We start from the raw sequence: 86,672 nt of genomic DNA, 5'->3' as shown, positions 1-86,672 counted from the left end.
AACGCCCGGTTACATTCCGAACCCGGAAGCTAAGCCTTTCAGCGCCGATGGTACTGCAGGGGGGACCCTGTGGGAGAGTAGGACGCCGCCGAACATTTTTTAGCCTCGGTCCCGAGTATCGGAAGATACTCGGGACCGAGGCTTTTTTATTTCTCGTGGTCGGAGATGCCGGCGGCGCTGGCGAGCTCCAGGTCGAGGGCCTCGCGGCGGATGCGCTGGTCCACGTAAATGAGCGCGGTGATACCCGCGGCGATGGGCAGGGTGATGGTCGAGCCGATGACCCCGCCGATGCCGATGACCACCAGGAACGTCCAGCTGACGGTGGCGGATTCGCCCGACAGCCAGTCCATCGCGTTGTCTCCGCCGACCGCCATGCCGACGAGGCTGGTCGGGACCTCGATGACGGCGGAGATGACCACGGTGATGAGCAGCGCGAGGAGTTGGATGCCGAGCACTCGCCACCACGCGCCGCGTACGAGTTTGGCGGAGCGGCGCATGGCCGCGCCGATTCCCCGCTTCTCCAGCATCAGGGCGGGTGCGGCGAGGCTGTAGCGGATCCAGAGCCACAGGGCGGCGACGGCCGCGGCGAGCCCGCCCAGCATGGCCAGTGCGGCGCCTTCGTCCTCCGCTCCGGTCGCGATGAGCAGAAGACCCGGCGCCAGGCCGGCGGTGAGGGTCATGGCCACGAGCGCGGGCATCAGGAGCAGCAGTCCGCAGAGCTGGAGGAGGCGCGGCCGGGTGTCGCGCCACGCTTCCCCGAGGGACAACGGCCGTCCCAGCACGGCCCGGCCGATCACGACGGTCAGCAGGGCCGTGGTGACGAGCGTGCCGAGGATTCCTGCCGCCAGGGGGACCGCACTGCTCTTCATCGCCTGGCCGAGGTCGCCCAGTGTCTCTCGCAGGGTCTGGTCCGGGTTGTTGCCGAGCGCGTCGAGCCCGTTAGCGTCCCGGAACCACAGGCCGGTGGCCGCCGTGGTCACGCCCTGGGCGACGAGGGCGACGACAAGGGAGACGCAGAGCACCGGCCGCCAGTGGGCGCGCACGGTGGAGACCGCCCCGTCGAGGATCTCGCCGACGCTCAGGGGGCGCAGCGGGATGACTCCGGGCCGGGCCGCGGGCGGCGGCTGTGCCCAGCCGTGCCCCCAATTCCCGTACGAGGCGGGGCCGGCGGGACCGGTCGGCGGGGTGGGTGGCGGTGCGGGGGCGTTTCCGGGATGTGCCGTCCAGTGTCCTGCGGGCGGTTGTCGCTCCGCCCACTTCGCCCCCCACTCGGGCCCGTCCGTCACGCTGTCGTCCACTGCGGGACGGTCCGGACCGGGCTGGTCGGGCAGGGCTGGGGCCGGTCCGGCGGGGCTCGGTGGGGCCTGGTCGTCGGAAGGGGACGGTCCGGGCGGTGCCCAGCCCGGAGAGTCGTTCATCGTCGCTCCGTAAGGTCGTTCGGCGGGCTGTCGCGGGTGCGGCGGTGGCCGGTGGGCTGTCATCGTGCCACGGTGCGTCCGGCGGGGCGGTGGGCGCGGAGCGTGGCGGACCACTTCAATACTTGGGGTCGTAGAGGGCAGACTGGACGGATGGCTGATCAGCACTCAGCGGCCCGGGACACCGCCGCACCGCCCGTCGCCCTCGCCCTCCGGTGGGAGGAACCGCCGGAAGGCCCCGTGCTGGTGATCCTCGACCAGACGCGACTTCCGGCGGAGGAGGTCGAGTTGGTGTGCACGGATGTGCCGGCGCTGGTGGAGGCGATCCGTTCGCTCGCCGTCCGCGGCGCCCCGCTGCTCGGCATCGCCGGGGCCTACGGGGTCGCCCTCGCCGCGTCGCGCGGCTTCGATGTGGACGACGCGGCGGAGTCGCTCGCGCATGCCCGGCCCACGGCCGTGAACCTGGGTTACGGGGTGCGCCGTGCCGCGGCCGCGTACCACGCGGCGGCCCAGGGCGGGGCGGACGCCGGGCAGGCCGCGGCCGCGGCCCTCGCCGAGGCCCGCGCGCTGCACCGGGAGGACGCCGAGGCGAGCGAGCGGATGGCCGGGCACGGCCTGGCCCTCCTTGGTGAGCTGCTGCCCGCCGGCGGCTATCGCATCCTGACGCACTGCAACACCGGCGCGCTGGTCTCCGGGGGCGGGGGCACCGCCCTGGCGGTGGCCGCGGCGGTGCACCGGGCCGGGCAGCTGCGGCGGCTGTGGGTGGACGAGACCCGCCCGCTGCTTCAGGGCGCGCGGCTGACCGCGTACGAGGCGGCCCGCGCGGGCATGGCGTACACGCTGCTGACCGACAACGCGGCGGGCTCGCTGTTCGCGGCGGGGGAGGTGGACGCGGTGCTGATCGGCGCGGACCGGATAGCCGCGGACGGCTCGGTGGCCAACAAGATCGGCAGTTATCCGCTCGCGGTGCTGGCCCGCTATCACCATGTGCCGTTCGTCGTCGTTGCCCCGATCACCACGTTTGACCTGGCCACCGCGGACGGTGCGTCGATCGAGGTGGAGCAGCGCCCCGGGCATGAAGTGACGGACATCACACTGCCTTATGCTCCGGCCGCTGGGGCGCAGGCGGGCACCGGAATACCGGTCGCTCCGCTGGGCACGCAGGCCTACAACCCGGCTTTCGACGTCACACCACCGGAGTTGGTGACGGCGATCGTCACCGAGTGCGGGGTCGTTTCGCCCGTCACCGCGGCCGGTATCGCGGAACTGTGCGCCAGGTCACGATCGGGTAATGGGATGATGTCGATATGAAGGGACGCGTCCTTGTCGTCGACGACGACACCGCACTGGCAGAGATGCTCGGCATCGTGCTGCGCGGCGAAGGCTTTGAACCGTCGTTCGTGTCGGACGGCGACAAGGCTCTTGCCGCTTTCCGCGAGACCAAGCCGGATCTGGTACTGCTCGATCTCATGCTCCCCGGGCGGGACGGAATCGAAGTGTGCCGGCTGATCCGGGCCGAGTCCGGAGTGCCGATCGTCATGCTGACCGCCAAGAGCGACACGGTCGATGTGGTGGTCGGGCTCGAGTCCGGGGCGGATGACTACATCGTCAAGCCGTTCAAGCCGAAGGAGCTGGTGGCGCGGATCCGCGCGCGGCTGCGGCGCTCGGAGGAACCGGCGCCGGAGCAGCTGGCCATCGGCGATCTGGTGATCGACGTGGCCGGGCACTCGGTGAAGCGGGACGGCCAGTCGATAGCGCTGACGCCGCTGGAGTTCGATCTGCTGGTCGCGCTGGCGCGCAAGCCATGGCAGGTCTTCACCCGTGAGGTGCTGCTCGAGCAGGTGTGGGGCTACCGGCATGCCGCCGACACCCGGCTGGTCAATGTGCATGTGCAGCGGCTGCGCTCGAAGGTCGAGAAGGACCCGGAGCGCCCCGAGATCGTGGTGACCGTGCGCGGCGTCGGTTACAAGGCCGGGCCCAGCTGAGATGCCGGAGGTCGGCTCGGGCCCGCCTCCTGCCGACAGGCCGGAGGGCGGGGCCCCGGAGGGAGCGCGTCCGGGGCCGCCTGTCGACCCGGCGGGTGAGATACCGCTGCTGCGGCGGTTGTGGAGCGGTGGGCAGCTGCTGCCCGACGGGGCGTCCGGCGGCCCCGCGCATCCGTTGATCCGGTTGTTCGGGCGGTGGGTGCGCCGTCCGCTGCTGCCCGCTGCCCGGCTGTGGCGGCGCAATATCCAGCTGCGGGTCGTCGCGACCACGCTGCTGATGTCGCTCGGTGTGGTGCTGCTGCTCGGCCTGGTCGTGATCGGGCAGGTGCGCAACGGGCTGCTGGACGCCAAGCGGCACGCCGCGCAGGGCCAGGCCACCGGCGGGTTCCAGGTCGCCGAGCAGACGGCGGACCGCGACAGCGACAGCCATGACGGGGACGGGACCGCCGACCCCGGCGGCCGGGGCGGCCAGGACGCCCGCAGCTGGCTGAACCAGTTGGTGGAGCAGTTGGCAAGCGGCGGCAAGGGCGCGTACTCGGTGGTGGCGCTCAGCTCCGCCTCGGGCGAGACGCCCCGTATCGTCAGCCGCGGGGCGCGCGTTTCCGGCGATGTCAGGCAGGACAGCGTCCCGGCCGAGCTGCGCAAGAAGGTGGACGAGGGACGGGCCACGACGTACGAGCAGTACGGCCGGATCCTGCACGACAGGTCGGGTCGGTCCGAGGCCGCGCTGATCATCGGCAAGCGGCTCGACGACAACCACGGCGACCCGTACCAGCTCTACTACCTCTTCCCGTTCACCCAGGAGGAGAAGTCGCTGAGCCTGGTGAAGGGGACGCTGGCGACGGCCGGGGTGTTCGTGGTGGTGCTGCTGGGCGCCATCGCCTGGGTGGTGGTCCGGCAGGTGGTCACTCCGGTGCGGATGGCCGCCGGGATCTCCGAGCGGCTGGCCGCCGGTCTGCTTCAGGAGCGGATGAAGGTCACCGGGGAGGACGACATCGCGCGCCTCGGCGAGTCGTTCAACAAGATGGCGCAGAACCTCCAGGTCAAGATCCAGCAGCTGGAGGAGCTGTCCCGGATGCAGCGCCGCTTCGTATCGGACGTCTCCCATGAGCTGCGGACGCCGCTGACGACCGTACGGATGGCGGCGGACATCATCCATGACTCGCGCGAGGACTTCGACCCGGTCACGGCGCGCTCCGCGGAGCTGTTGTGGGGCCAGGTCGACCGGTTCGAGTCGCTGCTGGCGGATCTGCTGGAGATCAGCCGGTTCGACGCGGGCGCGGCGGCCCTGGACGCCGAGCCGATCGATCTGCGCGATGTGGTGACCCGGGTGGTGGACGCGGCCGAGCCGCTGGCCGATGCCAAGGGCACCCGGATCGTGGTGCGGGGCGCCGAGCAGCCGGCGATGGCGGAGGCGGACGCGCGCCGGGTGGAGCGGGTGCTGCGCAATCTCGTGGTCAACGCCGTGGAGCACGGCGAGGGCCGGGATGTGATCGTGCGGCTCGCCGCGGCGGGCGGGGCGGTCGCGGTCGCGGTGCGCGACTACGGCGTGGGGCTCAAGCCTGGAGAGGCGACGCGGGTGTTCAACCGCTTCTGGCGGGCCGATCCGGCGCGGGCCCGTACGACGGGCGGCACGGGACTCGGTCTGTCGATCGCGGTGGAGGACGCGCGGCTGCACGGCGGCTGGCTCCAGGCGTGGGGCGAGCCCGGGGGCGGTTCGCAGTTCCGGCTGACCCTGCCGCGTACCGCGGGCGACACGCTGCGTGGCTCGCCGATCCCGCTGGAGCCCGAGGACTCCCGGCGCGGCCGCGCCGCGGGCCGGGGCGCCGCGGTCAGGAACACGGAGGCTAGGGGCGCGGCGGAGGTGGTTTCGGCGGGCGCGGAGAAGCGGACGGCGTCCGTACCGGCGCAGCCGAAGTCCGGGCTGCCCGGCCCCGACCGGCCGCTGCCCCCCAGCGGCGCCGGTGTGCCCGCGCCGACGGCCGACCCCACGGCGCTGCCGGGCAACGGCGCCCGGGTGGTGCCCCGGGGCGCCGCGCAGGGCGGCCCGCCGCGTCCGCACGGCGCGCACCAGGGCGCGGCCGATCCGGCACCGACGACACCGACCGAACGGGAGGGCCGCCCCCGTGGGCGCTGACCGCCACCGTCTCCGCCGTACGCCCCGGCTGCTGGGCGCGCCCGCGCTGCTCGCCTGCGGCGCGCTGCTGCTCACCGGCTGCGCCTCGATGCCCGACAGCGGGGATGTGCGCCGGGTCGACTCGTCGCCGGGTACGGACGTCGATACGCAGGTGCGGGTGTACGGGGTGAGCCCGGGCAAGGGTGAGCAGCCCACCGAGCTCGTCAACGGCTTCCTGGAGGCGACGACCAGCAGTGAGGAGGACCTGGCCACCGCCAAGGAGTATCTGACCGGGGGCGCCGCCCGGCGGTGGGCACCGTTTGCCGAGACGACCGTGCTCGCGCAGCCGCCGGAGGTGCGGGTGGAGGCCGACCCGGGGGACCGGGACGGCGACGGGCGGACGGTGGTGCTCTCCGGCAGGCGGATCGCCAAGGTGGACGCCACGCACGCGTACCGGCCCTCCGAGGGCGATTACGTGGAGCGCATCCATCTGTCGAAGGTCGGGTCGGAGTGGCGGATCGACCGGTTGCCGGGCGGTCTGGTGCTGGGCGAGCCCGACTTCCAGCGCATCTACGCGTCGGTCAACAAGTACTACTTCGCCGAGCTGGGGCCGGACGCCGGGAACTCGCGGGTGGGGCAGGACGTGCTGGTCGCCGACCCGGTCTATCTGCGGCGGGACGTCGACCCGGCCTCGGCGGCCGTGAAGGCCCTGCTGGACGGGCCGACGAGCTGGCTGGACCCGGTGGTCAGCACCTCCTTCCCGGCCGGTACGAACCTGGTCCGCCGGGACGGGAAGCTGACGCCGGACAGCTCGAACACGCTGAAGGTGCGGCTGGGCGACCGGGCGTCGCACGTCGGCGGGGCGCGCTGCGCCCGGATGGCCGCGCAGCTGCTGTTCACGGTCCAGGGCCTGGGGCAGGGGTCGGCGGGGGTCGGCAGCGTGCGGCTGGAGCGGCAGGACGGCGCCGAGCTGTGCTCGCTGTCCCGCGACGGCGCGCGCTCCTACGCTCCGGAGCAGGTCTACGGCCGGGGGGACCACCAGTACTTCGTGGACGCCGACCACCGGGTGGTCCGGCTGTCCGACGAGGCGCGGCAGCCGCAGGCCGTGCCGGGGCCGTTCGGGGAGGAGGGCATCGGCCTCGGGTCGGTGGCGGTGTCCCGGGACGAGCGGCTGGCCGCTGGGGTCACCGAGGACGGCCGCACGCTGTATGTGACCGAGCTGAGGTCCGGCGCCGAGCGCGGCGCGGCGCTGCTGCGCCTCCAGGGCGGCGGCGCGCAGGGCGGGCTGTCGGCGCCGAGCTGGGACGGGCTGGGCGGCCTGTGGGTGGCCGACCGGAGTGCGCAGCGGCCCCGGCTGCTGCGGCTGCGCGAGGGCGTGGAGAAGGCGGACGAGGTCCGGCTGCCGGATCTGAAGGGCGGCGTGATCGAGTCGCTGCGGATGTCCGCGGACGGCACCCGGATCGCGATGCTGATCAAGCGGGGCGGGCATACGACGCTTCAGCTCGGCCGCGTCGAGCGGGCGGGCGGCGAGGCCGCTCCCGAGCTGTCGGTGCGGGGTCTTCACTCGGTCTCCCCGCGGCTGGAGGACGTGGACGCGGTGTCGTGGGCCGGGGGCAGCCGGCTGGTGGTCGCGGGCCGTGAGTCGGGCGGGGTGCAGCAGCTCCAGTACGTCGAGACGGACGGCTCGCCGGCCGATGTCCCGGCGGTGCCGGGGCCGAACGGGGTGGCGGCGGTCGCGGCGTTCGAGGACAAGAACCGGCCGCTGATCGCCGAGACGACGAACGACGGGATCGTGCGGCTGATGCCGAACACGGACTGGAAGACCGTGGCCAAGGAGGGGTCGGTTCCGGTCTATCCGGGGTAGCGCTCGCTCGTGTCCGGCCGGAGCGTCATCCCGTCTGTTCGGGATGGCGCTCCTGGCGTTTTCCGTCACGTGGACGGGCGCCTTTTCACCCGGATGGACCTCGGCCGACCCCGGTTATCCACAGGGTTTTCCACAAGGGGTGGCGGGTCCGGGTGGGTGACGGGACAGTGGGCGCATGTGGATGTGGTGGCAGGAGATCGCCGGGCTGGTGCTGCCGGCCGGCTGCGCGGGGTGCGGCCGGGCGGGCGGCGCGCTGTGCGGGCGGTGTGGGGCGGCGCTGTGCGGGGCGCGGGCGCGGCGCGTGCGGCCCGGCCCGCCCCCGCCGGGGCTGCCGCCGGTCCATGCGGCGGTGGCCTACGAGGACGAGGCCAGGGCCGTGCTGCTCGCGCACAAGGAGCGGGGCGAGCTGAGGCTGGCGGCGGCGCTGGGCGAGGCGCTGGCGGGGGCGGTGGAGGCGGCCTGTCCCCGGCGTCGTGAGTTTGAGGGTTGGCGGGCCCGGTCCGGTGACGGCCGGCCGCTGCTGCTGGTGCCGGTGCCCTCGGCGCGGCGGGCGGTGGCGGCGCGCGGCCATGACCCGGCCCGGCGCATCGCGCTGGCGGCGGCGGGGGTGCTGCGGCGCGGCGGGCGGCGCGCGCGGGTGCTGCCGGTGCTGCGGCAGCGGCGGGCGGTGGCCGATCAGGCGGGGCTGGACGCGCGGCGGCGGCTGGCGAACCTCACCGGGGCGCTGGGCGCGGCGCCGGGCTGCGGGCGGCTGCTGGCCGAGGGACGCGTGGTGCTGGTGGACGATCTGATGACCACGGGGGCGTCGCTGGCGGAGGCAGCGCGGGCGGTGCGGGCGGCGGGCGCCCCGGTCGCCGGGGCCGCCGTCGTGGCGGTGGCGGGGCGCTCAATTCCCGCGGGCGCGGGCGTTCGTTTACCGCCGCCGCGGCGGCGACACCAAGCGGAACTGAATACGAACGCGCATCGTTGCTGATGATAAGCGGACGTAAACACCTGATCGGAGGTACGTGCCGGTAGGGGGTGCCGACTTCCGGCCGGGCGAGCTATGTTCGGTTGTGAGGAACAGTGAGTGCAATGGCTCGCATTATCCGCTTGGCGTGCTTCGTGTGCCTTTTCGCTTTTGTTGACAAGAAGGGGTGGCGATCTTGGCCATCGGGGAGGAGGAGGTGAAAGCCGCCAGGCAGCAAGCTCCGGAGAAATTCCGGAGCCCAGTGCACAACGGATGAGCTCCGGCTGAGACGGAGCAACCCGGGAACGGAGTTCTGCGTGGACATCGTCGTCAAGGGCCGTAAAACAGAGGTGCCCGAGCGGTTCCGGAGGCACGTGGCCGAGAAGCTGAAGCTGGAGAAGATCCAGAAGCTCGACGGCAAGGTGATCAGCCTGGACGTCGAGGTGTCCAAGGAACACAACCCCCGGCAGGCCGACCGCTGCGACCGAGTGGAGATCACCCTCCGTTCCCGTGGTCCGGTGATCCGGGCGGAGGCCGCCGCCGCCGATCCGTACGCAGCGCTTGACCTGGCCGCCGGCAAGCTGGAAGCGCGCATGCGCAAGCAGCACGACAAGCGTCACACGCGCCGTGGCAACGGCCGTATCCCCGCCAGCGACGTGGCCGTGACCGTGCCGAACGCGGCCCGGATCAACGGCCATGGGGAAATCGCCGCCCAGCGCACGTCGGATACCGTCCCCACCACCAGGATGGGGCCGCTGGAGGTCCAGGGCGAAGGTCCCCTGGTGGTCCGGGAGAAGACCCACGCCGCCGCCCCCATGACGCTCGACCAGGCGCTCTATGAGATGGAGCTGGTCGGGCACGACTTCTATCTGTTCGTCGACTCCGACACCGGCCAGCCCAGCGTCGTCTACCGGCGCCATGGCTATGACTACGGGGTCATCCACCTCAAGCCCGAGGCGTTCGTCGGGGAGGAGCCCGGCGGCGCCGGCGGCGCACTGGGAGGCTGACCAGGACGGGCGGGACCGTGCGGCGGGCGTGCCGCACGGTCCCGCTGTGGTGCGGGGGACGCCGCTCCCACGGTGGCGCGGGGGGTCGCATCCGGCGTGGTGCCCCTGAGCACCCATGCGCCCCCGGGGCACCATCGTGCGACCACGGCGGCACCACACCGTCCGCCAGGCATGAAATCATGGCTCAGCGGCCAACCCTCGTATCGAGAAGACCGGTTGATGCCGCCGTATATAGCAGCATGCACAGCAAAGTGCGGAGAGCAGGGCCATGGCCTTCAGGGGGAGGAACGATGGCGGACAGCTTCGGGCCCGCGACCGACGGCGATGACCACGGCGTCGGAGCGGAGAGGGGCGAGCCGCGCAAGGAGCCGATTCGGGTCCTCGTGGTGGACGATCATGCGCTCTTCCGGCGCGGACTGGAGATCGTCCTGGCCCAGGAGGAGGACATCCAGGTCGTCGGTGAGGCGGGGGACGGCGCCGAGGCCGTGGACAAGGCGGCCGATCTGCTGCCGGACATCGTGCTGATGGATGTGCGGATGCCCAAGCGCGGGGGGATCGAGGCGTGCACCTCCATCAAGGAGGTGGCGCCGAGCGCGAAGATCATCATGCTGACGATCAGCGACGAGGAGGCGGACCTCTACGACGCGATCAAGGCGGGCGCCACCGGCTATCTCCTCAAGGAGATCTCGACCGACGAGGTGTCCACCGCGATCCGGGCGGTGGCCGACGGCCAGTCCCAGATCAGCCCGTCGATGGCGTCCAAGCTGCTGACCGAGTTCAAGTCGATGATCCAGCGCACCGACGAGCGACGGCTGGTGCCCGCGCCCCGGCTGACCGATCGGGAGCTGGAGGTGCTCAAGCTCGTGGCCACGGGCATGAACAACCGCGACATCGCCAAGGAGTTGTTCATCAGCGAGAACACCGTGAAGAACCACGTCCGCAACATCCTGGAGAAGCTCCAGCTGCACTCCAGGATGGAGGCCGTGGTCTACGCGATGCGGGAGAAGATCCTCGAGATCAGGTGAACGCGATCGGTTGAGCGATCAGCTGGGCGAGCGGGCGAGCGGGCGAGCGGTGAGCGGTCAGGAGATGGTCAGGCGACCGCCGCCGTGAGCGCGGCGCCGAGTTCCGGGCTGTCGACGCGCTCGATCCGCACGGACTCGCAGCCCACCCACCCGGCCGCCTCCAGCAGCGCCTCGGCCATGGGCGCCACGGCCTTGGGCCCCTCCAGGGACACCTGCCGGGCCACCAGGGTCTTCCCCTCGCGGGCCGGGTCGACGCGGCCGAGCAGCCGCCCGCCCGCCAGCAGCGGCATGGCGAAATAGCCGTGGACCCGCTTGGGCTTGGGCACATACGCCTCGAGCCGGTGGGTGAAGCCGAAGATCCGCTCCGTGCGGGCGCGATCCCATATCAGGGAGTCGAAGGGCGACAGCAGCGTCGTGCGATGCCGGCCGCGCACCGGGGTGGCCAGCGCCTCCGGGTCCGCCCAGGCCGCCTTGTCCCAGCCGGCCACCGTCACCGGCACCAGACCCGAATCCGCGATCACCGCGTCCACCTGCTCGGCCTTCAGCCGGTGGTAGTCCGCGATGTCCGCGCGGGTGCCGACCCCCAGGGCCTGCCCGGCGAGCCCCACCAGCCGCCGCAGGCACTCCGCGTCGTCCAGCCCGTCATGGAGCAGATCGCCCGGCACGGCGCGCTCGGCCAGGTCGTACACCCGCTTCCAGCCGCGCCGTTCGACGCACACCACCTCGCCGTACATCAGCGCCCGCTCCACGGCGACCTTGGCGGCCGACCAGTCCCACCACGGGCCGCCGTTCTTGGCGCCGCCCAGCTCCGTCGCGGTCAGCGGGCCGTCCTCGCGCAGCCGCTTGACGACCGTCTCGTACGCCCCGTCCGGCAGCTCGTGGTACCAGTGCGGGCGGCCGCGGTAGGCACGGCGACGGAAGGCGAAGTACGGCCACTCCTCGATCGGCAGCACACAGGCGGCGTGCGACCAGTACTCGAAGGCATGGGTCTCGGTCCAGTACGCCGATTCGACCGCCGCCCGGCCGACCGCGCCGAGCCGCGCGTAGGGAATCAGCTCATGGGAGCGGGCCAGCACCGAGATGGTGTCCAGCTGCACCGCCCCCAGATGACGCAGCACCCCTCGCACCCCGGCCCGCCGGTCCGGCGCGCCGAGCAGCCCCTGGGCGCGCAGCGCGATCCGCCGCGCCTCGTCTGCGGAGAGGGCCACCTCGGGCCTGGGGCGGGACGCGGACCCGGACGCTGCAATCGTCATGCCGGACACCGTACGGGGTGCCACTGACAGCGCGGGCCCGCTGTGGCCGGCACCCCTGGCGCGGTCCCGGGGGTCAGGCGGGGTCCCCCGCTCAGGCCGGGTCCGCGACCGCCGGCCGCTCGGGCGCGGGCAGATACGGCGTCGCCTGTGGCAGCCCCCAGTCCGAGGGCAGCACCGCGCCCCGCCAGGCGTCCCGCCGGGTCCCGTTGTGCACGATCCGCGCCCGGTCGATCCCCTCCATCCGGAACCCCGCCGCCAGCGCCACCGCCCGCGAGCCCTCGTTGCCGACCTGGGCGCACCACTCCAGCCGCTCCACCCCCAGCCCCGTGAACGCCCACTCGACCACCGCCCGCGCCGCCTCGCCGGTGTACCCGCGCCGCCGCTGCTCCGGCACCGTCCAGTAGCCCAGCTCCGCCTGGCGCTCCTCGGTGCGCAGCTGGGCCAGGCGCACCAGGGCCATGGAGCCGACGAGGGCGCCGCCGTCCCGGGTGATCACGGCGAAGCGGTAGGTGATGTCGTCCCGCCACTCCTCCGGGCAGATCTCCCGGACGAATTCCTCGGCGTCCGCGCGCCGGTACGGGGTGGGCACGGGGGTCCAGCGCCGGATCTCCGGGTCCTGACAGGCGGCGTGCACCGCCTCGGCGTCCGAGGGTCCGAAGGGGCGCAGCAGCAGCCGCTCGGTGGTGAGGGTGACAGGATCCATGTGCCCGAGTCTGGGCCGTGGCCGAGGCGCCCGCGAGCGTTTCTCGCGTTCAGGGGCACCTCAGAGGCCCCTCGTACGTTGACACGGAGAGGTGACACCGGTTCCTCGTAGTGACGGACCTCCCGGCGTGGTGGGGTCCTGTCTTACGATGGCCGTTGCGGCGGGGCCTGCGCCCCTCGATAATGCCGCGCCAGCGCACCCGACCGTGCCAGGCCCGACCGGCAAGGAGTCAGCCTACGTGTCCGTCCTCAACAAGCTCATGCGTGCAGGCGAAGGAAAGATCCTGCGCAAGCTGCACCGCATCGCGGACCAGGTCAATTCCATCGAAGAGGACTTCGTCAACCTCTCCGACGCCGAGCTCCGCGCCCTGACTGACGAGTACAAGGAGCGCTACGCCGACGGCGAGACCCTTGACGACCTGATGCCCGAGGCCTTCGCTACGGTGCGCGAGGCGGCCAAGCGGGTGCTCGGGCAGCGCCACTACGACGTCCAGCTGATGGGCGGCGCGGCGCTGCACCTGGGGTATGTGGCCGAGATGAAGACCGGTGAGGGCAAGACCCTCGTCGGCACGCTCCCCGCGTATCTGAACGCGCTGTCCGGCAAGGGCGTCCACCTGATCACGGTGAACGACTACCTGGCCGAGCGAGACTCGGAGTGGATGGGCCGGGTGCACAAGTTCCTCGGCCTCGAGGTCGGCTGCATCCTCGCCAACATGACGCCCGCGCAGCGCCGCGAGCAGTACGCGTGCGACATCACGTACGGCACCAACAACGAGTTCGGCTTCGACTACCTGCGCGACAACATGGCGTGGTCGAAGGACGAGCTGGTGCAGCGCGGCCACAACTTCGCCGTCGTCGACGAGGTGGACTCGATCCTCGTCGACGAGGCCCGTACGCCGCTGATCATCTCCGGCCCGGCCGACCAGGCCACCAAGTGGTACGGCGACTTCGCGAAGCTGGTCACCCGCCTGGCCAAGGGCGAGGCGGCCAACCCGCAGAAGGGCCAGGAGGAGACCGGGGACTACGAGGTCGACGAGAAGAAGCGCACCGTCGGCATCCACGAGACGGGCGTCACCAAGGTCGAGGACTGGCTGGGGATCGACAATCTGTACGAGTCGGTCAACACCCCGCTGGTCGGCTACCTCAACAACGCGATCAAGGCCAAGGAGCTCTTCAAGAAGGACAAGGACTACGTCGTCATGGACGGCGAAGTCATGATCGTTGACGAGCACACTGGCCGTATCCTCGCCGGCCGCCGCTACAACGAGGGCATGCACCAGGCGATCGAGGCGAAGGAAGGGGTGGACATCAAGGACGAGAACCAGACCCTCGCCACGATCACCCTCCAGAACTTCTTCCGCCTCTACGGCAAGCTCTCCGGCATGACCGGTACGGCGATGACCGAGGCCGCCGAGTTCCACCAGATCTACAAGCTCGGCGTCGTCCCGATCCCGACCCACCGCGCGCTCGCCCGCCTCGACCAGTCCGACCTGATCTACCGCACCGAGGTCGCCAAGTTCGACGCGGTCGTCGAGGACATCGTCGAGAAGCACGAGAAGGGCCAGCCGGTCCTGGTCGGCACCACCTCCGTGGAGAAGTCCGAGTACCTCTCCCAGCAGCTCGCCAAGCGCGGTGTGCCGCACGAGGTGCTCAACGCCAAGCAGCACGACCGTGAGGCTTCGATCGTCGCCCAGGCCGGGCGCAGGGGCGCGGTCACCGTCGCGACCAACATGGCCGGCCGCGGCACCGACATCAAGCTCGGCGGCAACCCCGACGACCTCGCCGAGGCGGAGCTGCGCCAGCGCGGCCTCGACCCGGTCGAGCACGCCGAGGAGTGGGCGGCCGGGCTGCCTGCCGCGCTGGAGAAGGCCGAGGCCGCGGTCAAGGCCGAGTTCGAGGAGGTCAAGGAGCTCGGCGGGCTGTATGTGCTGGGCACCGAGCGCCACGAGTCGCGCCGCATCGACAACCAGCTGCGCGGCCGTTCCGGCCGCCAGGGCGACCCCGGCGAGTCCCGCTTCTACCTCTCGCTCGGCGACGACCTGATGCGGCTGTTCAAGGCGCAGATGGTCGAGCGCGTCATGGCCATGGCCAACGTTCCCGACGAGGTCCCGATCGAGAACAAGATGGTCACCCGCGCGATCGCCTCCGCGCAGTCGCAGGTCGAGCAGCAGAACTTCGAGACCCGTAAGAACGTCCTGAAGTACGACGAGGTGCTCAACCGGCAGCGCGAGGTCATCTACGGCGAGCGCCGCCGCGTCCTGGAGGGCGAGGACCTGCACGAGCACGTGCGCCACTTCATGGACGACACCATCGACGCCTACATCACCGCCGAGACCTCCGAGGGCTTCGCGGAGGAGTGGGACCTGGACCGGCTGTGGGGCGCCTTCAAGCAGCTCTACCCGGTGAAGGCCACCATCGAGGAGCTGGAGGAGGCGGTCGGCGACCGCGCCGGGCTGACCGACGACTTCATCGCCGAGTCCATCAAGGACGACATCTACGAGCAGTACGAAGCCCGTGAGGAGCAGCTGAGCTCCGACATCATGCGTGAGCTGGAGCGGCGCGTGGTGCTGTCCGTCCTGGACCGCAAGTGGCGCGAGCACCTCTACGAGATGGACTACCTCCAGGAGGGCATCGGCCTGCGCGCGATGGCCCAGAAGGACCCGCTGGTCGAGTACCAGCGCGAGGGCTTCGACATGTTCCAGGCGATGATGGACGGCATCAAGGAGGAGTCCGTCGGCTATCTGTTCAACCTGGAGGTCCAGGTCGAGCAGCAGGTCGAGGAGGTCCCGGTCGAGGAGGGCGAGAAGGCGGCCGAGGCGGCCGGCGACGGCCCGCAGGACGCGGTCCCCGCGGCTGTGACGTCCGGGTCGACCAACGGCCGTCCCGAGATCCACGCCAAGGGCCTGGAGGCCCCGCAGCGCCCGGATCGGCTGCACTTCTCCGCCCCGACGGTGGACGGCGAGGGCGGCATCGTCGAAGGCGACTTCACCAACGGCGACACGCCCCCCGCGCCCCGCTCCGAGTCCGACGGCATGACGCGCGCGGAGCGGCGCAAGGCGAACAAGGGCGGCCGCCGCCGCAAGAAGTAACCGCCACACCGCCACACCGCCACACCGGCAGACGACGGACGGGCCGGGCCCCACGCGCGAGCAGCGCGGGGCCCGGCCCGTCGGCGTTGCGGGCCCCACACGGCCGCGCCTCGGCGAGCCCCGTGACCGCGCCGCCCCGTCAGGGGCGGTACGGCCCGCGGGCCGGGCTCGCGCGGCCGTGCGGCGTTGCGGGGCGCGTCCGGTGAGTCGGCCCCGGAGCCGCCCGCCCGGCGCCTTTGGCGCCGTCATGGGCCATCCGCCGGGGCTTACGGCGCGCCCTGGTGTCAGGGGCCCTGGGTGCCTGGGGCGGGGGCCGTACGCGGGGCCCCACGGCCGCGGCTGGCTGCGCCGGAAGCCGGGCCCGCGCCGCGGATTCCCCGGGCCGGGGTCTGTGCCCGTGTGGTGGCCGGGGTTCGGCTTGCTTGGGCGGGGCTTGGGCGGGCGCAGCCGGGCGGCTCTGGGGCCCGTCCGGTTGGTCGGTCCCGGAGCTGCCCGGCCCGCGGTTCGGCGCCGTTGTGGGCCGTGCGCGGGGCCCCACCGCCGCGGCGGGGTTATGCGGTGGTCGGGCCGATGTCGAAGGTGGCGCAGCGCCAGCGGGTGTCGGGGGCGAGTTCGAGGCGGAAGGCGAGCGCGCGGAGCCGGTCGCCGTAGGCGATCCGGGCGAACGCCTCGATGACCCCCTGCCGCGGCTGGTACTCGTCGCAGCGCCGTACGACGGGGGCGCTGTCGCGGCTTTCGGCCGGTCGCAGGGGCGCCTGGGGCGCGAGCTCGATCAGCCGGTCGTAGGCGTCCGGGAGGGTGTGGCCGAGCAGTGTGTGGACCGGGCGCCGCCCGCTCAGGGTGAGCAGCAGCTGATGGGCGAACCAGTAGCGCGGCAGCCGCTCGAGCTCTCTGCGCCGCGCGGCGGCGGCCGCCGTACGCGATACGGACCCGGGACCCGCCGGGCGCCGCGAGTCGTGGCGTCGCGGCGGCCCGCTCCGCGCGGGTCCCGTCCGCGCGGGGCCCGCGCCTCGGCCTCCGCTCGTACCGGCTGTGTCGCGCGTCGTGTAGGTCGTCCTGTCCATGCGCCTCGCCGCTCTCCCGGGCCCGGCGAAGATACCGGGCAGTAGCTTGGTCGGCAGACTTCTATCGGCGCCCTTCCGGCAACGGCAAGGAGTGCGCCCCGCTCGCGGCCCGGCCCCCGGGATTCACCTATCCGGGTGGCCCGGGCAACGGCACCCGGGCGCCGACGCCGCGGCGGCCACCGCCCGCCTGAGCCCTGTCACCCCCCTGGCCAGGCCGGACGCGCTTCCGGGCGGTGCGGAGCCGGGCGCCCCGCCCGCTCACCCGGGCTCGACCGGCGGCCCGCGCGAGAGCCCGGGCCCGGGGCCGGGATTACCCCCGATGGGGGACAGGGAGCCGGCCGGCGCGGGGCACCGGATGCTTCCGTCCGCGGTCCCGGTTGGGCCCGGGGGACGGGGTGTCGAACGTATGCTGGCTGGCAACTACAGGAAATTCAGGAACTCCAAGGAACTCCAGAAAGCAGCAGCCATGCGCGTCTACGTCCCCCTGACCCTCCCCGGTCTCGCCGAGGCGCACAAGGCGGGCGAACTGGGCCCGGCCCCGCTGACCGCCTACGCGGTCACTCCCGCGCTGCGCGAGTGGTACGTCTCCGACGACATCGAGGAGCTGGAGTACGCGGCGCTGTCCCGTGCCGCGCAGGCGTCGCTGCGGCATCTGGCGGTGGACCGGCAGGCGCCCCGGCGGCGGGTCGTGGTGGCGGTGGACGTGCCCGATACCGTCGCGGTCGCGGACCCGGACCGGGGGCTCGACCAGTCCGCGCTGGGGGAGGTGCGGCTCGCCCTCCCCGTGTCGCTGGCCGAGGCCGCCGCGGTGCACGTGGACTCCGACGAAGCCGAGCGGGATGTCGCCGCCGCGGCCGAGGCGCTGGGCGCGGCGGATGTCGGGGACGACGACGCGCAGTTCACGGTGGACGGCGCGGAAGATCACGAACTGCTGTGGTACGACGCCAAGGAGATCCCCGACCTCGTCGGGTGAGTCCGGGGAGACCAGGTCGGACCGTCCTGTCGGACCCGTTGGGTACGGTCGTGAGATGGGCAAGAACGTGACGCACATCGTCTGGGACTGGAACGGCACCCTCTTTCACGACAACGACGCCGTGATCTCGGCGACGAACGCCTCGTTCGCCGAGATCGGTCTGCCTCCGATCACCCTGGAGCGCTACCGCGAGCTGTACTGCGTCCCGGTCCCGCGCTTCTACGAGCGGCTGATGGGGCGGCGGCCCACCGACGTCGAGTGGCAGGCGATGGACGAGGCGTTCCACCGTCACTACTGGGTGCTGGCCGAGAGCGCCGGGCTGGCGCTCGGGGCCAGACAGCTGCTCGCCGAGTGGCAGGCGGCCGGGCTCACCCAGTCGCTGTGCTCGCTGGCCGAGCACGAGCGGCTGATCCCCCTGGTGCGCACGCACGGCATCGAGCCGCACTTCGTGCGCGTGGACGGGCGCACGGGCCAGAGCGACACGGGCAAGGCGGAGCAGATGGTGCGCCATGTCGCCGCGCTTGAGGGCGTCACGCCGGACCGCGTCGTGGTGATCGGGGACGCGGTCGACGACGCCGTCGCGGCGCGGCACGCGGGCGCCCGCGCCGTGCTGTACACGGGGGGCTCGCACAGCCGGGCCAGCCTGCTGGCCGCGGGCGTGCCGGTCGTGGACAGCCTGGAGGAGGCCGTCGCGGAGGCCGGGCAGCTGGTCGACTGATCAGCCCGCGCCCGCGGCCGTACGCGGGAGCACGGCGGCACGGCACCCGCACCTCAGATCACCGGCGCCTTCGCCCGCAGCACCGCCAGGAACTCGCGCATCCACCCCGGATGGTCCGGCCAGGCCCGCGAGGACACCAGCGTGCCGTCGACCACCACCTCCGCGTCCTGGAACTCCGCCCCCGCCGCCTGCATGTCCATCTCCAGCGCCGGATACGCGGTGACCCGCCGCCCGCCGAGCCCGCCGATCGCCGCCGTCAGCAGCGGCCCGTGGCAGATCTGCGCGACCGGCTTGTCCGCGTCGAAGAAGGCCTTGAGGATCTTGCGCAGCTCGGGGTCGTTGCGCAGGTACTCGGGGGCCCGTCCGCCGGGGATCACCAGCGCCGCGTACTGGCCCGGATCGACCTCGGAGAAGGCGAGGTCGGCGGGCCAGGTGTAGCCGGGCTTCTCGGTGTATGTGTCGAAGCCGTCTTCGAAGTCGTGCACCACGAACCGCAGCGTCTTGCGGGCCGGGGCCGCCACATGCACCTCGTAGCCCTCCTCGCGCAGCCGCTGGAGCGGGTAGAGCACCTCCAGGGACTCGGCCGCGTCTCCGGTCACGAGCAGGATCTTCGCAGGCATGCCGCCCACCTCCACAGGTCGTGTCGGCCGGGGCCGTCACACCGAGCACCGGACAGGACACACCGAGCGCCGGGCGGGACACGCCGACGGCCGAACAAGCCTCACCAATCACCGTAAAGGTCACACTGCCCGCGCCGGGCCGCTTTGCCAAGAGACCGCGCGGGACCTGCGTCGCTGTCCACGTCGCTGTCCATAACGTCAAACTTCGGGGCTCGGTTTTGTACACGGACGGCTCATGACGTTCCCCGGGGGAGGGGCGATAGCCTTACTGCGTGATCAGCGCGATAGGCCGTGGGGGCGATGAGGCCCCCGCACCGGTCCCGGATTCCTACCGGGCTCGGGCCGCCGCTGACCGGTGCCGCCTGGGGCCTTGGTCACTTTCGGCCGAGTCCGCCCCGGCCATCCCCCGCACGGGCATATCGTCGTCCCAGACCGGATATCCCGCGTCGCGACGTCATGCCACCGCTATCGATGTCACGCAACGGCGCGCGACAGGAGCCAGAGGACATGCAGACCAAGCTGGACGAAGCCAAGGCCGAGCTGCTCACACGGGCCGCCCGGGTAGCTGAGAGCAGTCCTGCCGGGGGACAGCAACCGGTACAGGGCCCAGGCCCCGAGACTCTGACCGCCTACCTTCAGCACTACTACCAGCACACGCCGCCGGAGGACCTCGCGGGCCGCGACCCGGTCGACGTCTTCGGCGCGGCCCTCTCCCACTACCGCCTGGCCGAGTCGCGCCCGCAGGGCACCGCGAACGTCCGGGTGCACACCCCGACCGTCGAGGAGCACGGCTGGACGTGCAGCCACTCCGTGGTCGAGGTGGTCACCGACGACATGCCCTTCCTGGTCGACTCCGTCACCAATGAGCTGACGCGCCAGGGCCGCGGCATCCACGTCGTCATCCACCCGCAGATCCTGGTGCGCCGCGACCTCACCGGGAAGCTGATCGAGGTGCTGGACGTCTCCCCGGACGGCCGGCCCGAGAAGCTGCCGCACGACGCGGTCATCGAGTCCTGGATCCATGTCGAGATCGACCGCGAGACCGACCGCGGTGACCTCAAGCAGATCAACGCCGATCTGCTGCGCGTGCTCTCCGACGTCCGCGAGGCCGTCGAGGACTGGGAGAAGATGCGCGAGGCGGCGCTGCGCATCGCCGAGGGCCTGCCCGAGGAGCCCACGGCCGGCGAGGTGCGCCCCCAGGAGATCGAGGAGGCCCGCGAGCTGCTGCGCTGGCTGGCCGACGACCACTTCACCTTCATCGGCTTCCGCGAGTACGAGCTGACGCAGGCGCCCACCGAGTCCGGCGGCGAGGAGGACGTGCTGAGCGCGGTGCCCGGCACCGGCCTCGGCATCCTGCGCTCCGACCCGCACCACCGGGACACCGACGAGAGCGCCCACGCCGGGCTGCCGGCGGCCGCCGAGGGCGCCGGGCGCCCCGTCTCGCCGTCGTTCAACCGGCTGCCGGCCGACGCCCGCGCCAAGGCGCGCGAGCACAAGCTGCTGGTCCTCACCAAGGCCAACAGCCGCGCCACCGTCCACCGCCCCTCGTACCTGGACTACATCGGCGTCAAGAAGTTCGACGCCAAGGGCAATGTGGTCGGCGAGCGGCGCTTCCTCGGCCTGTTCTCCTCCGCCGCGTACACCGAGTCCGTGCGCCGGGTCCCGGTGATCCGCCGCAAGGTCGAAGAGGTCCTGGAGGGCGCCGGGTTCCAGCCCAACAGCCACGACGGCCGGGATCTGCTCCAGATCCTGGAGACCTACCCGCGCGACGAGCTGTTCCAGACCCCGGTCGACCAGCTGCGGTCCATCGTGACCAGCGTGCTGTACCTCCAGGAGCGCCGCCGGCTGCGGCTGTTCCTGCGTCAGGACGAGTACGGGCGCTACTACTCGGCCCTGGTCTACCTGCCGCGGGACCGCTTCACCACCGAGGTCCGGCTGCGGCTCACCGACATCCTGCTGGAGGAGCTGAACGGCCGGGTGCCGGTCGACTTCACCGCTCTGCACACCGAATCGGTGCTCTCCCGGCTGCACTTCGTGGTCCGCGTCCAGGCCGGCACCGAGCTGCCGGACCTCACCGACGCCGATGTGGAGCGCATCGAGGCCCGGCTGGTGGAGGCGGCCCGCTCCTGGGCCGACGGCTTCGCCGAGGCGCTGACCTCCGAGGTCGGCGAGGAGCGCGCCGCCGAGCTGCTCCGCCGCTACCAGCACGCCTTCCCCGAGGGCTACAAGGCCGACCACTCGCCGCGCGGCGCGGTCGCCGACCTCCAGAAGCTGGAGCGGCTGAAGGACAGCGACCGCGACTTCGCGGTCAGCCTGTACGAGCCGGTGGGGGCGGCCCCCGCCGAGCGCCGCTTCAAGATCTACCGGGTCGGCGAGCAGGTCTCGCTCTCCGCGGTGCTGCCGGTGCTCACCCGGCTGGGCGTCGAGGTCGTCGACGAGCGCCCGTACGAGCTGCGCTGCTCGGACCGGACCAGCGCCTGGATCTACGACTTCGGGCTGCGGCTGCCGCGCCATGACGACGGCCTCGCCGACGACGCCCGCGAGCGCTTCCAGAACGCGTTCGCCGCGGTGTGGACCGGGCAGGCGGAGAACGACAACTTCAACGAGCTGGTGCTGGGCGCCGGGCTGACCTGGCGCCAGGCGATGGTGCTGCGCGCGTACGCGAAGTATCTGCGCCAGGCCGGGTCCACCTTCAGCCAGTCGTACATGGAGGACACCCTCCGCACGAATGTGCACACCACCCGGCTGCTGGTGAGCCTCTTCGAGGCCCGGATGTCCCCCGAGCGGCAGCGCGCCGGCACCGAGCTGACCGACGCCCTGCTGGAGGAGCTGGACGCGGCGCTGGACCAGGTGGCCTCGCTGGACGAGGACCGCATCCTGCGCTCCTTCCTCACCCTCATCAAGGCCACCCTGCGCACCAACCACTTCCAGAAGAGCGAGGACGGGCAGCCGCACGCGTACCTGTCCATGAAGCTGGACCCGCAGGCCATCCCCGATCTGCCCGCGCCGCGCCCGGCGTACGAGATCTGGGTCTACTCCCCGCGGGTGGAGGGTGTGCATCTGCGCTTCGGCAAGGTCGCGCGCGGCGGTCTGCGCTGGTCCGACCGGCGTGAGGACTTCCGCACCGAGATCCTGGGCCTGGTCAAGGCGCAGATGGTGAAGAACACCGTCATCGTGCCGGTGGGCGCCAAGGGCGGCTTCGTCGGCAAGCGGCTGCCCGACCCGGCGGTCGACCGGGACGCCTGGCTGGCCGAGGGCATCGCCTCGTACAAGACCTTCATCTCCGGTCTGCTGGACATCACCGACAACATGGTCGGCGGCCAGGTGCAGCCGCCCAAGGACGTCGTCCGCCACGACGGCGACGACACCTACCTGGTGGTCGCCGCCGACAAGGGCACCGCGACCTTCTCCGACATCGCCAACGAGGTCGCCCAGGCGTACGGGTTCTGGCTGGGCGACGCCTTCGCCTCCGGCGGCTCCGCCGGGTACGACCACAAGGGCATGGGCATCACGGCCCGCGGCGCCTGGGAGTCCGTCAAGCGGCACTTCCGGGAGCTGGGCCACGACACCCAGACCGAGGACTTCACGGTGGTCGGCGTCGGCGACATGTCCGGCGACGTGTTCGGCAACGGCATGCTGCTGAGCGAGCACATCCGGCTGGTCGCGGCCTTCGACCACCGCCATATCTTCCTCGACCCCAAGCCGGACAGCGCGGTCTCCTACGCCGAGCGCCGCCGCCTGTTCGAGCTGCCGCGCTCCTCGTGGGCCGACTACGACACCTCCCTGCTCTCGCAGGGCGGCGGCGTCCACCCGCGTACCGCCAAGGCCATCCCGATCACCCCGCAGGTGCGGAAGGCCCTGGGCATCGAGTCCCGGGTCGCCAAGATGACCCCGGCCGACCTGATGAAGGCGATCTTCAAGGCCCCGGTCGACCTGCTGTGGAACGGCGGCATCGGCACCTACGTCAAGGCCGCCACCGAGTCGCACGCCGATGTGGGCGACAAGGCGAACGACGCCATCCGGGTGGACGGTCAGGATCTGCGGGTCAAGGTCGTCGGCGAGGGCGGCAACCTGGGCCTGACCCAGCTGGGCCGGATCGAGTTCGCGCTGAACGGCGGGCGGATCAACACCGACGCGATCGACAACAGCGCCGGGGTGGACACCTCCGACCACGAGGTGAACATCAAGATCCTGCTCAATGAGCTGGTCCGCGAGGGCGATATGACGGTCAAGCAGCGCAACAAGCTGCTGGCCGAGATGACCGACGAGGTCGGCGCGCTGGTGCTGCGCAACAACTACGCCCAGAACGTGGCGCTCGCCAACTCCGCGGCCCAGGCCCCCAGCCTGCTCCACGCCCACCAGCGGGTGATGCGCCGACTGGGGCGCGAGGGGCGCCTGGACCGTTCGCTGGAGTTCCTGCCCACCGACCGCCAGATCCGGGAGCGGCTGGCCGCCGGGCGCGGGCTGTCCCAGCCCGAACTGGCCGTGCTGCTCGCCTACATCAAGATCACGGTGGCCGAGGAGCTGATCGCCACCGGGCTGCCGGACGACCCGTACCTCCAGCGGCTGCTGCACGCGTACTTCCCGCAGGCGCTGCGCCAGCAGTTCCCCGAGCGCGTCGACGGCCATGCGCTGCGCCGGGAGATCGTCACCACGGTGCTGGTCAACGACACCGTCAACACCGCCGGTACGACCTTCCTGCACCGGATGCGCGAGGAGACCGGCGCCTCCACCGAAGAGGTGGTGCGCGCCCAGACCTCGGCCCGGGTGATCTTCGAGCTGGGCGAGGTGTGGGACGAGGTCGAGTCCCTCGACAACGTCGTCCCGGCCGATATCCAGACCCGGATGCGGCTGCACTCCCGGCGCCTGGTCGAGCGCGGCACCCGCTGGCTGCTCGGCAACCGCCCGCAGCCGCTGGAGCTGGCCGAGACCATCGAGTTCTTCGGCGAGCGGGTCGCGGCGGTCCGCGCCCAGCTGCCCAAGCTGCTGCGCGGCGCGGACGTGGAGTGGTACCAGAAGATCCACGACGAGCTGACCGCCGCCGGGGTGCCGGATGACCTGGCCACGCGGGTGGCGGGCTTCTCCTCCGCCTTCCCGACGCTGGACATCGTGGCCATCGCCGACCGGGTGGGCAAGGAGCCGCTGTCCGTCGCCGAGGTGTACTACGACCTCGCCGACCGGCTGCGGATCAGCCAGCTGATGGACCGCATCATCGAGCTGCCGCGCGCCGACCGGTGGCAGTCCATGGCCCGCGCCTCCATCCGCGAGGAGCTGTACGCGGCGCACGCCGCCCTGACCTCCGATGTGCTGTCGGTGGGCGACGGCGGTGCCACGCCCGAGCAGCGCTTCAAGGCCTGGGAGGAGAAGAACGCGTCGATCCTCCAGCGGGCGCGCACCACGCTGGACGAGATCCAGGGGTCGGAGACCTTCGACCTGGCGAATCTGTCCGTCGCCATGCGCACCATGCGCACGCTGCTGCGCAGCCAGCGCTGACCGGTGGTGCCGTCGGCGCCGTAGCGCGCTGACCGGCACTGCGAAGCGCTGAGCCATTTGCCGCGCCGCCCGGGGCCCGCCCCGGGCGGCGCGGCGCGTTTCACGGGGGCTCCTGTCGGCGGCTTCGCGATCTTTTCACCCCAATGTCGCCCTATCGGGCCTATCGGGACACATCACCCTATAGTGGGCAGACGGTGAGCGCTGTTCTCTCCTGTCCGGAGGTGTTCCATGCCCCGATTCAGCATCGTCATCGCCGCCTATCGAGTGCAGGGCTATCTGAGCAGCTGCCTGGACTCGGTGCTGACCCAGTCGTTCGGGGACATCGAGGTAGTGGCGGTCGACGACTGCTCTCCGGACCACTGCGGCACGATCGTCGAGGAGTACGCGGCCCGGGACAGCCGGGTCGTCCCCGTCCACCAGCCGGTCAACTCCGGCCCCGGCCACGCCCGTAACGCCGGGGTCGCCCGGGCCACCGGCGACTATCTGCTCTTCCTCGACGGCGACGACACGCTCGCCCCCGGCACCCTCCAGGGCCTCGCCGACCGGCTGGATCTGGTCCAGGACCCGGACATCCTCTACTTCAACCATGTGCGCACCTATTGGTGGGACCGCACGGAACCCAGCCTCTTCGGCGGGCTGCTGGCCTCGGCGGGGACCGAGGTCTTCTCGGTCCTGGAGCGCCCGGAGTTCCTGCGCATCTTCGCGATGTCGTCCAACCGCGTCTACCACCGGGCCTTCTACACCCGCCACGGCTTCGCGTTCAGCGAGGGCATCTACGAGGACGCCCTGCTCTCGTACAAGACGATGCTCACGGCCGAGCGAATAGCCTGCGTGGACCTGGTCGGGCTCGAGTACCGCCAGCGGCGCGTGGGCGCCAGCACCGCCAGCCCCGGCGAGAAGCACTTCGCCATCTTCAAGCAGTACGCCCGCCTCTTCGACTTCCTGGAGGGCAAGCCGCACCTGGAGCCGCTGCGCCCGCGGCTGTTCGAGCGGGCCGTCTCGCACTTCCTGTTCTGCCTGGGCCGCCGCTCCCGGGTGGCGGCCGAGGACCGGCCGCGGTTCTTCGACCGGGCCGCCAAGTGGTACCGGGCCCATCTGCCCGACGGCTTCACCCCGCCCGCCGACGCCCAGTGGCGCTTCGAGGCGCTGGCCCGCGGCTCCTTCGTCCGCTACCGGGAGCACGAGCTGTCGGAGCGGGCGGCGGCCGGGGCCCGCAAGCTCAAGCGGATGACCCGGCGGCCGCTGGCCGCGCGGGCCAAGCGGAGCCTGTACCGGGTCCACCGGCGGCGGCCCGTCGACGCGGACCTGGCCGTGTACTCCGCGTACTGGGGCCGTGGAGTGCTGTGCAACCCCGCGGCGATCTACTACAAGGCCAGGGAGCTGGCCCCGCATGTGCACGGCGTGTGGGTGGTGCGCAAGGCCGCGGTCGAGTCGCTCCCGGAAGGCGTCGACTACGTCATCTCGGGGACCCGGGACTTCTACTGGGCCATGGCCCGCGCCAAGTACCTCGTCAACAACGTCAACTTCCCCAATGACGTGGTGAAGCGGCCGGGGACCGTGCACCTTCAGACCTTCCACGGAACGCCGCTCAAGTGCATGGGCCTGGACCAGCAGCGCTATCCCGCCGCCGCGTCGGGGATGAGCTTCGGCAACCTCCTCAAGCGCGTCGACCGCTGGGACTACGCCCTCTCCGCCAACCGGCACTCGAGCGAGGTCTGGGAGCGCGTCTACCCCGCCGCGTACCGGCTGCTGGAGTACGGATATCCGCGCAACGACGTCCTCTTCTCGGCCTCCGCCGAGGAGATCCGGCGCATCCGCAAGGAGCTGGAGATCCCGGACGGGGCCCTCACGGTCCTCTACGCCCCCACGATCCGCGACTACCAGAAGGGGTTCACGCCCCGGCTGGACCTCGAACGCGTCAGCCGCGCCCTGGGCCCGGACGCGGTGCTGCTGGTGCGCGCCCACTACTCGTACCAGCCGCACGCCGGGCTGCGGCAGCTCCAGGAGGCGGGGCTGGCGATCGACGTCTCGCGCCATCCGTCGGTGGAGGAGCTCTGCCTGGCCGCCGATGTGCTGGTCACGGACTACTCGTCGATCATGTTCGACTACGCCAACCTGGACCGCCCCATCGTCGTCTACGCGGACGACTGGGACATCTACCAGGCCACCCGCGGCGTCTACTTCGACCTCCTGTCGGGACGGCCGGGCGACACCCCGGGGCCCGTCGCCCGTACGGAGGACGAGCTGATCGCCGTCTTCCGCGAGGGCCGCTGGCGCGACGAGGACGCGAGCGCGCTGCGCGCCGCGTTCCGGGCCCGCTTCTGCCAGTACGACGACGGACACGCGGCGGAGCGGGTGGTACGGACCCTCATGCTGGGCCAGGACGCCGCCGCCGTCGACGCCGCCACGGCCGACGCCGCCACTTTGGACGCGGTGACCGCCGCCGCGCCCCCGCTGCCCGCGCCGCCCATGCCCGCGCCGCCCATGCCCGAGCCGCACCCGGACCAGTGCCGGGCCGACCGCCACGGCCTGCCCGTCAAGCGCGGCCTGATCACCGGCGTGCCGCCGCACCCGGCCCGGCCCACGCCGCTGGCCCCCGACCACGAGTGATCGCGCCCGCACCCAGGCCCCCGCCCGCACGCGCACGCACCCACGCCCGATCGGCTGGATCGTCGACCTGGAGACCGGAGCACCCATGTCCTCTGCGCCCCCTCCCCGCGTCAGCGTGATCGTCCCCGCCTACAACGCCATGCCGGAACTCACCCGCGCCATCACCTCCGCGCTTGACCAGACGCTCGGCCACGACCGCATCGAGATCATCGCGGTGAACGACGGCTCGACCGACGGCACCGGCGCGGAGCTGGAGCGCCTGGCCCTCGGGTGCCCCGCGCTCCGCGTCGTCCACCAGGAGAACTCCGGTTGCGCGGGCCGCCCGCGCAACACCGGTCTCGACCTGGCCCGCGGCGACTTCGTCTTCTTCCTCGACTCCGACGACTACCTGGGGCCGGACGCGCTGCGCCGGATGGTCGCCATGGCCGACGAGAACGGCACCGACATCGTCCTCGGCAAGATCGCCTCGGTCGGCGGGCGCGCGGTCCCCCGGGCCGTCTTCAGCCACAACCAGCCCCGCACCGACATCTTCTCCTCCGCCGCCTATCTGACCCTGGGCCCCTGGAAGCTGTTCCGCCGCTCCCTCGTCGAGCGGCTGGGGCTGCGCTTCCCGCCCTTCCGCAACTGCGAGGACAAGCCGTTCACCGTCGCCGCCTACCTCAACGCCTCCGGCATCTCGGTGGTGGCCGACTACGACTGCTACTACGTCCGCTACCGCGAGGACCGCAGCAACCTCACCCTCACCGCCGGGGACCTCGTCCACCGCATGGACGGGATCGGCCTGTGCTTCGAGACCGTGGCCCGCTATCTGGAGCCCGGCCCGCGCCGGGACCGCGCCATGCGCCGCCATGTCGAGTGGGAGCTGTGCGGGCCGCTGCGCGGGCTGCTGCCCCGCGAGAGCGAGCGGGACGCGCGCGAGCGCTTCTACCCCCGCTTCCGGCAGTGGGCGCTGACCTGGGCGAGCGAGGAGATCTGCCGGCAGATCGACGCGCCCGACCGGCTTCTGGTCCACCTGCTGCTCGCCGATCGCTTCGAGGACGTGCTGACGGTCGCGCGCAACGCCAAGGAGGACGCGCGGCGCGGCCATGTCGTCGACAAGGGACGCGTCTACTGGGCGCACCCCTTCTTCCGCGACCCGGCCGCCGCCGTCCCCGACGACTGTTTCGACGTCACCGAGCGGCTGCCGGTCCACCACCGCCTCGACGCGGCGCGCTGGCACGACGGCGACGGCGGTGGCGTCCTCCGGCTGGATGGCCACGCCTACATCGAGCATGTCGCCACCCTGCACCCGCGCACCGAGGTGGTTCTGCGCAGATACCAGTCCGACCGCCCCGAGGTCCGGCTGCCCGTCACCCCCCGCGCCGCCGCCGGGCTGCCCGACGACGGTGCGTACGACAACGCGGGCTTCACCGTCGAGATCGACCCGGCCACGGCAGACGGCGGGGCGCCGCTGGAGCGCGGCCTGTGGAACATCTACCTGGACGTGCGGGCGCAGGGCGTCAGCCGCACCGTACGGTTCGGCAACACCCGCGAGGGCGGCGCGGCCGCCCACCCCGAGCCCCGGAGCGTCACGGCGGGGCCCGGCGGGCGGACCACGATCGTCACGCCGTACTTCACCCCGTACGGCAACCTCTCCCTCGACGTCGGCCAGGTCGCCCACCACCTCGACGCCCCGTGCCAGGTCACCGAGGCGGCCTGGCACGGGAGCAGAGGCGGCGTGCTGGCCGTCAGCGGGCGGCTGACCGGCGCGGACGCGGGGGAGGTGCTGCTGCGCGCGGAGAACGGGCGGGGCGAAGTGCGCGAAGTGCCGGTGCGGTGGCATGACGAGCCGTCGGGCGACTTCACGGTCCGGCTGCCCGTCAGAAGGCTCGCCCGGGGCCTGTGGACGCTGACCCTGGTGATGGACGAGGACGGCCCCGAGCCGTGCCGCGCCACGGTCGTCCCCCGCTTCGGCGGCCTGGCCGGGACGCGTTGGTTCCGCTTCGGCCGCCCGTACTACGCCAAGCCGCTGACCTGGGGCCCGGCCATGGCGCTCGCGTTCGAGGTGGCGCCGGTCAAGGTCGCCACGGGCGTGCGGCGGCGACTGCGGCGGCTCCGTCGTCCCCGCTCCGGGACCCGACGCGGGAACCGGCGCGGGCCGGACGGGCCACCCGGGCCAGCCGGGCCAGGTGGATCGCCCGGACGAGGTACGGGGCGAGCGCCAGCAGGGTGAGCAGACAGGCCCCGGTGGCGGCCGTGAGGCCGGCCACCACCCAGCGGGCGTCGCCGGTGGCCAGCGTCCCGGTGAGGCCGAGCAGGGCGGTCAGCTCGTATCCGAGCATCCGCTGCCTGGGCCATTCGGTCAGCGACCGCAGAGGGCGGTCGCTGATGCCCGGAAGGCGGGGCGCGACATCGCGGGCCGCGACCGGGGCGCGGAGCCGCCGGCCGATCATGGTGCGCATCGCGGAGTGCAGCGCCTGGCCGCCCAGCAGACACATGACGAGCGTGATCGCGGCGGTCAGGCCGGTGTGGCCCGCCAGGTCCAGCCGCGCGAGCAGCAACAGCAGCACCACGCTGCGCACCTCGAAGCGGAGGGTCCCGCCGAGGTGCAGCCGCCCCAGACGGTCCATCAGCGCGGGCTCGGTGCGGTGCAGGAACAGGTCGCACCCCACGCCGAGCAGCGCGGCCGCGGCGAAGGGCCAGCCGGCGCCGCACAGGGCGGCGAAGGGGGCCGCCGCCAGACAGCCGGCCATGACGACGAAGGCCGCGAGGCCGAGGGTGCTCCGTATGCCAAGGCGCTCCATGATGCTGTGCCCTTCGCTGTGGATCAGAGCTGTGGATCATGCTTACTTACGCAAACATTAGGTGGATGATCCGTTTCCTGCCTTTTGGGTAGACCTAGGTGGCGGATTCTCCAGGGCGTCAGGGGGAACCTCCCAGCGGTAGCTGGGGGAGCATCGGGCATGGGATCGTCGGGCGAATGCGGTTCGCGCTGCATGCGACCACCTGAACCGAGGCAAATCCAGTACCTCGCAGGTACCATCCGCCAACGACATCGCCGCCCCAGCTGAGCCGGTCTTCCGCTGCCGCGAACCGTTGGGCCCGCTGCGCGGAGTCCTTGTCGTGGTCGGCCATGAAGGACGGGGTCAACTCGGTGACCTGGTCTCGGTGCCAGGCCGAGGCTTTCTCCGGCGCCTCAAAGGTTGCTTTGATCATTCTGGCTGGGCGGAGCAGCCAGTGTGGTACCTCCAGCGGCGGTACCTCGCTCGCCATGAAGGCCGGCGAGGCGGCCGTGATCTGCTTCCACTCCTGGGGTGAGATGTCCTGGACGACGAGATGGGGCGGTCGGCGCGCGGACTCGTCGTCGTACGTACGTCGCTCTCCGGACCAGCGGTAGCAGTGCCAGTGAGCCGGCATGGGCGGGGGCGGTGCTGTCATGCGGGGTACCTCCTACGTGGCGGGAGCGGCCCCGCTCTGCAGCGGGGCCGCCGTTTACCTACGGCGCGTGACGCTGGCTACCTCGCGTACTGGCGCCCGTCGTCCGAGTCGCCGGGCGTCTGGCCGCCCGGTGTCGGGGCGTCCGTGTCCGGGATGGTGTCGCAGTCCTCCGGGTCCTGGCGGACGACATGCTGTAATCGCATGGGGCCTCCTGTGAGTTCACCGCGCAGGGGGTGTCCTCGCGCGGTTGCGCGGTGCTCGTCCCGGTCACTGGCCTGCAAGCGGGAGGCCGGGACGAGCCTTGTGGACGGGACTTCGGCACGGGGGTCCAGGCCGTGCCGAAGTCCCTTCGCCCCTCCCTTGTCGACGGCTGCGCCGCGGCTACGCCGACCGGCAGGGGGTCTAGGAGTGGGCCGCTGGCGCTGTCGTCCGGTACGGGGGCCCGGAACACCAGCAGCCCACCCGGTCTAGGGGCTCGGGGTGCCTGCGATGCAGAGGTAGGCCGCGAGCACCAGCAGCGCGGGGATCGAGCCGAGCAACAGGCCCATCCGGCCAGCACGGAAGGCGAGCAGCGCGGCCCGCGCGGCAGGAGGCTGGCGACGATGCCTCATTCGCCGCCTCCCGACCGGGCCTGCCGCGCAGCCGCCTCGTAGGCGCGCAACAGCCGCCCGCCGTCCGAGCAGGCGGCGCCGAGCGTCCGACAGGCCAGGCAGCCCGCAGCGTGCTCCAGGGCCGCCGCCCACCCCACACGGGGCTGGGAGCCCGCCTCGCACGGGGTGGTGGTGTTCTCGTCGTCGTGGACGATGACCTTCTGCGTGTGGCCGTGGCTGTTGCCCTCGTCGCGCCACTGCCACCCGATACGGGATGACACGGTCAGCTCCCGTCGAGGTTTTCGTAGTGGTCACACAAGGCGTTGACCGAGCGAGCGAGCCGCTGGGCGCGCGCGATCCGGGCGGCCGGCGTGGCGCCGGGTTTCAGACGCATCCGCATACGGGCCTCACCGATACAGGCCCGTGCGCAGGCGCGCCGAGTGTCGTCATGGGGGAGCCTGCCGGCCATCTCCTCGACTTCCGGGACGGCAAGCACGATGTGCTCGCGCAGCCGGAGTGCGACGGTTCCCAGTTCCTCGACGGAGGGCTTGGGGTCCTCGGCAAGCAGGCGATGCGCACCGGCGCGCATCGCCTGGATGTCGAGGGGGCGTTGGTCCCGCTCTTCGCCAGTCGGCGGACGGGTGGTAGAAGTGGCCATGCTGGCGCTCCTTGTAGCGTTGGCCGCGCCCCGGGAGGCTCCGCCGCCTCGCCCGGGGTCCTGTTACGGAGCGTACGGACAAGGCGACTTACGGCTCCAGCTTGGTGCACATTGGTGCACGCGTTTCACTCCAGGACTGCGATGGCCTCGTGGATGAGAGTTCGGGCCTTCTCCCCGTACACCGCGAGATTGCCCAGTTCGCGGAACACCCGGGCATACATCTCGATCTCCTGCGGCTGGCTGATCGTCAGGTAGCCGGAAACAAGCTCGACAGCTACCTGCGCATTGTCGAAGATCCAGAAGCCTTCCACGGGGCGCATTGCCTCGCGCGAGGGCTGCATCGGCACGATGCCGAGGCTCACGTTGGGCAGGAACCCGACAGTCAGCAGGTGCCGCAGCTGCTCGCGCATCACCTCCCGGCCTCCGATCCCTGCCCGCAGGACGGCCTCCTCGATGAGGAAAGCGAAGGTGTGGCGACCCTCGTACAACACGTGCTGGCGGTCCATACGCTCAGCTACGGCGGCATCGACGTCATCGACCAGTCCACGGCGCTTCCGGGTGGCGTGCAGGATCGCCGCGGTGTAGCCCATGGTCTGCAACAAGCCCGGCACCAACCACGAGTCATATGCGCGGAAGGCACGCGTGCGCTCGTACAGCGGCCGCACGGACTCCTGGGCCTTGCGTAGCCCCCTGCGCTCCATACGACGCCACTCGATCCACATGCCTTCCACCGTGCGCAGCGCGGTGACGAGGTCCTCGGCCTGGCCGTCCGCCCCGCATACGCGCGCCCATGCACGGATGTCGTCGGGGGATGGAGCCGTTCGGACGTTCTCGATCCGGGACACCTTGGAGTGGCTCCAGCCAGCGCGGTCGGCGAGTTCGCGCAGCGTCAACTCAGCGTCCAGGCGGAGGTCTCGCAAGCGGGCAGCGAGGGCCTTCCGCGCGGCCTCGGCGCTGGATGACGGTGACGCGGGCATGTCGGTTCTGCTTGGTCAGATCTTGTAGTCCTCGTGCGGGGTGGCTCGCTCCCACACGGTGTCGAACGCTGAAACGCACAGGCGCGCGACCGCGGGATCCTCTGTCCACTCCTCGCTGAGGATTTCCCCGTCACCGGAGAAGTGCCCAAAGCGCACCAGCGTGTCGTCGAGGACCCAGAAGTCATTGCCGGGCAGCGCAATGTCCGAGGCGTGGCGGCGCGGTAGCCAGCGCACCTCCTCGCCGGCAGCGATGTTCATGGAGGTCACCGCATGCTCAAACCGGATGTAGTCGGTGAGCCGCTCTGACACGATGCGGGCCCGGCGCACGACGACGCCGCGCGCTACGGCCTCGCGCACCATGTCGACCCACGGCCGGTAGACCTCCATCGCATCGAGCTGGTCACCGCGCTTCCAGCTCAGATAGGTCGGGTCGTCTGGGGTGTAGCTGTCGCGCATCTCCAGGTGGAACGCGGTCCGTTGGGTGGCGCACAGGCGTTCAGGAAAGCTGGCCACGGCCGTCCTCGTCGTCGCGGGGCAGGAACTTCCGCATCACCTTAGGGAGCCTGATGATCGTCTCGTGATCCGGGACGTCCGTGGAGTGCCTGGGGATCGAACCGACCTCCTGGCATGCCTTCACTTCTTCCTCTGTGGCCTTGTAGGACTGGATGAGCAGGTCTCCGGTCTCCTCATCGAGCCAGACGGTCGGTGAGTCCGTGTTCGGGGTGTTCGGGATGATGCCCAGGAACCTTAGACGCTTGGCGATCTCCTCCGCGAAGGCGTTGCACGTTGGTGCACGGGCTACCTTCGCCGTGATGCGAACGGTGGGTCAAGGGGGTATGACCCTGAGTGGTCAGAAGCTGAAGGCTTCCAACGCCGACAGGGAAAGAGGACTACGCCGCCGCCGTCCTGCGCACGGCCCGCCGCTTCCACGACCTTTCCACCGACGACAGCGTCGAAGCTGCCCGGGCCCGGGTGAGGCGCTCGCACGTCACCCTCGAGCCAGGCCGCCAGTTCGAGCTGATCATCGAAGAATGGGTGCTGCGCAATCGTATCGCGGACACCAGCGCGCTTTCCGGACAGCTGCAGCACCTGCTCACCGCCATGGAACTGCCCACGGTCTCCTTGGGGATCATTCCGCAGGCGACGAACGAGCGGACCCAATGGCCCCGGGAGACGCTCCATATCTTCGACGACCGCCTTGTGACCGTGGAGTTGGTCTCCGCCGAAGTAGAGATCACTCAGCCCTCTGAGGTCGCCCTGTACGTGAAGGCGTTCGAGCAGTTGCGCGGCATGGCCGTATACGGGGCCGAGGCGCGGGCGCTGATCCTGAAAGCTATCGAGGCCCTGCACTGACTCCGGGCGCAAAGCCCCTCGATTCGGCCCTGCCGCAGGTCACGCCGGGCAGGATCGACTGAATGCGCCCTGCTCACAGCTGTTGCTGTGGGCCGGGCGCATTGTCGTGGTCAGAGGGTAGGAAACTCCTCACGCTGGACGGCGGAGACGAACGATGACCACTCGGCCGCTGAGAAGACCAGTGTCGGACCATTCGGGTCCTTGCTGTCGCGGACGGGAACCACGCCGCGCGAGGCGACGAGGTTGGCGGCGATCTCTATGCAGGCGCCGCCGTTGTCGCTGTACGAGGACTTGAACCAACGGGGGGATTCGGTCGTCACGGGGTACCCTTTCGCAACTGGCTGATCATGGCCACAGACTGCGCCTGGGAAGGCGCTTCGGCCTGTAGCTGATGGTAGGCCGTCAGTATGGGCACCACGGAGGTGCTTTCCCGTTCGAAATGGCCCCGCTGGGCGGACTCCGCGTACGACACGAGCGAACGGTCCGACATCGTCAGGATGTAGAGCGGCAGGTTGAACGGGCGGCGCGTCCCCATGTCGAACGGGGCGAGCTGGAGCACGGTGTTCGGCAGCTCGGCGAACTCGAGCAGTCGCGCGAACTGGGCCTCCATGACGGCGGGTTCGCCGATGGGCCGACGGACACAGCTTTCGTCCAGCACCACGAAGACCAGCGGCGGAGGCGTCCGGACGAGCGCGGCTTGCCGCTCCGCGACGAACGCCACCCGCTCCTGCGCCTGCTCGGGGGTGATCGCCCCCCGCTTGACGGCGCTCTCCGCGAGGATCGTCGCGTACTCCGGTGTCTGGAGCAGGCCCGGGATGACTCCCACTTCGTACAGCCGGATCTCCGCTGCCCGGCCCTCGTGCCCAACGTACTCGGGGAAGCCCTCCAGCAGGCTGCCGTGGCGGATCGCGCGCCACTCGCGCTCGAACGAGTCTTCCGTCCCCTCGATCCCGAAGGCGCGGTCCGTACTGCGCACGAATCGAAGAGTAGGAGGCTTGCGGGCAGTTTCGACGGCCGAAACATGCACGCTGGAATATCCCGTCAGCTCCGCCAGCTCTTCCTGTGTCCAGCCACGGCTCTCACGTAAGCTGCGCAGACGCGCCCCGAAGGCAGCCAGCGGACTGCTGTCCGGATGCAACTCCTTGCGGTTCAAGAGGCGTTCACCGTCCTTCGTTCTTGTTTGAGCAGTTGCTTGCTTCCCCGTTGAAGGCCACGCTGAACCCCCTTGGTAGTCACAGCACTACAGAGAGGAGTCGTCGGTGTCCAACGAGACCACGACCCCGCCGGGCGGGCTCGAACCCCAGCCGGTTGGGCAGCAGCAGGGGCAGCAGGGCGGCGATGACTGCCCCACCCTTGAGGAACTGCGACAGCAATCGGTGGCCCTGAGCGAACAGATCACCCAGCATCTGGGGCGGGGGTCGCAGTGAACGGCAGGGACTGGACCAAGGTTCTGCCCAGTCTCGCGGTCGGCATGGTGGTCTACGACCGGCGTTACGAGATGCCCGGGACGATCGCCGACTTCGACGGGCCGATGGTGTGCCTCATCCGTCCCACCGGCCTTGAATGGCGGTCGCACTGTGTCTCGGTGCGCCCTGCCACCGCGTACGAGCGGCGGCAGCTGCGGGCCATCGCCCGGCTTCACACCCAGCGACAACGAGGCATGGCCTCCGCGTAGGCCTCAGAGCAAATTCGTCGGATCGGATTCTCGCTCATGGCTGACGGACCCTGGCACGCCGAATGGACGTTCATCAGCACATCCGGCGTCACGACAGGATCAGTCGACAAGATGCGGTACTGCGATATCCGTACCGCCATCTTCAAAGCGGCCGACAAGTCGCTGCGTGATGTGGCGCAGGACGAAGCGGCCGAACGAGACAAGCCCTGGAAACTCCTCGTCGGAGCCCTGTACTCCCAAGCAATGCTTACGGCCGACGAAACCGGCACCTGGCAGTACCTGAGTCTGGACGGCTGGGCGAACGTAAAGGTCCGCTTTTCGCCGTAAGGGTCGGTGGCGTGGGCCTTGTCGGGCCGACAGGGGAAGCTTCAATGAGGCCTTTGACCGAAGCGATATCTAGTGCGGCCGACGAGCGATATCGTTTCGCTGGCAGGAGCATCTGCGAAGGGATCGTTCACATGACCAGAACTGTCATCGACCTCGATGACGACATGGTCACCGAGGCCATGCGCATCTTCGGGACGAAAACGAAGGCCAAAGCCGTCCGCCTCGCCATGGAAGACGCCGTCAAGAGGCACCTGCGGCAGGAGGGCTTCGACGCCATGGATGCCGGCGAGCTCGACTTCAGTGAGATCGTCGAGAACACCGGGCCCCGCAACGCAGACGGTTCCCTCAAGCACGACGGCGACCGCGGCAGAGGCTGGGCCTCCTGATGCAGGACCGCTACGTGATCGACAAGTCCGCCCTCGCCCGCTGGACGAAGCCGAGCGTCAAGGAAGTGCTCAGGCCTCTGCACGAGCGCTATCTCCTCGCCGTGTGCCAGCCCACCGCGCTCTGTCCCTCCCCGACCTGCTGATCGCCGCCACAGCGGAACTGAACCGGCGAACGGTCCTCCACTACGACGGAGACTTCGACATGATCGCCTCCCTCACCGGCCAACCCGCCGAATGGGTCGTTCCGCCCGGCAGCGCCGACCGATGAGCATGTCGGCCTTCCCACCGCTGACGGAACGGATCCTGCTGCTGTCCGGCGACCACGACATGTGAACCCACCCGCCCCTACGGCCCCGCCCCGCGGCGGGGCAGGGCCGCCAGGGCGGCCAGGCCCTCCCGGAGCCTCCGGGAGGCGTACCTCCGGTAGGCCGGTCGGGTCGGTCGGCGGCGGCCGGGGGGCGGGTAGGGGGCGTTCCAGCCGCAGGGGAAGGGCGACCCGGCGGGCGTGAGGAGGTTTGTCGTCTCGTCGCACGCCAGGATCGCGATCAGCCACCGCCGCACCGCCCGGTGGAAGCCCGGGGTCAGCGGCTCGGGGGCGAGCAGCCAGTCGCGGCACTGGCCGCTGACCGCCCGCCGGTAGCCGCTCTCGTCGTAGCGGCTCCACGGCGCCTCGGGGGTGATGGGATGCAGCCCGTAGCCGAGCGCGACCAGCGGGGCCAGCGCCCGGCGCAGCGCGTCGTGGTCGGCGCCGGGCAGCAGCTCGCAGACGATCCAGGGGCGATGGCGGTCGATGGTGTGCAGCGCGCCCTCCAGCACGGCCGCCTCCAGCGTCTCCACGTCGATCTTGACGAGGTACGGGGCGGCGCTCCGCTCCGCCGTGAAGGCGTCGACCGTGGTGACCGGGACGCGCACCGACCGGCTGTGTCTGCGGTGCGCGCGGTTCAGCGAGTTCGAGGACTCCGTCTTCTCGGACAGATACAGCTCGGCGGTCCCGGACGCCGAGGAGACCGCGGACTCCACCACCTCATAGGACAGCCGGTTGTACGCGCGGATGCGGCGGCACAGCACGGCGGTGTCCGGGGTCGGCTCGAACGCGTACGTTCGCAGCCTGCCGCGCCCGTAGACCGCGCTGATCAGCGCCGAGTACAGCCCGATGTGCGCCCCGATGTCGTACACCGCGCTGCCCGTCGGCGCCCGCTGGGCCAGGGCCAGCAGGGTGGCCTGCGTGGTCGGCTCGTACCCGGCGAGACCCGCCCGGCGCAACTGCCGCTGCACCGCCGTCTGCTTGCGGCTGAGCATGTTCAGCGCCCGCGGGTAGGGGCCCTCGGCGGCGATGACGTCCGGATTCAGCGGGAGGGTGATGGCGAGGGGCATGGCTGACGGGCCTCCTGACGGGCGATGGCCCGCTCCAGCGGGCTGGGGACCGGGAAGTAGGCGTCGAGGAAGGGGCGGAGCAGCGCCAGCTGGTCCGCGAGATCCCGCTCGCACGAGACCGTGTCGTTGAGACAGAACGCCTGGCAGCGCCGGGACCGCAGCAGCCGGGCCAGCCGGGCCGGGATGCCGGGCCGGGACAGGTCGAAGTAGTCGTAGCGCAGCGGCGCGGGGACGGCCCGGCCGGTCAGGAAGGCGTAGTAGTGGTGGAGCGCGGAGGGCAGGGAGATGTCCGAGGCGCTGCGCACCCGGCTGGCCATGGTGGCGCGGTACGGGCCGGGGAACTCGCCCTCGATCTCGGCCAGCACGCTGCGGCGCAGCGCGTGCGGCGTGTGCTTCAGCTTCTGGGTCACCGTGGCCCCGAACCGCCCCTCCAGCAGCGCCCGGTTGTTCTTCCCGGCCGCCGAGACCGGGACGTCGCCGGGGTGGGCGGGGCCGAGCGGGATCAGCGCGCGGGAGAGGAAGAACTTCGTCATGCCGTTGGCCAGGAAGAAGTCCTGCGGGGTCACCGGCGAGCCGAGGAAAACGTCGTCGTTGAAGTACAGGAAGTGCTCGGCCAGCCCGTCGATGTGGTGCAGCCGGGTCTCGATGGCCTGGGAGTTGAAGGTGGGCAGCACCCGCGGGTCGTCGAAGATGTCGCGGTGGTCGACGACCGTGATCCCGGGGTGCGAGCCCGTCAGCCACGGCGGCACCTGGTCGTCGGTCACCAGGTAGATATGGCGCACCCAGGGGGCGTACATGTGCAGGGAGCGCAGGGAGTAGCGCAGCTCGTCCCGGTTGGCGTAGCGGGCCTCGTTGGCCGCCTGCTCGTGGTAGGGCTCGGCCGCGTCGTCGGCGACGGCCGTCCACTCGGCGCGGCGGCCGCGCCAGGCGGGGTCGGCGCCGTCGACCCAGGTGTAGACGACGTCGATGGGGAAGCGGACCTCGTCGGGGAGGCGGGTGGTGAACTCCGGGCGGGTGCGCACCAGCGGCCCCGCCCGCCAGCCCTCGGCCGGGGCCAGCCGGGTGAACAGGTGGCCCGGCGCGTGCACGGCGGTGGCGGCCGCGGCGACGGAGGCGGTGGTGCGGTTGGGGCGCGGCGCGAGCAGCAGGTCCGGGCCCCCGCCCTCGGTCCCTCCTTCGGCCCCGTTCTCGGCCCTGCCCCGCCGCCAGAACTCGATGTCGCAGCCCTGCGCCACGCCGAGCACCAGGCCCGCGCCGGAGCCCGCGGCGGAGCCCGCGCCCGGGCTCGCGTAGAAGCGGGTGAAGCGGACGACGGGGGCGGTGGACAGCCGGCCCCAGGCCCGCGCGGTGCGGCCGGACCGGGGCGCGGTCCCGGGGCGTCTGCCGCGCGCGGGCAGCGACACATAGCCCGCCTCGCGGGCGCACAGCTCGGTGAGCGCCGCGACCGCCCGGGGCCGCGCCTCGGCGGGCACCCCGACGGCGGAGGACACATTGCCGTACGCGCGGACCACGAAGTGGTCGACCCCCGCATGCTCCAGCGCCTCGCACACCAGCCGCAGATTCTCGGTGCGCGCGTGCAGGGGGGTGGGCACGGTGGTGAGGTGGGCGATGCGCGGGCCGTGCCGGTCGACGACCACGATCCGGTCCGGCGTCGACAGCAGCCCGGCCCGGCGCAGCCGGCGCCGCCCCCACCGCAGCCGCAGCGCCGCGGACGCCGCCGAGAGGCGGGCCAGGCCCCGCTTGGCCGCCCGGCGCAGCCTGGCGCCGGTCACGGCCACGACGGCGCGGCGGACGGGCAGGGGGACCCGGCGCCGATAGCCGCGCACCAGGCGTGGGGTGTCGGTGTGCCAGGGCAGGCGGGGGGCGGGCGGTGCGGTGCGGGGCATCCTGGGTCCTGGTGTGTGTGGGGGGCCTGGATCAGGGGAGGCGGTGGGGCCGGCGCGCGCGGACGGCCGCCCGGATCACGGCGGCGCCTGGGCCCGGGCCGTTTGAGCCTGGGGCGCCTGGGCCTGGGGCGCCTGGGTCCGGACCGCGGCGGGGGCGGGGCGGCGGTCGGCGAGCGGGACGACGGGCGGCAGCGCCTCGGAGGGCTCGCCGAGGAAGACCCGCCGCACCACGCGCTCGGCCGCCCGCCCGTCGTCGTGCGGGCAGTACCGCGACCGGAATCCGGCCCGCCGCGCGTCATGGCGCGGATCGCACCAGGCGGCGGTGGCGAAGAGGTCGATCAGCTCGTCCTCGGAGCGGGTGACCGGGCCGGGCGGGGCGGTGGTGATGTCGAAGTACGTGCCGCGGGCGGCGCGGTAGGCGTCCCAGTCGTCGGCGTGGATGACGATCGGCCGGTCGAGGTTGGCGTAGTCGAACATGATCGACGAGTAGTCGGTGAGCAGCGCGTCGGCGGCCAGGCACAGCTCCTCCACGCTGGGGTGGGCCGAGACGTCGACGACCCGCCCGCCGCCCGCCCCCTCCGGGCCGGCCACCGAGTAGAAGTAGTGCGGCCGCACCAGGAAGGTGAAGCCGGGCCCCAGCGCGCGGGCCACCCGCTCCAGGTCCAGGCGCGGCAGATAGCCGCGCTGGTAGTCGCGGTGCGTGGGCGCGTACAACACGGCCGTGGTGCCCTCCGGGACGCCGAGCCGCTCCCGCAGCCGCGCCACGTCCTCGGGGGTGGCGCGCTGGAAGACGTCGTTGCGCGGAAAGCCGTACTCGAGCGTGGCGTAGCCGGACGGATAGACCCGCTCCCACACCAGGGTGGAGTGGCGGTTGGCGGAGAGGCTGTAGTCCCAGCGGTCCACCCGCTCCAGCAGCTCGCCGAAGTCGGTGGAGCGGGCGGCGGCCGGGCGGTCGAGCAGATCCAGGCCCATGTGCTTGAGCGGGGTGCCGTGGTGGGTCTGGAGGTGGATCTGGCCGGGCCGCTTGCGCAGCCGGGGCGTGAAGTTGACGTTGTTGACGAGGTACCCGGCGCGGGCGAGCGCCGCCCAGTACGCGGGCGAGCCGGGGTGCAGGCGGCGCACGCCGGGCGGCAGGGTGTGCGCGTACTCGCGGCCGGTGATCCAGGCGGTGCGGATGTGCGGCGCGAGCTCGCGGAGCCTGGCCTCGATCGCCGCCGGATTGCAGGCGTAGCCCTTGTGCCAGTACGCCGCGAACACGGCGAGCCGCCGGTCCAGGGGGAGCAGCCGCTGGAGCCGGTAGTACCCCCGTAGGGCCGCCGAGCGCAGCCCCGCGTACGCGGCCACCCCCAGCTCTCCAGCCCGCCGCCGCATCCGGTCGGCGCCGCGCAGGAACTGGAAGACCCGGCGGGCCCCGATGCGCAGCAGCAGCCCCCGCCACCAGGCCCGCCCCGGCGGGCCGGCCGCGCCGCCGGGCCGATAGCGGCGGTGGTGCGCCCCGGCCCGCCGGAAGAACTCGGCGCGCGCCCCGCGCGGCAGCCGCCCGGGCGCGGTGAACACGGCGGCGAGGTGGTCGAGCATCCGCTGGAACAGCGCGGGGCGCCAGTGGGCGAGGTCCGGACGGCTGTCGAGAAACCGGAAGACCCGGTCGTACTGGTCGAAGACATCCAGGTGGCGGCGGCTGGCGGTGCGCAGGATGCCGCCGCGCCGCCGCTGCCGGTAGTGCACGCACACCCGGTCGAGCACGGCGAGCGAGCGGGCGGTCAGCAGCACCGGATAGGTCCAGGGCGTGTCCTCGTAGTAGCCCGGCGGGAAGGTGAACCCCTCCCGTTCCAGGAAGTCCCGCCGGTACGCCTTGTTCCACGCCACCATCAGCAGCCGCAGCAGCTCGGGCCGGTCGTCCAGCCGGAACGTCGCGGGCCCGCTCTGGCGCAGCAGCTCCGCCCGTACGTTCCGGACCGCCCGCCCCGTCCAGTACACCCGCGCGTAGTCGAACAGCAGCACCTCCGGCTCACCGGCCGCCGCCAGCCGCTCGGCCATGGCCCGCAGCGCCCCGGGCGCGAGGGTGTCGTCGCCGTCGAGGAACAGCACATACTCCCCGGCGGCCCGCTCCATCCCGGCGTTACGGGCGGGCCCCAGCCCCACGTTGTCCTTCAGATGCACCGGCCGCACCCGTGGATCCCGGGTCGCGGCGTCGTCGATGATCGACCCACAGGCGTCGGGCGAGCGGTCGTCGACCGCGATCAGCTCGAAGTCGGTGAAGTCCTGCGTGAGCACCGAGCGCAGACAGTCATGGAGGTAGGGCTGGACCTGGTACGCGGGCACGATGACGCTGAACCGGGGCAAAGCGCATCCCATCGGTTGAGGCGGCGCAGATGTGGTTTATCAGCATCATCTGAACGTACGCACAATGCGGTGCAACGCGTGCCGGGGAGGTACGGAAAGCAACCCGTTCGGCGGCAGTCACGCGTCGAAGGGGCGCCAGACGGGGCCGTCGCCGCCGGGGCGGACCTCGCCGAACACCACGTCGGCGAAGTGGATTCCGAAGCCGATGGTGTCGGGCTCCTGGAGCTCGGCGACGAGCCGATGGCGGAAGTCCGTGGACTCGGTGGAGTCGTGGTCGACGACCGAGGACCATTCCGGGTGGCCGATCTGGAGGGGCGAGTGCAGGGCGTCGCCGAAGGCGATCAGCCGCTTTCCGCCCGCGGTGATGACGTACGCGGCGTGGCCGGGCGTATGGCCGGGGGTGAACCGGACGCGCACGCCGGGGAAGATCTCCTGGCCGTCCGAGGTGGTCCGGACGTACGGCTCCAGCGCGGCCAGGGTCTCCTTGCCGGTGCCGTGTGCCTCGAGGAGGTGGCGCTGGGACCACTCGGGCTCGGCCACCAGGTAGTCGGCGTGGGCGAAGGCGGGGCGGTCGCCGCCCGGGGCGGGGTGTCGGGCCCAGCCGAGGTGGTCGGTGTGGAGGTGGGTGAAGGCCACCGCCTCGATGTCCTCCGGCGCGCGGCCGAGTTCGGCCAGGTTGTCCAGGAGCGCGCCGCCGTGGATGGCGCCGATCGCGCTGCCGGGCTCGGCCGGGAACGACTGCGGGCCGAAGCCGGTGTCGATCAGCAGGGCCCGGTCGCCGTTCTCCACCAGCAGCCCGCCGATGCCCGCCGCGAGATGGCCGGAGGCGTCCAGGTACTCGGGGTGGGCGGCCCATACGGCGTCGGTGGTGTCCGGAAGCCAGCCGCGCGGCGTGAGCTGCACCGCCCCGTCCGGCACATACGTCACCTTGGTCCCGCCGAGCCGCAGTGACCGGATGCCCGACGGCCGGCGCAGGCGCTCGTTCGTGTTCGTCATGACGGCAACCATAAGCATCAAGCTAGAACTATTCAAGCTCGTAATATCCAGGCTTTATGTACTTGCTAGGATGGGTCGCATGACGAACCCGGAAGCGCAAGCCATCGCGGAACGGCAGCTGTGCGGCCTGGTGAACGGGATGGCCGACCGGATCGCGGACCATCTGCGGCAGCGCGCGGCCACGCTGGGGCTCACCGCGCCCCAGGCGACCGCGCTGCGCGAACTGAGCGGGCCGATGACCATGCGAGAGCTCGCCGACCGCATGAGCTGTGAGCCCTCCAACGCCACCTTCGTCGTCGACAAGCTCGAAAAGCAGGACCTGATCGAACGCCGCCCGCACCCCACCGACCGCCGGGCCAAGCAGTTGGTGCTCACCCCGCAGGGCACCGCCCTCCGGGACCGGCTCCTCGAACTCCTGGGCGCGGACTCCCCGCTCGCGGGCCTCACCCAGGAGCAGCAGCACACCCTGCACCAGCTGCTCGAACGGGCCATCACCCACCCCATCGCCCAGCACTGAGCCGGCCGGCCCTCGACGGGCCGACCGGCTCAGTGGTGGTGGCTCAGTGCCTGTGACTCAGTGGGTTCGGTTCACTTCACCGCGCCCGCCATCACCCCGGCGACGAACTGCCGCTGGAAGGCGAAGAAGACGGCCAGCGGGATCACCATCGATATGAAGGCGCCAGGCCCCAGGATGTCGATGTTGTTGCCGAACTGCCTCACCTGCTGCTGAAGCGCCACCGTGATGGGCGGGTTGCCGCTGTCCGCGAAGATCAGCGCGATCAGCATGTCGTTCCACACCCACAGGAACTGGAAGATGCCGAGCGAGGCGATGGCCGGCCCGCCCAGCGGCATCACGACCCGTACGAACACCCGCAGCTCGCCCGCCCCGTCCAGCCGCGCCGCCTCCAGCAGCTCGCGCGGGATCTCCGCGAAGAAGTTCCGCAGCAGGAAGATCGCGAAGGGCAGGCCGAAGGCGGTGTGGAAGAGCACCACGCCCGTCGTCGTCTGGAAGATGCCGATCTCGCCGAAGAGCTTGGCCACCGGGATCAGCGCGACCTGCACCGGGACCACCAGGAGGCCGACGACGATCAGGAACCACCAGTCGCGGCCGGGGAAGTCCATCCAGGCGAAGGCGTAGCCCGCCAGCGCCCCGAGCACCACCACCAGGACCGTGGCCGGGACGGTGATCGCGAGGGTGGTCCACAGCGAGTCGGTGATCTGCTGGTTGGACAGCAGGTCGTCATACGCGCTGAAGCTGAGCTGACCGGGGTCGGTGAAGACCTTCCACCAGCCCGAGACGGCCACCTCCGAGGGGTCGCGCAGCGAGGAGAGCAGCAGCCCGACCGTGGGCATCAGCCAGAACAGCCCGATCAGGATCAGGAAGACCCGCATCACCCCGCCGCCGGCCCGTGCCGCGATCCGCGCGGCGAGCGACTGCTTGGCTTTTACGACCGTGTCCGCGCTGGTCATCGGCGGCTCTCCCTTCGCATCCGGCGGATGTTGAAGAACATGACGGGCAATACGAACACCAGCAGGAACACGGCGATCGCGCTGCCGACGCCCTGGTTGACATCGGTCCCGAAGGAGGACTGATAGAGCTGGAGGGCGAGCACATTGGCCTCGTCCTGGCTGGTCTGTGGCGCGATGATGTACACCAGGTCGAAGATCTTCAGAACGTTGATCATGAGGGTGACGGCGACCACCGACAGCACCGGCGCCAGCAGCGGCACCGTCACCCGCCGGAAGACCTGCCACTCATTGGCGCCGTCCATCCGCGCCGCCTCCAGCAGCTCGCGCGGCACGCCCGCGAGCCCCGCCGCGATCAGCACCATCGCGAAGCCGGCCCAGATCCATACGTACGATCCGATGATCGCCGGGGTGACCAGCGACGGGCCGAGCCAGTCCACCCCGTTGTACGGCTGGCCGAAGTTCCAGGCGGGCAGCCGCAGCTCGGCGCCGTCCGCCTTGGCCGGGAGGGTGTACGTACCGTCGGCGCGGGACGTGGTCGTGGCGACGACCTTGCCGTCCTTGACCGCCTCGATCTTGAGGTCGGCGAGCGCCTTCTCGCCCTTGTCGAGCACGTTGTGCTCACCGAGGTCGCCCTTGGTGAAGTCGAACCAGACCGTGCCGGTGACCTTCCCGGGCTCCGGCTTCGCGGCCTTGGCGTCCTGCGCGTCGGTCACGTCGCTGCGCTTGGCACCGACCAGCGGCAGCGAGAGGGGGGTGCCCGCCTTCGCCGTCGCGCCCGTGGTGAACGACCCGTTCGACGACTCGGTCAGCCCGGCGTCGGGCCGTGGGTGGGCACCGGGGAAGGGCGGCGACTCCTTGAACGTGTCGTGCACGCTCACCCAGATGGCGTTGGCCACGCCCCGGTCCGGGTCCGCCTCGTACACCAGCCGGAAGATGATGCCCGCCGCCAGCATGGAGATCGCCATCGGCATGAAGACGACCAGCTTGAAGGCCGTGCCCCAGCGCACGCGCTCGGTGAGCACGGCGAAGATCAGACCCAGGGCGGTGGCCACGGAGGGGGCGACGATGACCCAGATGATGTTGTTCTTGATCGCCGTCATCGTCGCGTCGTCGCTGAACATCTCGTGGTAGTTGTCCAGCCCGACGAACCCGTCGCCCGACGCGTCGAAAAGACTGCGGTAGACGGAGTAGCCGATCGGGTAGACGACGAGCGCGCCGAGCAGCACCAGCGCGGGCAGCAGGAAGATCCCCGCCACCCAGAGCCGGGTGCCCGTGATGCTTTTCTTCTTCTTGTTCTTCTCGTCCTTATTGTTCGCCTGCACAGGCGTCACGCGGCCCGGTTCTGCCGCGCCGCCCGCTGTCGCGGTCGACATGATGTGGTTCTCCCGGTCGCGTCGTCAGTTCCCGTATGCCTTGGCGGCGTCACGTTCCAGCTGGCGCTGAGTGCCCTCGACGTCCTTGGGGTTCTTCAGGAAGTCCTGGAGCGCTTTCCACTCGCCCTGGGCCGGCTTGCCGCCGAACGAGGCCGGGGCCTGGTCCGACATGTCGAAGCGGAAGTTGTCGCCCGCCGCTATCACCGCCTTGGCGATCTTGCGCAGCGGCTCATTGGGGTAGGCGTTGGTGTCGAGCTTCCTGTTCGCCGAGATGAAGCCCCCCGCCTCGGCCCAGATGTGCGCGGCGTCGGGCGAGGCCAGGAAGGTCAGCAGCGCCTGCGAGGCCTCGCTGTCCTTCAGCGCCACGGCCACATCGCCGCCGGTGACCACCGGGGCGGTCTCACCCACCGCCGGGAACGGGAAGACCTTCGCCTCCGAGCCCAGCTTCGCCCCCGCGTCGGAGACGTTGGCCGCGGCGAAGTCACCCTCGAAGACCATCGCGGCGTCCGGCTCGGCGGCGTTGGCGAAGGCCTTGACGACCGAATCCGGGAACGCCGTCTGGAGCGCGCCCGACCTGCCCCCCGCGAGCAGCCCCTTGGCGCCCCACAGCTCGGCCAGCGTCGTGAGCGCCTGCTTCACCGAGGGATCGGTCCACTTGATCTTGTGCTCGGCGAGCAGGTCGTACTTCTCCGGCCCCGCCTGGGACAGATAGACGTTCTCGAACCAGTCGGTGAGCGTCCAGCCGTCCGCGCCGCCGACCGAGACCGGGTCGGTGCCGGAGTCGGAGATCAGCTGCGCCTGGGCGAGGAATTCCTTCCAGGTCTTCGCCTCCTTGGCGCCCGCGTACTCGAACGCCGAGGTGTTGTACCAGATCAGCGACTTGTTGCTGACCTTGAAGTAGACGCCGTACTGCTTGCCCTTGTACGAGCCGAGCTCCTGCCAGCCCTTCGAGAAGTTCTTGGCCAGCTCCGCCTTGGTGGCGTCGTTCGCCGGCTTGGCCCAGCCCTTCTGGGCGAACTCGCGCAAGACGCCGACCTGCCCGACCAGCGCCACGTCGGGCGGCTGGCCGCCCGCCATCTTCGAGCCGACGAAGCCGGCCATGTCGTCGCCGCTCGGCACGAACGCCACCTTGGCGCCGGTGCGTTTCTCGAACTCCTTGAGCACCTTGGTGAAGTTCTTCTGTTCGGTGCCCGTCCATACGGCCGTGACCTCGAGCTGCTTGCCCTTGAGATTGGGCAGCTTCACGGTCACGGGCGGCGGGCTGCCGCCGGCCCCCTCCCCGTCATCGGTGCCGCAGCCCGCGACGGTGAGCAGCAGTGCCCCCGCCGAACAGAGGGCCAGTGCGGCTCGTGTCGAACGCTTGCTGCGCTTCGTGCGAAGCGGTGTGAGCATCCCCGTTTTCCTCCCAAATCGGCCGTCCCCCCGCTGCGGCCGTATCCCGTGCGGACAGTCCTACGCCCGGTCACGGTCCGTCGCAATACCGTTTTCTGCGGTAACTCTCCGATTGTGACCGGGCCGTGATGAACAGTCAGGAGGGAATGGGGCAGGGCGGTCAGACAGGAGGATGGGAAGATCGATCCGAAAGTCGGACGGGTCGGAAGGCGGGGGCCCGGCGAGCGGGCCGGACGAATGGGTTGTCGGGCGCAAGTCTCCGGCGCAAGTCTCCGGCTGGGGTCTCGGGTTGCGGTCTCCGGCTGAGGTCTCCCGGTGGGGTCTCCCGGTTGGGGTCTCCGGTTGGGGTCTCCCGGTGGGGTCTTCCGGCTGGGTCAGATGAGCGCGGGCGCGGTGGGGGCGCCCGCCGACTGCGCCGCGCGCTGGAGCGCGCTGGCGAGCAGGGCCAGGTCCGTGGGCCCGTTGCCCAGCTCCCGCACCGGGCGCCGGGTGGGCGGGTCGCCCACCCGCTCCCAGTCCACCGCCACCACGGTGGGGCGCTGTGTCGCCGTACGAGGTATCCGCCCGGTCACCCGGCCCGCCTGGAACGGCGTGGGCGCGCTGTCGTCGCGCCGCCGGTGCAACTGCCCGCGGCCGATGGCCGCCTCCGCCGCCCCGGAGCCGGCGCCCGAGTCGGCGCCGGAGCCGGTGGGCGCTCCGGGCGCCGAGGGCGACAGCGGGCGGGCCTCCAGGGTGATCCACAGCCCGGCCCGCTCGGCCGCCGCCGTGTCCGCCGTACGGTCCGGGCGGCCGGAGGCGGCGATCAGATGCACCCCCAGGCGCGCGCCGTCGCGGGCGACCGCCTCCAGCGCCCGGACGACCGACCCGGCCGCCGGCCGGCCGGTGCTGCCCAGGGCGGGGGCGACCAGTGCGTCGAAGTCGTCGACGAGGACGACGAGCCGGGGCAGCGCGGCCGCTGCCGCGTCTTCCCTGCCGGGTTGGGTCGTCCGCAGCCGCAGGGTGCTGCCGGAGGCGGGGGCGTCGAGATCCCCCGCCCGCCGCGGCGCGACCACTCGCGCGCCGCTCACGTCCCCCGCCGGGGTGCCGCCGGTACCCGGCGAGTCCGCGTGTCCGCTGCCGCCGCTCATGCCCCGGGCGGCCGAGGCGTCACTCACGGCTGTACGACCGCCCGCGCCGCCGCCGTCGGTGCCCACGTACGGGCCGCTGCCCGCGCCGCGGGCTGAGGCGTCGGGACGCCGGGTGGTGCCGCCGCCCGTGGCGCGGGCCGAGGCATCGCCGCCGCTGGGACGCTCGCTCGCGCCGCGCTGGGGGGCGTGGCCCGTGCTTCGGTCCGGGCTGTCGGAATGGCGGGCCGTGCCGACGTCGGTACCCGCGTACGGGCTGCCGCCCGCGCGACTGCTCGCGCCGCGGGCCGAGGTGTCGTCGACGCTCGGACGCGCGCCTGTGCCGCGTGCCGACGCGTAGCCCGTGTTGCGGGCCTCGGCGTCGGAGTGGCGGGCCGTGCCGACGTCGGTGCCCGAGCCCGCGCTGTTGCCCGGGTGCCTGCCCGCACCGCGGGCCGAGGCGTCGCCGGTGCCCGGGCGCTCGCCCGCCCCGCGCACGGGGGCGTAGCCCGTGCTCCGGTCCGGGGCGTCCGGGCGGTGGGCCGTACTGCCGTCGTTGCCGACGCCCGCACGTCCGCCCGCACCGCGGGCCGAGGCGTCGCCGGTGTTCGGACGCTCGCCCGTGCTCCGGTCCGGGGCGTCGGGGCGCCTGGCCGTACCGCCGCCCGCGGCGGAGTCCGCCGCGGTGCTCGGGCGCGCGCCGCCGGGCAGTTGCGCGCCGACGCCGCCCGCGCTCCGCGCCGAGGCGGCGCTCACGCCCACACTCCCCGCGTCGCCGCCCGTGGTCCAGGCGGGCGTCGCGGGGCGCTGGGCGTGCCAGGTGACGAAGTCCTGGTCGCCCAGCAGCTCCGCGCGCTGCTTGAGCTCCGAGCTGAGCGCCTGGGCGAACTCCCGCATCCGTACCGGGTCGGAGGCCGCCAGATACGTCGAGACCTGCGGCAGGTCCGTGCACACCCGCATCCCCTCGCCGCGCTCCGCGCCCCCGCCGTCGACGAGCACGAGCCCGAGGCGGTCCGGGCGCTCGGCGGCCGCGAGCGAGGCGGCGAGCGACCGCAGCAGCTCGGTCTTGCCGGTGCCGGGCCCGCCGCCGATCAGCAGATGCGGGCCGTCGGCCACCAGGTCGACGACGAGCGGGCCGCGCGGGCCCGCGCCGAGCACGGCCAGGGCCTGGCCACCGTCCGGGACCTCGTCGGCCGCGGCCGCCCAACGCGCCAGCAGGGATGCGGGCGTGGCCCGGGCCAGCCCCAACTCGTCCAGCAGCCGCGACGTACGCGGCAGCGGAGCGGCCGCCGCGCGGCCGGAGCCGCCGCCGTCCGCCGCGGAGTCGGCCGGGCGCAGGGGCGCCAGGGCCCGCGCGAACCGCTCGGCCCACGCCGCCGACACCGCGTCCACGGTCGCCACCGCGCCCGCGGCCCCGTCGTGGCCGCCGCGGCGCACGATCTGGAGCCCCGTGGCGACATCGCCGCTGAGCAGCGCCGCCACCCCGCACGCGGCGAACACCGGGGACGCGGAACGGGCCGCCCCATAGCTCGCCGGCAGCGGGGACGTGGGAGAGGCGGTGGGCGCCTCCACCAGGGACAGCAGATGGACGCCGCCCGCCGGGCCGCCCAGCGCCAGGGCCGCGAGCGTCTCGCGCAGCGCCGCCGGGCCGGGGTCGCCGTCCACGACGACCAGTGTGTACGGGCCGGAGTGCCGGGCCGCGGCGGCGGCCACGGCCGCCGGGGACGCGGTGGCCCAGCCCGGCCCCGGCCGCCCGTCCTCCAGCCGCCGCACCAGCTCGTTCGTACGGGCCGTGGCCTGCTCCGGGTCGAAGGCCAGCAGCAGCCGGCAGTCCTGCCCGCGCAGCGGCTGCGCATGGGGCAGCCAGCCGAGCCACGACCACTCCGCGAGCCGCTCGGCGACGGCGCGCCGGTGGTCCGTGCTGACCAGGACGATCTCCAGCGCGGTGGGCGAGTGCAGCGCCGCCAGCTGCGCGACGACGGAGCGGGCGAGCCCGGCCAGCCGGGCGCGCGGGCCGGCCAGGCCCAGCGAGCCCGCCTCCCGCAGATCGACGGTCACGGGCGCGACGGGCAGCAGTCCGCCGCCCGCGGCGGGCCGGTCGGTCGACCCCAGCCGCACGGTCAGCGCGTCCGGGTGCGCCGGGTCGCGCTCCCACAGGCGCGGGCCCGGGCCGAGCGCCGTCATCAGCACGGCGGCGGGATCCGGCCACCGCCGGTGCAGCGCGGCGGCTTCGGCGGCGGCCTGCCCGGCGACATCGCCGCCCGGCTCCGCGCCGTCCGCCTCGTCCCGCTCACCGGCGCCGAGCCCCGAGGCCAGCCGCCGCGCCCAGGCGCCTATCCCGCCCCGGCGCCGCACCTGTGCCCCGGCCACGTCATAGCCGCCCTGAAGCCCGCCCGGAAGCTCGTCCTGAAGCCCGCCCGGCTGCCCGCCGGGTGCTCCCGCGTGCGTATGGTCCGCGCCGCCGCCCGCTGCCGGTCCGCCGGGGGCTCCCGCGCCCGGCCGCGCCGGTTCGTCGGCCCGGCCGTGCCCCGGAGCGTCCTGCGCCCACGCCGCGCCCGCGCCGGTGCCGGCCGCGCCGGTGGTGGCCCAGGGCCCCTGGCTGAACCCGGAGGCGCCGTAGTGCGTCGGGTTCTCGTCCGTCCCCGGCAGGGCGTGGTCGTCGGCGCGCCACCCGCCTCCGGCGCCGCGCGCGGCCGGGCCGCCGCCCGGCGCGGGGTGCCCGGCGCGGTTCCGGCTGCCCTGGTCGGCGTACGGCTCGCCGTACGCCGCCGTCGAGCCGTGGTCCTCGGGCACCTGGGGGACGCCCCCGCGCCGCGCGGCCGGGCCCGCGCCAGGGAGCCAGTCGCCCTGGCCCGCGGTGGTGGCGGCCGGGGCGGGACCGGGGGAGGGCGGCGCCGGGGGCTGGGGGGTGACCCGCAGATGGCCCTCGCCGTCCGGGTGGGCCGGGAGGCGCTCGGGCGGGGCGCTGGAGGGGCCCGGGGCGCGCAGCCGCAGGGCGGACTCGCCGATGCGCAGCAGGGCCTCGGGCGGCAGGGGGACGGCGCGGGGGCCGACGGGGGCGCCGTCGACCGCGGTGCCGTTGGTCGAGCCGAGGTCGGCGATGGTGACCCGGCCGTCGTCGGCGACCGTCACCGCGCAGTGGATGCGGGAGACGTCGGGGTCGTCGAGGGGGACGTCCGCCTCGGCGGAGCGGCCGATGCGGACCTGGCCGCCGTGCAGCAGATGGACGCCGCCCGCGTCGGGCCCGGCCACCACGTCGAGCCGGACGGCCGCGTCCGGCGCGGCGGCCTCCGGCAGGCCCGGGTAGCCGGGGTAGCGGTGGGGGTCGGCGGGGGTGTTGAGCGCCAGGACCGCGCCGTCCACCAGGGGCGGCTCGCCGAGGGCGCAGCGCTGTGCGTCGAGCCGCTCCGCCCCCGCGTACAGCACGGCGGCGCCGCTGCCGCCGCCCGTGTCGCAGCCGGCGGCGGCGAGGACGGTGGCCAAGCTGCCGGTCACCGAGGCGAGGGCTGTGCCGGCCGGGGCGGTGATCAGTACGTCCACGGCGCAGGGCCCGGCGTGGACGTGGCCGGGCGCGGGCTGGCCCGGACGGCCCGGGTGGGCGCTGCGCGGCCCGAGGACGGTCAGCCGAATCTGCATAGCCGTCAACGGTCCCTTCTCTCCGAGGGGCCGGGCAGGGGCTGCCGCTTCCCCCACCGCCCCCAGGCGCGTCGGCACGTACAAGGTCCGTACGGGTGTACGGGCACGGCGCGCGGGTCCCCCCGGGCTCCCCGCCGCTTCCGTGCTGCGTGCATCCTCGCACTTGCCGCGGACATCCCGCCCGGCGACCGCCCTTTCGTGATCTTGATTGCTCGACTGACTGGCCGAAACTGGTCGATTGTGATCGGGACAGGTGTCTTTCTGTTGCCAGGCGGCGTAGATCGTTCCGGCCCTTGGCAACCATCTGTCCGGATCGTGCGTCTTCTCGGCAAGCTGAGCACTCCGAACCATGTGCGCGGCGCGTCCGCGGTGCATGCGCGGCTCGTACGGAGATCACTGCGGCATGTCACAGGGCCCCATTACAGTGGGGCGGACGCGGGCGATGCCGGCGACGCGAACCAGCAGTCGGCAGGACGCAGAAAACGCGGACAACGCGGACAACGCAGACAACGACAACATGGACCACGACCAGGGAGCGCATGACGTGCGGCCGGTAGGCAGCAAGTACCTGCTCGAGGAGCCGCTCGGACGCGGAGCCACGGGCACCGTCTGGCGAGCCCGCCAGCGGGAGGCGGCGGGCTCCGAGGCCGCCGTGGCCGGTCAGGCCGGCGAGACCGTCGCGATCAAGGTCCTCAAGGAGGAGCTCGCGAACGACGCGGAGATCGTGATGCGCTTTCTGCGCGAGCGCTCCGTGCTGCTCCGGCTCACCCACCCCAACATCGTGCGCACCCGCGACCTGGTCGTCGAGGGCGATCTGCTCGCCCTGGTCATGGACCTGATCGACGGTCCGGACCTGCACAACTACCTGCGTGGCAACGGCCCGTTCACCCCCGTGGCCGGCGCCCTGCTGATGGCCCAGATCGCCGACGCGCTCGCCGCCAGCCACGCGGACGGCGTCGTGCACCGCGACCTCAAACCCGCCAACGTGCTGCTGGCCGGCACGGGCGAGGGCGAGGAGATGCACCCGATGCTGACCGACTTCGGCATCGCGCGCCTCGCGGACTCGCCCGGCCTCACCCGCACCCATGAGTTCGTCGGCACGCCCGCCTATGTGGCGCCGGAGTCCGCCGAGGGCCGCCCGCAGACCTCCGCGGTGGACATCTACGGCGCCGGGATCATGCTGTACGAGCTGGTCACCGGCCGTCCGCCGTTCGCGGGCAACACCGCGCTCGAGGTGCTGCACCGGCATCTGAGCGAGGAGCCGCGCCGCCCCACCACCGTGCCCGAGCCGCTGTGGACGGTCATAGAGCGCTGTCTGCGCAAGAGCCCGGAGGACCGGCCCAGCGCCGAGAACCTGGCCCGCGCGCTGCGCGTGGTCGCCGCGGGCGTCGGGGTGCACGCCTCGCCCGCGCAGGCCGAGGCCGCGCTCGGCGTCGGCGCGCTGCTCGCGCCGGACCCGGCGCCCGCCCCGGTGCCCGACGCCGACCCCGCGGGCACAGCCGACCCGACCCAGGTGCTGCCGTCCAACGCGGGCGCCGGCGCCGGCGGGTACGACCCCGCGGCGGCCACCAGCGTCCTGCGGCAGACCGGCGGCCCCGGCGGCGGCCCGGGCGCCGACCCGACCCAGGTGCTGCCCGCGGGCTCCGGCCCGGCCGGCGGCGCCGACCCGACCCGCGCGATGCCGCCCGTGCCGCCCGGCGGCCAGGGCCCGGGGGACGACCAGCCGCACCCCTGGCAGAGCCAGCTGCGCGCGGCGCGGGACCGCAACGACCAGACGCAGGTCCAGTACCTCGACCCGAGCGAGGACCCGCTGCGCCGCCGCCCGCAGCGCCGCCCCGCTCCGCAGCCGCCGCAGCAGCAGTATCAGCAGCCCCAGCAGTACCAGCCGCAGCAATACCAGCCCCAGCAGCCCCAGCAGCCGCCGCGGCGGCAGCAGCGGCGTCCGCAGCAGCAGCAGCCGCAGCCGTACGCCCAGCAGCAGCCCCAGGGCTACGCCCCGGCGCCGCACCACCCCCAGCAGCCGCAGCCCCAGCACTACGCGCCGCCCCCGCAGCCGCAGCAGCCCGAGCCGCGCCAGCCCCGGCAGCGCAGCTCCAGCCCGATGAAGATCCCCGGCATGGGGTGCCTCAAGGGCTGTCTGTTCGTGATCGTGATCCTGATCGTGGGTTCCTGGCTGATCTGGGAGCTGACCCCGCTCAAGGACTGGATCGCCGAGGGCAAGAGCTACTGGGACGCGGTCACCGGCTGGATCACCGACGTGAAGGACTGGATCGCCGGCCTCGGCGGCCCCAGCTGATCCCCGGCGCCGCCGGCCGCCCCTGACGGCCCCGCGGCCCGCCCGCGGCGCCCCGGCCTTCCGGGGCGCCTCAGCCGCTTCCGGGGCGCAACGCGCCGCCCCGGGGCGGCCCGAGCTGCTCGGCCGCCCCGTGCCCACCCCCGGCGGGCCGCGGCCACCCAACGCCCCTCGCGACTAAGGGTATTTGTCGACATCCGAGGGGTGTTTTCCGCACAGAAGTGACAGTTGGCGCTGTCCATGGCACCCAACGCGCCGGTAGCCGCGTAGCTTTGTCGCCAACGTGCCCCCTGTCGAAGGATTCGGAGCAGTCTTGTCACGGAAGATCGGCAGCCGGTACACCGCCAACCAGGTCCTTGGCCGCGGCAGTGCCGGGACGGTGTGGCTGGGCGAGGGTCCCGAGGGCCCGGTCGCCATCAAGCTGCTGCACGAGGAACTCTCCTCCGACCAGGAGCTCGTCGGCCGCTTCGTACAGGAGCGCACCGCGCTGCTGAGCCTGGACCACCCCCGGGTGGTCGGCGTGCGCGACCTCGTCGTCGACGGCAACGACCTGGCCCTGGTCATGGACCTGGTGCGCGGCACCGACCTGCGCACCCGGCTCGACCGCGAGCGGCGGCTGGCCCCCGAGGCGGCCGTCGCCATCGCCGCGGACATCGCCGACGCCCTGGCCGCGGCCCACGCGGCCGGGATCGTGCACCGCGACGTCAAGCCGGAGAACGTCCTGCTGGACATGCAGGGCCCGCTGGGACCCGGCGGCTCCCACCCGGCCCTGCTGACCGACTTCGGCGTGGCCCGCCTGGTGGACGCGCCGCGCCGGGCGCGCTCGCAGGGCACCACCCCGGGACGTCCGCAGGGCGCAACCCAGGGACGCTCGCAGGGCGCAACCCAGGGGCGCTCGCCGAACCCGCGCAGCGTGATAGGCACCCCGGACTATCTCGCCCCCGAGATCGTCGAGGGGCTGCCGCCGCGGGCGAGCGTCGATGTCTACGCCCTCGCCACGGTCCTGTACGAGCTCCTGGCGGGCTTCACCCCCTTCGGCGGCGGCCACCCCGGCGCGATCCTGCGCCGCCATGTGACGGAGACCGTCGCGCCGCTGCCCGGCATCCCCGACGAGCTGTGGCAGCTGCTGGTCCAGTGCCTCGCCAAGGCGCCCGCCTCCCGGCTGCGCGCCTCCGAGCTGGCGGCCCGGCTGCGCGAGGTGCTGCCGTCGCTGGCCGGCTACCCGCCGCTGGACATCGACGAGCCCGACGAGTCCGGGGCCGAGCCGGAGGGCCGGTACGACGAGGCGCCGACCCCGCGCCGCGTCCCGGCCGCCGAGGAGCCGCAGCGGCGCCGCGGCGCGGTGCCGCTGGTGCCCGGGGCGGTGCCCGACTCCAGCCGCGAGACGCACACCAGCATGCGGGTGCCCAGTGCGGACGAGCTCGCCGGGGGCCCGCACGGCACGGCGCGCGCCCCCCGGGTCAGCGGCCAGCGCCGCGCGGGCTCGGCCCGCAACCGGCCGGTGTCGGAGGCGGTGCGCCGCCGCCGGGTCAGGCTCGCCGTGGTCGCGGGCGCGCTGCTGGCCGCGGTGGGGATCGGCGGCTGGCTCGCCTCCGGCGGCGACGAGGGCGAGGAGCAGCCGAAGGGCGGCGAGCACTCCGCCCCGGCGGACTCCGGCAGCCGCTGAGGACCGGGGCGGTCGGGCGCCCGTGGGCCCGGTCGCCCGCCCGTCCGGTTACGCTGGTCCCGTGGCAGTCGTCGATGTATCCGAAGAGCTGAAGTCCCTCTCCTCGACCATGGGGTCGATCGAGGCCGTCCTGGACCTCGACAAGATGAGGGCCGACATCGCCGTGCTCGAGGAGCAGGCGGCGGCCCCTTCCCTGTGGGACGACCCGGAGAGCGCGCAGAAGATCACCAGCAAGCTGTCCTATCTCCAGGGCCACCTGCGCAGGGCGGAGGAGCTCCGCAGCCGCATCGACGACCTCGAAGTGCTCTTCGAGCTCGCCGACGCCGAGGACGACGCCGACGCCCGCGCCGAGGCCGCCGCCGAGCTGGAGTCGGTGCGCAAGGCGGTCGACGAGATGGAGGTGCGCACCCTCCTGTCCGGCGAGTACGACTCCCGTGAGGCGCTCGTCAACATCCGGGCCGAGGCGGGCGGCGTGGACGCCGCGGACTTCGCCGAGCAGCTCCAGCGGATGTATCTGCGCTGGGCCGAGCGCCATGGCTACAAGACCGAGGTTTACGAGACGTCGTACGCGGAAGAGGCCGGCATCAAGTCGACCACCTTCGCCGTCCAGATCCCGTACGCGTACGGCACCCTCTCCGTCGAGCAGGGCACCCACCGTCTGGTGCGCATCTCGCCGTTCGACAACCAGGGCCGCCGCCAGACGTCCTTCGCGGGCGTCGAGGTGCTGCCCGTGGTCGAGCAGACCGACCACATCGAGATCGACGAGTCCGAGCTGCGCGTGGACGTCTACCGCTCCTCGGGCCCCGGCGGCCAGGGCGTCAACACCACGGACTCCGCGGTGCGCTTGACCCACATCCCGACCGGCATCGTGGTCTCCTGCCAGAACGAGCGCTCGCAGATCCAGAACAAGGCGACCGCGATGAACGTGCTCCAGGCCAAGCTGCTCGAGCGGCGCCGCCAGGAGGAGCAGGCCAGGATGGACGCGCTCAAGGGCGACGGCGGCAATTCCTGGGGCAACCAGATGCGTTCGTACGTCCTCCACCCGTACCAGATGGTCAAGGACCTGCGGACGGAGTACGAGGTCGGCAACCCCCAGGCGGTCCTCGACGGCGAGCTGGACGGCTTCCTGGAGGCCGGGATCCGCTGGCGCAAGCAGCAGGAGCAGCAGAAGTAACCCTCCTCGCCCCGCTTCCCCTTCGCCCGTCGCCTGACGGCCGTTCGTCCCTGGCTTGACCGTCAATTGGTCACAGTCCTGTACCCATGCATCCGCCAACCACCTCCATAGCGGACATCTTGTGCGCAATGACCTTGACGGTCATATGAAAAGTGGGAAAGCTGACGCGCGGCATGCGTATGTGCTGGGGCGCGTGTGAACGGGGGGCGTGCGGATCGCCTTGTCTGGCCGGTCCCGTGGATCAGAACCCCCCGTAGAGCGTTGCTCCGTGCACAGCTGCTCCATTGACGAGTACAGCTACTGGGGGTAGCAGGCAGATGACGAAGAAGACGCGGCTTCGCGTCGCGCGGATCGCGGCCGGCGCCGTGATCGCCGCGGGCGCGTCGCTGACGGCGGCGGGTGCCGCATCGGCCGTGGGCATCGATGTCGGTATCGGCGGCGTGGAGGCTTCGGTCACCGTCGGCGCGGACGACCCGACCGAGGACCCGACGGGCGACCCGACGGACGACCCGACGTCGATCCCCGAGCCGACCGACGACCCGACGACCAATCCGCCGACGAGCGACCCGACGGACGACCCGACCACGAATCCGCCGACGAGCGACCCGACGGACGACCCGACCACCAACCCGCCCACGAGCGACCCGACGGGCGACCCCACCGGTGAGCCGACCGGCAAGCCGACTGGCAAGCCGACCGCCGAGCCGACCCAGTCGCCCGGCGGCAACGGCGGTGGCGGTGGTGGCGGCGACTCCAACACCTGCACGGTGGAGCTCGACGGCACCGACTGCCAGGACAACACCGACACCGACAGCGCCGGCGCCAAGCCGGTCGAGCAGAGCAAGCCCAAGGAGGAGCTGGCCGAGACCGGTGCCTCCGAGACGACCTTCCTGCTGATCGGCGCCGCGACGATGATCGCGGGCGGCATCGGCTTCCGCCTCATGCCGCGTCTGGTCAACCGCAACACCGTGGCCTGACCGGATCACACACACCAGGGGCCCGGAGTGCGGCGTCACTCCGGGCCCCTCGTGCGTGTCTGTGTTGTTCGGCACACGGCTTCTCGGACACACGACAGCCACGCGGCCGTCACACAGTGTGAGACGCGCCGCGCGAATCGCTACGATCCGTTATGCCGCGGCCACCTGGTGGGCGAGCAGGGCCACGGCGATCAGCGCGACCAGCAGCGCTATCAGGGCGGCCGGCGTCACCCCGCCGAACGGGCCCTCCTGCTGCATGCGCTCTCTGCTGGCCCGGCAGACCGGGCAGCGGCCCTCGCTGACGGGGCTCGCGCAGTTGGCGCAGACAAGCCTGTCATACGTCATGCGCTCTCCTCCTCCCGCGCGGCGATGCCGCAGTAGACACGGGGCCAACGCTCTGGAAAATGTGTTGGTTCCCCTTCCACTGTGCCAGCTTCCGCCCGGTTCGGCGCGCCCCGCACGGTTCCGTACCGCATCCGTACCGGTTCCGTAGCTGTTTCGGACAGCTCAGCGGGAGGGTTGTCAACCGTTTGCCCCCAATAGTGCCGTGAATCAGCGCACCAACCCCGAACGGTGACTGCGAGGTCGTGCGCGGTTCGCGTATGGTCACGCACACCGACGGGAGCCGCCGAGCGGCCACCCGTACCCCTATTCAGGTCGACCGTGGTGCTTCAGTGATCCGATTCGACAACGTAACCAAGACCTACCCCAAGCAGAACCGTCCTGCACTCCGGGATGTTTCGCTCGAGATCGAGAAGGGGGAGTTCGTCTTCTTGGTGGGCTCCTCGGGGTCGGGTAAATCCACCTTTCTCCGTCTGTTGCTGCGTGAGGAGCGGGCCAGCCACGGCGCGGTCCATGTGCTGGGCAAGGATCTGGCGAGGCTCTCCAACTGGAAGGTGCCGCAGATGCGCCGCCAGCTGGGCACGGTCTTCCAGGACTTCCGGCTGCTCCCCAACAAGACGGTGGGCGAGAATGTGGCCTTCGCACTGGAGGTGATCGGCAAGCCGCGCGCTGCCATCCGTAAGACCGTCCCCGAGGTGCTGGACCTGGTGGGACTGGGCGGAAAGCAGGACCGCATGCCCGGGGAGCTCTCCGGTGGTGAGCAGCAGCGGGTCGCCATCGCCCGCGCGTTCGTCAACCGGCCGATGCTGCTGATCGCCGACGAGCCGACCGGAAACCTGGACCCGCAGACTTCCGTCGGCATCATGAAGCTGCTGGACCGGATCAACCGGACCGGGACCACGGTCGTGATGGCGACCCACGATCAGCAGATCGTCGACCAGATGCGCAAGCGCGTGATCGAACTTGAAAAGGGCCGTCTCGTGCGCGACCAGTCCCGCGGCGTTTACGGCTACCAGCACTGAAAGGACGCCATGCGCGCCCAGTTCGTCCTGTCGGAGATCGGCGTCGGTCTCCGCCGCAATCTGACCATGACCTTCGCGGTGATCGTCTCCGTCGCGCTCTCGCTCGCCCTGTTCGGTGGGTCCCTGCTCATGCGCGAGCAGGTGAGCACGATGAAGGGTTACTGGTACGACAAGGTCAACGTCTCCATCTTCCTGTGCAACAAGCAGGACAAGGAGACCACGCCCAACTGCTCGAAGGGCGAGGTCACCGACGCGCAGAAGGCCGAGATCCGCTCCGAGCTCAAGCAGATGAGCATCGTCGAGAGCGTCGATTTCGAGACGTCGAAAGAGGCGTTCAAGCACTACCAGGAGGAGTTCGCCGACTCGCCGCTGGCCGCCTCCCTGACCGCGGACCAGATGCAGGAATCCTTCCGGATCAAGCTCAAGGACCCCGAGAAGTACAAGGTGATCACCACCGCCTTCGCCGGCCGCCCCGGGGTGCAGGAGGTGCAGGACCAGAAGGAAGTGGTCGACGACCTCTTCAACCTCCTCAACGGCATGAACTACGCGGCGCTGGGGGTGATGTCGCTGATGCTGATCGTCGCGCTGATGCTGATCGTCAACACGGTGCGGGTGTCGGCCTTCTCCCGCCGCCGGGAGACCGGGATCATGCGGCTGGTCGGCGCGTCCAGCTTCTACATCCAGATGCCGTTCATCCTGGAGGCGGCCCTCGCGGGCCTGCTGGGCGCGGGTTTCGCCTGTGTGCTGCTGGTGGGCGGCTACTACTTCCTGGTCAAGAACTGGCTGGCCGGCCAGATCAAGGTGATCAACTTCATCGGCGGCGACGCGGTGCTGGCCAAGCTGCCGCTGGTGCTGGCGATCGGGCTGCTGATGCCCGCCCTCGCGGCGTTCTTCGCGCTCCGCAAGTACCTCAAGGTGTGACATTCGTCCAGGGCGCCGTACCTCACAACGCCCGGTACGGCGCCCCGCGTTGCCCTACACTCACCGGCATGTCGGGCCCGTGTTTGTTCGTCCGGCCCCGCCGCATTCGCCGTGGGGCAACCCTGACTGTGGTGTTTGTGAGTGTGCTGGCCACCGGGGCCGCCGTCGGCTCCTGGGGCGCCGAGGCCGAGGACGGCCGGGACCCGGCCGCAGCCCGGATACCGTCCCGCTCCGTGTCGAGCACCGTCGAGAGCGCCGAGGTCAAGGCGGCCGCGGCGGAGGCCGAGGAGGACGGCGAGTCCGGCTCCGAGGCCGCCCGGGAGGTGGTCAGCCGCAGCGGCGACCGATGGGGCGCGGTCTACAGCGCCCGTGAGTACGAGGGCTTCCGCCGGAATCTGGACGGCGAGTACGTGGGCGTGGGGATCTCCGCCCGCGCGGGGCGGGGCGGGGCGATCGAGGTGGACCGCGTCCAGCCCGGCAGCCCCGCCCAGAAGGCCGGGATCCGGGCCGGCGACCGGCTGCGCGCCGTGGACGGCCGGTCGGCGACCGGCCGCCCGGTCACCGAGGTGGTCTCCTGGCTGCGCGGCGGCGCGGACGACACCGTGGGCAGCCGGGTCGAGGTCGGGCTGCGGCGCGGCGAGCACAGCTGGCGGCAGACCCTGCGGCGGGCGCGGCTGGCCACCGAACCGGTGACCGTCGACCGCCTCACCGACCAGCACCCCGCCGCCGTCCGGATCAAGGTCGACGCCTTCACCAGGGGCGCGGGCGAGCGGGTCCGCCGCGCGGTGCGGGCCATCCCCGAGGGCGAGGGGATCCTGCTCGACCTGCGCGGCAACTCCGGCGGCCTGGTCTCCGAGGCCGCCACCACCGCCTCCTCCTTCCTGGACGGCGGCCTGATCGCCACCTACGACGTCCGGGGGGAACAGCGGGTGCTGGAGGCCCGCCGGGGCGGCGACACCGACTCCCCCCTCGTCGTCCTCGTCGACGGCGGCACCATGAGCGCCGCCGAGATGCTCACCGGCGCGCTCCAGGACCGCCGCCGGGCCGTGGTCGTCGGCTCCCGGACCTTCGGCAAGGGGTCCGTCCAGATGCCCAGCGAACTCCCCGACGGCTCGGTCGCCGAGCTCACCGTGGGCCACTACCGCACCCCCGCGGGGCGTAGCGTCGACGGCAAGGGGATCACCCCCGACCTGTCCGTCGGCGACGACGACTCGCGAGGCGCCGAAACGCGCGCGCGGACAGTATTGAGTGGCCTCGGAGGCGGGGCTTAGTGCGAGAATGGCCAGGCTATGGCTAAAGAGACGGGGCGCAAGCTGATCGCGCAGAACAAGAAGGCGCGACACGACTACCACATTCTGGACACGTACGAGTGCGGTCTGGTGCTGACCGGCACCGAGGTCAAGTCGCTGCGGCAGGGCCGGGCCTCACTGGTGGACGGCTTCGCGCAGCTCGACGGCGGCGAGGCGTGGCTGCACAACGTGCACATTCCGGAGTACAGCCAGGGGACGTGGACCAACCACGCCGCGCGCCGCAAGCGGAAGCTGCTGCTGCACCGCGCGGAGATCGACAAGCTGATCAGCAAGACGCAGGAGACCGGGCACACCCTGGTCCCGCTGGCGCTGTACTTCAAGGACGGCCGGGCCAAGGTCGAGGTCGCCCTGGCCAAGGGCAAGAAGGAGTACGACAAGCGGCAGACCCTGCGCGAGAAGCAGGACCGGCGCGAGTCCGACCGGGCGATCTCCGCGGCGCGGCGGCGGCAGCGGGCCTGACCGGCGGGCCTGACCGGCGGGAATGCGCTGGCACTGCCGTGCGTTGTTCCCGTACGATGAGGCTGCACACCCCATCAGGGGAGTGTGGCACCACCTTGATAACACCACATGGGGATGATCGGTTTCGACAGCGGCTGTCGAAGCAGGAGAAGCGAGCCGAGGAAGCGGCAATGATCTCGTTAACCATATGCCGAAACCTATAATCGCCAACACCAAGCGCGATTCCTTCGCCCTCGCTGCCTAAGTAGCGACTTGCGAAGTGTCAGCCCGGGGCTGTTCCCGACCCGGATCCTGGCATCAGCTAGGGGACTAAACCACTAGACCCGGTCACGGGGCCTGGTGGGAAATCAAACAGTGGCTGAGCCCGTCGGAGACTTGTCCGCGTGATCTCCGGGGCCGAGAAAATCACAGCGGACTGCGCTCGGAGAAGTCCTGGTTCCACACCGTTGGACGCGGGTTCGATTCCCGCCATCTCCACTCATCCCATGTACGACGAGGGCCCCGCGGTCAGCCGACCGCGGGGCCCTCGTCGCGTTCCGGCGCACCCCGAAAGGGGCGCTGGACTGCTGATCAGCCGAATCAAGGTTTTCGCCAGGTTGCGGCAATGCCTTCCGCACATCGTGGTCGCGTACGGCAGACGGCACGAGGAAGGATTCGATCATGCGGAAGTCCGGCGTTCCCACGCTCATCCTCGCACTCTTGGCGGGGGGAGGTGCGATGACGGCGACGGCGGCTCCGGCGGGAGCCGCGGCCCCGGAAGAGATCACCGTGTATGTGGATCCCGATGTGCCCGCGGGGGCAGCCCGTGCCCGCAGCGGGCGGACGGCCGGCGACGCCGTCGCCTCGTTCGAGGAGGCCGAGCGGATTCTCAGGAGCAAGGGCGCGATCAACGCCAGGATCCTCACCCCCGGTGGCACGTACTACCCCGAGAAGGAGATCAACTGGTCCTATGACCCACCGGGCGGCGATCTGACGTTCGCGGCGGTGCCGGGTACGGGGAAGGTCGTCTTCGACGGCTCGCGCGGAAACCGGGCCGCGGCGGCGTCCGGCTACTACATGACGATCACGTCGGCCAACAGCAACATCACCGTCTCGGGCAGGACGATCCAGCGCTACACCAACGGCGGCATCCGGGTCCGCGGCGGGTCGGGAGACCGGGTGAACAACGTCACCATCAAGGGAAACACGTTCCGGTACCTCGGCAACAAGCACAGCTCCGGCGGCATCGGCTACGGGGGCGTCCACATCACGAGCGCCTCCAAGGTCAAGATCACCGGGAACAAGTTCTATTACTTGGAGAACAGGAGCAGCCCGGGCGCCATCCACGGCGTCTATCTCGCCAACGCCACCAACTCCAGCGTCATCTCCGGCAACCGGTTCGGCTATGTCTCGGGTGATCCGATCCGGACCAGGAACAACAGCAAGAACAACACCGTAAGCGGCAACAAGTTCTGGCGGGCCGGGACGTACGCGATCTTCAGCGACTGGCGGTTCAGCGGGGAGGCCTGCGGCAGGGGAAACGTCTTCAAGAACAACACGGTCGGCCGAACCTCGTACTACGGAAAGAAGTTCGGCTCGGCCAAACAGGGCAAGGTCAAGCCGATCAAGGTCCTGATGTGGGGACATGACGCCCCCACCAACGCCAACCTGGGCGGGTGCAGCCCGGCGCCGGTGAAGAGCGGCGGCGGGAACCGGTATGTGACCTCACGGCCCTGGTAAGGGACCTGGACCCTCGTTGCGTCGGGGCTCAGGCAAGGCGGTGTTCCCAGCGCAGCGCGGGCCCGTCGCCGATCCAGTACGTGTGGGAGCGGGGGGTGACGCGGAGCCGCACGGCGCTGATGTCCGGGCGGCCGGCGTCCTGCCAGGCGATGAGTGCTTCTTCGATGTCGTCCCACAGCGCCACGGGTCCGCCTTGCCGTACGGTCCAGCCGGAGCCGTCCTCGGTGAACGCGGCGAACGATTCGCGGTCGGCGTCGAAGACGTAGAGCTGCCGACTGCCATCGCCTCGGACGGCGCGTACGAGCTGGGCGCCGGGGGCGGCGAGTTGGGCGAGGAACGCCGGCATCCACTCCTCCAGCAGCGTCGGCGGCACCTTCGCCTCGCGCTCGCTGTCGGCGTAGGCGCTGCGCGCCGACAGGTCCCCGGCGAGCGGTGCGGTGGCCTGGGAGCGGGCCTGCATGAACGACGACTCCCCGACGATCAGCCCTTCGGCCGTGCCGTCGTCGTTCACGGTGACCTTGGCGAGGCCGGTGCCGTACGCCCACGCGCCGGGGGCGAGGGTGGTGAGGATGATGCCGCCCGGCTTGGTCTGGCGCACCCAGGTGTGAGGAATGCGGCGTACCGCGCAGGTGGCGATGGTGCGGTCGTAGGGGGCGCGGCGAGGGTGGCCCAGGAGGCCGTCACCGGTCATGGTCCAGGTGGAGTATCCGGCGGCCTCCAGGGCGGCATCCGCACGGGCGGCCACGCCCGGGTCCACCTCGACCGTGGTGACGTTGTCCTCTCCGAGCCGGTGGCACATCAGGGCGGTGGAGTATCCCGTGCCGGTGCCGATCTCCAGCGCGGTGTGACCGTCCTCGACGTCCAGGGCCTCGATCATCCCGACGACCGTCACGGGCGTGGTGGACGACGACGTGGGCACGCCGGGGACGGGCCCGGCCGCCTGGTCGGCGGTGAGGTGCCCGTCCAACTGCGTCACGAGGGACTCGTCGCGGTAGGCGATCTCGGTCCATTCCTCCGGGTCGGTGCCGAGCGCGGTGACGGGCCGCCAGCGCCCGCCGTCGGTCGGCAGGAACACGCCGGGCCGGAGGAACAGCTCGCGCGGCACGGCCTCGACCGCCGCGCGCCAGTTCGGGTGGGCGAGGACCCCGGCCTCCTGGAGCCGGTCGGCGAGGGCGCGCCGTTCAGGGGCGGCATCGGGCGTCATCCGGGGGTGTCTCCTTGAGCGAGCAGGTCAGCGAAGGCGGCGCCCATCGGCAGCCCGGTCCTTTCCTCCAGCCACCCCCATTGGCCGTTCGGGTTCAGCTCCAGCCAGTGAGGTTCACCGTCGCGGTCGAGGTAAGCGAACAGCGCCTTCCTCTCGCTCATGGCGCGCGAGCATATCGGCTGCCCCGTGATCGTCAGCGGAGCATGGCTCTGTGCGCCTCAGGTGGCCGCCGGATAGCACGACGGCCACCCCTGCGGCACACCTTCAAGGTTGGCGAAGTCACAGGGCGGCGAGGCTCAGGCGGCGATGTTGGTACGCCAGCCTTCCACCTCAGCCCAGATCATCATCTGCTCCGGCTTGCGCATCAGCAAGGTGTAGATCATGTCCGGGGTGAAGAATTCCGCAGGCGCGGGAACATGCAGCGGAGTCATGCTTGTGATGACGCTGCCGTTCTCTTGGATGGTCTCCGTGGTCGCTCCCGAGATTTCCACCTCGACATCTCCGCCGATGGCCCGGATGTAGGAGGACAGGTCGAAGATGTAGTGGACGATGTCGTGCAGCTCTTGGTCTGCTTCACCGGGGCCGGTGTCGGTGAGTTCGTCAATGCGGTTCAGGTCGAAGCCGTTGGCACCGGCCTCGAGATCGACGACGCGCTGCAACTCGACGCCCATGCGCTCAGCTACCTGCTCGCGGCTGGTCTGGGCACGTTCGCGGAGCTCGATGAGCCGGGCGCCACGTTCGTGGGCGGCCAGGCGCTCGGCTTCACGATGGATGCGCTCGCGGGCTGTGGTGTCGTCCGGATGGAACTCGTTGAGGAAGTCGTCGAAGTTGTCGTAGACACCGGACTCATAGATCATTTGCGGCCCTCCTGCTGCTCTTTCAAGTGGGGGCGGTCGGCGGTCGGATGCGGCTCCGGTCGACGAAGATCCTGGAGCCTATCCGGGCGATCTTGTCTGGTTGATTGTTAACGACCGAGAGAGCCGACAAAGCCGTCCAGCCGTGCGATGACGTGCCGTAGCACCTCGACGGATCCTGACGCGTCGTCCGGGAGCTCCAGGGAGTGATCTGCTGAGGGGACTTCCAGGACGTCGTGCCGTAGGGACTCGGCGATCCGTGAATCCCACAGCTTGTCGGCGGTCCCGCCGACGAGGAGCGTCGGGGCTTCGGCTCGCTGGAGAGAGCGGGCCACATGGTCGAAGGTCAAAAGAGGAGTGAGCCAGGCTGCCGCGATGTTCTGGTCGGCCGCAATGCCGCAGGCGAGGGTGGCCAGGGACTTGCCGACGAGGAGGTGGCAGGCTCCTGCCTCGGCGTCGATGGCCTGGGTGACCTGTCCCTCCACCCACGCGATCCGGTCGTCCTCGGTGAACTGGGAGAAGTCGTCGGGGACCCGCCACCACAGCTCCTGGACGGTCCAGCCGTGCTGGAGGAGCACGCTGCGGGCGAAGTGCAGCAGCGGCCTGGCGGGCGTGTAACCGACGCCTGGAATGACGAGTGCCACGCGGTCGGGGGCGCCGTCGAAGCGGGTGGGGACGGCGAAAGGGGAGGCGTCAGGCATGGTCGCAGGCTACTCGCCGGCCGATCATGTGGCTTCTGTCCTGCCGGACCGCTGATGGACCGCTGAGCGGTGCAAGAGACGCGACACGCATCGCTCACCGCACCCGGGGCGCGACACCCAGCCGCGCGATCAGCAGCGCGACGCACCGCTCGGCGAGATCGCCGGGCTCGGCCGGTCCGGGCGGCTCGGGCCCGGCCCAGGTGGGGCCGTCTCCGGGAGCGGGGAGGCCGACGCAGACCGGGCCACCTGGGCCGGGGGCGCCGACCAGCACGCAGGGCCGCCCCAGCCCGCGCAGCAGCGGCAGCCGGGTGTCGTGCGGGCGAGTGCCGACGATGATGAAGCCGTCCGCCATGGCGCTGTCCGCCACCCGGCGCAGCCCCTCCTCGCCCTCCTCCTGGGTGAGCAGCAGGACGTCGTGGTCGTGGCGGCGGGCGGCGGTGACGACGCGGGCCGCGAACCGCATCGCGCCCGTGATGTCGCCGCCCTCGCCCAGCGGGGTCACCAGGGCCAGCACCCGGGTGCGGCTGCTGGCCAGGGCGCGCGCACCGGCGTGCGGACGGTAGCCGAGCGCGCGGATGCTGGCGTGGATCCGCCGCCGGGTGGCCTCGGAGATCGGCCGCTTGCCGCTCAGGGCGTAGCTGACGGTGCTGGGCGAGACCCCGGCGTGCCTGGCCACATCCGTGATCCTGACCATGGAGTTCTCTCCTCGGCGGGGTTCACTTGACGGCGCCCACGGCGATGCCGCGGGCCAGCGTCCGCTGGAAGATCAGGAAGAACAGGATCGCGGGCGCGATCCCGAGCAGGGCGGCCGCGTTGGTCATGGTGGCGTCCATCAGTCGCTGGCCCTGGAGGACGCCGAGCGCCACCGACACCGTCTGGTTGTCGTTGGAGATCAGCATGACCAGGGGCAGCAGGAACTCGTTCCAGGTCCAGATGAAGAAGAAGACCAGCAGCACCCCGATCGTGGGCCGGCTGACCGGCACCACCACCCGCCACAGCACCTGCCACTTGTTCGCGCCGTCGATCCTGGCCGCCTCGATGACCTCCTTGGGGAAGGCGCCGAGGACGGAGGAGAGCAGATAGGTGCCGAACGCGGACTGGATGACGGTGAAGACCAGGATGACGCTGAGCCGGGTGTCGTACAGGCCCACCTCCTTCAGCAGGTAGTAGATCGGGTAGACCAGCGCCTCCTGCGGGAGCATGTTCGCCAGCACGAAGAAGGCCAGCACCCAGGGGCGGCCCTTGATCCGGCCGATGCCGATCGCGTACGCGTTGAGCACCGACAGCACCGCCGCGAGCACCGCCACCGAGCCGGAGATCACCACGGAGTTGACCAGCTTCTGGCCGAAGTCCACCCGCTCCCAGAAGTCCTTCAGCCCGTCGAGATACAGCCCGTCGGGCAGGCTGAGCGGCCCGCCCGCGGAGTACTCGGCGGGCGACTTGACCGCGTTGAGCGCGACGACGGCGAACGGCGCCACCATGAAGAGGGCCGCCACGACCAGCGCGGCCAGTACCGGGTATCGCGTGACGGCCTTCACCGGTCCTGGTCCTCCGCCCGGGTCTGGAGGCGCAGCGCCACGAGGGCCAGCGCCAGGATGAGTACGGTCAGGACGGTCGACACCGCGGAGCCGTAGCCGACCTGCGTCTTCTCGAAGAAGTTCTGGAAGGAGAAGTACGAGGGCACATTGGTGGCCCCGCCGGGTCCGCCCTTGGTCAGCACATAGACGGCGCCGAAGACCTTGAGCGCGGCGATGGTGCACCACAGCAGCACCACGTAGATCTCCGGGCGGATCTGCGGCAGCGTCACATGCCACAGCCGCCGCCACCAGGACGCCCCGTCCAGCTCGGCGGCCTCGTGCAGGGCCGGGTCCACGCGCTGCATCCCGGCCATGAAGACCACCAGCGGGAAGCCGAGCTGGACCCACACCATCACCCCCATCACGCTGTAGAGCGCGACGTCCGGGTCGCCCAGCCAGTCCTGTCGGAGGGAGCCCAGGCCGACCGCGTTCAGCAGCTCGTTCAGCGCGCCGTCGTCGGGGGCCAGGATCCAGCTCCACACGACGCCGGCCACCGCGATCGGCAGCACCTGCGGCAGATAGAAGCAGGCGCGCAGCACGCTCGCGACGCGGGTGCCGACGTGCTTGGCGATGTAGTCGAAGAGCGCGGCGGCCAGGACCAGGCCGATGGCGGTGGGGATCACCGCCATCGCCAGGACCATCGCGAGGCTGTGCCGGAACGACTCCCAGAAGGCGGAGTCGTCCAGCAGCGTGCGGTAGTTGTCCAGCCCGGCCCAGGAGGGGGTGCCGACCCCCTGCCAGTGGGTGAAGCTCAGCCCCGTGGTCATCAGGAACGGGACGACGATGACGGCGAGGAAGGCCAGCGCGCCGGGGATCAGGAAGAGCGCGTACGGGTACTCGCGCGGTGGCCGTCGAGTGGGCTTTGCGGTCCCGGCCGTCCTCATGTCTTCGGTGCGCCCGACTCGTACGCCGTCTTCAGCGCGTCCAGATAGTCGTCGGGATCCGTGCTGTCGGTGATCAGCTTCTGCGTCTCGGAGACGAGGGTGTCGTAGAACCCGGGGACCGGCCAGTCCGGGTAGAAGGCGAGCCCGTCGTTCTTGGCGAGCTTGTCGAAGTTCTGGATCAGGCTCTTGGACTGCGGGTCGGTGATCGCCGACGGGTCGGCGGCTATGGGGACCGCGCCCTTGTTGCCGAGCACGTTCTGGATGCCCTTCTTCATCGTGATGTCGATGAAGTCGTACGCGAGCTTCTTGTTCTTGGCGCCCTTGGGGACCACCCACAGATTGCCGCCCGAGCCGAGCGTCAGCTTGGAGCCGGGCCACAGGAAGGTGCCCCACTGGTGCTTGATCTCCGACTTGAAGCGGCCGAACCACCAGCTTCCGGAGAAGAACATCGGGTACTTGCCCGAGATGAACGCCGTGCCGGCGTCCTCGGCCTTGGCGCCGCTGGAGCTCTTGGCGATATAGCCCTTCTTCACCCAGTCGGCGAAGGTCTCGGCGCCGTAGGTCCACGCCGCGTCGTGGAAGTCGGGCTTGGCCTGGTAGAGCTCGTACGCGTCCACCCAGGAGCGGTCCGCCTTGCTCAGCGCCAGCTGATAGACGTACTGGTGGGCCGGGTATTCGGCGCCCGCGTTCGCGAGCGGGGTGACGCCCTGGGAGGTGAAGGTGTCCAGGGCGGCGGTGAACTCCTCGAAGGTGGTCGGGACCTTCACCTTGTACTTGTCGAACAGGTCCTTGTTGTAGAAGACCATCGTGTACTCGGCGAAGTTGGGCACCCCGTACCACTTGCCGGAGCCCATCACGCCCTGCGCGTCGTACCGGCTGGTGGTCTGCACCCCGGCGCTGAGCGGCTTGTCCCAGCCGCGCTTGGTGACCTCGGGCGTGAGGTCGGTGAGCAGCCCCTGCTTGGAGAGCAGCCCGGCCGTGGCGTTGCCCTTGTTGTACTCCATGACGTCCGGGGCGTCGTTGGAGTTGAGCACCATCGAGGCCGTCTTCTGGATCTGTTCGAAGCCCTTCTCCTCGAACTTCACCGTGACGCCCGGATGGCTCTTCTTGAACTCCTCGATCGCCTGCTGCCAGGCCACGCCCATCGCCCCGTTGGGGGCCTCGTAGTGCCAGAGCTTGAGCGTCTTGCCGTCGCCGCCCCCGCTGTCCGAGCCACCGCACCCGGTGAGCGCCGCGGCCCCCACCAGCGCGGCGGCCAGGAGGGCCGCCGTCCGTTTCTGTGCCTTCTTCTGTGCCTTCTTCCGTGCCTTCAACATCCGCTGCCTCTGGGAGGGTTGGAGGGGTCCGCACGATCGTCGAAGCGCTTCGATGGAGGAAGGTAGGTGGGGCTCTACGGGTACGTCAATGGCGTTGACAAAATGACTAGGCGTATCCCGGCTGCCGTCGGCGGCATGGACCGCCGGCGCGGCGATGGCAGGGCCGTGCGCGGGACGAGGCTCACGCTGTGGCTGCGCGGGCCTCATTCATCACGGTCAGGATTTCGTCCATGGCGGCCCGCCAGGCGGGATCGTCCTTACCGAGGGTATGCGCGGCGCGCCCGGCATCGCGCCGGCGGGCGGCCAGATCGGGGCGGCGCTCGACTTCGACTTCGGCCGCCCAGATGGTCAGCCATTGGCGGATGGGACCAAGGTCGTCGTGCTCGGCGGCCAGGGCGAATGCCTCGTTCTTCTGCTGCTCCATCTCACCCAGGCGATGGGGCGCGACGCGGGCGAGGGCGATGCGCAGGGCTTCCGGGGTGCGTTCCGGCCGGGGGACGAGGGCGCCCACGCTGTCCTCAGAGATTGACGCGGTTGATGTAGACCCGCTTGCGATGGGGGATCACCTGGTACCAGACGAGCAGCGTCCCCACGCTGTACGTGCGGAGACGGTGCGCGTCGGGGGTCTCGTCGAGGCGGCCATCAGGGCCGAGTCCGTGCGCTGCGAGATCGGCGAGGGCGCTGCCGATCACCTCGACCGCCTCCCGGTCCACGTCCTTCATGCCACCGACGACCCAGTCCGCGGCTGGGTTGTACTCCCAAGCCCAGCCGTTGGTGTCTTCGATCCCCTCGCCTCGTGTGTTCACGGGCTGATTCCAGCCTCGGCGGATGCCTCGTTGAGGATGCGGGCAACGGTCCGTTGAGCCGCTCGGAACTCCGCTTCGGTGGCCTGCGGGTCGCCCGTGACCTGTTCGGCCTCGCGCATCGCGCGTGCCCGGTCGGGGTGGCGCTCGATGGCGACGACAGTCGCCCACTTCTCCAGGAAGAGCCGCATCGGGGTGGTCGACGCGGCCTGCACGGCGCGGTCGAACGCCTCGCCCAGTTCGCGGTCGAACTCGGCGATGCGGCTGAGGTCGAGGCGTTTGACCGCTTCCCGCAAGGCGTCTCTCGTCATTGTCGGCTGAGGGAGGACGGGACCGTGCACGTGTTCCGGCTGTGTGCTCATGAGCGTCCTCCCGGGTTGAGCGGCATCCGTAGGAACCGTACCTGGGGTCGGGGCCCCGTATGCAATGCGAACACACGCGCGAGCCGTCAGTCCGCCTCCGGCGACCGCCGCAGCGCCCCCGTGCCGCTCGCCGCCGCGAGCAGGGCCAGTGCCGCGGCGGTCGCGGGGGCCGTGTAGCCCGCGGCCGGGCCCAGGTGGTCCACGGTCCAGCCGCCCGCCGCCGCGCCCGCCGAGATGCCGACGAGGAGGCCGGTGTACGCGGTCGTCATGCCCTCGTTGAGGCGGGCGGACGGGGTCAGCCGGTGGACGAGGGTCATGCCGCTGATCATTGTCGGCGCGGTTGCCATGCCCGCGACGAACAGCAGCGGCGCCAGGGACGCCGGACCGGCCGCCGCCAGCAGGGGGAGGACGGCCACGGCCATGGCCGCCACGCCCGCCAGGAAGCGGGCCGCCGCCGACCCGCGGACCGGCAGCGCGCCGAAGACCAGGCCCGCCGCGCAGGACCCGGCCGCCTGGAGCGCCAGGAGCGCGCTGCTCGCCGGGCCGTGGCCGTACGAGTCCACGGCCGCGACCGTCGCGACCTCCATCGACCCGAAGACCGCGCCGGTCGCCAGGAAGGTGACGACCACCACCCGCAGCCCCGGCGAGCGCAGCGGCGATCCGCCCGCGGAGTCCGTACGCGGCTGCGGCGGCGGCTCGGTGCGGCGCTGCGCCGCGAACAGCAGGGTGCCGGTCACGAGCAGCACCGCCGCCGTCGCCAGCCCCGCCTCCGGGAACACCGCCGTGCACAGCACCATCGCCAGCGCGGGGCCGGCCATGAAGCACACCTCGTCGACGACCTGCTCGAAGGAGTTGGCGGTGTGCCGGGCGGCCGGGTCGTCGCGGTGGACGGACGCCCAGCGGGCGCGCGTCATCGAGCCGAGGCTCGGCACGCCGGAGGAGCCCGCCGCGCAGAGGAACAGCGCCCAGGCCGGGGCCCCGTGGTGGACGCACAGCAGCGTGGCCGTGGCGCCCAGCGCGAAGACGGCGACCGCCGGGACCGCGACCCGCGCCTGTCCGTGGCGGTCCACCAGCCGGCCCAGCAGCGGCCCGGTCACGGCCGTCACCGCGATGCCGGTGGCCGAGACCGCGCCGGCCAGGGCGTACGAGTCGCGCACGGTGGCGATCATGACCACCATGCTGACCCCCAGCATCGTCCCCGCCAGCCGTCCCACCAGCGCGGCGAGCGTGAACGCGGCCGCCCCGGGGGTGGCAAACAGCCGCCGGTAGGGGGAGAGGAACGACCGGCGGGGCGGGTGGGGCTCAGGGCCGCGATCATCAGTTATTTGTTGTGCGTTTGCGTAGGGCGTGCCGCCCGTCGCGCGGGGCGTCGCAGCGGGGGCGGTGTCCGGCGTGCGCGCCGTGCCGCTCCGCGTACGCCGGACGGTCGGCACAACCGGCCTGGAGGCGAGGAAGAGGATCACCCCTTTACGGTCGCGGGCGGACCCGCGGCCGGTCCAACACCTGATACGCGGCCATTCACGCACCTGTGTTGTGAAACGCGCGTGCTGTTGAATGCACGCGTGCCCAAGGACATCGAGCCCCGTCTGCTGCGCGCCTTCACCGCCGTCGCCGACGAGCTGCACTTCACCCGCGCCGCCGCCCGGCTGTACGTCGCCCAGCAGGCGCTCAGCCGCGACATCCGGCGCCTGGAGCGGGAGCTGGGCGCCGAGCTGTTCGTACGGACGACCCGGCAGGTGGCGCTGACCGCCGAGGGTACGCGGCTGCTGCCGTACGCGCGGCGGGTGTTGGCGGCGCAGGAGGAGCTGGCCGCCGCGTTCGGGGGCGGCGGGGCGGGAGCGGGACGGCCGCTGGTCGTCGACGTCGGCGCGCCGGTGTCCACCGGGAGCGAGGTGCTGGCCGAGGCGCGTGGCCGGATATCGCCGGAGGTGGAGCTGGTGGCGCGCTTCCACAGCGGGCTGACCGGGGCCGCCGCCGAACTGCTCGCGGGGCGCCTGGACGTGTCGTTCGGGCGCGTCGGCGGGCTCGACCCGGCGGTGCTCGCGCGCTTGGACCACCAGCTGATCCGCTACGAGCGGATGGCCGTGGTGCTGCGCGAGGAGCACCCCCTCGCCCGGCTCCCCGAGGTCCCGCTGGACGCGCTCGCGGGGGAGACGCTGTACGCGGCCGCGGGCAACGCGGCCACCGCGGAGTGGACGGATCTGGCCATGCAACTGTTCGCGGGGCGCGGCATCGTGATGGCCGAGCCGTTTCCGGAGATCGAGGGCGTCGAGGAGTTCACCCGGGTGGTGGCCAAGCGGCGCTGGTCGGTGCTGGCGAGCACGGTGTTCATCGCCATGCCCGGCGCCGTGCTGCGGCCGCTGACCGGCCCCGTGCCGCTGTCGCCCGTCTCCATGGTCTGGCGGCGCGGACTGCGCCACCCGGGGCTCGACGCCCTGCGCGCGGCCGCGGCGACGCTCGGGGCGGCGGGGGAGGCCGGGGAGGCCGGGGGGTGGCTCGACGCCCCGCCCGGCAGCTGGCTGCCCGGCCCGGAGGCCGCCGAGGCGGCCCAAGCGGCGGCCCAGGCGGCCCAGCCCTCCCGGTGACCGGGGGCCGGGGGCCGGTGACCGGGGGCCGTTGTGGCAACCCTCACCACGCCCCCCGCTCCCGGGTGAGAGCAAGGTTTCTTCCGCGTCACCTGCCGCCACAGCGCGGAAATCCGTACTTCCTACCGTCGTCAGGCAGCGAAACCGCGCACCAGTGGCGACACCCGAGCGAGATCTGTGGAGGCGTGATGACTGCCCCGAACACCACCGCCGCACGCAAAGGGGGCCGCTGGATAGAACAGTGGGACCCGGAGGACGAGACCTTCTGGAAGGAGAAGGGCGAGAAGATCGCCACCCGGAATCTCTGGTTCTCCATCCTCTCCGAGCACATCGGCTTCTCCATCTGGAGCCTGTGGTCGGTGATGGTCCTCTTCATGGGGCCGGAGTACGGCGTGGACCCGGCCGGGAAGTTCTTCCTGGTCGCGATGCCCACCCTGGTCGGCGGAATCCTGCGCGTCCCCTACACCTTCGCCGTCGCCCGCTTCGGCGGCCGCAACTGGACGATCGTCAGCGCCGTGCTGCTGCTGGTGCCGGCCATCACCGCCGCCATGGTGATGAAGCCCGGCACCTCGTACACCACCTTCATGGTCGTCGCGGCGCTCACCGGGGTCGGCGGCGGTAACTTCGCGTCCTCCATGACGAACATCAACTCCTTCTACCCGCTGCGGAAGAAGGGCTGGGCGCTCGGCCTCAACGCGGGCGGCGGCAATATCGGCGTGCCCGTCATCCAGCTGATCGGCCTGCTGGTCATCGGCACGGCCGGGGCGGCCCACCCGCGCGTGGTGCTCGGCGTCTATATCCCGCTGATCGTGGTCGCGGCGGTGCTCGCGGCGGTGTTCATGGACAACCTGGCGCCGGTGAGGAACGACGGCGGGGCCGCCAAGGAGGCGGCGCGGGACGCGCACACCTGGATCATGTCGTTCCTGTACATCGGCACCTTCGGGTCGTTCATCGGCTACAGCTTCGCCTTCGGCCTCGTCCTCCAGAACCAGTTCGACCGCACCCCGCTCCAGGCCGCCTCGCTCACCTTCATCGGCCCGCTGCTCGGCTCCCTCATCCGCCCCATCGGCGGCCGTCTCGCCGACACCTACGGCGGCGCGCGGATCACGCTGTGGAACTTCGCCGCCATGTCCGCCGCGGCCGTGGTGGTCGTCTACGCGTCCGCGGAGAAGTCCCTGGGCGTCTTCCTGGTCGGCTTCATCGCCCTGTTCGTGCTCAGCGGGCTCGGCAACGGCTCCACGTACAAGATGATCCCCGGCATCTTCCAGGCCAAGGCGGTCGCGCGGGGGCTCACGGGCGAGGAGGCCGCGGCGTACGGGCGGCGGCTGTCGGGCGCCGCGATGGGGCTGATCGGCGCGGTCGGCGCGCTCGGCGGGCTCGGCATCAACCTGGCCTTCCGGGAGTCCTTCCTGAACGCGCACACCGGGACCCCGGCCTTCGTCTCCTTCCTCGTCTTCTACGCCCTGTGCGCCGCCGTCACCTGGGCCGTATACCTCCGCGGGGCCCGCCCGGCGGCACGGCCGACCGCGGCGGAGGCGCAGGAGCCGCAGGAGCCGCAGAGCGCGCGGCAGCCCGCCTACGCGGACGTCTGACCCCGGTCGTCAGGCAGGATTGGTTTCAGCTTCGGTTGGACGGACGGGGAGCGTACGGCACGGGGCGCGCGTTCCCCGTCCGTACGCCCCGTTACACCCGGGAAACCTCCGCGAACCGCGACCGTCACTCGCCGGCCACAGGATGGCCGTCGAGATGAGGCCGCGGAGGGCGCCCATACGACAGCGGATCGGGACGAGAACCATGCACCGAGACCACAGCGCCGCGACCGGCCCCGCCCCAGGGCCCGCGGCGATCAGCCCTGCCGCAGAGCCCACGGCGAGCGAACCCGCCGCGGCCCCCCGTGCCACCGGGTCCGCGGACATCGGGCCGCTCGCCGGGTTCACCGTCGGGGTCACCGCCGCCCGCCGCGCGGATGAGCTCGGCGCGCTGCTGCGGCGGCGCGGCGCGGCCGTCATGCACGCGCCCGCGCTGCGCATCGTGCCGCTCGCGGACGACGCGGAGCTGCTCACCGCCACCAAGCAACTGCTCGACCAGGCCCCCGACATGGTGATCGCCACCACCGCCATCGGCTTCCGGGGCTGGGTCGAGGCCGCCGACGGCTGGGGCCTCGGGGACGCCCTGCTGGGCCGGCTGCGGGGCGCCCGGCTGCTGGCCCGCGGCCCCAAGGTGCGCGGCGCGATCCGGGCCGCCGGGCTCACCGAGGAGTGGTCCCCGGCGTCCGAGTCGCTGGCCGAGGTGCTCGACCGGCTTCTGGAGGAGGGGGTCGACGGCAGCCGCGTCGCCGTCCAGCTGCACGGCGAGCCGCTGCCCGGCTTCATCGAGTCGCTGCGCGCGGCGGGCGCTGAGGTGGTCGGCGTGCCGGTGTACCGGTGGATGCCGCCCGAGGACATCGGCCCCGTCGACCGCCTCCTCGACGCGACCGTGGCCCGCGCCCTGGACGCCGTGACCTTCACCAGCGCCCCCGCCGCCGCGAGCCTGCTGGACCGGGCCGAGCGGCGCGGCATGCGCGAGGAGTTGCTGGACGCGCTGCGCCACGATGTGCTGCCCGCGTGTGTCGGGCCGGTCACCGCGCTGCCCCTGGAGGCCCATGACGTGCCCACCAGCCAGCCCGAGCGCTTCCGCCTCGGCCCGCTCGTCCAGCTCCTCACCCGCGAACTGCCGGGCCGGGTCAGGCCGCTGCCGGTCGCCGGGCGCCGTCTGGAGATCCGCGGCCACGCGGTCCTGGTCGACGGCGAGCTGCGGAGCGTCCCCCCGGCGGGCATGGCCCTGCTGCGCGCCCTGGCCCGCCGCCCCGGCTGGGTCGTCGCCCGCGCCGACCTGCTGCGCACCCTGCCGGGCGCGGGGCGCGACGAGCACGCGGTCGAGACGGCGATGGCCCGGCTGCGCACGGCCCTCGGCACCCCGAAGCTCATCCAGACGGTCGTCAAGCGCGGCTACCGGCTGGCCCTCGACCCCTCGGCGGACACCAAGTACGCCGACGTCTGACCGCCCGCCGGGCCCCCGCCGGAACTCGCGGCCTTTACCACGCCTCGGGCCGGAAGCTCCGGTCTTGCTCAAGAGCGGGACCGGTCCGCGGGTCCCTCGGCACAATGACCGCATGCATGGAGCCGATCACACACCGCCAACCGAGGTGAGGCTGGCGGTGGACGGAGACGGGGCCGACGACGAGCTGCGGTCGCTGTACGACTGGCTCGGCCACGAGGACGAGCTGCGCGGCCGCCTGGAGCTGCGCCCCCGCCCCCTGGCCGAGGGCGAGATGGGCGGGGTGCTGGACGTGCTGGCCGTGACGCTCGGGGCCGGCGGCATCGGCGGGTTGATCTCGTCCGTGTCCACCTGGCCGGGCCTGCGCCGGAGCGACGTCACGGTCACCGTCACCGCGGCCGACGGGCGCGACGTCACCATCGACGTACGAGGGGCCGCCGACCCGCTGGCCGTCATCCGGGAAGCCGAGCGCCTGACCGCGCCGCCGCGGGAGTGACGGCCGCGTGACCGGGACCTGGTTCGCCGACGCCGCCTCCAGCCGGGTGGTGCTCCTCGGCTCGGGCGAGTACGACAAACTCGATGACCTCCCCGCCGTCCGCAACAACCTGACGGACCTGCGGCACGCCATCACCGAGTCCGAGCACGGACTGCTCGTCGGGCGGCCCGACGAGCACTGCGCGGTGCTGGGCCCGGGCGGCGAGCCGGCCACCCGGGAGGCCATCGGCGCGGCGCTCTCCCGAGCCGGCCGCGAGGCCACCGAGCTGCTGCTGGTCTACTAATCCGGCCATGGGCTCGTCGACGACGACGGCATGCTGCACCTGGCGCTCGAACACACCGATCCGAAGCGGCTCGGCTTCACCGCCGTGCCGCTGGATGTGATCATGCGTGATCTCGCCAGAGCGCGGGCGCGGGCCCGGGTGCTGATCCTGGACTGCTGCTTCTCCGGGCGGGCGATCGGCGTGATGGCACCGCCGGGTGGCCTGCTGTCCGGTCAGCTGCCCGCGAGCGGCACCTACGTCCTGACCTCCACGGGCGCGACCAAGACGTCCCATGTGCCCCGCGGGTCCCGGCACAGCGCCTTCACCGGCGCCCTGTTGGGCGCGCTCGGCGAGGCGGAGCCGCTGAATCTGGACCAGATCTACGAACGTGTGCGGGGCGAGCTCTGCGGTCGCGGGCTGCCCAGCCCCGAGCGCCGTACCACGGGCGGCGCCGGAGGGCTCGCCCTGGCGCGCGGACCCATCCGGGTGGGCACGGACCCGGCCAGGGCGCTCCGGTGGTGGCACCGCCCGTCGCTCCCGTGGAAGGCGGCGGTCGCGACGGGGGCCGTGGTCACCGTGGCCACCGCGGGGGTGGCGGTCGCCGGGGCCCTGCCCTGGCAGCACCCGCGGGACGAACGGACCACGGAGGGCGAACGGACCCCGACCCCATCGGCCACCACCGGCCACGGCCCCGGCACGCGTCCGACGAGCACGGCCTCCGGGGCGAGTCCGTCCAGCCGCCCGCCCCGGCCCACCACAGAGGAGTTGAAGGTCGAGCTGTTCAAGTCGAACCGGACCTCCGACGGCACCGTCACCATCGATCTGAAGGGCGCGGTGGGTGCCGTCGACCGCGGCAAGGTCAGTGAGGTGTTCGGCGGTGGGGAAGGCCAGACCGGCGGGGGTGGCGGCGTCAGGGCCGGCGACACCAATGGAGGCACCGCCAATGGGTTCGTCAACGTCGCCGTCGACGCCCTGGGGCGGACGTGCAGCGCCCACGGGCTGGCCCTGGGGGGAGTCGACCTTGGTGACCGGTCCCGGCCACAAGTGGGCCAAAATCACGGTGGTTCACGTCGAGAACGCGACATCGGACGGCTCCAAGGACATCACCGCGACGTTCCGGATCTCCCAGGGGCGGGGCGAAACCCCTCAGGGCAACAAGACGTGCGCGTGAGGCCGCCGACAGGCGCGGCCGTGGGGGTTCCGGGCCCGGGCCGGGGCGGGCACTCTGGGAGTGCGTGATTTCCGCTGTCCGCGCGCGATCCGCGCGAACCGCACGACCGCGCGCAGCCCCCCACCGAGGCGCCACGAGCGCCTCAGCCCGAAGGAGTGACAGGAACATGGCGTCGGCGTCGCCCTATGACCTGCGGTTCGACTCCGGGCGGCTGTGTCTTGACCTGGTGGCCACCGTCGGCGGGCGGCTGAGCGAGGCGCCGGTCGAGCGGCTGGACGGGGTGGAGCGGCTCAGGGCGTGGCTCGTCGGCGCGGGCCTGGTGCCCCGCGGCACCGCCCTCGAGACCGTCGACGGCGGCTGGCTCATCCGCTTCCGCGCCGCGCGCGACCTGCTCCACCGCATCGTGCACACCGAGGTCGAGGGCCGCGCCGCGGGCCCCGACCTGGAGCGGGTGAACGCGCTGGCCTCCACCGCCCCGCCCGCCGTGCGAGCCGTACGCGGCGCCGACGGCACCCTCGTCCGCAGGCTCGCCGCCGCGCCCGACTGCGGCGCGCTGCTGGCCCAAGTGGCGCGGGACGCAGTGGAATTACTCACAGATCCGGTGGCGCGCGGGCAGCTGCGGCAGTGCGAGGGGGAGACCTGCTCGCTGGTGTACCTCGACACCTCGCGCGGGCGCCGCCGGCGCTGGTGCTCCAGCGAGGTCTGCGGCAACCGCGAGCGCGTGGCCCGGCACCGCCGACGGGTCACCCGGGCCTGACGGGCGCACGCCGGAGCGCCCGGCCGGATACCGTCAGAACGCCGCCTGACGCGGTGTCATCGCAGCTCACAGTACCGTTAGTTGAGGGGTGCCGAACGCTGTATAGCGCAATTGCGCGTACATCACAGCAAATTTGTTGAACATGGAAGTGTTACCCACCGTACCCCCTCGACCGCGCGGTGGGGATTACGCAAGGATGCTCCCGTGACCGAGAGGACGACACCGGACGACGCGCTCATGCGCGCGCTCTATGAAGAGCACGCGGGCCCGCTTCTCGCCTTTGTCCTCCGCCTTGTCGGGGGCGACCGGCACCGGGCGGAGGACGTGGTCCAGGAGACGCTCCTGCGGGCCTGGCGCAACGCCGACCAACTGCGGAGCACCGGCGGCTCGCTGCGCCCCTGGCTGGTGACCGTGGCCCGGCGCATCGTCATCGACGGTCACCGCGGCCGCCGCGCCCGCCCCCAGGAAGTCGACGCCGCCCCCCTGCACGCCGTGCCCGCCGCCGACGAGATCGACCGGGCGCTGCGCATGATGACCATCTCCGACGCCCTCGCCGACCTCACCGATGCGCATAGAGAGGCATTGGTCGAGACATACTTCAAGGGGCGTACGGTGAACGAGGCGGCCGAGGTGCTGCGCGTACCGCCGGGGACGGTCAGGTCCCGGGTGTTCTACGCGCTGCGCGCCCTGCGGCTCTCGCTTGAGGAACGGGGGGTTACGGCATGATGCCGGCAGCGGAGGACCAGCAGCACACCGCCGTCGGCGCTTACGCCCTCGGCGTACTCGACGCGGCGGACGCGGCGCGCTTCGAGGAGCACCTGCTGGGCTGCGACCGATGCGCCGCCGAGCTCGACCAGCTGATGGGCATCCCGCCGCTGCTGGCCGAGTTCGCCACCTCCTCCGACGGCCGTACGGTTCTGGACCCCGCCACCATCACCGCCCGCCCCGGGCCCGAGCTCCTCGGCAAGCTGATGGACGACGTCAGCACCAGCCGCCGCGGGGGCCGCAGGCGCCGGCTGTTCCTGGTGGCCGCGGCCGCCGCGCTGATCATCGCCGGCCCGTTCGCCGGGGCCGCGCTGACCTCGGACGACGGCGGCGACGGCGGCAAGCCCCAGGTGGTGGCCGCCGCCCCCGCGAAGGCGGCGTTCGACCAGGGCCAAAAGTCCGTCGCGGTCGACCCCACCACCAAGGTCGACGCCACCGTCTCGCTCCAGGCCAAGGGCTGGGGCACCTCGGTGGCGCTCAAGCTCGGCAATGTGAAGGGCCCGAAGGCCTGCGACCTGGTCGCCGTCGGCAAGGACGGCCACGAGGAGACCATCACCACCTGGGCGGTGCCCAGCACCGGCTACGGCATCAAGGACGGCGACGCCTCGCGCTGGAGCAAGGAGCCGCTCTACGCCCTGGGCGGCGCGGCCATGAACCCCGACCAGATCGACCGCTTCGAGGTCCGCACCCTGGACGGCGACCGCCTGGCGGTGGTGAAGCTCTGAGTGGCCGGCGAGGCCGCTCGGCCACGGCCCGGAGCGCCCCCCTGGTGTACGGTTGACGGCTGCCCTACGCACACAGAAGGGGGCTTGGGTGGCCGCGCACAACGCCACGCACGCGAGCCGGAAGGCGAGACCGGACAGACCCGGCGGACCCGGGAAACCGGCCGCCGGGAAAGCCGCCGGGAAACGGGACGGCGCCGGGGACGGGACCCGCGAGCGGGAGATCCGCACCGAACAGGTGCATCTGGACCGCGTGTACCGGCGCCTCGAGGAGAAGATCCACGAGGCGGAGTTCCTGATGAACGACGCCGCCAAGCGCGGCCAGGTCGGCACGCCCGGCGCGCTCGCCGAGCGGGACGCCCAGGTCTTCCGCGCCGGGGTGCACCTCAACCGGCTCAACAGCGAGTTCGAGGACTTCCTCTTCGGCCGTATCGACCTGCTGCTCGGCAAGGACGGGGAGCGCGGCCCGGACGGCGCGTACACCTCCGTCGAGCCCGCCGACGACGCGATCCTCCCCGGCGAGGACGGCGAGGACGGCGGCGGCCGCGCGGAGATCGCCGAGACGCTGCACATCGGCCGCATCGGCGTGCTGGACGCCGACTACGCCCCCCTGGTCATCGACTGGCGCGCGCCCGCCGCCGCGCCTTTCTACCGCTCCACCCCCGTCGCCCCCGGCCGGGTCGTGCGCCGCCGCGTCATCCGCAGCAAGGGGCGCCGGGTGCTCGGCGTCGAGGACGACCTGCTGCGCCCCGAGCTGACCGCGACCCTGGACGGCGCGGAGCTGCCGGTCGTCGGCGACGGCGCGCTGATGGCCGCGCTCGGCCAGGCCCGCGGCCACACCATGCGCGACATCGTGGCCTCCATCCAGGCCGAGCAGGACCTGGTGATCCGCGCCCCCGCCGCCTCCGTCACCGAGGTGGAGGGCGGCCCCGGCACCGGCAAGACCGCGGTCGCGCTGCACCGCGCCGCGTATCTGCTCTACCAGGACCGGCGGCGGTACGCGGGCGGGATCCTGGTCGTCAGCCCCACCCCGCTGCTGGTCGCCTACACCGAGGGCGTGCTGCCCTCGCTCGGCGAGGAGGGGCAGGTGGCGATCCGCGCGGTCGGGTCGCTGGTGGACGGCGCCGAGGCCACCACGTACGACGAGCCGGCCGTGGCCCGCGTCAAGGGCTCCTCGCGGATGACCCGGGTGCTGCGCAAGGCCGCGCGCGGCGCCCTGGAGCTGCCCGCGGGCCCCGGCCGGGCGGCCGGGCAGGCGGCCGGGCCGCCGGAGCGGCTGCGCGTCGTGGCGTTCGGCGCCCGCCTCGAGCTGGACGCCGACGAACTGCGCCGGATCCGGGAGTCCGCGCTGGGCGGCACCGCCCCCGTCAACCTCCTGCGCCCGCGCGCCCGCCGGCTGCTGCTGGACGCGCTGTGGACCAAGTCAGGCGGCGCCCGCCGCTACACCGACCCCGAGCTGGCCGCCGAGGCGCGCGAGGGCTTCGACGAGGACATCTCCACCGAGGACGACTTCCTCGGCTTCCTGGCCGCCTGGTGGCCCGAGCTCACCCCGCGCGCCGTGCTGGCCGCGATGGCCGACGAGAAGCGGCTGGCCCGCTGGTCCCGGCGGGTGCTCGGCCAGCGCGAGGTACGCCAGCTGGCCCGCTCGCTGAACCGGCTGGGCGCGGACGGCCAGGGCCCGCTGTCGGTGCACGACGTGGCGCTGCTGGACGAGCTGCACACCGTCCTGGGCGCTCCGGCCCGGCCCGCCAGGCCCCGCGAGGCCGACCCGCTGGACCAGCTGACCGGTCTTGAGGAGCTGACCACCTACGCCGACCGGACCTCGTCGCGCCGCAGCCGCGCGGACCGCGCCGAGCAAGAGCGCGCCGACTACGCCCATGTGATCGTCGACGAGGCGCAGGACCTGACCCCGATGCAGTGGCGCATGATCGGGCGGCGCGGCCGCCACGCCACCTGGACGGTGGTCGGGGACCCGGCGCAGAGCTCCTGGTCGGACCCGGACGAGGCGGCCGAGGCCCGCGCCGAGGCGCTGGGCAGCCGCCCGCGCCGCCGCTTCACGCTGACCGTGAACTACCGCAACCCTTCGGAGATCGCCGAGGTCGCCGCGAAGGTCCTCGCGCTCGCCATGCCCGGCGCCCGGGCGCCCGAGGCGGTCCGCTCCACGGGCCTGGTCCCGCGCTTCGCACCTATGGCTGACGGCGGGGACCTGGCCGCGCGCGTGCGCGAGGAGACGCGGCGCCTGCTGGACGAGGTGGACGGCACCGTCGGCGTGGTCGTCGCCATGCGGCGGCGGGCGGCGGCGCGCCGCTGGCTGGAGGGTCTCGGCGACCGCGCCGTGGCGCTGGGCAGCCTGGAGGCCAAGGGCCTGGAGTACGACGCGACGGTCGTGGTCTCGCCCGCGGAGATCGCCGACGAGTCCCCGGCCGGGCTGCGGGTGCTGTACGTGGCGCTGACGCGCGCCACGCAGCGGCTGACCGTGCTGTCGGGGGAGCGGGACGACCCGGACGAGCAGGGCGTCCCCGATCTGCTGAGGGACTGAGCCGAACGGGTGCCGCGCCTCCGGGGCGGAAACGACCCCGCGAAACAACCCGCGAAAACAACCCGTGGGGGAGGGAATCACTTCCCGGGATGGTTTGTTAGCCTTGCTGTTGGCACCGGCTCGATCCAAGCCCCCGGGCCCAACCTTCGTCGCTTCGAGCGACCACTTGCCGCGAGGCGAGCATGGCGGGTCGGTGCCACCTATACATCTACATCTCTGAAGAGGTCCGCGTCGGCGCTTGGGCGACGCGGACCTCTTCGTCGTCTTCATCGGGCTGAACAATATTTCCGAAACTCGAGCCCGGTTACGCGGTACCGGAAGGTAGGTGTAACCATCTGAAGACCACTGTCCGAGGGCGGGCCGGCGAACCATCACCGGTGCCCGGGACAACCTGGAACAAGGGAAAGCAGAGGAAGTCGGCCATGGCAACGGCGCCCAGCGTCTCGTACTCGATGACGGTCCGGCTGGAGGTCCCCGCGAGCGGCACTGCGGTCAGCCAGCTCACCACGGCCGTGGAGTCCTCCGGAGGCTCGGTCACCGGCCTCGACGTGACCGCTTCCGGCCACGAGAAGCTCCGGATCGACGTCACCATCGCCGCGACCTCCACCGCACACGCCGACGAGATCGTCGAGAAGCTGCGCGGCATCGAGGGCGTCTCGCTCGGCAAGGTCTCCGACCGTACGTTCCTGATGCACCTCGGCGGCAAGATCGAGATGTCGTCGAAGCACCCGATCCGCAACCGTGACGACCTGTCCATGGTCTACACCCCGGGTGTCGCCCGGGTCTGCCAGGCCATCGCCGAGAACCCCGAGGACGCCCGCCGCCTCACCATCAAACGCAACAGCGTCGCGGTGGTCACCGACGGCTCCGCGGTCCTGGGCCTGGGCAACATCGGTCCCAAGGCCGCCCTGCCCGTCATGGAGGGCAAGGCGGCCCTCTTCAAGCGCTTCGCGGGCATCGACGCCTGGCCGCTCTGCCTGGACACTCAGGACACCGACGCCATCGTCGAGATCGTCAAGGCCATCGCCCCCGGCTTCGCGGGCATCAACCTGGAGGACATCTCCGCCCCCCGCTGCTTCGAGATCGAGGCCCGGCTGCGCGAGGCCCTCGACATCCCCGTCTTCCACGACGACCAGCACGGCACCGCCATCGTGGTGCTCGCCGCGCTCACCAACGCGCTGCGCGTCGTCAACAAGAAGATCGGCGATGTGCGGGTGGTCATGTCCGGCGCGGGCGCGGCCGGCACCGCCATCCTCAAGCTGCTGATCGCCGCGGGCGTGCGCCACGCGGTGGTCGCGGACATCCACGGCGTCGTGCACGCCGGGCGCGAGGACCTGACCGGCGCGAACGGCAACTCCGACATGACCGCGCTGCGCTGGATCGCCGACAACACCAACCCCGAGGGCGTCACCGGCACCCTCAAGGAGGCCGTGCGCGGCGCCGACGTCTTCATCGGCGTCTCCGCCCCGAACGTCCTGTCGGGCGACGACGTGGCCGCCATGGCCGAGGACGCGATCGTCTTCGCGCTGGCCAACCCCGACCCCGAGGTCGACCCGGCGATCGCCCGCCAGACCGCCGCCGTGGTCGCCACCGGCCGCTCCGACTTCCCGAACCAGATCAACAACGTGCTGGTCTTCCCGGGCGTCTTCCGTGGCCTGCTGGACGCGCAGTCGCGTACCGTGAACGACGACATGATGCTGGCCGCGGCCCGGGCGCTCGCGGACGTCGTCCACGACGACGAGCTGAACGCCAACTACATCATCCCGAGCGTTTTCAACGACAAGGTGGCGGGCGCGGTCGCCGGCGCGGTGCGGGTCGCGGCCAAGGCTGTGACCGGTACCACGGGGGTCTAGGCCGGGCTCGGCGCGTCGTACGGCGCGTCGCGCGGCGTTCAGCCGATCGGGCCCCCATAGGGTGTCGGGCAGAAAACGGCCGCCACGGCGCTTTTCGCGCGACTCACCAGGGCACCGGATTGGCTTTCCCGCCACAGGTGGGGGCAGGATGCGTTCCGGGCGCGAGGGTCTGAACAGCAGACCCGGGTCCGGGGACTGTCCGAGGGCCCTGGCAGCATCGGCTTCGATCTCACGCCTAATGGCAAGATGAACACGGGAGTACAACATGAACCGCAGTGAGCTGGTGGCCGCTCTGTCGGAGCGCGCCGAGGTGACCCGAAAGGACGCCGACGCCGTTCTGTCCGCCCTCGCCGAGGTGGTCGGAGAGATCGTGGCCAAGGGCGACGAGAAGGTCACCATCCCCGGCTTCCTCACCTTCGAGCGCACCCACCGTGCCGCTCGCACCGCGCGCAACCCGCAGACCGGTGAGCCGATCGAGATCCCGGCCGGCTACAGCGTGAAGGTCTCCGCGGGCTCCAAGCTCAAGGAAGCCGCCAAGGGCAAGTAAGACCCCATACGAAGGGGCGGCCACCCAATCGGAGGGTGGCCGCCCTTTCGGCGTTCCTGCGGCCCCTGAAGCCGCTCCCCGGCCCCTTGGTCCCCGTCCGGGGCCTTGACGCCTGCGGCGGGCCCACGCGGCGGAGTTCTTCCCCACCCCGCCCCTTCCCGTAACCAGGGGCTTCGCCCCTGGACCCCTGGGGTCTGGGGCGGAGCCCCCACGCGGCGGAGCCGCACATGGACAGGGGCCGGGAAGGGGCGGGGTGGGGTAGAAGCCGCCGGAGGCCTCCTAGGAGGCGTCTTCGGCGCCGGGCAGCTCGACCTTGGCGCCCAGTTCCACGAGCTTGCTCATGCTGCGTCTACCCGGGGGATAACCCCCGGACCCCCAGCCGGGGGCGGCGACGGGGCTCAGGCGGTCTCTTCCGCGCCCGGCAGCTCGACCTTGGCGCCCAGTTCCACGAGCTTGCTCATGCTGCGTCTACCCGGGGGATAACCCCCGGACCCCCAGCCGGGGGCGGCGACGGGG

The 86,672-nt window shown here is 71.9% G+C and carries 73 protein-coding genes, 1 rRNA gene, 1 other RNA gene and 4 pseudogenes; 43 read left to right on the top strand and 36 right to left on the bottom strand.

What is annotated here, in order from left to right; translation table 11 throughout:
- A 5S ribosomal RNA gene (rrf, locus tag ABTY62_RS37810) occupies nt 1–94 on the top strand; the annotation flags it as partial.
- Between the two features lie 52 nt (nt 95–146).
- Here rrf and ABTY62_RS37805 read toward each other — a convergent pair.
- Nucleotides 147–1,298 (bottom strand): DUF7847 domain-containing protein, encoded by a 1,152-nt coding sequence (locus ABTY62_RS37805; RefSeq protein ID WP_352133911.1) that lies wholly within the window; start codon nt 1,296–1,298, stop codon nt 147–149.
- A gap of 270 nt (nt 1,299–1,568) precedes the next feature.
- On the opposite strand from ABTY62_RS37805, the gene mtnA reads away from it, so the two are divergent.
- From mtnA to ABTY62_RS37770, 7 genes are all read left to right on the top strand, one after another.
- Nucleotides 1,569–2,726, top strand: a complete 1,158-nt coding sequence (gene mtnA, locus ABTY62_RS37800; protein ID WP_352133910.1) for an S-methyl-5-thioribose-1-phosphate isomerase — start codon at nt 1,569–1,571, stop codon at nt 2,724–2,726.
- Nucleotides 2,723–3,400, top strand: coding sequence for a two-component system response regulator MtrA (gene mtrA / locus ABTY62_RS37795; protein WP_014061181.1), 678 nt, complete (start codon nt 2,723–2,725; stop codon nt 3,398–3,400). The genes mtnA and mtrA overlap by 4 nt, the downstream gene beginning before the upstream one ends.
- 1 nt (nt 3,401) lies before the next feature.
- Nucleotides 3,402–5,537 (top strand): MtrAB system histidine kinase MtrB, encoded by a 2,136-nt coding sequence (mtrB, locus tag ABTY62_RS37790; protein ID WP_502997596.1) that lies wholly within the window; start codon nt 3,402–3,404, stop codon nt 5,535–5,537.
- Nucleotides 5,527–7,380, top strand: a complete 1,854-nt coding sequence (locus tag ABTY62_RS37785) for an LpqB family beta-propeller domain-containing protein (RefSeq protein ID WP_352133908.1) — start codon at nt 5,527–5,529, stop codon at nt 7,378–7,380. Before mtrB ends, ABTY62_RS37785 begins: the two co-directional genes overlap by 11 nt.
- A gap of 175 nt (nt 7,381–7,555) precedes the next feature.
- On the top strand, nt 7,556–8,353 hold the full coding sequence (locus ABTY62_RS37780; protein ID WP_352133907.1) for a ComF family protein: 798 nt from the start codon (nt 7,556–7,558) through the stop codon (nt 8,351–8,353).
- Nucleotides 8,354–8,646: 293 nt separating this feature from the next.
- Nucleotides 8,647–9,336 carry a ribosome hibernation-promoting factor, HPF/YfiA family gene (gene hpf / locus ABTY62_RS37775; RefSeq protein WP_311727457.1) on the top strand — a complete coding sequence of 230 codons (690 nt, stop codon included), beginning with the start codon at nt 8,647–8,649 and terminating at the stop codon, nt 9,334–9,336.
- Nucleotides 9,337–9,626: 290 nt separating this feature from the next.
- The gene (locus ABTY62_RS37770) at nt 9,627–10,361 is read left to right on the top strand and encodes a response regulator (protein ID WP_352133906.1); all 735 of its coding nucleotides are present in this window, start codon (nt 9,627–9,629) and stop codon (nt 10,359–10,361) included.
- 68 nt (nt 10,362–10,429) lie between these two features.
- On the opposite strand, the gene ABTY62_RS37765 is transcribed toward ABTY62_RS37770, so the two are convergent.
- Complete coding sequence (locus ABTY62_RS37765; protein ID WP_352133905.1) at nt 10,430–11,614, bottom strand: winged helix-turn-helix domain-containing protein; 1,185 nt, start codon at nt 11,612–11,614, stop codon at nt 10,430–10,432.
- A 91-nt stretch (nt 11,615–11,705) separates the two neighbouring features.
- The gene (locus ABTY62_RS37760) at nt 11,706–12,317 is read right to left on the bottom strand and encodes a GNAT family N-acetyltransferase (RefSeq protein WP_352133904.1); all 612 of its coding nucleotides are present in this window, start codon (nt 12,315–12,317) and stop codon (nt 11,706–11,708) included.
- 238 nt (nt 12,318–12,555) lie between these two features.
- Here ABTY62_RS37760 and secA point away from each other — a divergent pair, with 238 nt between their 5' ends.
- A complete protein-coding gene (gene secA / locus ABTY62_RS37755) occupies nt 12,556–15,405 on the top strand; it encodes a preprotein translocase subunit SecA (protein WP_352133903.1) in 2,850 nt (949 codons plus the stop codon).
- A gap of 551 nt (nt 15,406–15,956) precedes the next feature.
- On the opposite strand, the gene ABTY62_RS37750 is transcribed toward secA, so the two are convergent.
- Nucleotides 15,957–16,469 (bottom strand): Rv3235 family protein, encoded by a 513-nt coding sequence (locus ABTY62_RS37750; RefSeq protein WP_352133902.1) that lies wholly within the window; start codon nt 16,467–16,469, stop codon nt 15,957–15,959.
- Nucleotides 16,470–16,935: 466 nt separating this feature from the next.
- Between ABTY62_RS37750 and ABTY62_RS37745 the strand changes: the two genes are divergently transcribed.
- Nucleotides 16,936–17,442 (top strand): DUF6912 family protein, encoded by a 507-nt coding sequence (locus ABTY62_RS37745; protein WP_352133918.1) that lies wholly within the window; start codon nt 16,936–16,938, stop codon nt 17,440–17,442.
- A 55-nt stretch (nt 17,443–17,497) separates the two neighbouring features.
- Nucleotides 17,498–18,160 (top strand): HAD family hydrolase, encoded by a 663-nt coding sequence (locus tag ABTY62_RS37740; RefSeq protein ID WP_352133901.1) that lies wholly within the window; start codon nt 17,498–17,500, stop codon nt 18,158–18,160.
- 53 nt (nt 18,161–18,213) lie between these two features.
- Here ABTY62_RS37740 and ABTY62_RS37735 read toward each other — a convergent pair whose 3' ends face one another.
- On the bottom strand, nt 18,214–18,780 hold the full coding sequence (locus tag ABTY62_RS37735; protein WP_311727449.1) for a DJ-1/PfpI family protein: 567 nt from the start codon (nt 18,778–18,780) through the stop codon (nt 18,214–18,216).
- A gap of 507 nt (nt 18,781–19,287) precedes the next feature.
- Between ABTY62_RS37735 and ABTY62_RS37730 the strand changes: the two genes are divergently transcribed.
- The 3 genes from ABTY62_RS37730 to ABTY62_RS37720 all read left to right on the top strand — a co-directional run bounded on the left by ABTY62_RS37730 (nt 19,288) and on the right by ABTY62_RS37720 (nt 29,095).
- Nucleotides 19,288–24,273, top strand: a complete 4,986-nt coding sequence (locus ABTY62_RS37730) for an NAD-glutamate dehydrogenase (protein ID WP_352133900.1) — start codon at nt 19,288–19,290, stop codon at nt 24,271–24,273.
- Nucleotides 24,274–24,501: 228 nt separating this feature from the next.
- Nucleotides 24,502–26,883 carry a bifunctional glycosyltransferase/CDP-glycerol:glycerophosphate glycerophosphotransferase gene (locus ABTY62_RS37725; RefSeq protein WP_352133899.1) on the top strand — a complete coding sequence of 794 codons (2,382 nt, stop codon included), beginning with the start codon at nt 24,502–24,504 and terminating at the stop codon, nt 26,881–26,883.
- An 85-nt stretch (nt 26,884–26,968) separates the two neighbouring features.
- Nucleotides 26,969–29,095 carry a glycosyltransferase gene (locus tag ABTY62_RS37720; RefSeq protein ID WP_352133898.1) on the top strand — a complete coding sequence of 709 codons (2,127 nt, stop codon included), beginning with the start codon at nt 26,969–26,971 and terminating at the stop codon, nt 29,093–29,095.
- Between the two features lie 689 nt (nt 29,096–29,784).
- Here the strand turns inward: ABTY62_RS37720 and ABTY62_RS37715 are convergent.
- The 8 genes from ABTY62_RS37715 to ABTY62_RS37680 all read right to left on the bottom strand — a co-directional run bounded on the left by ABTY62_RS37715 (nt 29,785) and on the right by ABTY62_RS37680 (nt 33,288).
- On the bottom strand, nt 29,785–30,300 hold the full coding sequence (locus ABTY62_RS37715) for a hypothetical protein (protein WP_352133897.1): 516 nt from the start codon (nt 30,298–30,300) through the stop codon (nt 29,785–29,787).
- 77 nt (nt 30,301–30,377) lie between these two features.
- Entirely contained in the window at nt 30,378–30,503 is a 126-nt protein-coding gene (locus ABTY62_RS37710) for a hypothetical protein (RefSeq protein WP_352133896.1), read from the bottom strand.
- 264 nt (nt 30,504–30,767) lie between these two features.
- Nucleotides 30,768–30,911 carry a hypothetical protein gene (locus ABTY62_RS37705; protein ID WP_352133895.1) on the bottom strand — a complete coding sequence of 48 codons (144 nt, stop codon included), beginning with the start codon at nt 30,909–30,911 and terminating at the stop codon, nt 30,768–30,770.
- Entirely contained in the window at nt 30,908–31,171 is a 264-nt protein-coding gene (locus ABTY62_RS37700; RefSeq protein WP_352133894.1) for a hypothetical protein, read from the bottom strand. The genes ABTY62_RS37705 and ABTY62_RS37700 overlap by 4 nt, the downstream gene beginning before the upstream one ends.
- A gap of 2 nt (nt 31,172–31,173) precedes the next feature.
- The gene (locus ABTY62_RS37695) at nt 31,174–31,548 is read right to left on the bottom strand and encodes a DUF6415 family natural product biosynthesis protein (RefSeq protein WP_352133893.1); all 375 of its coding nucleotides are present in this window, start codon (nt 31,546–31,548) and stop codon (nt 31,174–31,176) included.
- Between the two features lie 125 nt (nt 31,549–31,673).
- Entirely contained in the window at nt 31,674–32,525 is an 852-nt protein-coding gene (locus ABTY62_RS37690; protein WP_352133892.1) for a helix-turn-helix domain-containing protein, read from the bottom strand.
- A gap of 15 nt (nt 32,526–32,540) precedes the next feature.
- Nucleotides 32,541–33,038: a DUF6879 family protein gene (locus tag ABTY62_RS37685; protein ID WP_352133891.1), complete on the bottom strand. Its 498-nt coding sequence runs from the start codon at nt 33,036–33,038 to the stop codon at nt 32,541–32,543.
- Nucleotides 33,022–33,288 (bottom strand): hypothetical protein, encoded by a 267-nt coding sequence (locus tag ABTY62_RS37680; RefSeq protein ID WP_352133917.1) that lies wholly within the window; start codon nt 33,286–33,288, stop codon nt 33,022–33,024. The genes ABTY62_RS37685 and ABTY62_RS37680 overlap by 17 nt, the downstream gene beginning before the upstream one ends.
- 134 nt (nt 33,289–33,422) lie before the next feature.
- Between ABTY62_RS37680 and ABTY62_RS37675 the strand changes: the two are divergent.
- Nucleotides 33,423–33,878 (top strand): annotated as a pseudogene (locus tag ABTY62_RS37675) (Scr1 family TA system antitoxin-like transcriptional regulator); the annotation flags it as partial.
- 110 nt (nt 33,879–33,988) lie between these two features.
- On the opposite strand, the gene ABTY62_RS37670 reads toward ABTY62_RS37675, so the two are convergent.
- Both ABTY62_RS37670 and ABTY62_RS37665 read right to left on the bottom strand, forming a co-directional pair.
- Complete coding sequence (locus tag ABTY62_RS37670) at nt 33,989–34,198, bottom strand: DUF397 domain-containing protein (protein WP_352133890.1); 210 nt, start codon at nt 34,196–34,198, stop codon at nt 33,989–33,991.
- Nucleotides 34,195–35,031 carry a helix-turn-helix domain-containing protein gene (locus tag ABTY62_RS37665; RefSeq protein ID WP_352133889.1) on the bottom strand — a complete coding sequence of 279 codons (837 nt, stop codon included), beginning with the start codon at nt 35,029–35,031 and terminating at the stop codon, nt 34,195–34,197. Before ABTY62_RS37665 ends, ABTY62_RS37670 begins: the two co-directional genes overlap by 4 nt.
- Nucleotides 35,032–35,137: 106 nt before the next feature.
- Between ABTY62_RS37665 and ABTY62_RS37660 the strand changes: the two genes are divergently transcribed.
- The 5 genes and pseudogenes from ABTY62_RS37660 to ABTY62_RS37640 all read left to right on the top strand — a co-directional run bounded on the left by ABTY62_RS37660 (nt 35,138) and on the right by ABTY62_RS37640 (nt 36,534).
- The gene (locus ABTY62_RS37660; RefSeq protein ID WP_352133888.1) at nt 35,138–35,305 is read left to right on the top strand and encodes a hypothetical protein; all 168 of its coding nucleotides are present in this window, start codon (nt 35,138–35,140) and stop codon (nt 35,303–35,305) included.
- Nucleotides 35,302–35,553 (top strand): hypothetical protein, encoded by a 252-nt coding sequence (locus ABTY62_RS37655; protein ID WP_352133887.1) that lies wholly within the window; start codon nt 35,302–35,304, stop codon nt 35,551–35,553. Before ABTY62_RS37660 ends, ABTY62_RS37655 begins: the two co-directional genes overlap by 4 nt.
- Before the next feature lie 36 nt (nt 35,554–35,589).
- Nucleotides 35,590–35,880, top strand: a complete 291-nt coding sequence (locus ABTY62_RS37650; protein WP_352133886.1) for a hypothetical protein — start codon at nt 35,590–35,592, stop codon at nt 35,878–35,880.
- Nucleotides 35,881–36,011: 131 nt separating this feature from the next.
- Nucleotides 36,012–36,266 (top strand): type II toxin-antitoxin system VapB family antitoxin, encoded by a 255-nt coding sequence (locus tag ABTY62_RS37645; RefSeq protein WP_352133916.1) that lies wholly within the window; start codon nt 36,012–36,014, stop codon nt 36,264–36,266.
- A pseudogene (locus ABTY62_RS37640) lies at nt 36,266–36,534 on the top strand (PIN domain-containing protein). The gene ABTY62_RS37645 and the pseudogene ABTY62_RS37640 overlap by 1 nt, the downstream one beginning before the upstream one ends.
- A 77-nt stretch (nt 36,535–36,611) precedes the next feature.
- Here the strand turns inward: ABTY62_RS37640 and ABTY62_RS37635 are convergent.
- The 4 genes from ABTY62_RS37635 to ABTY62_RS37620 form a co-directional block, all read right to left on the bottom strand.
- On the bottom strand, nt 36,612–37,640 hold the full coding sequence (locus ABTY62_RS37635; RefSeq protein WP_352133885.1) for an FkbM family methyltransferase: 1,029 nt from the start codon (nt 37,638–37,640) through the stop codon (nt 36,612–36,614).
- Nucleotides 37,613–39,526, bottom strand: coding sequence for a stealth family protein (locus ABTY62_RS37630; RefSeq protein ID WP_352133884.1), 1,914 nt, complete (start codon nt 39,524–39,526; stop codon nt 37,613–37,615). The genes ABTY62_RS37635 and ABTY62_RS37630 overlap by 28 nt, the downstream gene beginning before the upstream one ends.
- A gap of 75 nt (nt 39,527–39,601) precedes the next feature.
- Complete coding sequence (locus ABTY62_RS37625) at nt 39,602–41,869, bottom strand: bifunctional glycosyltransferase/CDP-glycerol:glycerophosphate glycerophosphotransferase (RefSeq protein ID WP_352133883.1); 2,268 nt, start codon at nt 41,867–41,869, stop codon at nt 39,602–39,604.
- 117 nt (nt 41,870–41,986) lie between these two features.
- The gene (locus ABTY62_RS37620) at nt 41,987–42,865 is read right to left on the bottom strand and encodes an MBL fold metallo-hydrolase (protein WP_352133882.1); all 879 of its coding nucleotides are present in this window, start codon (nt 42,863–42,865) and stop codon (nt 41,987–41,989) included.
- Between the two features lie 79 nt (nt 42,866–42,944).
- Here ABTY62_RS37620 and ABTY62_RS37615 point away from each other — a divergent pair, with 79 nt between their 5' ends.
- Nucleotides 42,945–43,382, top strand: a complete 438-nt coding sequence (locus tag ABTY62_RS37615) for a MarR family winged helix-turn-helix transcriptional regulator (protein WP_352133881.1) — start codon at nt 42,945–42,947, stop codon at nt 43,380–43,382.
- Nucleotides 43,383–43,453: 71 nt separating this feature from the next.
- Here ABTY62_RS37615 and ABTY62_RS37610 read toward each other — a convergent pair whose 3' ends face one another.
- From ABTY62_RS37610 to ABTY62_RS37595, 4 genes are all read right to left on the bottom strand, one after another.
- Complete coding sequence (locus tag ABTY62_RS37610; protein WP_352133880.1) at nt 43,454–44,335, bottom strand: carbohydrate ABC transporter permease; 882 nt, start codon at nt 44,333–44,335, stop codon at nt 43,454–43,456.
- On the bottom strand, nt 44,332–45,708 hold the full coding sequence (locus tag ABTY62_RS37605) for a carbohydrate ABC transporter permease (protein WP_352133879.1): 1,377 nt from the start codon (nt 45,706–45,708) through the stop codon (nt 44,332–44,334). Before ABTY62_RS37605 ends, ABTY62_RS37610 begins: the two co-directional genes overlap by 4 nt.
- 24 nt (nt 45,709–45,732) lie before the next feature.
- A complete protein-coding gene (locus ABTY62_RS37600; protein ID WP_352133878.1) occupies nt 45,733–47,100 on the bottom strand; it encodes an ABC transporter substrate-binding protein in 1,368 nt (455 codons plus the stop codon).
- 374 nt (nt 47,101–47,474) lie between these two features.
- Nucleotides 47,475–51,839, bottom strand: coding sequence for an FHA domain-containing protein (locus ABTY62_RS37595; RefSeq protein WP_352133877.1), 4,365 nt, complete (start codon nt 51,837–51,839; stop codon nt 47,475–47,477).
- Between the two features lie 544 nt (nt 51,840–52,383).
- Here ABTY62_RS37595 and ABTY62_RS37590 point away from each other — a divergent pair.
- From ABTY62_RS37590 to ABTY62_RS37575, 4 genes are all read left to right on the top strand, one after another.
- A complete protein-coding gene (locus ABTY62_RS37590; RefSeq protein WP_352133915.1) occupies nt 52,384–54,135 on the top strand; it encodes a serine/threonine-protein kinase in 1,752 nt (583 codons plus the stop codon).
- 310 nt (nt 54,136–54,445) lie between these two features.
- Complete coding sequence (locus tag ABTY62_RS37585; protein ID WP_352133876.1) at nt 54,446–55,798, top strand: serine/threonine-protein kinase; 1,353 nt, start codon at nt 54,446–54,448, stop codon at nt 55,796–55,798.
- Nucleotides 55,799–55,859: 61 nt separating this feature from the next.
- Nucleotides 55,860–56,972, top strand: a complete 1,113-nt coding sequence (gene prfB / locus ABTY62_RS37580; RefSeq protein ID WP_352133875.1) for a peptide chain release factor 2 — start codon at nt 55,860–55,862, stop codon at nt 56,970–56,972.
- A 317-nt stretch (nt 56,973–57,289) separates the two neighbouring features.
- Nucleotides 57,290–57,949 carry an LPXTG cell wall anchor domain-containing protein gene (locus ABTY62_RS37575; RefSeq protein ID WP_352133874.1) on the top strand — a complete coding sequence of 220 codons (660 nt, stop codon included), beginning with the start codon at nt 57,290–57,292 and terminating at the stop codon, nt 57,947–57,949.
- A gap of 150 nt (nt 57,950–58,099) precedes the next feature.
- Here the strand turns inward: ABTY62_RS37575 and ABTY62_RS37570 are convergent, their stop codons facing one another.
- The gene (locus ABTY62_RS37570) at nt 58,100–58,294 is read right to left on the bottom strand and encodes a hypothetical protein (protein WP_311727419.1); all 195 of its coding nucleotides are present in this window, start codon (nt 58,292–58,294) and stop codon (nt 58,100–58,102) included.
- Nucleotides 58,295–58,623: 329 nt separating this feature from the next.
- Here ABTY62_RS37570 and ftsE point away from each other — a divergent pair, with 329 nt between their 5' ends.
- The 6 genes from ftsE to ABTY62_RS37540 all read left to right on the top strand — a co-directional run bounded on the left by ftsE (nt 58,624) and on the right by ABTY62_RS37540 (nt 63,722).
- Entirely contained in the window at nt 58,624–59,313 is a 690-nt protein-coding gene (ftsE, locus tag ABTY62_RS37565) for a cell division ATP-binding protein FtsE (protein ID WP_311727417.1), read from the top strand.
- Nucleotides 59,314–59,322: 9 nt separating this feature from the next.
- Nucleotides 59,323–60,234, top strand: coding sequence for a permease-like cell division protein FtsX (ftsX, locus tag ABTY62_RS37560; RefSeq protein ID WP_352133873.1), 912 nt, complete (start codon nt 59,323–59,325; stop codon nt 60,232–60,234).
- A gap of 68 nt (nt 60,235–60,302) precedes the next feature.
- The gene (locus ABTY62_RS37555) at nt 60,303–61,505 is read left to right on the top strand and encodes a S41 family peptidase (protein WP_352133872.1); all 1,203 of its coding nucleotides are present in this window, start codon (nt 60,303–60,305) and stop codon (nt 61,503–61,505) included.
- An 18-nt stretch (nt 61,506–61,523) separates the two neighbouring features.
- Nucleotides 61,524–62,003, top strand: coding sequence for an SsrA-binding protein SmpB (gene smpB / locus ABTY62_RS37550; protein ID WP_352133871.1), 480 nt, complete (start codon nt 61,524–61,526; stop codon nt 62,001–62,003).
- A gap of 110 nt (nt 62,004–62,113) precedes the next feature.
- Nucleotides 62,114–62,483, top strand: a transfer-messenger RNA (tmRNA) gene (ssrA, locus tag ABTY62_RS37545).
- A 237-nt stretch (nt 62,484–62,720) separates the two neighbouring features.
- A complete protein-coding gene (locus ABTY62_RS37540) occupies nt 62,721–63,722 on the top strand; it encodes a right-handed parallel beta-helix repeat-containing protein (RefSeq protein ID WP_352133870.1) in 1,002 nt (333 codons plus the stop codon).
- 28 nt (nt 63,723–63,750) lie between these two features.
- Here the strand turns inward: ABTY62_RS37540 and tgmC are convergent, their stop codons facing one another.
- The 12 genes and pseudogenes from tgmC to ABTY62_RS37480 form a co-directional block, all read right to left on the bottom strand.
- Nucleotides 63,751–64,926 (bottom strand): ATP-grasp peptide maturase system methyltransferase, encoded by a 1,176-nt coding sequence (tgmC, locus tag ABTY62_RS37535; protein WP_352133869.1) that lies wholly within the window; start codon nt 64,924–64,926, stop codon nt 63,751–63,753.
- Nucleotides 64,923–65,057, bottom strand: a pseudogene (locus ABTY62_RS37530) (ATP-grasp ribosomal peptide maturase); the annotation flags it as partial. The pseudogene ABTY62_RS37530 and the gene tgmC, both read right to left, overlap by 4 nt.
- Nucleotides 65,058–65,222: 165 nt before the next feature.
- Nucleotides 65,223–65,783, bottom strand: a complete 561-nt coding sequence (locus ABTY62_RS37525) for a helix-turn-helix domain-containing protein (protein WP_352133868.1) — start codon at nt 65,781–65,783, stop codon at nt 65,223–65,225.
- A gap of 107 nt (nt 65,784–65,890) precedes the next feature.
- Nucleotides 65,891–66,481 (bottom strand): alpha/beta hydrolase, encoded by a 591-nt coding sequence (locus tag ABTY62_RS37520; RefSeq protein ID WP_352133867.1) that lies wholly within the window; start codon nt 66,479–66,481, stop codon nt 65,891–65,893.
- Nucleotides 66,482–66,704: 223 nt separating this feature from the next.
- A pseudogene (locus ABTY62_RS37515) lies at nt 66,705–67,175 on the bottom strand (LacI family DNA-binding transcriptional regulator); the annotation flags it as partial.
- Between the two features lie 22 nt (nt 67,176–67,197).
- Nucleotides 67,198–67,962 carry a carbohydrate ABC transporter permease gene (locus tag ABTY62_RS37510; RefSeq protein WP_311727476.1) on the bottom strand — a complete coding sequence of 255 codons (765 nt, stop codon included), beginning with the start codon at nt 67,960–67,962 and terminating at the stop codon, nt 67,198–67,200.
- A gap of 53 nt (nt 67,963–68,015) precedes the next feature.
- Nucleotides 68,016–68,942 (bottom strand): carbohydrate ABC transporter permease, encoded by a 927-nt coding sequence (locus ABTY62_RS37505; RefSeq protein ID WP_352133866.1) that lies wholly within the window; start codon nt 68,940–68,942, stop codon nt 68,016–68,018.
- Nucleotides 68,939–70,258, bottom strand: coding sequence for an ABC transporter substrate-binding protein (locus tag ABTY62_RS37500; RefSeq protein WP_352133865.1), 1,320 nt, complete (start codon nt 70,256–70,258; stop codon nt 68,939–68,941). Before ABTY62_RS37500 ends, ABTY62_RS37505 begins: the two co-directional genes overlap by 4 nt.
- A gap of 181 nt (nt 70,259–70,439) precedes the next feature.
- Complete coding sequence (locus ABTY62_RS37495) at nt 70,440–70,769, bottom strand: hypothetical protein (RefSeq protein WP_352133864.1); 330 nt, start codon at nt 70,767–70,769, stop codon at nt 70,440–70,442.
- A gap of 7 nt (nt 70,770–70,776) precedes the next feature.
- On the bottom strand, nt 70,777–71,064 hold the full coding sequence (locus tag ABTY62_RS37490) for a hypothetical protein (RefSeq protein WP_352133863.1): 288 nt from the start codon (nt 71,062–71,064) through the stop codon (nt 70,777–70,779).
- Nucleotides 71,061–71,423, bottom strand: a complete 363-nt coding sequence (locus tag ABTY62_RS37485; protein ID WP_352133862.1) for a DUF6247 family protein — start codon at nt 71,421–71,423, stop codon at nt 71,061–71,063. The genes ABTY62_RS37490 and ABTY62_RS37485 overlap by 4 nt, the downstream gene beginning before the upstream one ends.
- Before the next feature lie 86 nt (nt 71,424–71,509).
- Complete coding sequence (locus ABTY62_RS37480; RefSeq protein WP_352133861.1) at nt 71,510–72,886, bottom strand: MFS transporter; 1,377 nt, start codon at nt 72,884–72,886, stop codon at nt 71,510–71,512.
- Between the two features lie 99 nt (nt 72,887–72,985).
- Here ABTY62_RS37480 and ABTY62_RS37475 point away from each other — a divergent pair, with 99 nt between their 5' ends.
- The 12 genes from ABTY62_RS37475 to ABTY62_RS37420 all read left to right on the top strand — a co-directional run bounded on the left by ABTY62_RS37475 (nt 72,986) and on the right by ABTY62_RS37420 (nt 86,156).
- The gene (locus ABTY62_RS37475; RefSeq protein WP_352133860.1) at nt 72,986–74,008 is read left to right on the top strand and encodes a LysR family transcriptional regulator; all 1,023 of its coding nucleotides are present in this window, start codon (nt 72,986–72,988) and stop codon (nt 74,006–74,008) included.
- A gap of 188 nt (nt 74,009–74,196) precedes the next feature.
- The gene (locus ABTY62_RS37470; protein WP_352133859.1) at nt 74,197–75,600 is read left to right on the top strand and encodes a nitrate/nitrite transporter; all 1,404 of its coding nucleotides are present in this window, start codon (nt 74,197–74,199) and stop codon (nt 75,598–75,600) included.
- A 202-nt stretch (nt 75,601–75,802) separates the two neighbouring features.
- Entirely contained in the window at nt 75,803–77,047 is a 1,245-nt protein-coding gene (locus ABTY62_RS37465; protein WP_352133858.1) for a uroporphyrinogen-III synthase, read from the top strand.
- A gap of 112 nt (nt 77,048–77,159) precedes the next feature.
- Nucleotides 77,160–77,540, top strand: a complete 381-nt coding sequence (locus tag ABTY62_RS37460; RefSeq protein WP_352133857.1) for an effector-associated constant component EACC1 — start codon at nt 77,160–77,162, stop codon at nt 77,538–77,540.
- Between the two features lie 7 nt (nt 77,541–77,547).
- Nucleotides 77,548–77,823, top strand: a complete 276-nt coding sequence (locus ABTY62_RS37455) for a hypothetical protein (protein WP_352133856.1) — start codon at nt 77,548–77,550, stop codon at nt 77,821–77,823.
- 30 nt (nt 77,824–77,853) lie between these two features.
- On the top strand, nt 77,854–79,041 hold the full coding sequence (locus tag ABTY62_RS37450) for a hypothetical protein (protein WP_352133855.1): 1,188 nt from the start codon (nt 77,854–77,856) through the stop codon (nt 79,039–79,041).
- Between the two features lie 98 nt (nt 79,042–79,139).
- Nucleotides 79,140–79,730: a CGNR zinc finger domain-containing protein gene (locus tag ABTY62_RS37445; RefSeq protein ID WP_352133854.1), complete on the top strand. Its 591-nt coding sequence runs from the start codon at nt 79,140–79,142 to the stop codon at nt 79,728–79,730.
- A 237-nt stretch (nt 79,731–79,967) separates the two neighbouring features.
- The gene (locus ABTY62_RS37440; RefSeq protein ID WP_385340430.1) at nt 79,968–80,456 is read left to right on the top strand and encodes a sigma-70 family RNA polymerase sigma factor; all 489 of its coding nucleotides are present in this window, start codon (nt 79,968–79,970) and stop codon (nt 80,454–80,456) included.
- A complete protein-coding gene (locus ABTY62_RS37435) occupies nt 80,453–81,220 on the top strand; it encodes a zf-HC2 domain-containing protein (protein ID WP_352133853.1) in 768 nt (255 codons plus the stop codon). Before ABTY62_RS37440 ends, ABTY62_RS37435 begins: the two co-directional genes overlap by 4 nt.
- Before the next feature lie 88 nt (nt 81,221–81,308).
- Nucleotides 81,309–83,756 (top strand): HelD family protein, encoded by a 2,448-nt coding sequence (locus tag ABTY62_RS37430; protein ID WP_502997595.1) that lies wholly within the window; start codon nt 81,309–81,311, stop codon nt 83,754–83,756.
- A gap of 422 nt (nt 83,757–84,178) precedes the next feature.
- Entirely contained in the window at nt 84,179–85,609 is a 1,431-nt protein-coding gene (locus ABTY62_RS37425) for an NAD-dependent malic enzyme (protein WP_352133852.1), read from the top strand.
- A 265-nt stretch (nt 85,610–85,874) separates the two neighbouring features.
- Nucleotides 85,875–86,156, top strand: coding sequence for an HU family DNA-binding protein (locus ABTY62_RS37420; protein WP_311727392.1), 282 nt, complete (start codon nt 85,875–85,877; stop codon nt 86,154–86,156).
- Nucleotides 86,157–86,672 lie beyond the last annotated feature (516 nt).

Origin of the sequence: Streptomyces sp. NPDC097640 (assembly GCF_040302705.1) — a bacterium.
GTDB lineage: Bacteria > Actinomycetota > Actinomycetes > Streptomycetales > Streptomycetaceae > Streptomyces.
The sequence above is the reverse complement of the archived record's forward strand: the minus strand, read 5'-3'. Positions and strand labels throughout refer to the sequence as shown.

Bases quoted from the DNA above. Each gene is read 5' to 3' on its own strand.
- ABTY62_RS37500 (WP_352133865.1), bottom strand. From the start codon at position 70,258: ATGTTGAAGGCACGGAAGAAGGCACAGAAGAAGGCACAGAAACGGACG.
- ABTY62_RS37735 (WP_311727449.1), bottom strand. From the start codon at position 18,780: ATGCCTGCGAAGATCCTGCTCGTGACCGGAGACGCGGCCGAGTCCCTG.
- ABTY62_RS37765 (WP_352133905.1), bottom strand. From the start codon at position 11,614: ATGACGATTGCAGCGTCCGGGTCCGCGTCCCGCCCCAGGCCCGAGGTG.
- smpB (WP_352133871.1), top strand. From the start codon at position 61,524: ATGGCTAAAGAGACGGGGCGCAAGCTGATCGCGCAGAACAAGAAGGCG.
- ABTY62_RS37445 (WP_352133854.1), top strand. From the start codon at position 79,140: ATGGCGTCGGCGTCGCCCTATGACCTGCGGTTCGACTCCGGGCGGCTG.
- ABTY62_RS37420 (WP_311727392.1), top strand. From the start codon at position 85,875: ATGAACCGCAGTGAGCTGGTGGCCGCTCTGTCGGAGCGCGCCGAGGTG.
- ABTY62_RS37450 (WP_352133855.1), top strand. From the start codon at position 77,854: ATGCTGCACCTGGCGCTCGAACACACCGATCCGAAGCGGCTCGGCTTC.
- ABTY62_RS37425 (WP_352133852.1), top strand. From the start codon at position 84,179: ATGGCAACGGCGCCCAGCGTCTCGTACTCGATGACGGTCCGGCTGGAG.
- ABTY62_RS37470 (WP_352133859.1), top strand. From the start codon at position 74,197: ATGACTGCCCCGAACACCACCGCCGCACGCAAAGGGGGCCGCTGGATA.
- ABTY62_RS37690 (WP_352133892.1), bottom strand. From the start codon at position 32,525: ATGCCCGCGTCACCGTCATCCAGCGCCGAGGCCGCGCGGAAGGCCCTC.
- ABTY62_RS37650 (WP_352133886.1), top strand. From the start codon at position 35,590: ATGGCTGACGGACCCTGGCACGCCGAATGGACGTTCATCAGCACATCC.
- ABTY62_RS37635 (WP_352133885.1), bottom strand. From the start codon at position 37,640: ATGCCCCTCGCCATCACCCTCCCGCTGAATCCGGACGTCATCGCCGCC.
- ABTY62_RS37540 (WP_352133870.1), top strand. From the start codon at position 62,721: ATGACGGCGACGGCGGCTCCGGCGGGAGCCGCGGCCCCGGAAGAGATC.
- mtrB (WP_502997596.1), top strand. From the start codon at position 3,402: ATGCCGGAGGTCGGCTCGGGCCCGCCTCCTGCCGACAGGCCGGAGGGC.
- ABTY62_RS37630 (WP_352133884.1), bottom strand. From the start codon at position 39,526: ATGCCCCGCACCGCACCGCCCGCCCCCCGCCTGCCCTGGCACACCGAC.
- ABTY62_RS37760 (WP_352133904.1), bottom strand. From the start codon at position 12,317: ATGGATCCTGTCACCCTCACCACCGAGCGGCTGCTGCTGCGCCCCTTC.
- ABTY62_RS37705 (WP_352133895.1), bottom strand. From the start codon at position 30,911: ATGAGGCATCGTCGCCAGCCTCCTGCCGCGCGGGCCGCGCTGCTCGCC.
- ABTY62_RS37725 (WP_352133899.1), top strand. From the start codon at position 24,502: ATGCCCCGATTCAGCATCGTCATCGCCGCCTATCGAGTGCAGGGCTAT.
- ABTY62_RS37440 (WP_385340430.1), top strand. From the start codon at position 79,968: ATGCGCGCGCTCTATGAAGAGCACGCGGGCCCGCTTCTCGCCTTTGTC.
- ABTY62_RS37695 (WP_352133893.1), bottom strand. From the start codon at position 31,548: ATGGCCACTTCTACCACCCGTCCGCCGACTGGCGAAGAGCGGGACCAA.
- ABTY62_RS37570 (WP_311727419.1), bottom strand. From the start codon at position 58,294: ATGACGTATGACAGGCTTGTCTGCGCCAACTGCGCGAGCCCCGTCAGC.
- ABTY62_RS37740 (WP_352133901.1), top strand. From the start codon at position 17,498: ATGGGCAAGAACGTGACGCACATCGTCTGGGACTGGAACGGCACCCTC.
- ABTY62_RS37770 (WP_352133906.1), top strand. From the start codon at position 9,627: ATGGCGGACAGCTTCGGGCCCGCGACCGACGGCGATGACCACGGCGTC.
- tgmC (WP_352133869.1), bottom strand. From the start codon at position 64,926: ATGACGCCCGATGCCGCCCCTGAACGGCGCGCCCTCGCCGACCGGCTC.
- ABTY62_RS37720 (WP_352133898.1), top strand. From the start codon at position 26,969: ATGTCCTCTGCGCCCCCTCCCCGCGTCAGCGTGATCGTCCCCGCCTAC.
- ABTY62_RS37555 (WP_352133872.1), top strand. From the start codon at position 60,303: ATGTCGGGCCCGTGTTTGTTCGTCCGGCCCCGCCGCATTCGCCGTGGG.
- ABTY62_RS37435 (WP_352133853.1), top strand. From the start codon at position 80,453: ATGATGCCGGCAGCGGAGGACCAGCAGCACACCGCCGTCGGCGCTTAC.
- ABTY62_RS37485 (WP_352133862.1), bottom strand. From the start codon at position 71,423: ATGAGCACACAGCCGGAACACGTGCACGGTCCCGTCCTCCCTCAGCCG.
- ABTY62_RS37600 (WP_352133878.1), bottom strand. From the start codon at position 47,100: ATGCTCACACCGCTTCGCACGAAGCGCAGCAAGCGTTCGACACGAGCC.
- ABTY62_RS37520 (WP_352133867.1), bottom strand. From the start codon at position 66,481: ATGCCTGACGCCTCCCCTTTCGCCGTCCCCACCCGCTTCGACGGCGCC.
- ABTY62_RS37750 (WP_352133902.1), bottom strand. From the start codon at position 16,469: ATGGACAGGACGACCTACACGACGCGCGACACAGCCGGTACGAGCGGA.
- ABTY62_RS37505 (WP_352133866.1), bottom strand. From the start codon at position 68,942: ATGAGGACGGCCGGGACCGCAAAGCCCACTCGACGGCCACCGCGCGAG.
- ABTY62_RS37710 (WP_352133896.1), bottom strand. From the start codon at position 30,503: ATGCGATTACAGCATGTCGTCCGCCAGGACCCGGAGGACTGCGACACC.
- ftsX (WP_352133873.1), top strand. From the start codon at position 59,323: ATGCGCGCCCAGTTCGTCCTGTCGGAGATCGGCGTCGGTCTCCGCCGC.
- ABTY62_RS37460 (WP_352133857.1), top strand. From the start codon at position 77,160: ATGCATGGAGCCGATCACACACCGCCAACCGAGGTGAGGCTGGCGGTG.
- ABTY62_RS37620 (WP_352133882.1), bottom strand. From the start codon at position 42,865: ATGACGAACACGAACGAGCGCCTGCGCCGGCCGTCGGGCATCCGGTCA.
- ABTY62_RS37575 (WP_352133874.1), top strand. From the start codon at position 57,290: ATGACGAAGAAGACGCGGCTTCGCGTCGCGCGGATCGCGGCCGGCGCC.
- ABTY62_RS37780 (WP_352133907.1), top strand. From the start codon at position 7,556: ATGTGGATGTGGTGGCAGGAGATCGCCGGGCTGGTGCTGCCGGCCGGC.
- ABTY62_RS37645 (WP_352133916.1), top strand. From the start codon at position 36,012: ATGACCAGAACTGTCATCGACCTCGATGACGACATGGTCACCGAGGCC.
- ABTY62_RS37605 (WP_352133879.1), bottom strand. From the start codon at position 45,708: ATGTCGACCGCGACAGCGGGCGGCGCGGCAGAACCGGGCCGCGTGACG.
- ABTY62_RS37610 (WP_352133880.1), bottom strand. From the start codon at position 44,335: ATGACCAGCGCGGACACGGTCGTAAAAGCCAAGCAGTCGCTCGCCGCG.
- ABTY62_RS37465 (WP_352133858.1), top strand. From the start codon at position 75,803: ATGCACCGAGACCACAGCGCCGCGACCGGCCCCGCCCCAGGGCCCGCG.
- ABTY62_RS37615 (WP_352133881.1), top strand. From the start codon at position 42,945: ATGACGAACCCGGAAGCGCAAGCCATCGCGGAACGGCAGCTGTGCGGC.
- mtrA (WP_014061181.1), top strand. From the start codon at position 2,723: ATGAAGGGACGCGTCCTTGTCGTCGACGACGACACCGCACTGGCAGAG.
- ABTY62_RS37745 (WP_352133918.1), top strand. From the start codon at position 16,936: ATGCGCGTCTACGTCCCCCTGACCCTCCCCGGTCTCGCCGAGGCGCAC.
- ABTY62_RS37730 (WP_352133900.1), top strand. From the start codon at position 19,288: ATGCAGACCAAGCTGGACGAAGCCAAGGCCGAGCTGCTCACACGGGCC.
- mtnA (WP_352133910.1), top strand. From the start codon at position 1,569: ATGGCTGATCAGCACTCAGCGGCCCGGGACACCGCCGCACCGCCCGTC.
- ABTY62_RS37715 (WP_352133897.1), bottom strand. From the start codon at position 30,300: ATGACAGCACCGCCCCCGCCCATGCCGGCTCACTGGCACTGCTACCGC.
- ABTY62_RS37510 (WP_311727476.1), bottom strand. From the start codon at position 67,962: ATGGTGGCGCCGTTCGCCGTCGTCGCGCTCAACGCGGTCAAGTCGCCC.
- ABTY62_RS37525 (WP_352133868.1), bottom strand. From the start codon at position 65,783: ATGATCTATGAGTCCGGTGTCTACGACAACTTCGACGACTTCCTCAAC.
- ABTY62_RS37595 (WP_352133877.1), bottom strand. From the start codon at position 51,839: ATGCAGATTCGGCTGACCGTCCTCGGGCCGCGCAGCGCCCACCCGGGC.